This window comes from Nocardioides jishulii (assembly GCF_006007965.1).
Lineage (GTDB): Bacteria > Actinomycetota > Actinomycetes > Propionibacteriales > Nocardioidaceae > Nocardioides > Nocardioides jishulii.
Genome location: NZ_CP040748.1, coordinates 3,288,330 through 3,403,672 on the forward strand (window position 1 = coordinate 3,288,330; position 115,343 = coordinate 3,403,672).

Below are 115,343 nucleotides of genomic sequence, written 5' to 3' on the forward strand. Positions count from 1 at the left end.
AAGCGGTCGATGCCCCGCTCCCCGGAGACCGCGGCGGCGATGCGCACCCGCTCGTCCGGCAGGTCCCACAACCGTGCGTTGTGCACCTGGAAGTGCTCCCCCTGGAAGTCCAGGATCGCGCCGTCCAGCAGCTCGGAGATGATGGCGATGGCCTCCACGAGCATGTCCTGCCGCACCTCGACGGCGGGCCACGCACCGACGACGTGCTCGTTGAGGTTCTCCCCCGACCCGAGCCCCAACGTGAAGCGCCCCTCGCTCAGGACGCCCATGGTCGCGGCCTTCTGCGCCACCACCGCGGGGTGGTAGCGCCGCGTCGGGCAGGTCACGTACGTCATGAGCTCCACGCGCTCGGTGACCTGGGCGACCGCACCGAGGACGCTCCAGGCGTACGGGGAGTGCCCCTGGCTCGCCAGCCACGGGAAGTAGTGGTCACTGCTCACCTCGAAGTCGAACCCGGCCGCCTCCGCGCCCTGGGCATAGCGGACGAGCTCACGAGGGCCCGACTGTTCGGTCATCAACGTGTATCCCAGCTTCATGCCGAGACCCGTACCCCACGCTCACCTCGGTCATGCCTGCGTCATCGGGAGGCTCGTACGCACCGGGTGCGGCCCTGCATCGTTCGGGAACGAGCGGGTACCAGTGCTCCGATGGCACTGGAGGGGGCCAGGACGTGGCGTCCCTCCGACGTGACCTGACGTTCCTCCACGAAAGGACGCACCATGTCTGTTCGACCAGAAAGGATCCCGACCCGGTCGGGAGTGACCTCCACCCAGATGCAGCTGTGTGCCCTCGTCTTCGGCGTGGTGTTCCTGCTGGTGGGTGTCGCGGGGTTCATCCCGGGCATCACGACCGACTACGACACGATGAAGTTCGCCGGGCACGACTCCAAGGCGATGCTGCTCGGGATCTTCCAGGTCTCCGTGCTCCACAACGTGATCCACCTGCTCTACGGCGTCGCCGGCCTCGCCCTGGCCCGCTCGTGGAACTCAGCACGCATCTACCTGGTCGTGGGCGGGCTCGGCTACGCCGTGGTCTGGCTCTACGGCGTGGTCGTCGACCGCGAGCACGAGGCCAACTTCGTCCCGCTCAACAGCGCCGACGACTGGCTGCACCTGGTGCTCGCCATCGCGATGGTCGGCCTGGGCCTGCTGCTCAGCAAGGAGCGTCGCGGCATCGGGAGCGACGCGCCGATGTGAGAGGTGTCCATGCCCCAGCAGGGCTGAGCACGGACCGCGGTGGCGGTGGCGCTCAGCCCTGGAGCAGGTGCTCGTTCCGGGTCCTGATCAGTCGCTCCAGGTAGCGAGCGAGGACAAGGCGCTCGGCGACTGACCCCAGGGGGCCGAAGGGGGCGTCGAAGTCGATGGTGTCGACCATGCGGGTCCGTCCGTCGACCGCGTCGAACCGGTGCTCGTGACGGAAACGCTTGAAAGGTCCTCGGACCTGCTCGTCGACGAAGCGTCGTCCAGGCTCGAGCACGGTGATACGCGACGTCATCGACCACCAGATGCCGAGGTGCCTCGCTCGCCACGACACCTCCTCGCCCAGGGTGATGAGTCCGCTCGTCACCCCGCCGACGGCGCGCTCGTCCGAGTCAGCCATCGACGAGAGGTGGAGGTCGATGTCCAGCGAACGCTCCATCAGCTGCTCGGGGCTGAGGTCCGACCAGGTCTCGATCTCCAGGTGCACGGTCACCCGGCCATGCTCCCAGAGCCAGCCCCCCAGGGGGACGGCCTTCGTCCGGACGCCGCGCCGCGCGATGGCTGGGGTGCCCGCCCGCCCGTAGGCTCGTCCCGACCCGTCATCCGATGGCTCACCGCCGACTCCCCGGCCCAGGAGGCCCCGTGTCCCGCACCGGCACCAAGATCCGGACGATCCTGCCCAGCCCGGCCCGCTCGGCGGTCGGAGCCACCATCGTGGGTGGCGTGCTGACCGGGCTGGCGGCGGCGCCCGAACGGGTGGGCCACCTCTTCCGTCGTCGCTTCCCGACCGTGGCGGTCACCGGCATGACCGGCGTCGGCAAGACCCAGCTCGCGGACCGCCTCGCGCGGCGTACGTCCGGGGCCGGCGTCTCGGAGGTCGGCTCGGCGGTGATGGAGCGGCGTACGCGGCGCTCCGCCCGGCTGCGTGGCTTCCGCTTCCTGGTCGTGCCCGGCGACAACGCCGCCACCCGGCTCGGTGCGTTGGACGAGGTCTTCCACGACGAGCCCGTCGACGGGGTGATCCACGTGGTGGCCAACGGCTACGCCACCCCGCGGCGTACGGCCGGGACCACCGGCGCGGCGACCGCGACCCGCGAGGAGCAGCTGGCCGCCGAGCTCGAGGACTGGGCCATCACCGCGCACCGGATCGCCTCGATGGCAGTGCGTCGCGACAAGCCGGTCTGGCTGGTCATCGCCGTGACCAAGGCCGACCTCTTCGCCGACGACATCGACGAGGTCGTGCGGTACTACTCACCCGGCAGCGGCAGCCCGTTCGCCAACAAGATCGACGAACTCCGAGCGTTGGCCGGCGGCGCCAAGCTCTCCGTGGACGTGCTGCCGGTCTCCAGCCAGGGCGAGCGCAACTCACCCATCTCGGCGAAGCAGGCCAGCGCCATGGTCGACGCGCTGGCGGAGCGGCTGGGTCAGCTCAGCGGTCACGTCTGAGGCTCACCGATCCGCGCCAGCACCTCCGCGCGCAGACGGCGTACGCGCGCGTGCAGCTCCGCGGCGATGCGGGCGTGCTCGGTCTCGTCCTCGTCCGTCCACTGCGCGCGTGCACTCTGCCGGGCCGCCTCGTAGATGGCGTCCTCGTAGTCGGAGACCAACCGCAGGGGCGTGCCCGGCTCCCCAGCCGACACGAACGGCTCCGGCTCCCAGCGGGCGACGCGCTCGCTTCGCTGCTGCTCGAGCCAGCGCGAGACGCCCACGAAGGCGGCCTTGCGCCCAGACGCCCTGCCGACCACCCAGCCGATGACCAGAATTCCAGGCGCACCGAAGACGAAGAAGACAAAGGCGGGACTGTCCATCACGCCGCCGACTCTAGGGAGTCGACGGCGTGACGGCAGGACCTTTGGTCATCTGTGAGCGGCCCCAGCCCGCAACGAGAGTCAGGGCTTGAAGACCACCTTCACCATGCCCTCCTCCTTCTTCTGGAAGTGCTGGTAGGCCTGCGGCGCCTCGTCCAGCGGGAGGTGGTGGGTGGCGAAGGCGTCGACGCCGAACGGGTCGTCCTCGACGAGCATGGCGAGCAGCTCGTCGGTGTGGGCGCGCACGTTGGCCTGGCCCATCCGCAGCTGCACCTGCTTGTCGAACATCTGGAACATCGGCATCGGGTCGACCGCACCGCCGTAGACACCCGAGAGCGAGACGGTGCCGCCGCGGCGTACGGCCTCGAGCGCCGTGTGCAGCGCCGCGAGCCGGTCGATGCCGGCCTTCTTCATCATCGGCTCGGCGATCGCGTCGGGCAGGAGCCCCACGAACTTCTGGAGGCCTTGGGCCACCGGCGAGCCGTGGGCCTCCATGCCGACGGCGTCGATCACCGAGTCGGCGCCGCGGCCGTCGGTCATCTCGCGGACCACCGCCGCCACTCCGCCGTCGCTCTTCACGTCGTCGAAGTTGATCGTCTCCGCACCGAAGGCCTGCACGCGGGCCAGACGCTCGGGGACACGGTCGACGCTGATCACGCGGTGCCCGGCGCGTACGCCCATGCGGGCCGCCATGTCACCGATCGGGCCGGCGCCGAGCACGAGCAGGGTGCCGCCGTCGGGGACGTCGGCGTACTTCAGGCCCTGCCAGGCGGTCGGGAGCACGTCGGAGAGGAAGAGGAACCGGTCGTCGGAGTGCTCGTGCGGCACCTTGACCGGAAGGAAGTTGCCGAACGGGACGCGCAGGTACTCCGCCTGACCGCCGGGGACCTGCCCGTAGAGCTTGGAGTAGCCGAAGAGGCTGGAGCCGGTGCCGTGCTCCCGGTTCTGAGTCGTCTCGCACTGGCTGTAGAGCTGCTTGTCGCACATCCAGCACGAACCGCACGAGACGTTGAACGGGATGACCACCCGGTCGCCGACCGCCACCTTGGTGACGTCGGCCCCGACCTCCTCGACGATGCCCATCGGTTCGTGCCCGACGACGTCACCGGGCTCCATGAACGCGCCGAGCGTCTCGTAGAGGTGCAGGTCAGAGCCACACAGACCGGTCGAGGTGACGCGGATGACGATGTCCGTCGGCTCCTCGATGCGGGGGTCGGGAACCTCGGTGACCTGCATGTCGTGAACGCCCTGCCAAGTCACTGCCTTCATTGCGCAAACCACCTTCAGGTCGGGGGAAGGGCTCCGGTGTGTGTGAGCCCTGGCTCTGGCCCCTACCCCGCTCTGGGTGGTCGTACACGGCATCACGCCGATGCGACGCCCGTCGCCGTCTCCGCCGGGTCGCACGGCACGAAGTCGACCTTCTCCCGTACCCCACAGTCGGGGCAGCACCAGCGCTCGGGGATCTCGGCCCACGCCGTCCCGGCGGCGAACCCCTCGTGCTCGTCGCCCGCAGCGACCTCGTAGGTGTAGTCGCAGCCCGGGCACCTGGCGGCCAGCACCTCAGGCACGGCCCCCGGGAGCGCCTCGACGCGTGGCCGCGGCACGGACGGGGCTGGGGCGTCGTCCCCGGCGTACCGAGCCAGGATCTTCTCCCGCTTGCGCGGCGACAGGTTGGCCCGGGTCAGGTCACCGTCGAAGTGAGACAGCACCCGCGGGTCCATGACGCGCCGCCACACCGCCGGCACGATGGCCAGGACGATCATGCCGGCATATCCGGTGGGCAGCACCGGAGACTCCTTGTAGTCGCGCAGCGCCTGGTAGCGCCGCGTCGGGTTCGCGTGGTGGTCGCTGTGGCGTTGCAGGTGGTAGAGCAGCACGTTGGTGGCGATGTTGTTGGAGTTCCAGCTGTGGCTGGGATCCACGCGCTCGTAGCGCTGGCGCTCCCCGACGCCGACCTTCTGCCGGAGCATCCCGTAGTGCTCCATGTAGTTGACCACCTCGAGCAGCGAGATGCCGACCAGCGCCTGGAGCACCAGGTAGGGCAGCAGGCCGACCCCCAGCCAGGCCACCAGCCCGGCCCAGAGCCCCGCGGTCATCAGCCAGGCGTTGAGCACGTCGTTGCCCAGGCGGAAGGGGTGCTGCTTGCGGCGGGCGTACCGCCGCTTCTCCAGGCGCCAGGCCGACCTCACCGAGCCGAGGACGGTACGTGGCCAGAACTGGTAGAAGCTCTCGCCCATGCGGCTGCTGGCCGGGTCCTCCGGCGTCGCCACCCGCACGTGGTGGCCGCGGTTGTGCTCGATGTAGAAGTGGCCGTAGGCGACCTGCGCCAACGCGATCTTGGAGAGCCACCGCTCGTGCGACTCCTTCTTGTGACCCAGCTCGTGCGCGGTGTTGATGCCGATGCCACCGATGCACCCGATCGAGATCGCCAGCCCGATCCGGTCGACCGGCCCGAGCTCGGGCGCCCACCCGAGGGGGTCTCCGCGCATCAGCAGATACATCGCGAGCACGAAGGCCGTGTACTGGATGGGCAGGTAGAGGTAGGTGATCCACCGGTAGTACCGGTCGTTCTCCAGCGCCTCGATCACGTCGTCCGGCGGGTTGGAGCGGTCGAGCCCGGCGACCAGGTCGATGGCCGGGACGATGACCAGGATGACGATCGGACCCAGCCACAACCAGGCGCCCCACCCGGTCGCTCCGTAGCCGGCGTAGCCGACGAAGGCCAGGGACGGCACCACCAGCCCGATCAGCCAGAGGTACCGCTTGCGGTCGCGCCACTGCGCGGTGGACTCAGGGGTGACGGTGCTGCCGCTGGCCATGGCGACTCCTCAGCGCGCGGGGTGTAAACGGGGTTTACACCTCACGGTAGAGAAGACGCGAACGCGTGACAAGCGTCACAGCAGCCTCGGTCCGCTTCACTCCTCCGGCATCAGGATCCACAGCACCGGATAGATCAACAGCTGGCTGCCCGGCACCACCATCAGCAGCAGCACGAAGAGCAGCCGAGCCGTCCACGGGCCGAGGCCGAAGCGCTGGCCGAGACCGGCGCAGACACCGGCGATCACCTTGCGGTCACGAGGGCGGTAGAGCCCTCGCTGGCCGAAGCTTGCGCGGATGTTCGACATGGTTCCTCCTGGTGGGTTGTTCCACCAGCCTCCCTCGCAGCCGCGCGCCAGACCATCGGGATCGTCCCTGACTCGACCCGGGGATCGACTCAGAAGAGGCCCAGCATGAACACCGAGGCGCCCACTCCCACGAGGAAGCCCACCAGCCCGGTGACCGGACGCTTCAGCCACAGGGTCAGCGCCAGGGCGGCGACGGGCACCCCGATGACGTACAGGCCGAGGATGGTGACGGTGGTGCCGGAGCCGCCGAGGACGCCGAAGGTGGTGCCGGAGCCATAACCAGGCGCCGTGAGGAGCAGCACGATGAAGCCCGGCAGCATGACCCATCCCGCGACGAGTGTGCCGACGGCGACGACCAACGTACGAATGGCTCCGCGCAACCGCGAGCTCCCCCCGTTCGTCATGTCGACGACCCTAGGGCCACCGCGCTCCCCCGTCACGCTTCTGGTCGAGCCCACGACGCGACCGCGCTACCCTCGCCCCCATGCTGATCTCGCTCGGTGACCACGCCCCCGCCATCGACGACACCGCCTGGGTCGCCCCCACCGCCACGCTGATCGGCCGCGTACGCCTGGCCGAGGGCGCCTCGGTCTTCTACGGCGCCGTGCTGCGCGCCGACAACGAGCCGATCACCATCGGCAAGGGAGCCAACGTGCAGGACAACTGCGTCTTCCACGTCGACCCGGGCAAGCCCGTGACACTCGGGGAGGGCGTCTCGGTGGGCCACGGCGCGGTCGTGCACGGTGCCACCATCGGCAACCACGTCCTGGTCGGCATGAGCGCCACCGTGATGAACGGCGCCGTGATCGGCGACGAGGTGCTCATCGCCGCCGGCGCGCTGGTCACCGAGGGCATGGAGGTGCCCCCGCGTACGTTGGTCGCGGGCGTCCCCGCGAAGGTCCGCCGCGAGCTGACCGACGACGAGGTCGCCAAGCTGCACCGCAACGCCGCCGTCTACGAGACGCACCGCGAGACCCACCGCGGCGCCACGGTCATCGGCTGACAGGGCGAGCACCGCGGGTCTACGGTGAACCCATGGTCAGGACTCCGGGCGAGAGGTACAGCCAGCTCCCGACCGCTCCGGCTCTCGACGACACCGTCACGAGTGTCGAGAGCGGCCACTCGCCCGAGCCCGACGACGTACGCAACGTCGCCCAGCACGAGGCGCTGCACGACGACTGACGGCGCTTGCTGACGGCGCTGAGGTGAAAACTCGCGCACAGGTGTGAAGGTTCGGTGCACGAACCGCCTTGGACTGCCGTCCGGACCTACGGTCGAGGCGACCGGAGGAGAAGCCGATGACACCTGTCCCGCCGCCCGACCGACTGCTGCCCCACTCACCCGCCCCACCTCGCCGGTGGCGCACTGGCGCGGTCGTCGCCGTCACCCTCGTGGCCGGCCTCGTCCTCAGCTCAGCCACCCTGTGGGCTGGTGCCATCGGAGCGCGAGCCCTGGTTCACGAAGTCATGGTGGGTGGGAGCAATGTCAAAGGTGACCCCCGTGTCTGGTTTGAGGAACGCCGGGACGAGTTCGACGAGGCAGCGGTGTGGGCGCAGACCCACTGCTGCCTCGACGCCTACTACGGGGACGCTCTGCCGGACTCCCTCGACCACCTCACCGCGAACGGCCTCGTCGCGAAGGAGGACGACCCGACGGGAGAGCCCGAGGCGTTCTTCTTCGTGCAGTGGTTCGGCATCCCGGACGACGCCGGCGGCTACTGGTGGTCACCCCGCGCCTCCCCGTCGGGCCAGGACATGTTCGGCATGGCCTGCCTCAAGCCCGTCGACCTCGGCGGCGGGTGGTGGATGTGCGGCATGTGAGGCGGCGTCACCACTGCGGTCAGAAGCGTCGGCGGCACCGGGCAGACTGCTGCCGTGACCGACGACGACCTCCTCGCCCTGCTCGACGCCACCCTGGGCGAGACCCTCACCCCGGCAGGCTTCTCGGCCGCCCAGGGCGGGTGGGACGGCGTCACGTTCTTCGCCCCGCAGCGCGCCTTCGGCGAGCAGTTCCCCTGGCTGCCACAGGCCAGCCCTGAGGAGTGGCAGCGCGGCCACTCCACCGACCTCACCATCGACTTCGACCAGACCACGGGACTCATCGCCCGCATCGACCTCGAGGGCCGGTCCCTGCCCTCCACGGTGTACGCGGTCGGCGCGGGCGCACTCTCTGCCGAGCTCAAGACGGCGTACGCGCGTCCCCTCGCCGAGTGCCTGCCGGTGGTGGCGGAGGCGTTGGAGACGATCTTCCGCGAGCCCGACCCGGCCCCCGCGGAGCCGGAGCCTGCCGAGGAGCCGTACGACGGCGGCCCGGTCGACGACTACGCGTAGAGCTCGAGCCAGTCGCCGTCGTTCACGACCGACTCAGGCGTCTTCACGTTCGGGCTGTGCTCCATGAGCATGACGGCGACGTCGTCACCGAGCTCGTGGGCCGAGGAGTGATCACGCACGCACTCCAGCAGGCGCGTCAACGCGAGCTCGAGCGAGGGATCGGTCAGCACGTCCGCGTGACGACCGAGGTCGAAGAACTCCCCGCGGCGGTCACGCGCCTCGGTGACGCCGTCGGTGTAGAGCAGCAGGCGGTCGCCGGGCTCCCAGGTGAACTCGTGGGTGGCGAAGAAGAGCCCCAGCCCCAGGGGGAGGTCGGCGTCGCGCTCCACGAACTCCGACGAGCCGTCGGCCCGCACCAGCAGGGGCGCCGGGTGACCGGCGTTGACCATGCGGACCCGGCCGGCTTCGGTGGTGTCGAGCAGGAGGGCGGTGACGAACTCCTCGTCGCTGAAGAACGGCTGCAGGTAGCGGCTCATCTCCACCGCCACCGTCTCCAGCTCCTGCTCGATGGCAGCCGCCTGGCGGAAGGCACGGATGACGCGCGCTGACTGCTCGACCGCCTCGATCCCCTTGCCACGGACGTCGCCGATCAGGAAGCGGATGTGGGTGCTCGAGTGGTAGCAGTCGTAGAGGTCGCCGCCGATCACGGTGTCCGTGGTGCCGGACTCGTAACGGACCGCCACCCCCGTGCGACCGACGGTCGACGGAACGACCGGAAGGACCGCGTACTGCGCGACCTCTGCGAGCACCTTGAGCGCGCCCAGACGTGCGGCCGACCGACGGCGCACCCAGGCGATGCTCACCGCCACGGCGCTCATCAGCGCGACGTCGACGACGCGCACCACGTGCTGGGCGTCCCAGGCGTTGTCGTTCCACCTGTCGGAGACGAGCGCGAGAAGCGTGGCGGTGAGGGCCAGGTAGGTGGTGTGGCGGGTGCGCAGTGCGATGCTCCCGATCACGGGCGCGAGCGCGAAGAGCGGCGAGAGGGCCACCTCGAAGACGAGGTCGGCCGCCAGGAGCAGTCCCATCAGGGCCACGGCGACGCGCCCCAGCACCACTCTCTGTTCAGGAGTCATCTCCGCCGTCCTTCCGCGCGGAGCGAAGCCGCTAGCGAGAAAGCCAAACCTAACGTACGTCAGGCAGTGGCGCCCGCGTTTGGGACCTGCGGTTCAGGCAAGTCATCGCCCTGGTCCTCGGGGGTGACGTGGCGAGTCGCCACGAGCAGGACGATGACTCCCACCAGGGCAGCGAGCACCGAGGCCGCGATGATGCCCACCTTGGCCGCGTCGGTGAGCAGCACGGCACCCGGGAACGAGAGGCTCGCGATGAAGATCGAGACGGTGAAGCCGACACCTGCCACGGCCCCCAGACCGACCACCATCGGCCAGGTCGTCCCCTCGGGCAGGCGGCCCACCCCCAGCTTCACCGCGAGCACGGTGAAGAGCAGGATGCCGAGCGGCTTGCCGACCACCAGGCCGACGATGATGCCCAGACCCACCTCGGAGGTGAGGGCCTTCCCGAGGCCGTCCAGACTCAACGCGACGCCGGCGTTGGCGAGGGCGAAGAGCGGCAGCACGACGTAGGCCGACAGCGGGTGCAGCCGCGACTGGAGCAGCTCGACGGTCGGCACGGATCCGTCGAGCAGGAAGCGCAGGCGCGCGATCTCCTCGGGGTCGAGGTGGTCGTCGCGCAACGTCTCGACCGCGTAGCGACGCGCCACCTCCTCCTTGAGCAACGGCATCGCCGGCGTCAGCAGGCCGATCGCCACGCCGGCCAGCGTCGCGTGCACCCCGGAGGAGAGCAGGGCAAGCCAGACGCCGACGCCCACGACGACGTACGCCCAGCGGTTCCACACGCGCATCACGCGCATCGCGACCATCACCAGGAGTCCGGCGATGGCCAGCGCCAGGGCTGGCAGGGAGAGGTCTGAGGTGTAGAAGACGGCGATCACCAAGATCGCGCCGATGTCGTCGACCACCGCCAGCGTCAGCAGGAAGAGGCGCGCGGGCCCGGGGATGCGGCGGCCCAGGACGCCCAGCACGCCGACCGCGAAGGCGATGTCGGTCGCCATCGGGATGCCCCAGCCGGCGCTGCCGTCACCCCCGGCGTTGATCGCTGCGTAGATCCCCGCCGGGACCAGCATGCCGCCCACCGCAGCGATCATCGGCAGGGCCGCGCTGCGCGGGTCACGCAGGTCGCCCTGCACGAGCTCGTACTTGATCTCCAGGCCGACGACGAAGAAGAAGATCACCATCAACGCGTCGTTGACCCAGTGCTGCAACGACTCGCTCAGCGTCCACGACCCGATCTCGATGGTGATCGGGGTGTGCCAGAACGTGTCGTAGGAGTGGGAGGCGTTGGCCCACACGAGCGCGGCGACCGTGGCCAGGAGCAGCAGGATCGAACCGGCCGCCTCGATGCGCATGAACTCCTGCACCGGGCGGGCGACCAGACGGGCCAGCGGTCTCTCGCTGCGGCTCCAGGTCGGGCCGCGGGACCACACTTCGTTGGGGTCGCGCCACTTCTGCTGCGGGCTGGACGGGCTCACATCTCTCCTCGGAGTCGGTCATGCATCACCGCGCCCCACCGGCGCGAGCCGACCAGACTTCCCGGCGCTCCGATCGCCACACTACCAACGGGCCGTGCGCGACGATCCCCGCGTTCTGTAGGGTGCGACACATGGCAACCGAACCGGTCCAGGACACCGACCCCACCATCGGCCGTCTGATCAGCGACGCAAGTCGCGACTTCTCCTCGCTGATCCACCAGGAGATCGAGCTCGCGAAGTCCGAGCTCAAGGTCTCGGTGAAGGCGGGCGGGACGGGCATCGGCCTCTTCGCCGGCGCCGCCTTCATGGGCCTGATGTTCCTGGTCCTGCTGTCGGTGACCATCGCGTTCTTCATCAACTGGAACGGCGAGGGCCTGGCCCTGCACTGGGCCTTCCTGATCGTGACCGCCTTCTACCTCGTCGTCGCGGGCATCCTGGCGCTCGTCGGACTGCGGAAGGTCAAGAAGGTCAAGGCGCCCGAGCGTGCGATCCGTCAGGCGCAGGAGACGGGCCAGCTGCTCAAGCGCTGACAGCGCTCGAGGGGTCGGCCGGTTGGTCGACCCGTCAGGACCTGCTCGTCCGACTGTCCGGGCGTCAGCCCGCGCAGGGCCCGGTGTCCACGGCCGCCTTCGCGGTGAGCCCGATCGCGGCCGACTCCTGCACCTGCTGCGCGGTGAGCGCGTAGCCGGTCTGCGAGTCGGTCACGGACGCGGCGAAGACCATGCCCACCACGTCACCGTCGGTGTCGACGACCGGGCCGCCGGAGTTGCCGGGACGCACCAGTGCGCGCAGCGACAGGACCTCGCGGATGACGGTGCCGTCGCCGTAGATGTCGGGCGAGCGCAGGCGCTGGGTCGCACGGACGCGACCGGACTGCACGTTGTACGGCCCGTCCTGCGGGTAGCCGAGGATGGCCACCGGCTCCTTGTCCTTGACCCCGTCGGCGAAGTCCAGGGTGGGGATCCCGCGGGCGGAGAGCGCCAGCACGGCCACGTCGAGGTCAGCGTCGTAGAGCACGACCTTGGCCTCCACCCGGTCGCCGTCGATCTCGACCTCCGGCTCGTCGACGCCCGCGACGACGTGGGCGTTGGTCATCAGGCGACCCGGCGCGTAGAGGAAGCCGGTGCCCTCGACGCCGCGACCGCACTCGTTGGCGCCGTAGACCTTGAAGGTGCTGGCCTCGGCCGCCTTGACCTCGGGGTCGTTGAGCGTGCGGGGATCGCCCTCGGGGACCGCGACGATCCGCTCCGGGGCGAAGGGCTCGAGGTAGCGCGGGAAGAAGCTCGAGCCCACCACGTTGTTGAAGCCGTTCAGAGCCGAGGTCACCCGGTCGGGCAGCAGCTGGTCGAGCTTCGCGAGGACGAGCGAGGAGCGTACGGCCGGGGTCACCGTCGAGAGCTTCGACCCGGAGACCGCCACACCCAGCACCCACGCCACCAGCAGCACGGCTGCTGCCGACAACGCTGCGCCGCCGACCGCGTCGAGCGCCCGGACCGGCTGCCAGGTGATCCGGTCACGGATCTTGGCGCCCGCCCACTGCAGCAGGCCCTGGCCGATGGAAGCCGACAGGATCACGATCAGCAGGGCGCCGAGCGAGACCCACAGCGACGGCTCGGCGTCGCCCAGCACGACGGGCGCCAACCAGACCCCGAAGAAGCCACCGGCCAGCAGTCCGACGGTCGCGAAGGCCCCGGTCACGAAGCCCTGCCAGTAGCCGGAGAGTGCGTAGACGCAGGCGACAACCACCAACACCCAGTCGAGGATGTTCACCAGTTCTACTCCTGCAGCTTCGTGTTGGGGGCGAGGTCCGCCTGGCCAGGAGCATTACCTTGCAACATCAACGGTGGCAGGTCGCGCACCAGGGACTTGTCCCACGGCTTCGTCCACCCGACGTAGTCGAAGAGTCGCGCGATGATCCCGGCGGTGAAGCCCCACAGGATGACGTCCTTCTGCGCGCCCACGGAAAAGCCCGGCCCGACCCATCCCGAGGGGTGACGCACGTTGAACCGGTGCGCCGGGTCGAGCAGCTGGGCGATCGACTCGTGGTGGATCGCGTGCACCTCGTCGGGGCTCGCCACGTGCACGTGCCCGCGGTCGCGCCAGTAGCCCAGCACGGGGGTCACCACGTAGTTGGCAGGCGGCAGCCAGAGGTCGGGCAGCTGCCCGAAGACGTCGATCTCGCCGGAGACCAGCCCGATCTCCTCGTACGCCTCCCGCAGCGCCGCCTCGACGACCGACTCGCCCTCGTCGATGCCGCCGCCGGGGAAGGAGACCTGCCCCGGCTGGGTACGCATGTGGTGGGCGCGCTCGGTGAGAAGCACCTCGGGCTCGCCGCTCTGCGACTCCGCGAAGAGCACCAGCACCGCGCCATGGCGTGCGTCGACGTCCGGGGGCGGCGCGAAGCGGGTCAGGTGGTCGACGGTGATCGTCCCCGCGGCCTCCACCACCGGGCGCAGCCACTCGGGGAAGTGGTCCGGGCCCTGCTGCACGACGTCGCTCACGTGGCGGCCTCCAGGTCGAGGTGACGCTCGACGATCTCCTCGAGCTCGGCGAGGTCGTCGAAGAGCTGCATCTCCACGCCGACGAGGTCGCCGTCGGCGTCGACGAAGGCGAGGAACGGCAACCCAGGTACGCGTGGCATCGGGTCGCGCCCGTCCAGCTCGCCGTCGAGGTCGACGACCATCGGGTAGGTCGCCCCGACCTCGGCGACGAACTTCTCGGCCTTCTTGCTCTGCGCGTCCTGGTAGTCGACGCCGAGCACGTCCACGCGTCCCTCGTACTTCTTCGAGAACTCCTCGAGGATCGGCATCTCCTTGCGGCACGGGGTGCACCACGACGCCCAGAGGCTGACCACGGTCGGGGAGTCCAGGTCGGCCAGGTCGACGGACGGTTGCCCCGCGAAGCCGGGCAGCGTCAGGTCGGGCATGGGAGCGGGCAGCGACGACGACGTGCTCTCCCCGTCGACTCCGCCGGGCGTGCAGCCCGTCAGGGTGAGCGCGGTCAGGACGGCGACGAGCGCGACCATGCGGGCGCGCAGCCGCGGCGTACGCCGGGCAGGACGCGTCATGCCGGCCCCTGCGTGCGTACGAGCTTCTCGGCCTCGACCGGATCCGTGGGCCCTTCGCCGTACGACGGGCACCAGCGCGCCACCGGGCACGCGCCACAGGCGGGCTTCTTGGCGTGGCAGCGGCGGCGGCCGTGCCAGATGACGTGGTGGGACAGCATCGTCCAGTCCTTCTTCTCGAACAGGTCCCCCACCGCGAACTCGACCTTCACCGGGTCGGTCTCGGTCGTCCACCCGAAACGGCGCACGAGGCGGCCGAAGTGGGTGTCGACGGTGATGCCGGGGACGCCGAAGGCATTGCCGAGCACGACGTTGGCGGTCTTGCGCCCCACGCCCGGAAGCGTCACCAGGTCGTCGAGCCGGCCGGGGACCTCACCGTCGTAGTTCTCCACCAGGGCGGCCGAGAGCTTCAGCAGCGACGTCGTCTTCTGCCGGAAGAAGCCCAACGGCCCGACGAGCTCCTCCAGGTGCTCGCGCGGAGCCGCGGCCATGGCTCGCGCGTCGGGGTAGGCCGCGAAGAGGGCGGGCCGTGCGGCGTTGACGCGGCGGTCCGTGGTCTGGGCGGAGAGCACCGTGACGACCAGGAGCTGGAAGGCGTCGTCGAAGTCGAGCTCGCAGTGGGCGTCGGGGTAGGTCTCGGCGAGCACGCGGTTGACCTTGCGCGCGCGGCGTACCAAGGAGGTGTCGGGCGAGGTGGGGGCGGGCAGTGCTGGCACGTCGGTCAGCCTACGGTGGCGACCCGACAAGTCGGCCGTGACGGCGCGGGGCCACGGTGGACGGCCTGCGGAACCACTTCGGGGCTAACGTTCGTACGACGTTCCGGGCCCCAATGTGGGCGTGTGAGGTATACCACTGGTTAGGATGAGGTGCACCCGGGGACTCGGGAGCCGCTACGACTGGAGGATCCGTGGACAACGACGTGCTTCGACAGGCACCGCTTTTCAGTGCGCTGGACGACGAAGCCGCCACCGCGCTCAGCAACTCGATGGCCGAGACGAAGCTGCGACGCGGCGACGTGCTCTTCCACGAGGGCGACTCCGGTGACCGGCTCTACGTGGTGCTCGACGGCAAGGTGAAGCTCGGACGCTCCGCCGCCGACGGGCGCGAGAACCTCCTCGCCGTGATGGGCCCCGGACAGATGTTCGGCGAGCTCTCCCTCTTCGACCCGGGTCCGCGATCGGCCACCGTCACCGCGGTCACCGACGCCTCCTTCGCCTCGCTGTCGCACGAGGACCTGCTGCGCTGGCTCGACGGCCGCCCCACGGTGGCCCGCAGCCTCCTCGGCCAGCTGGCCTCCCGCCTGCGCAAGTCCAACGACGTCGTGGCCGACCTGGTCTTCTCCGACGTCCCGGGCCGTGTCGCCAAGGCGCTCCTCGACCTGGCCGACCGCTTCGGCCGCTCCGCCGACGACGGCGTCCACGTGCACCACGACCTCACCCAGGAGGAGCTCGCCCAGCTGGTCGGCGCCTCCCGCGAGACGGTCAACAAGGCGCTCGCCGACTTCGCCTCGCGCGGCTGGATCCGCCTGGAGCCCCGCTCCGTGGTGATCATGGACATCGAGCGACTGGGCAAGCGCGCGCGCTGAATCTCTGCTTGACGTGAAGGGCGAGGGTCTTCCCTCGCCCTTCACTCATTTGTCCGAGAGCGTGCCGAGTCACGGAGTTCGGCGCTCCGGCAGCGCTCCGTCTGAAATAGTCGTGCCCCGGTGCCACCCGCACCGACCCTCGGCGTCGTCTGACCTGGTGAGGGACCGCCACGGGGCTGTCCACGTGGTCACGGGGAAGGGGTCGAGGGTGCTGACTGCTGACGAAGCCGGGTTCGCCGAGTTCGTGGCGACCCGCGGACGCGCGTTGCAGCGCGTCGCCTTCCTCCTCACCGGCGACCACCACACCGCCGAGGACCTCGTCCAGACGGCGCTCCTGGAGGCCGCGAGGCGCTGGACCAGGATCCACACCTCCCCCGAGGCGTACGTCCGCCGCTCCATCTTCACCGCCAACGTGTCGCGGTGGCGGCGCAAGCGCTTCACCGAGTCCGAGCTGGTCTTCGACCGCGAGGCGCCGGCGGCGCACGACACCGACGTACGCCTGACGCTGGCCGACGCCCTCGACCAGCTCACCACGAAGCAGCGGGCTGTCATCGTCCTGCGCTACTACGAGGACCTCACCGAGGTGCAGGCCGCCGCGGTCCTGGGGATCTCCGTCAGCACGGTGAAGTCCACCCACCGCCACGCCCTGACCCGTCTGCGTGAGCGCTCCCCCGAACTCTCCGAGCTGATCGGGAGGACGTCATGACCCACCACGACACCCTCGAGCACCAACTCCGCGTGGCCCTTCACGACATGGCCGACCGCTACGAGCCCGCACCCCTGCCCCGCGACCTGTGGCAGCGGGGCCGCGCCTCGCAGCCCCGTCCCGTACGCCTGGAGCTGGTCGCCGCGACGATCGTACTGGTCGCGCTGCTGGCCTCGATGGTGGCGCTCACCCACCCCGGCGCGGTGCTGCACCCGGCCGACGTCCCTGAGGGCGGCGCACTGCCGACCGACGTCTGGCTGCCCGACGAGTTCGCGGACCGACGCCGCGAACCGCTCAGCGACGAGGGAGCCGCATCGCTGGCCACCATGCTCGACGACACCTCCGCCCTGCTCGTCGACGCCGAGACCGGCGAGCACCGGGTCCGGGAGCTCGTCGACGTGGCAGCGACTGGCCGCACCCGCCCGTGGCTGGCGCTCGCCCCCGACGGCACCCGCCTGGCCCACCCGTTCCGCTCCGACGTCTCGGGCCGCCAGGAGACCAAGGCGGGGGTGGCGATCAACAGCCTCGTCGACGGCGGCGCGGTGCTGCGCGAGCTCAGCAACGCCGACGGACTCCCGATCGCCGTCCAGTCGATGCAGTGGTCACCCGACGGTACATGGCTGGCATGGACCGGGGCCGCCCTGCAGCCCGCCGAGGGCTGGGCCTCCGAGGCTCCCTGGATCGGCGTCATGGACCTTGAGGCCGATCGCGTACGCCAGTGGCAGCTGCCCACGGGCAACGCCTGGGGCAACGCCGTCGCGGTGGCCGACGACGGCACCGTGGTCGTCACCTCCGGCACCTCGCTCTGGCAGCTCGGACCGGAGGTCCGCAGCGGCGTGCTGACGCGCGGCGACGCACGTCGCCTCCCGGGGGACGGGGGTGACGACCAGGGCGGCATCGCGGTCGACGCAGCCGGGACCGTGCTCTCCACGATCCTGCAGGAGAGCGGCGAGGACGTCCTGCGCTCCCGCGACATCGACCTGACCGCTGACCCGCTCACGGCGCGCTACCGGACCTGGATCGCCAGCGACCAGCAGATGGCTCTGTGGATGATGATCCTGGGGCGCACCCCCGACAACGCGCTGCTCGCCCTAGACGACGGGGGTCTCCCGCGCCTGCAGCGCTCGGCCGACGGTGGGGACGCCGAAGTCATCACGCAGCTCCACTCCGAGGACGGCAACTACTGGCAGGACCGCCAGGTCACGGTCGCCGTCGGGCTCGGCGACACCCCACCCGTCACCTTCACCAAGCCGGCGTGGGCGCGCGACACGCTCCGCTGGTTCACGGTCGGCCTGGTCGTGGTCCTGGTCCTGTTCGCCGGGCTGCTCTTCCTGCACCGCCGCCGCAGCCGGGACGGAAGGGGCCCTGCGGCCGAGGTGGTCGGCGCGGCGCCGGTCGGTGGGCGTACGACGCGAGTGCTCCGCTCGCTGAAGGGGTGGGCGCGCGCGGTGCTGCTCGTCGCTGTCGGTCTGGTGGCCGCGGTCTGGCTCCGCGCCGCGGCCCTGCCCGGCTGGCTCTGGATCGCGATCGTCATCGCGGTGGCGGGGCTCTTCGCCGCTGTACGGCTCCGACGCGCGGGCCGTCGAGTCCTCGGGGGTCTCGGTCTCTCCCCGGCTCTGACCCTGGTCCTGGTCCTGGTCCTGCTCTACGCCTCCCAGCCCGTGTGGCCCGCCCTTTCCGACACGCCCGAGGGAGGACCCGCGCTACCCCGGGTCGCCCACGTCCCGGCGTACGACGACGCCGCCCGCGACGGCGTCGCGACTCCCGTGGACGAGGTGGACGTCGACCGAGCCTCGGCCCTGGTGAGCCCCTACGCCGAGGGCGACGCCCACGTCGTCCTGGTCGACGCCGACACCGGACGCCACCACCTCGTCGACCTGCCCGGCTCCCACATCTTCGGCATGGACGCCGGGACCACACCGTTCGTGCTGAGCCACGACGGCCGTCGCCTGGCGTGGGCCTACGCCGACTTCGAGACCGACGAGGCCGGCATCGCGCTCTTCACCTTGGGAGGCATGGAGATCTCCCGGCTCCCCCTGGTCGGACGCAACGGCGCCCCTGTCCGCGTCGACCAGCTCTCGTGGTCGCCCGACGCGAGCCACCTGGTCTGGTGGGGTGACGAGGCCGCCTGGTGGAACGACGCCAACTCGACGTTCACCGGCCCGATGCGTACGTACGGCGTCACCGCCACCGACGACCTCGACCCGACCTTCCGGACCGTCCGCGGCGACTACGAGTCACCGGGGGCGGTGGCGGTGGACGACACCGGCACCGGACGTCTCCTCGTCGGGAGACGACTCCTCACGTTCACCGCAGAAGAGGACGACGACGAGCCCGCACCGCGGCCGGTCAGCGAGCGCGCACTCCCGTGGTCGAGCGGAGCGGTCTCGGCCGACGGGAGCACGTTGGCGCTCGGCGTCAACGGAGGCGTGGGACGAGATGACCTGGTTACCGGACTGCGGACCCTCGACCTGACGGACCCCGAGGCCAGCGTCGTCCTGCATCCCTGGGACGCTCCCCGGGACGGCGACCGCGTCGACGTGCTCGGGTTCTCCCCCGGTGGCTCACCCGTGGTGGCACACACCTCCTGGAACGCCGAGCGCGCTCCCGAGATCGTCGTCGTGGACAGCGCTGAGGGGCGGATGGTCAGCACGGTGAGCGAGGATGCGATCACCACCTTCACGGTCGCGAGCGACCTCGCCGAGCGTCCGACGCTCGACGTCAGCGAGCCGCGCTGGCCGGTCAGCGACGAACGCTGGACCGTGATCGGTCTGCTGGCTGCACTACTGGCGTTTCAGGTGAGCCTCACCTGGTGGCGACGCAGGCGACGACCCAGCAGCGACTGTTCGGTCGACGGCGCCGCCCGGCCTCACATGTGACCGGTCTCGAGGAACCTCTGGTGCCAGCTCAACGCCTCGTCGAGCAGGTGCGGGGTGTGCAGGGCGTTGGGGCGCGCGGCCTCGGCCCGCTCGACGTAGTCACGCAGCGCGTCGCGGTAGTCGGGGTGCGCAGCGTTCTCGATGATCGCTCGGGCCCGCTTACGCGGAGAGAGGCCACGCAGGTCGGCCAGGCCCTGCTCGGTGACGATGACCATGACGTCGTGCTCGGTGTGGTCGACGTGACTGACCATCGGCACGATCGCGGAGATCGCCCCGCCCTTGGCCGTCGACGGGGAGACGAAGAAGTTGAGGTAGGCGTTGCGGGCGAAGTCACCCGAGCCGCCGATGCCGTTCATGATGCTCGAACCCATGACGTGGGTGGAGTTCACGTTGCCGTAGATGTCGGCCTCGATCATCCCGTTCATGCAGATCAGCCCGAGGCGACGGATCAGCTCCGGGTGGTTGGAGATCTCCTCGGTGCGCAGCAGGATCTTGCCCTTGTAGTCAGCGATGTTGTCCATGAAGCGCTTGACGCCTGCGTCGGAGAGCCCGAACGAGGTCGCCGAGGCGAAGTCGAGCGTGCCGTCGTCGAGCAGGTCGAGCATGCCGTCCTGAAGCACCTCGGTGAAGGCGGCCAGCCCTGAGAAGGTGCTGCGGCTCAGCCCCGCGAGCACCGCGTTGGCGACGTTGCCCACGCCCGACTGGATGGGCAGCAGCTCCTTGGGCATCCGGTCGGCGGCAACCTCGGCCTGCAGGAAGTCGACCAGGTGCTCGGCGATCTTGATCGACGTCTCGTCGAGCGGGGAGAACGCGGCGTTGCGGTCCGGGGAGTGGGTCTCGACCACGGCGACCACCTTGCGGGGGTCGACGCGCAGGTACTGGTCGCCGATCCGCTGCGTGGGGTCGGTCAGCTCGATCGGCTGACGGTAGGGCGGCAGCGCCGTGCCGTAGTAGACGTCGTGGAAGCCCTCGAGCTCGCGGGGCTGCCAGTGGTTGACCTCGAGGATCACCTTGTCGGCCTGGTCGAGCCAGGTCTTGTTGTTGCCCACCGACGAGCTCGGCACCAGCCTGCCGTCGGGCAGGATCGCGGTCACCTCGACCACGGCGACGTCGAGGTTGCCGTAGAAGCCGAACCACATGTGCTGCGCCGAGTGGCTCAGGTGCACGTCGAGGTACTCCACCTCGCCGGAGTTGATCTCGCGTCGCAGCGTCGGGTCGGAGTTGTAGGGCAGGCGCCGACCGATCGCGTGTGCCTCCGCCAGGACGCCGTCGGCGTCCGGCGCGGTGGAGGCGCCGGTCCACAGGTCGATCCGGAACTCCTCGCCGCGGGCCCGAGCCGCGCGTACGCGGTCGGCCAGCGCCCTCGGCACTGCCTTGGGATAGCCGGCGCCGGTGAAACCACTCATGCCGACCCGGTCACCGGGTCGAATGTGGGCGACCGCCTCCTCTGCGGAGACGACCTTCGTGCCGAGGACGGGGCAAGTGATCCGAGCGTTCACCTCACCATCATCCCACTGGTCCAGCCCGGGGGCCTCGCCGGTCAGCGTTGCCGGGCGAGGTACGCGAGCTGCGCGCGCACCGACAGCTCCGCCGCGCCCCACAGCACCGGGTCGACGTCGCGGTAGACCTGCTCGACGACCGTACGCGGCGTGAGGGTCGCTCCACTGCCGGGCGCGAGGTCGAGCTCGGTCAGCGCCTCGGCCAACGTGTCGCGCTGGGCGAGGTCGAGGACGGCCTGCTCCACCTGCGCGAGCCGGTCGCGGCGATGGGCGATGTAGAAGTCCAGGGCGCCCAGTGCGTCGTCGATGACCGGCCCGTGGCCGGGCAGGATGCGGGTCGCCTCCTGGTTCTCCGCCAGGGCGTGGAGCCGGTCGAGCGAGTCGAAGTAGGCGCCCAGCTGTCCGTCCGGGTGGGCGACCACGGTCGTACCGCGGCCGAGCACCGTGTCGCCGGTCAGCACGGCACCGTCACCGGGGAGCACGAAGGAGAGGGAGTCGGCCGTGTGGCCGGGCGTACCAACGACGTGCACCTCCAACCCGTCGACCGCGACGACGTCGCCGTCACCGAGACCCTCGGAACCCAGGCGGTGCGCCGGGTCGAGGGCGCGGACGCCGCAGCCCATGCGCTCGGCGAACTCCTTGGCGGCCTCGGAGTGGTCGAGGTGGTGGTGCGTCAGCAGCACGACGCCGACCTCGCCGGCCAGATCGGCCACTGCGTCGAGGTGGCTCAGGATCGAGGGACCCGGGTCGACGACGACGCTGCGTCGTGCGCCGGGCTCGCGCAGCACCCAGGTGTTGGTGCCGTCGAGGGTCATCAGGTTGGGGTTGGGAGCGAGCACGCAGTGCGCCCGCTCGCCGAACGATCCGCCGCCCCAGGGCTGGCTCACGACAACCCGCTCCGGGTGACCAGCGAGTCCCAGTCCGGGTGCTGGGTGAGGCCGAACTCGCCGTCGGCCTCCTCGGTGACCCGGGGCATGAACATCTCGAGCCGTCGGGTGGAGGCGTCAGCCAGCACCTCGGCGGGGGTCGCGTGCAGCGAGACGTCGAGGCAGCTCTGGAAGGTGGGCGGGAGCATGATGACCCGCCCGGCCAGCGCCTCGTCGAAGGCCGAGCGCGCCGTACGCCACTCGACCGCGGACGCCTCGGAGGAGATGTCACGGGTGACCTGCCCCTCGGGCAGCAGCGCCACGAAGAACCAGGTGCGGTAGCGGCGCGGTTCGAAGTCAGGCGTGAGCCAGGCGCTCCACGCGCCGAGCAGGTCGCTGCGCAGCACCAACCCCCGGCGCAGCAGGAAGTCGTGGAAGCTCAGGTCGCGCGCCTCCAGGGCCACGCGGTCGGCCTCCCAGTCGTCACCCGTCGTGTCGGCCACGACCGAGTCGGCGTCAGGACCGGCGAGCAGGACGCCGGACTCCTCGAACGTCTCACGGACCGCGGCACAGACCAACGACCGCGCCAGCGACTCGTCGGTGCCGAGGATCTCGGCCCACTCCGACGGGCTGGGACCGGCCCACGCAACCGCGGGGTCGTCGTCGGTCGGGTCGACGCCACCGCCGGGGAAGACCCACATGCCCCCGGCGAACGCCATCGACTGCTGACGGCGCATCAGGTAGACCTCGGGGCCCTCACCGGGCACCGAGCCCTCGCGCAGCAGCAGCACGGTGGCGGCGTTGCGCGGCTCGGCCGGGATGGCCTCACCCGAGGCGAAGGCTCGGCTCTGCTCCACCAGGTGGGGCGGGAGGGCGAGTCGACGCACTCAGACCTCGACCATGATCTCGACCTCGACGGGCACGTCGAGCGGGAGCGCCGAGACGCCCACGGCGGAGCGCGCGTGGATGCCGGCGTTACCGAAGACCTTCCCGAGCAGCTCGGAGGCGCCGTTGGCGACCTGCGGCTGGCCGGTGAAGTCGGGCGTCGAGGCGACGAAGACGACGACCTTGACGACGCGCTTCACCAGCGCGAGGTCGCCGATCTCGGCCTTCACCGCGGCGATGGCGTTGAGCGTGCACTGCTGCGCGCACTCGACGGCCTGCTCGGAGGTGACCGTGTCGCCGACCTTGCCGGTGAAGATCGGGACGCCGCCGCGGACCGGGATCTGGCCCGAGGTCAGCACGAGGTTGCCGGTGCGCACCGCGGGGACGTACGCCGCGACGGGCTTGGCCACCTCGGGAACTGCGAGACCGAGCTCGGCGAGCCGCTCCTCGGGGTGCGTCATCAGTCGTCCAGGGGGCGCTTCAGGAAGGCGACGAGGCCACCCTGGGCGTTGGTGTGGATGGCGACGAGCTCCCACCCGTCGGCACCGAAGTTGTTGAGCATGAGCGCTTCGTTGTGGAGCGGAATGGGCGCCACCTGGTACTGCCACTTCGTCTTCGCCTGAGTCATGGGCAGACCCTATCCCGCAGGAGCGACGCCGTCAGCGAGCGCTGCGCCTGCCGACGCAAGCTCAGGCCCGGCCCGTCACGCTGCCTCCTCAGGAGGCAAGGCTGTACCTCAAGCCACCTTCCAATGTGACGCAGATCGTATATCTTCTACACATGGCCTTCAGCACAATCACGAACCTCGACGTCGCCGCTCACCAGAAGAAGAGCGCCGAGCTCAAGGCTCGCCTGCACAGCAGCGAGTCCACCACCTACGTCACCGGCCCCACGGGCAACGGCAACGGTGAAGTCGTCCTGCTCCTGGGCGGCACCGGCTACATCGGCCGCGCCGTCGTTCCCGAGCTGGTCAAGCGTGGGTACAAGCCGGTCGTCCTGGCCCGCTCGGAGTCCGCGAAGGGCGAGGCGGAGTTCGAGGGCGCGGACGTCGTCATCGGCGACCCGACCCGCCTGGGCGACGTGCAGCGCGCCGTCACCCAGACCAGCCCGCAGGTGGTCATCTCGCTGCTCTCCGGCCGTCGCCCCAATGACGCCGAGGAGTGCCGTCAGGTCGACCACGAGGCGATCGGCAACGGCATCAAGGCCGCCGTCGAGGGTGAGGTCAAGCAGTTCATCCACATCTCCGACTTCGGCGCCTACCGCCCCGAGCTCATCCCGCAGGTCTACAAGCTGCAGGTCGAGGGCGAGCTCATGGGCCGCCACCACGGTGACCTGGACTGGACGATCATCCGGCCCACCGCCTACTACCCGTACCTGTCGATGACCTTCGGCGACGTGAAGAACGGCGAGAAGTACCGCATCTTCGACCACGGCGAGTACTCGGTCGTGAACCCGATCGCCCGCGAGGACCTGGCCGAGTTCATCGTCAACCAGGTGCTCGACCCCCACGCGATCGGTCGCATCCTGCCCGTCGGCGGCCCCTGGACCCCCGACAACACCGTCACCCTCAAGGACGCCGGGCAGATGATGTTCGACGTGCTCGGCAAGCCGGCCGAGTTCGACGTCGTCACGATGGCGTCGTGGGACAAGAAGATCGCCAACCTGACCCGCGCTGGCAAGCTCTACAAGAAGCTCGCCCCCGTCGCCTTCTACCTCGAGGCCGCGAAGTACTGGTCGGTCGTCGACCACGTCGCCCCGGCCTACGGCACCCGCACCCTGCGCGGCTTCATGGAGAAGCTGAAGGACCGCGAGTTCCCGACCGGGTCGTTCCGCGAGCGGATGAAGAGCGGCACGAACGTCATGCCCACCGACATCTGAGGAGCTCTTTCCACCTATCCTCGACAGGTGGCGAAGAAGGCTTCTGGAGGCACCCCGGCGACCGACGCGTTGAGCGCCGCCGGGGTGCCCTTCACGTTGCGTCCCTACGACCACGACCCGCGCGCGGCCTCGTACGGCCTCGAGGCGGCGGAGGCGCTCGGCTTCCCGCCCGAGCAGGTCTTCAAGACGCTCGTCGTCGACGTCGCAGCCTCCGGGCGTCCGTCGCTCGCCGTCGGGGTGGTGCCCGTCGCCGGCCAGCTCGACCTGAAGGCGATCGCCGCCGCGCTCGGCGCCAAGAAGGCCGTGATGGCCGACCCCGCCCTGGCGGCCCGCTCCAGCGGGTACGTCGTCGGCGGGATCTCCCCGATCGGCCAACGTACGCCCCTGCCATGCGTCGTCGACGCGAGCGCGCTGCTGCACGAGACCGTCCTGGTCTCCGGCGGACGCCGCGGCCTCGACGTCGAACTGTCCCCCCACGACCTGGTCTCGCTCACCGGCGCGACCCTTGCGGAGATCTCCCGTTGACCACCCCCCAGACCACCACGCAGACCGACCAGGGCGGCGGCATCCTGTCGCCGGCCTACCTCGCCACCACCCTCGGCACCTTCGCGGTGATCGTGCTCGTGGCCTTCGAGAACCTCGCCGTCACCACGGTCATGCCGACGCTCACCGACGCGCTCGACGGGCGTGACCTGTACGCCCTCGGCTTCGCCGCGCCCCTGGCCAGTGGTGTCGTCGGGATGGTCGCGGCCGGCATGATCAGCGACCGTCGCGGCCCGGCGATGCCGTTGCTGCTGGCGCTGAGCGTCTTCGCCGGTGGTCTGCTGATGGCCGGGGCGGCGACCTCGATGGAGCTCTTCGTCGCCGGGCGCGTGCTCCAGGGCCTGGGCGGCGGCGGCGCCACCGTCGTGCTCTACGTGGTGATCGGACTGATCTACCCCTCCCGCCTCCAGGCGTCGGTCTTCGCCGCGCTCGCCGCGGCGTGGGTGCTGCCGTCGCTCTTCGGGCCTGCGGTGGCCGCGGTGATCTCCGAAGCCTTCGGGTGGCGCTGGGTCTTCCTCGGCACCGTCGCGCTCGTCGCGGTCGTCGGCCTGGGGCTCGCACGCCGCGTGCTCGGACTGCCGCAACCCGAGCAGCAGCCGGAGCACACCTCGTACGCCCCGCTCGTGTGGGCGGTCGTGGCGGCCGCCGCCGTGCTGGGCGTACGCCTGGTCGGCGACAACGTCGTGCTCGCGCTGGCCTGCGCCGCGCTGGTGCTCTTCGCCCTCACCCACCTGCTGCCGAAGGGGGCCCTGCGCCTGGCCGAGGGACTGCCGTCGGTGATCTCGACGCGCGGCTTCCTGGCGGGTTCCTTCTTCATGGCCGAGGGCTACGTGGTGCTGACGCTGGAGGAGAAGTGGGGCCTGACCCCCACCGTGGCCGGCCTGGCACTGTCGGCCGTCGGCATCGTCTGGGCGCTCACCAGCTGGCTCCAGGCGCGGATGCGGCGACTCGGGCACACCCGGGCGATGACCGTGGGCGCCTTCGTGATCGTGGCCGGGCTGGTCCTGCTGACCGGCGCGATCTGGCTGGAGGTCAACCCATGGATCGCCGGAGCCGTCTACGTCGTCGCCGGCGCCGGCATGGGCTTCGCCTACCCGCGCACCGGCGTGGCGATGCTGCAGGCGTCCACCGACGTGGACCGAGGGTTCAACTCCGCGGCGCTCAACGCGGCCGACTCGATGGGCGGCGCGCTGTCGCTGGCCCTCGCCGGCCTGGTCTTCGCCACCGTCGAGTCAGCCGGTGGCGACCCGTTCACGGCGGTCTACTGCTTCGCGAGCGCCGTCGCCGTCGTCAGCGTGCTGGCGGCCGCGCGGACCAACGCGCACGGCACGCCGGACGGCGCTGCGCACTGACGCACGACCGGGAAGGCAGTTCGCTGGGGTTGCGGCTGGGCTGAGCGTGTCTCCGGCGCGATCCGGGCGGAATCTCCTTCCGGGGCGCGGCCAGACACGGACGCACGGCCCGGAAGGCAGTTCGCTGGTCTCGCGGCTGGCCTGAGCGTGTCTGCACCGCGACCCCGGCGGAGTTTCCTTCCGGGGCGCGGCCAGAACCTCACCCAGCCAGCAGCTGCAGCGTCTGCTCGCGTGACGGCGTACGGTCGAGCGGGTCGCCGGCCCGGGCGCCGCCGATCGGCTGGACCATCACCTCGTCGACCTGGTGGAGGTAGGCGAACTCGGCGATCCGCTCACGGGCCGACTTCGGTTCGTCCACGATCCAGGTCTGGCGCATGGCGTGCACCATGTCGAGCTGCTCCATCGGGAAGCCGATCTCGACGGCCTCCTCGACGGTGCGCTGGGCGTTGAACGGGCCGCCGGTACGCAGCGCGATCATCGACTGCATGTGCGGCGTGGCCAGCTCGAACGCCTCGTCCTCGGTCTCGGCCACCGACGCGTTGACGGTGAGGAAGGTCCGCGGCTCGGGGTAGGCCTCCGAAGGCTGGTAGTTCGCCCGGTAGAGCTCGAGGGCCTGGGCGGTGCCCTGGCCGAAGAAGTGGTGGGCGAAGACGTACGGCAGCCCCTGCTGCGCGGCGAGGCGGGCGGAGTAGTCGGAGGAGCCCAGCAGCCACATCCGCGGCACACTGGAGGCCAGCGGTGTCGCGCGCAGGCTCTGGCGGCGCGAGCCGTAGGCCATCTCCACGCCCTCGGGGCGCAGCAGCATGGCGATGTCGGAGACGTACTCGGGGAAGCGGTTGACCGCCTCGTCGGGCGACTCCATCTCCTGCCCGCGCAGGACGAAGCGGGTCAGCGCGTCGGTGCCGGGCGCGCGGCCGATGCCGAGGTCGACACGCCCCGGGAAGGCCGCCTCGAGCAGCGCGAACTGCTCGGCGACCACGAGCGGCGAATGGTTGGGCAGCATCACGCCGCCCGACCCCACGGAGATCCGTTCGGTGGCCGAGGCCAGCATCGCGATCAGCACCGGGGGGTTGGTCGAGGCGACCGAGACCGTGTTGTGGTGCTCGGCCACCCAGTAGCGCCGGTAGTCCAGCTGGTCGGCGATCTGGGCCAGCGCCGTGCTCGCGCGCAGCGCCTCCCCGGTGGTCTGGCCCGTACGCACGGGGGTCAGGTCAAGGACGGAGAGCTGGGGCATGGGAGTCACGCCCGGCTGAACGGTCCAGGCGTGGCCGCTATTCCGCCGCGTCTGCTGGTCCACGCCTCCGGAGGCGTTTCTCGGACACCCTGCGCCGCGACTGCGGCGGCCTCTAGATTGCCGCCATGAGTTCCCTTCTCTTCGCCGGGCTTCTCGCGGCCGTCTCGATCGCCCTCTTCGTGTGGTGGATCATGATGCTCGTCGAGGCGCTGCGCATCCCCGGGCCGCGTTGGACCGAGGCAGGTCACAACCAGGTGCTCTACGTGATCGGGATGTTCCTGCTCGGCTGGCTGGGGACGTTGCTCTACGTGCTGATCCCGCGCAAGGACCTCCGGGCGACCAACTCTGCCGTCTGAGCAGCAGTGTTTCCTGGACTGTCCCGACCGTCGGCAAAGAGCCCTAGATTGTCCGCATGTTTGGCATCGGTTCCACGGAGCTCCTCGTCTTTCTCGTCCTGCCCTCCATCGCCCTGGGCGTCTGGTGGCTCTGGATGCTCATCGAGGCGCTCCGCGTCCCCGGACCGCGCTGGACCGAGGCAGGTCACAACCAGGTGCTCTACGTGATCGGGATGTTCCTCATCGGCTGGCTCGGCACGCTGCTGTACGTCCTCATCCCCCGCAAGGACCTGAAGGCGCACGGCGGCACCACTCCACTGTGAGCCTGTCCCTGCGGCCAGGCCGGCGGCCTGGCCCGTGCGTCTGCCCCGGGCGTCTGACAGTCGTGAGCCCGGCCGTCGCGGCCCGCTGCCACGCGTAGGCGGTCACCGATATCGGGGAAAGGGAGGGCGGTCTGCCCTTCTGTGCGCCCGCGGCACCTACGGTCTCGCGCATGAACTCCAGCCTGTTCTCCCTGCTCATCGTCCTGCTGCTCGCCGCCATCGTCGGCCTGTCGATCGCCCTCTACGAGAACCTGACCTCCACCCGCGACTGAGCCAGACGCACCACACCCCGTCCGGCTTACCGAACGGGGCGTGGTGGACAGGCGGGTCAGAGCGCGGAGATCACAGCGCCGAGATCAGGGCAGGCTCCGTCTTCTCCCGGACCTCTTCCTCGGTCACGCCGGGGGCCAGCTCGACGAGCACGAGCCCCTCGGGAGTCACGTCGATGACCGCGAGGTCGGTGATGATCCGCTCGATCACCTTCTTGCCGGTGTAGGGCAGCGAGCACTCGTTGACGATCTTGTAGGAGCCGTCACGCGCGACGTGCTCCATCAGCACGATGACGCGCTTGGCGCCGTGCACCAGGTCCATCGCGCCGCCCATGCCCTTGACCATCTTGCCGGGGATCATCCAGTTCGCGATGTCGCCGGCGGCCGAGACCTGCATGGCGCCGAGGATGGCGGCGTCGATCTTGCCACCACGGATCATCCCGAAGCTGGTCGCGGAGTCGAAGAACGAGGCGCCGCGGCGCACCGTGACGGTCTCCTTGCCGGCGTTGATGAGGTCGGGGTCCTCCTCGCCCTCGAGCGGGTAGGCGCCCACGCCGAGGATGCCGTTCTCCGACTGGAGCACGAGCTCGACGTCGTCCGGCACGTAGTTGGGCACCAGCGTCGGCAGGCCGATGCCGAGGTTGACGTACTGGCCGTCGCTCAGCTCGGCGGCGGCGCGGGCTGCCATCTCTTCACGGGTCCAGCCCTTGTTCTGCTCAGCCATGGCGCTCAGGCCTCCTGTCCGGCGGTACGCGGGGTCACGGTGCGCTTCTCGATCCGCTTCTCCGCGGCCTGCTCCGGGGTCAGCGCGACGACGCGCTGGACGTACACCCCGGGGGTGTGGATGTCGTTGGGGTCGAGCTCGCCGGGCTCGACGAGGTGCTCGACCTCGGCGATGGTGACCTTGCCGCACATCGCCGCGAGCGGGTTGAAGTTGCGCGCGGAGTCGCGGTAGACGAGGTTGCCGTGGCGGTCACCCTTCCAGGCGCGCACCAGGCCGAAGTCGGCGACGATGGCCTCCTCGAGGACGTACTCCCGTCCGTCGAAGTCGCGGGTCTCCTTGGGCGGGGAGGCAACCTCGACGTTGCCGTCGGCGTCGTACTTCCACGGCAGGCCGCCCTCGGCGATCTGGGTGCCGCCGCCGGTGGCGGTGAAGAAGGCGGGGATGCCGGAGCCGCCGGCGCGCATGCGCTCGGCGAGCGTGCCCTGCGGGGTCAGCTCGACCTCGAGCTCACCGGAGAGGTACTGGCGGGCGAACTCCTTGTTCTCGCCGACGTAGGAGGAGACCATGCGACGGATCCGCTTCTCCATGAGCAGCTTGCCCAGGCCCCAGTCGTCCACGCCGCAGTTGTTCGAGACGGCCTCGATGTCGCTGATGCCTGCCTCGAGCAGCGCGTCGATGAGCGTCGACGGGATGCCGCACAGACCGAATCCACCGACCGAGAGCGTCGCACCGGACGGGATGTCCGCGACTGCCTCGGCGGCGCTGGCCACCACCTTGTCCATTCGGGGTTCCTTCCTGCCGGGAGTCCGCGCCGACGCGGGCTCCGCACCAGCCCTGATTCCAGTGCAGCGGGGTCAGCACGTCAACGGGTGCCCATCCAGCTGACGCGAATCTCTCGTCCTACGACACTGGGTGGCCTGTAGCGTTCATCCAGTGGACACTCCTGTGGACGTCGTCGGCCGCGTCTCCGCCCTGCTGCGCGCGGTCGCAGCCCACGAGCCGACGGGCGCGCGTACGTCCGAGCTCGCCCGCCGCGTCGGCCTCGCCCGCCCGACGGCCCACCGGCTCCTCACCTCCCTCGCCGAGGCCGGGTTGGCCGACCGTGACGCCGCGACCGGACGCTGGCTGCTGGGACCAGAGCTCTTCTTCATGGGCAACGCCGCCAAGGCCCGGTACGACGTCACCGCCCTGGCCCAGCCCGTCGTACGACGGCTGGCCCAGCTGACCGGCGAGAGCGCCTTCTTCTCCGCCCGGCGCGGCGACGAGACCATCTGCCTGCTGCGCGAGGACGGCTCGTTCCCGATCCGCTCCCACGTGCTGCGCGAAGGCATCCGGTTTCCCCTGGGTGTCGCCTCCGCCGGCCTGGCGGTGCTGTCGTTCCTGCCGGACGCCGAGTTCGAGGACTACCTCGCCCGGACCGACCTCATCGCCGGCTTCGGCGCGGACCACAGCGCCGATGCGGTGCGCGAGCGCGTCGCCACCACCCGCGCCGAGGGCTGGACCGTCAACCCGGGACTGATCGTCGAGGGGTCGTGGGGCATGGGCGCCGCGGTCTTCGACGCCGCCGAACGCCCCGCGTGGGCGTTGAGCCTGACCGGCATCGAGCAACGCTTCTCCGCTGCCCGACGCCGCGAGCTGGGCCCGTTGCTGTTGCGCGAGGCACACGCCCTGTCGATCGCCCTGTCCCGCCACTAGGTTGGGCGACGTGGAAGCTCACAACGAGACGCACACGACGACAGGCACCACCACCGACAACCACGACTGGTCAGGCGTGCAGCTGCACGTGGTCACCGGCAAGGGCGGCACCGGCAAGTCCACGGTGGCCGCCGCGCTCGCGCTCGCCCTCGCCTCGTCCGGGCGCACCGTGCTGCTCTGCGAGGTGGAGGGACGCCAGGGCATCGCCCGGATGTTCGACGTCGACCCGCTCCCCTACGTCGAGACCAGGATCGCTCGCGGACTCGCCGACGGGAAGGGGCGCGCCGGCACCGTGCACGCCCTGCACATCGATCCCGAGTCGGCGCTGCTCGAATACCTGGCGATGTACTACAAGCTCGGCCGGGCCGGAAAGGCGCTGGAGAAGTTCGGCGTCATGGAGTTCGCCACCACGGTGGCCCCGGGCGTACGCGACGTGCTGCTGACCGGCAAGGTCTTCGAGGCGGTGGAGCGCAACAGCCGCCACAAGGGCGCGGTGACCTACGACGCCGTCGTCCTCGACGCGCCGCCCACCGGACGGATCGCGCAGTTCCTCAACGTCAACGGCGAGCTCGCAGGGCTGGCCAAGGTGGGACCGATCCGCAGTCAGGCCGACCGGGTGATGACCCTCTTCCGTTCCCCTCGCACCGCGGTCCACCTGGTGACGCTGCTGGAGGAGATGCCGGTGACCGAGACCATCGACGGGATCGCGGAGCTGCACGACGCCGACCTGCCGGTGGGCGCGATCGTCGCCAACCTCGTACGCCCGCAGGAGCTCCCCGCCGACCTCCTCGCGCAGGCCGCCGCCGGGGCGCTGGACCGCGACGCGGTCGCCGCCGGGCTGGCCGACGCCGGACTGGAGCCCGCACCGTCCCTGGTCGACGCCCTGCTGGACCAGGGACGCGACCACGCACTGCGCCTCGAGCTCGAAGCCAGCATGCGCCAGCTCGTCGAGGAGCCGGGCGTGCCGACGTACGCCCTCCCCCAGCTCGTCGACGGCGTCGACCTCGGTGGGCTCTACGAGCTCGCCGCCCTCCTCAAGGACCAGGGGCTCGGACGATGACCCGCACCCGTGTCGGACCGCTGGCGAGCACCGCCAGCGACGCACCCGCCCTCGACGTCGACGCGCTGATCGACGACCGCGAGATCGGCATCGTCGTCTGCTGCGGCTCGGGTGGCGTCGGCAAGACCACCACCGCCGCCAGCCTCGCGCTGCGGGCCGCCGAGCGCGGGCGCAAGGTCGTCGTGCTGACCATCGACCCGGCCCGTCGGCTGGCCCAGTCGATGGGCATCGAGAAGCTCGACAACACCCCGCGACCGGTGCCGGACGTGGACGGGGAGGGGTCGCTCGACGCGATGATGCTGGACATGAAGCGCACCTTCGACGAGGTGGTGCTGTCGCAGGCCTCGCCGGAGAAGGCGCAGCAGATCCTCTCCAACCCGTTCTACGTGGCGCTGTCGAGCTCGTTCGCGGGGACGCAGGAGTACATGGCGATGGAGAAGCTCGGCCAGATCCAGCGCCAGGCGCAGAAGGACGGCAGCTACGACCTGATCGTGGTCGACACCCCGCCGTCGCGCTCGGCGCTCGACTTCCTCGACGCCCCCGAGCGACTCTCCAGCTTCCTCGACGGGCGGTTCATCCGGATCCTGCTGGCCCCGGCCAAGGGCCCGGCCCGGTTGATGACGGCAGGCTTCGGCATCGTCACCGCCGCGCTCAACCGGGTGCTCGGCGCCCAGGTGCTGACCGACATGCAGGTCTTCGTGGCCGCCTTCGACACCCTCTTCGGCGGCTTCCGGGCGCGCGCGGAGAAGACGTACGCCCTGCTCCAGGCCGACGGGACCGCCTTTCTGGTGATCGCCGCGCCGGAGGAGGACGCCCTGCGCGAGGCGGCCTACTTCGTCGAGCGTCTCGACGAGGACGAGATGCCGCTGGCCGGCCTGGTCGTCAACCGGGCCGCGCCGCCGAGCGGGAGCGACCTCAGTGCCGACGAGGCCGGGGCCGCCGCCGACCGGCTCGGGCGTACGCCGTCGGAGACAGCCGATCTCACCGCCGGGCTGCTGCGCCTGCACGCCAGGCGCCTGCGGCTCGAGGAGCGTGAGGGCCGGTTGCGGAGACGCTTCGCCGCCGCCCACCCGACGGTCGCCACCGTCGTGGTGCCGGCGCTGCCCACCGACGTGCACGACCTCGAGGGTCTACGCCGGATCGGGGATCTGTTGGCCGAGGGCTGACCACCCTTGACGGGGAGGCACGCCGTCAGAAATGCCAGACGTCCCCGGCCCTTTCGGGTGGCCGGGGACGTCGCTGGTCCGGCAGTGCTGCTGCCCCTGGAGTGACCGACGGGTCAGCGTGGCATCAGAACTGGAGGGTCGGGATGCCGGTGCGGGCGTGGTCCTCACGAGCGGACTCGAGGACGGTGCGCCAGGAGGCGCCGGGACGACGACGGAGCAGCGCACGGCGCTCACGCTCGGTCATTCCGCCCCACACGCCCCACTCGATCTGGTTGTCGAGGGCCTCCGCCAGGCACTCGGTACGGACGGCGCAGCCGTTGCACAACTGCTTCGCCTTGTTCTGCTCAGCACCACGGACGAACAGCTGGTCCGGTGCCGAGTCCTTGCAAGCCGCCTTTGACGACCAGTCCTCAACCCACATGTCTCTCTCCCCAAAGATCCTCAATATGGTGGTGGACATCCCCACGAGTCCGACTCACCATTGATGCTGCACTCTCAAAGGTATGGACCAGCGAGACGCAGGGACAGACACGTTTAGCCCAGATCGCATAGTCACCTATGACTAGTCCGTAATGACTACATCGAGTAGGGGATGGACAGGGAGACTCGGAAAAAGTCCGACCGAACCCCCTCCGGCGCCCTGAAAAGTGTGATGGGGTATCTGCGCCCGACTCACGTAGGCTGACCCCCATGTCCACGCCTGACCAGTCGCCGAGTCGCAAGCGCCGTATCACCCAGCACCTGGGGATCATGGTCGCGGCGTCCACCGCCCTCGGAGTCCTGGTGGCCGGCATGGCCATGCCGTTCGCCTTCGTCGCCAGCTCGATGGCCACCGACGTCTCCGAGCAGATGGAGGACCTCCCGGCCGAGCTCGAGTTCAAGCCGCTCGCCCAGAAGACCAACGTCTACTCCGTCGACGGCGACCTGATCGCCTCGTTCTACGACGAGAACCGCGTCACGGTCACGTTGGACCAGATCTCCAAGCCGATGGTGCAGGCCATCCTCGCGATCGAGGACTACCGCTTCTACCAGCACGGCGCCCTCGACCTGAAGGGCACGATGCGCGCCCTGATCAGCAACCAGGCGGCCGACAGCGTCGTCCAGGGTGGATCCTCGATCACCCAGCAGATGGTCAAGCTGACGCTCATCGACCAGGCCAAGGACGACCCGGACGCGCGCCAGGCTGCCACCGACGACACCTACCAGCGCAAGCTGCGCGAGCTGCGCTACGCCATCGCCTTCGAGCAGAAGTACTCCAAGGACTGGATCCTCGAGCGCTACCTCAACATCGCCTACTTCGGCGACGGCGCCTACGGCGTGCAGGCGGCCGCCAAGCGCTACTTCAACAAGAACGCCAAGAAGCTGACGGTCAAGGAGGCCGCGCTCCTGGCGGGCATGGTGAAGAACCCGGTCGGCTACGACCCGGTCAACTACCCCGACCGCGCCAAGGCCCGCCGCAACGTGGTGCTGGCGCGGATGGCGCAGCTCAACGTCATCCCGAAGGAGCAGGCCACCCGCCTGCAGGAGAAGGGCCTCGGCCTCGACCGCCAGCCCGCCGCCAACGGCTGCGTCAACTCGCCTGCCGCGTTCTTCTGCGACTACCTCTACCGCTACCTGCTGGAGGACAAGTCGCTCGGCAAGACCAAGGAGGAGCGTCGCGACCTGCTGCGCTCCGGCGGCCTGACCATCAAGACCACGGTCGACCTCAAGTTCCAGAAGGCGGCCGACGAGTCGGTGCGCAAGCACGTCTTCCCGACTGACCAGGCCATCGGCGGCCTGGCCATGATCGAACCGCGCTCCGGTGACGTGAGAGCACTGGCCCAGTCGCGCCCGATGGGCACGAAGAAGAAGGCCGGGCAGACGATGCTCAACTACGTCGTCCCCAAGCGGTTGGGCGACTCCAACGGCTTCCAGGCCGGGTCGACGTTCAAGGTCTTCGTGCTGGCCGCCGCCCTCAACCAGGGCAAGATCTCGATGACCCAGCAGATCAGCTCGCCGCCGAAGATGGTGTTCAACGAGAGCGAGTTCGAGGACTGCGACGGCGAGCCCTACGGCTACGCGCCCTTCACGATGAACAACTCGACGACCTCGGGCGCGAAGAACATGTACACCGGCACCCGGGAGTCGGTGAACACCTACTTCCTGCAGCTGACGAAGTCGACCGGCCTCTGCGAGCCCTACGAGCTCGCCAAGGAGATGGGCATCGAGCTCACCAACCCGGAGGGCAAGGAGCCCGGCGGCGGCTCCCCGGAGCGCGTCCCCACCTTCGTCCTCGGCATCGCCGACACCAGCCCGCTGGAGCTCGCCGAGGCGTACGCGACCTTCGCCGGCCGCGGCCTGCACTGCGCCGCGCGTCCGGTCACCTCGATCGAGGACGCCGCCGGCAACGTGCTGAAGGACTACCCCAAGGACTGCAAGCAGGTGCTGGCGGGCTCGGTCGCCGACGCCGTCAACGACGTGCTGCGCGGCGTCCAGGAGCCGGGCGGCTTCGGCTACGGCCGCGGCCTCGCCCTGCCCCAGCAGTCGGCCGGCAAGACCGGAACCACCAGCGACAACAAGGCCGTGTGGTTCGCCGGCTACACCCCCAACCTCGCCGCCGCCTCGATGATCGCGGGCGCCAACTTCGAGGGCAGCCCGATCAGCCTCAACACCCAGTCGGTCGGAGGCGTGTACATCAGTTCTGCGTCCGGCTCCGGCACGGCAGGACCGATGTGGGGCGACGCGATGAAGCCCATCGCCGAGTGGCTGCCCGACGAGGAGTTCCAGCGACCCTCCGGCTCGGAGATCCTCGGGGCGCTGACCCCCGTGCCGTCGGTCAGCGGCATGACGATCGAGAAGGCGACCAAGGTACTCGAGGACGAGGGCTTCAAGGTCGCCGTCGGCGGCGTCGTCAACTCCAACGTCGACGAGGGCCTGGTCGCCTGGTCCTCGCCCGGCAGCGGTTCGTCGCTGAGCAGCGGCGACACCGTCTACATCTACCCGTCGTCCGGCTACGTCCCGAAGCCGAAGGCGAAGCCCAAGAAGAAGAAGGGCAAGCGCAACGGCCGTGGGCGAGGGCCGGGGCGCGGCTGAGCCGGGCTGAACGGGCACGACGTACGAGAACGGGCACCGAGGATGACCTCGGTGCCCGTTCTGCGTGTCAGGCCTTCTGCGTGTCCGGGCGTGGCTGCCCGTACCGGGTTGCTCAGCCGAGCTGGCGACGCACCTCGGCCGCGACCGCACCGCCGTCGGCGCGACCCTTGACCTGCGGCGTCACGACGCCCATGACCTTGCCCATCGCCTTCATGCCGTCGGCGGCGGCGCCGGTCTTCTCGATGGCGGCGGCGACGAGAGCCGAGACCTCCTCGGGCGTCAGCGGGGTCGGGAGGTAGTCCGCGATCACCTCGGCCTCGGCCTTCTCCTTGGCCGCCATCTCGTCGCGGCCCGCCTCGGCGAAGGCGGCGTGCGCCTCACGGCGCTTCTTCGCCTCACTCGTCAGCACGGTCAGCACGTCGTCGTCGCTGAGCTCCTTGGCCTGCTTGCCGGCCACCTCGGCGTTGGTCACGGCGGTCAGCACCATGCGCAGCGTCGAGGAGCGCACCTCGTCGCGGGCCTTGATGGCGGCGGTCAGGTCACTGCGGAGACGGTCCTTGAGCTCACTCATGCGTCCAGTGTGGCAGGCATCGCCCGACCCGACCCGGCACAGGCACCGCGTCCGACCCGGCACCCGCAGGCGTGCGTATCAGTTCTCAACCGTCAACCGTGCTCGCGTCCGCGCCCAAGACCACCCGGCGCACCAAAGGCTGCGCTAGGTTTTCGTCCGAACCACACCCCGATCAGAAGGATTGACATGCGCGCTGAGTCAGACGGCGTGCTCGCGTGGGGTGGTCACCTCCCGGCCCCGGATCAGGGCTCGATCCATGTCGCCCGGGGAACTTCGAGCAAGGGTGGCGCGGGCGCCATCGGCGCCTCTGCACCGGGTCGCCGTCGGGCGGCCGAGAAACACCGGATCCGCATGTCATGAGGCGTCATCAATCCGTCGGTGCCGCGGTGGGTGTCCTGCTCGTCGTGACGGGATGCAGCACGCTGCAAGAGGATGCCGACGAGCAGGCGGCGCGGTTGGCCGACGGCGCGCTGCTGGAGGGCTTGGAGCGCGAGATGCAGACGGTTGGAGCCACGACCGCCGCGCAACGCGGCGAGGCAGCCGAAGCGTGGCTCTCCACTCCGGACCCGGCAATCACGGACGGCCACGGCGCATCGACGTGGGTGGTGCGCGAGCAGGAAGGAGCGTCTGTGACCGTTGCGGTCTACCAGTACTACGAATCCGGGAGCTTCTTCCCACCCGACCAAGGAGAAGCCGTTTGGGGTCTGACGTGCCGGACGTACGAGGTGACCCGCGAGGTCACGGCGCGTTCCGTCACCTGTCCTGACGGGACTCCAGCCACCCCGTGAGGCGAGATGCCCCGGCCAATGAACATGCGCCCCCGTCGGTTCGTCGCCGGGCCTGCCGCAACCCGGTGACACCGTTGTTCGGCCTGATCTGGCGGCTCCTGGCCCTCGCGGCCCTGGCCCTGTGGGCGGTGGCGGCGCTGGCGTACGGCGTCTTCCTGGCCGAGCTCTCGGAGGTCGGCACCCAGGAGGTCTGCCAGATCCGGCAGCAGGTGTTCGTGCCCGAGGCGTGGGAGCGGGCCGAACGCGGCTCCTGGTGGTGGCAGTTCTCCAGCGCCTGCAACGGCGAGTACGACCTGGTCCCGAACTGGTGGGCGCTCGCCGTGCTGCTCCCGGTCGTGCTCTCTGCACTGATCGCGCGGACGCTCCTGCGTGGCGGAGCGGCACCCGACGCTGTGGCACGCTGTGCCACGTGAGCGCATCGACTTTCCTGGGACGAACCGCTGGCGTCGGCCTGCTTGCCGGAGGCGCACTGGCGGCGTACGCAGCCTGGGAGGCCCGGCAGTACACCCTGCGTGAGGTCACCGTGCCCCTGCTCCCGTCCGGCCACGAGCCGCTGCGGGTGCTGCACCTCTCCGACATCCACATGACGCCCGAGCAGCATGCGAAGCAGGAGTGGCTGGCCTCGTTGGCCGACCTCGAGCCCGACCTGGTGATCAACACCGGCGACAACCTGGCCCACCGCGACGCCGTGGAGCACGTGGTCGAGCCGCTCGCCGACCTGCTGAGGCTGCCGGGGGCTTACGTCCTGGGCTCCAATGACTACTTCGAGCCGACCATGCGCAACCCCTTGGCCTACCTGGGCGCCGACCTCGGCCTGCGCCACACCACCGCCCCACAGCTGCCATGGGGTGAGCTGAAGCGGGCCTTCAGCGACGAGGGCTGGCTCGACCTCACCAATGGCTTCGGAGAGCTGACCGTCAGGGGCACGCGCATTGCCTTCGTGGGCGTCGACGACCCGCACCTCTCCTACGACGACCTCGAGCGCGTGGCGGGACCCGCGGACGCCACGGCGGACGTACGCCTGGCCGTGGTGCACGCGCCCTACCTGCGGGTGCTGGATGCGTTCGCGCGCGACGGCTACGACGCGATCATCGCGGGCCACACGCACGGCGGTCAGGTCTGCCTGCCGACGCTCGACGGACGCGGACGAGCCCTGACCACCAACTGTGACCTCGAGCCGGCGCGCGCGAAGGGTCTGCACCGTCACCCCGCAGCGTCCCAGCCGGGTGACGAAGGTTCGAGCTGGCTGCACGTCTCGGCTGGCCTGGGCACCAACCCGTACGTCCGGTTCCGGGTCGCCTGCCGCCCCGAGGCGACGCTCATGACCTTCGTCCCGGAGGCCTGACCCGATTTAGTACCGGCGTCACCGCTCCGCTATGCTCACTTCGTTCGTGAGTGCCTCGGAGCAATCCACTCGGTGCCCACGATCGGGCTGTGGCGCAGCTTGGTAGCGCGCCTCGTTCGGGACGAGGAGGCCGCAGGTTCAAATCCTGTCAGCCCGACAGTTGCTCCCCGGATCCATCGGATCCGGGGAGTTCTGCATTTCCGACACCTTGGTCCGCCGCACCGTCCCACTGCTGCGCGAACTCGCGTTAGTCCATTATGTTGGTCCACATACGCGACCGACAGGAGTGGACATGACCGCCTCCTCACACCTCGTGGCTGGCATCGGACTGACCGCGACCGGCATCCTGGCGCTCACCGAGCACTTCGAGGCCGTGCCCGCTGCGCTCGTGGCCAGCGCAGGGGCCTGGTGGATCCTGCGGGACGCGCCTGCCTGAGCCCCGGACGTACGAACGCCTGCCCCGGAGACCGGGACAGGCGTTCGAAGGCGGCAGAGGGCTCTCAGAGAGCCCCCAGCGTCACTGCTGGACGAGGAGCTCCGCGATCTGCACGGTGTTGAGGGCAGCACCCTTGCGCAGGTTGTCGTTGCTGATGAAGAGCGCGAGGCCGCGGTTGCCGTCGACACCCTCGTCCTGGCGGATGCGACCGACGTACGACGGGTCCTTGCCGGCCGCCTTGCGCGGCGTCGGGATCTCCTCCAGCTGGACCCCCGGGGCGTCGGCCAGCAGCTCGCGGGCCTTCTCCGGGGTCAGCTCGGCCTCGAACTCGGCGTTGACCGCCAGCGAGTGGCCGCTGAAGACGGGCACGCGCACGCAGATGCCGGAGACCTTGAGGTCGGGGATGCCGAGGATCTTGCGGGACTCGTTGCGGAGCTTCTGCTCCTCGTCGGTCTCGTTGAGGCCGTCGTCGACGATCGAGCCCGCCAGCGGCAGCACGTTGTAGGCGATGGACTCGACGTAGGGCGCCGGGTCGCCGAGCGCGACGGCGGTGCCGTCGTACGCCAACGGGCGCGGGTCCTCGATCGCCTCGACGCCCGAGGCGAGCGCCTCGACGCCGGCGACTCCCGAGCCGGAGACGGCCTGGTAGGTCGACACCACGAGCCGCTTGAGGCCCGCTGCGTCGTGCAGCACCTTGAGGATCGGCATGGCCGCCATCGTGGTGCAGTTGGGGTTGGCGATGATGCCGCGGCCGGCCTCGACCACACCGGCGAACGCCTCGGGGTTGACCTCGGAGACGACCAGCGGGATCTCGGGGTCCTTGCGGAAGGCCGAGGAGTTGTCGACGACGATCACGCCGGCGTCGACGAACCGCTGAGCCTGGGCCCGCGAAGTGGTGGCGCCGGCCGAGAAGAGCGCGATGTCGAGCCCGGTCGGGTCGGCGGTCGCGACGTCCTCGACGACGACGTCCTTGCCCTGGAACTGCAGCACCTTGCCGGCGGAGCGGGAGGAGGCGAAGAAGCGCACCTCGGTCGCGGGGAAGTCCCGCTCCTCGAGGATCTGGCGCATCGCGACGCCCACCTGGCCGGTGGCGCCGACGATCCCGATCGCGGTCATCGCCCGGTCCCTCCGTAGACCACGGCCTCGACCTCGTCGGCGTCCAGCCCGAACTCGTGGTGCGCGGCCAGGACCGCGGTGTCGACGTCGGCGGAGTCGACGATCACCGAGATGCGGATCTCCGAGGTGGAGATCATCTCGATGTTGACGCCCGCGCCGGCCAGCGCGGCGAAGAACTTCGAGGTGATGCCGGGGTGCGAGCGCATGCCGGCACCGATGAGGGAGACCTTGCCGATCTGGTCGTCGAAGAGGAGGCGCTCGTAACCGACCTCGGACTCCACCTTCGCCAGGGCACCCATGGCCGCCTGGCCGTCCTCGCGGGGCAGGGTGAACGAGATGTCCGTACGCGCGGTGGCGGCAGCCGAGACGTTCTGCACGACCATGTCGATGTTGACGCCGGCGTCGGCCAGCGTCTGGAAGATGCGGGCGGCCTCACCGATCTTGTCGGGCACGCCGACGACGGTGATCTTGGCTTCGCTGCGGTCGTGGGCGACGCCGGAGATGATGGCCTGTTCCATGGCTTCCTCGTTCTCGCTGGGGGCGGGCAGGACCCACGTGCCTTCCTTGGTGGAGAAGGACGAGCGCACGTGGATGGGCATGTTGTAGCGGCGCGCGTACTCCACGCAGCGCAGGTGGAGGATCTTGGCGCCGGAGGCGGCCATCTCCAGCATCTCCTCGTGGGAGACGCGGTCGAGCTTGCGGGCGGTGGGGACGATCCTCGGGTCGGCGGTGAAGACACCGTCGACGTCGGAGTAGATCTCGCAGACCTCGGCGCCCAGCGCGGCCGCCAGCGCCACCGCGGTGGTGTCGGAGGCGCCGCGGCCCAGCGTCGTGACGTCCTTGGTGCTCTCGGAGACACCCTGGAAGCCGGCCACGATCGCGATCGCGCCGTCGGCGATGGCGTGCTCGATGCGGCCCGGGGTGATCTTCTGGATCTTCGCCCGGCCGTGCTCGGCCGTGGTGATGACCCCCGCCTGGGAGCCGGTGAACGACTGGGCCTTGTGGCCGAGCTGGGAGATCGCCATGGCGACCAGCGCCATCGAGATCCGCTCGCCGGCGGTGAGCAGCATGTCCAGCTCACGCGGCGGCGGCAGCGGGCTCACCTGCTCGGCGAGGTCACGCAGCTCGTCGGTCGTGTCACCCATGGCCGAGACCACGACGACGACGTCGTGCCCCAGCTTCTTGGTGTTGACGATCCGCTGGGCGACCCGCTTGATGCCGGCTGCGTCCGCGACGGAGGAACCCCCGTACTTCTGCACGACAATGCCCACCGAATTACCACCTTGCTCGTTGGCTGGAGAGCCGACGCGGTGCGTCGACGCCGGCAAGTCTAATCCGGCGCCTCGGAGCGGTTGACGAGGATCTCATCGGCCACCGCGACGACCTCCTCGTCGAGGGGGTTCTCGACGTCCAGGCGGGCGTGGTGCACCACCGACCAAAGGGCGTTGAGCGCTGCGCCGGCGAGGTTGCCCCACGAGGAGACGTACGAGAACTGCCACCACCACAGCGCCTCGACGACGTCGCCGCGGCGGTAGTGGCGCAGGCCGTTCTCCAGGTCGGCGGCGATGCTCGTGACGTCGTCGGAGAGCAGGCTCTCGACGACCTCCAGGTCGTAGGGGTCGAAGACGAACGAGTAGGCGTCAACCGGTCCGAGCGCGACGGCCAGGGCGCGACGGAGGTCGTCCATGTCGCCCTCCATCCCGACGTCGGGCTGGTGCTCGGCGGAGGGCCGGAAGTCGACCTGGGCGCCGAGACGTGCTCCGGCGAGCGAGATCTGGGCCATCTCGAGCAGCAGGATCGGAATGGCTCGCCCACTGTCGCCCTCGTGGGCGACCGCCTGGGTGGCGAGGAGGAAGGACTCCACCTGGTCGGCGATCTGGCCGGCGAAGACTTCGAGATCGGTGTCCAGCACCGTGGGGCCCTTCATGCCAGCCACCTCAGCTCCCGCCGTCATCGGCCGACCGCCTTCCGGCGAACGCCCGCCCCAAGGTGACTTCGTCGGCGTACTCGAGGTCACCGCCTACTGGCAGTCCACTCGCCAGACGCGTCACGCGCAACCCCAACGGCTTCAGCATTCTCGTGAGGTAGGTGGCCGTCGCCTCCCCCTCGAGGTTCGGGTCGGTGGCCAGGATGACCTCGGTGACGGTGCCGTCGGCCAGGCGCATCATCAGCTCGCGCACGTGGAGCTGCTCGGGGCCGATGCCGTCGATCGGCGAGATCGCCCCGCCGAGCACGTGGTAGCGGCCCTTGAACTCGCGGGTGCGCTCGATCGCGACGACGTCCTTGTACTCCTCGACGCAGCACAGGACCGTCGGGTCACGGCGCGGGTCACGGCAGATGCGGCACTGCGTGTCCTGGGAGACGTTGAAGCAGGTCGAGCAGAACTTGACCTTCTCCTTGACCTCGTGGAGCACGTCGGCGAGACGCTTCACGTCCTCCGGGTCGGCCTGGAGGATGTGGAACGCGATCCGCTGCGCGCTCTTGGGACCGACACCGGGGAGCCTGCCGAGCTCGTCGATGAGGTCCTGGACGACACCTTCGTACAAGGAGAACCTCAGCCGAGCCCGGGGAAGCCACCGGCGATGGGGCCCATGACGGCCGTCGCCTCGGCCTCGGCCTTGGCCTTGGCGTCGCGGTAGGCGGCGACGAGGAGGTCGGAGAGGTCCTCGAGGTCCTCGACCGACGAACCGTCGAAGGTGCCGGGGGTGATGTCGACCGCGGTGAGCTCGCCGGCGCCGGAGACGTGGACCTTCACGCCACCGGACTCACCGGTGAACTGGGCGGCCCGCAGGCGCTCCTGCGCCTCCTCCATCTGGCTCTGGAGCTGCTGCGCCTGGGCGAGCAGGGCGTTCATGTCGAAGCCGCCGTCGGCTCCGCCGAGGGCGTCGAAGGGATTCTGGCTCATGGTGATGTCCTCTGTCGTGGGCGTCGGTGCTGTGCGTCAGGTGCTGATGGGTGCTGCGAGTCGGTCCGTGCCGCGGGGCACGGGCGGCTACTGGTGCTTGATCTCTTCGATGACTCTGGCGCCCAGCGTGCGCTTCAACAGCTCGGCGCTGTCGAGCTCCTGGGACTCCGCGTCCGGGTCGTCACGGCTGACGGCCGCGTCCGCGAGGGCCCGGTCGTCGTTGCGCTTGGGCATCTCGCCGTTGCGCGTCTGCTGGATGGCCTCACGGGCAGCCCGCACGGACTGCTGGTCGACCGGTGGCTGCTGCGCCGCCGGCGAGCGGTCGTACGACTCCGGTGGCGGCGGCGGGCCGTCGTCGTCCGGGGGCTCCGACGGCGGAGGCGGCTCGTAGCCGCCGTCGTCGCCACGGCCGGGCTGGGGACGCTGGCCGGCTGGGCCGGACTGGGGCAAGTCGGCCTGGGCCCGCTCGGGCTGCCGCTGGTCCGGCTGCGCCTGCGCTGGCTGGGTGGGCTTCACCGCCGGGGACTTCACCGTGTAGGCCGGCCCGGCACCGCCAGGGACCACCCCGGGGTCCACGACGGCATCGATGTTCCAGGCGACCCCGATGACGTCGATGGCTGCCTCACGCACGATGAGGTCGCTTCCGCCCTTGACGAAGGACTCGCGCGCCCCGGCGTTGTTGAAGCCCAGGGTGAGCGTGTTGCCGTCGACACCGGTGACCTGGGCGTTCTGGGTCAGCAGCATCCAGGCGAGGCGGCGACGGCTGCGGACGGCATCGACGACGTCGGGCCACAGGCGTCGTACGTCGACGAGGCTGAGGCCACCGGTCGGCGCACCCGGAGGGTTGGTCGGGGTGGAGGGGTCGGGCGCGCTCGCAGGAGCCTGCGAAGCGGACTGGCCAGGCGGGGTTGCGCTCGCGGCGGGAGCACCCCACCCCGCGGGTTCGCTGGCAGCAGCGGGCTGCGCAGGTCGGGTCGGCGCCGCCGGAGCTGGGGCCTGGGGCTGCTGCTGGGGCTGCTGCACCGGCTCCTGGGCGGGGGCCTGCGCTGCGGTGGTCGGGGCGGCCGGTGCTGCCGAGGGCGGGGCCTGGGCCGCCGGGGGTGCCACCGCCTGGCGCGCTGCCTGCTGGGGCGAGTACTGCGCCGACTGCTGGGTCGGCTGCTGCTGCTGGGGCGCACGGGACGGCGGCTGGGCGTCACCGGTCGGCACCGCGCCGATGGCGAAGCGCTTCTCCATGCGGTCCAGGCGGGCCTGGACCCCGTCGGTCGTGTGGTCGGCACCCGGCAGGAGGACCCGGGCGCAGATGAGCTCCAGGAGCAGGCGCGGGGAGATCGCGCCCTTCATGTCCATGAGTCCGGCAGCCAGGATGTCGGCGGCACGGGAGAGGTCGGACCCGCCGAACCGGGCAGCCTGCGCGGCGAGGCGTTCACCCTGGTCCTGCGAGACGTCGATGAGTCCGGTGGTCGGGGCGTCCGGCACGGCGGCGACGATGACCAGGTCACGCAGGCGGCGCAGGAGGTCCTCGGCGAACCGACGCGGGTCCTGCCCCGACTCGATCACCTTGTCGACCACACCGAAGACCGCTGCGCCGTCGGAGGCCGCGAAGGCGTCGACGATCTCGTCCAGCAGGGTGTCCGGGGTGAAGCCGAGCAGCGCGACGGCCAGCCGGTGGGTGACGCCCTCGGGCCCCGCGCCGCCGATCAGCTGGTCGAGCACGCTCAGGGTGTCTCGGGCCGAACCGGCGCCTGCGCGTACGACGAGCGGCACGGCGGCTGGTTCGATGGCCACGCCCTCACGGGCGCAGAGGTCGGAGACGTGCTCCGACAGCATCCGCGGCGGGATGAGCCGGAACGGGTAGTGGTGGGTACGCGAGCGGATGGTCGGGATGACCTTCTCCGGCTCGGTGGTGGCGAAGATGAACCGCAGGTGAGGCGGCGGCTCCTCCACCAGCTTGAGCAGGGCGTTGAAGCCCTGGTTCGAGACCATGTGGGCCTCGTCGATGATGTAGATCTTGAAGCGGTCGCGCACCGGGGCGAAGAACGCCTTCTCGCGCAGGTCACGCGCGTCGTCCACGCCACCGTGCGAGGCCGCGTCGATCTCGATCACGTCGATCGAACCGCCTCCGCCCGTGGCGAGGTCGCGGCACGAGTCGCACTCGCCGCAGGGCTCGGCGGTGGGCGCCTGCGCGCAGTTCAACGTACGCGCGAGGATGCGCGCCGAGGTCGTCTTGCCGCAGCCGCGTGGGCCGGAGAAGAGGTAGGCGTGGTTGACCCGGTCGTTCGCCAAGGCGTTGCGCAGCGGCTGCGTGACGTGGTCCTGGCCGATGACCTGGGAGAACGTCTCGGGCCGGTAGCGGCGGTAGAGAGCGAGCGGTGAGTCCACGTGTGAACCCTAACCACCGATACCGACAACCACCCATTGCGTCGGGAGATCCGTGACCAGAGTGAGAGCAGGGACGCACCTGTGGCCACTCAGCGGTCCCTGCGCTGCGAGACGCGGTGCGAGCGGGCGCCGGGGCGGGCGGGTCGACGCGACCGTGGACCGGACAAAGAAAAGGCCCCCCGTGCACCCGGCAGAGCCCACCTGCCCTTGCTGCCTTCCGGCCCTGGGGGATTCAGTGAGATACCGCCGCACGGGGGGTTGGTGGGGAGTCTAGGACAGGCGGGGTGACGGCGACAAAGCGGCGGGCCATGACGAGATGGTTTCGGCCATTTCGCCGCGCAACGGCAGGCGATTTCCGGGCCGGGGGGAGGTACAGGTAGCCTCTCCGGCGGAGGTATCGCCTAGTGGCCTATGGCGCTCGCTTGGAAAGCGGGTTGGGTTAACGCCCTCGGGGGTTCGAATCCCCCTACCTCCGCCACAGATCCATCGGATCCGACAGGACGCCGGCACGCAGACTCGTGCCGGCGTCCTGCATTTCTCCCTCACCTGCCCGCGGAGGCAGGAGCCGGCGGTGGGAGCTGCTGCCCGGGGGACGGAGCTCCTCCCGTGCGTACGACGTCGACGAGGAGCGGCGCGGCCCAGACCACGGCCGCCAGGAGCAGGCCAGCCAGCACACCTGCACCGGGCGCGGGGCCCTGGCCACGGGCGTACGCACGGGTGCGCCCGAAGAGTGCCTGCGTGGCATGGCGACGGCTCCACCGCTGGGCGGCCAGCAGCTCGCTCCGGCTCACCACGTGAACCACCGCTCGCCTGCCAGCGTGACGGTGACCGTCAGCGGCAAGGACACCACCAGGACCGTCTCCGCCGTGTCGCCGAGCCACCCCCACCACGCCCCGGAGGCGCCCCGCGGGACCGCCACGACGACCAGAGGGATGAGCAGTGCCCCGGCGAGCAGGACGCCCAGGACGCCGGGCAGCCACGCGGGCTGGTGGAGCACGACGTGGAGGACCAGCCACGTCACCGTCACTCCCGCGCCGACCAGTCCGGTGGCCACGACGGTGGACGAACGCTGGTGCCGCAGGCGGAGCAGGCGTACGAGGAGGACGACCAGGAGCACGGCGGTGGCAGCCATTCCGTGCGGCACGACGAACGGCACCACGGTCAGCAGCAGCACGGTGCCCGACCACTGGAGCGACAGCACCAGCCGGTGCGCCAGGAAGATGTCGGCGTCGAGCCTGGCCACGTCGACGCCGCTCCCCTCGGCCTGACCGCGCGTCACCGTCGCACCGACCGCGAACGAGGGCACGGCCGTGGCGACGAGGCATCCCAGGGCGAGCACGACGAGGAGGACCTCCCACCGTGGAGGTCCCACCGTGGTCGAGACCGCTTCCGCCAGCCCCCAGACCGCCATCACCACGAGCGGCGGCGTGGACAACGGCCACCTCGACGACGCCATGACGGGTGCGACGAGTCCCACGGCCGCGGCGGCTGCCCCCGACGCCACGGTGGCCTCCGTTGCGCCGAGACCTCCGGCGACGGACGCATGCCACCCGGTCACCATGGTGATGGGCACGCCGAGCCATCCACCCGCGACCGGAGCCCAGGACGGACCGGCGGCACGGGTCATGAGGACCGTCACGGCCAGCACCAGCAGCGCCCCCGCGCCCACGGCGGCGGAGGTCCCGGCAGGCAGTCGCGACACCAGGAGGACGACGAGGACCAGACCCACCAGCGTGAGCGGCACCAGGGTCCCCGCCCGTTCGGCGGACCCGGGACCCCACGACGCCAGCACCTCGCGTGAGCGCTCGTGCACCGCCTCGACGAGGTCGTCGTGGAGGACGGCGGGTCGATGCTCCTCGTGGTGCGCCGCGGTCAGGACGTCGCCGTCAGCGACATCCTGACCGAGCAGTCCCCGCTCCGGGTCCAGCCGCTTTCCCCCTGCGGTCACCAGGACGGTCCGGGAGGGGTCGTGCGACCACCCGAGCCCTCGCAGCACCTCGGGGAGGATCTCCCACAGCGCCACCTCGGCCGGGAGGCTGACGTCGAGCCGACGACGTGGGGCCGCCACCTGGACCCGCAGGAGGGACGAGTGCGTCATGGTCAGCCGAAGCGCCGTGAGCCGCGCAGGTCCGCGGCCCGGTAGGCCTGGTTGGCCTCCTCGACGCCGACGGAGAAGTCACGCAGCAGGGCCACCATTTCGGCGATGGCGGTGTCCCACTGGCGCTGGGCGACGACGTAGGTCTCCTGCGCAGCACCTCCCCAGCTGGACTTCAACGGAGCGAGCTCCGACTCCAGCTGGTCGAGGCGCCCCTCGATCCGGACTGCGGCCTGGACGAGGTCTCGGCTGGCGCCGTCGAGGGCGCGGTGGTCGACCTGGATTCCGTTGAACATGTCGCCCCCCTCAACCCAGCCGACTGAGCAGTCGCTGGGTCACGTCGGCCTGGGCTGAGTCGGTGGCGACGGCGTCGCGTCCCGTCTCCTCGAGCGCTGCCGCCAGGCCGTCGAGCGCGCCCACGACGCGTTGCTGCTTGCTCTGCCAGGCGTGGTGGAGCCGCTCGAAGGCCCGCGCCCCGTCGCCCTTCCACCTGCTCTCCAACGCCTCGATCTCCCCCGCCAGCTGCCGGCTCAGCGTCGTCACGTCCGTCCGTGCCCGCGTGACCGCCTCGGACGCGGCTGCCAGCACCCCCTCGCCGACCACCAGGTCTCCCTGACTCATCTGACTCATGCGACTTCCTCCCCTGCTCCGAGAACGCGGCGGACGGTCGTCCCCGCACTGAGCACCCTGTCGACCCTGCGACCGGGCGCACCAGCCCCAGCACGGCGATCAGCGAAATCTGTGGACAGAGCCGCGGGAGTACGCCGCGTGGTGTCCACAGCGGCCGGCCGGTGCGGTTCCGCACAGACGGCGCGAACGACCCGGACCGAGAGGGCCGCGTCGCTCCTACCGTCGCCCCACCGACCGCAGGAGGAAGCCTTGCCCACCCCCATGACTGGTCCGACCACCGTCCCGGCGCCCCCGACCCTGCCCCTTCCCGAGGGCAGCAGCACGCTCGTGACGGGCGCCCTTCCCATGCTCGCCGGCTTCGGGTCGATGGTGATGATGGCTGGGATGACGGGCGTGGGCCAGGCACGCGTCCTGGTGGCGGGAGGCTTCTTCCTCCTCTCCACCTCTGTGCTCCTCGGCAGCCAGATGGTGCGGCAGAGGCGTCAGCACCAGCAGCGGATCGAGGACCTGCGCCGCACCTTCCTCCGCGACCTCGCCCGCGCCCGCGGGGAGATCGACGCCCGCGCCAGCGAACGGCGTACGCGCCTCGACACCGCCCTGCCGCCGCTGCCGTCGCGACTCGGCGACATCGCAGGGGCGGCCAGCCGCACGCTCCAGTCGATCCGGATCGGAGTCGCTCGTCTGGGCCCGGAGCACACCCCCGAGCTGCTGCCACCCGAGGACCCGGACCGGGCGGATCCCGTGGCCGTGCGCGCCGTCGAGGCCCTGACCTCGCAGGCGCGGTTGAGCCAGGAGCTGCCCCTCGGTCTCGACTGGGCGCAGTGGGACCGCGTCACGGCGCAGGGCGAGGAGGCGCAGCGCGTGGACCTGGTGCGTCTGCTCGTCTGCCAGAGCGCCGTCGCCCACCATCCCTCGACGCTGAGGATCGTCCTGGTGGCACGACCCGAGGACCTGTACCGGTGGGACTGGCTCAAGTGGCTCCCCCACCACCGGTCGGCGTCCGAGCACGACGCCGTCGCCGGACGGCGGCTCGTCCTGGCCAGACTCGACGACCTCCCGGCCGACGAACGCCACCACACGCTCGTCGTCGTGGACGGGGTGGCCGCTCCCGTGGTCCCGTCGCGGACCTCGCTGCTCCAGGTGGACGTCCACCACACCGAGGTCGGGGCGCGGGAGAGCGTCGTACGTCTGGACGGCGCCTCCGCGGTGTGGGAGACGTCTGACTCCACGACCCACTTCTCGCCCGACGCCTGCAGCCACGCCCTGGCTGAGACCGTGGCACGTCGCGTCGACGGCGCCCACCAGACCGCCCGGTCCGTCGAGCACGCGGCCCTCGACGACCTACCGGCCCTGGTGGGGGTGCCCGAGATCGACCGCTGGACGCCGGAGGAGACGTGGTCCGGTCCCGCTGCGCAGCTGGCCGTCCCGATCGGCCTCGACGAGGAGCACCGACCCGTCGTGCTCGATCTGAAGGAGTCCGCGCACGGCGGCGACGGTCCCCACGGGCTGGTGGTGGGAGCCACCGGTTCCGGCAAGTCGGAGCTGCTGCGGACCCTGGTGCTGGGCCTCGCCATGACGCACGCCCCGCTGGACCTCGCAATGGTGCTGGTCGACTTCAAGGGTGGCGCCACCTTCGCAGGCCTCTCGAGGCTGCCTCACGTCTCGGCCCTCGTGACCAACCTCGGGGACGACCTCTCCCTCGTGGACCGGATGGCCGACACCTTGACCGGAGAGCTGGTCCGTCGCCAGGAGGTGCTGCGCGCCCACGGCCACTCCTCACTCGTCGAGCACCGCGAGGCGAGGGCGTCCGACCCCTCCCTGGAGCCGATGCCGTCATTGTTCGTCTGCATCGACGAGTTCTCCGAGCTGCTCTCGGCCCGCCCGGAGTTCATCGACGTCTTCGTCGCCATCGGGCGCGTGGGCCGCTCCCTCGGCGTCCACCTTCTCCTGGCGTCCCAGCGGATCGAGGAGGGCCGTCTGCGCGGGCTCGAGACGCACCTGTCCTACCGGATCGGACTGCGCACCTTCTCCGCGGCTGAGTCCCGGGCCGCCCTCGGCGTCCCGGACGCCTTCTCCCTGCCTTCGTCGCCGGGGGCCGGCTACCTCAGCACCGGAACCGGGGGTCTGAGGCGCTTCTCCGCGGCGTACGTCTCGGGGCCCCCAACCCAGCGCCGGGTCATCGCTCCCTTCCGCCGCCCTCTGCCCTGGACGCTGCTGCCGCTGCCCCGGCCGGTGGCACCGATCCCGCGAGCCGACGCGACGACAGGCCCTGCTGGCGTCAGCACCGTTGACGTCGTCGTCGATCGCGTCGCGCACCTTCCGCGTACCCGCCCCATCTGGCTGCCCCCGTTGGAGCATTCGGCGGCGTTGGGTGAGCTGCTCACCGACGTACGCAGCGACCCTGCGCTGGGCCTGCACTCCCCACGGATCCGGGCGGCTGCGGGACGGCAGGTCGCGGTCGGAGTGGTGGACCGCCCCCGCGAGCAGCGGCGAGACGTGTGGTCGCTGGACCTGTCCGGCGCCACCGGCCACTGTGCCGTCATCGGTGGCCCCCGCAGTGGTCGTACGACGGCGCTGCGCACCATCGTGACCGGCCTCGCCCTGGGTGCCACACCGACAGAGCTCCAACTCTTCCTCCTCGACTTCGGCGGCGGCGGCCTTGCTCCGCTGGCTGGCCTGCCGCACGTGGCGGGCCACGCCTCCCGGGGAGAGGAGCTGCTGTCGCGGCTGGCCCAGGAGGTCCGCGACCTGGTCGACCGCCGCGAGGCCCTCTTCCGCGACCACGGACTCGACGGTTTCGACGCGTACGTCCGCGCACGTGCCGCCGGCAGGGTGGACGACGGCTACGGCGAGATCTTCGTGGTGGTCGACGGGTGGGGCACCCTGCGCAGCGACGACCACGACCTCGAGGCGGCGCTGCACCGCGTGGCCGAGCGGGCGCTGACGTTCGGGGTCCACCTGGTCGTGGCCACCCAACGCTGGGGCGACCTGCGGCCCGCCGTACGCGACCTGTTCGGCTCGCAGGTCGAGCTGCGGCTCGGCGACCCCGCCGAGTCGACGGTCCACCGGGCGCGGGCCGCCACCGTGCCGGCCGGTGTGCCCGGACGTGGGTTGGTGACCGGCGGGCTGCACCTGCTCACCGCCCGACCAGCGCTGGATGCGACGTCGGACGTCACCGACCTGGTGGCGGCGATCGACCGCCACTGGAGCGGCACGCGACCCCCGCGCATCACCCGCCTGCCCGAGTCCGTCGACCTCGACGGGCTGCTGGCCGACGTCGACGTCCCCGCGGACACGATCCTCCTGGGCGCCAGCAGCGCCGACGTTCCGGTGGGACTCGACCTCGGGGTCGACCTGCACCTGGTGGTCCGGGGCGCCCACGGGTCGGGCCGCAGCAGCACGCTGCGCACCTACCTGCATGAAGTCACCAGGGCGCGACCACCGAGCCACCTCCAGGTGGTGCTGGTGGACCCCCGCGGGAGTCTCGACGGAGTCGTGGAGCACGAGCACCTGCTCCACCACCTGGTGTCACGCCAACAGACCAGCGCCGCCCTCGCTGAGCTGGCCTCCTACCTGGAAGGACGCCTCCCGACCCCCGACGTCGGCGTCGAGGCACTGCGCTCGCGCTCGTGGTGGAGCGGCGCCGAGGTGGTCGTGGTGGTCGACGACCACGACCTCGTGACTGCTGGTGGGTGGCAGCAGAGTGGGCTGCAACGTCTCACCTCCCTGCTCCCCCAAGCGCGCGACGTCGGGCTCCGGGTGGTCGTGGCGCAACGCACCGGTCGCGGAGCACGCAGCCACGATCCGTTCGTCCAGGCACTGCACGACCTCGACGTGGCGGTGCTCGACCTCACCGCCGACGACTCCACCGGTTCTCGTACGCCTCCGGGCCGGGCCCGTCTCACGACACGCCGACGCGTTCCTCGGGCTCTCCACGTGGCACAGGTGCGCGTTCCGTCACCGGCAGTCGGCGTCCATGGCGGTCCACCCTGAACGGCCACCCCTCGTGTGGCGCTGGCCACCACGCAGCGGAGGCCGGACCTCAGGTGGAACACACGGTGCGCCGATATAGTCGCCGCGTGATCTTCAAGCGCGTGGGAGACGGTCGGCCCTACCCCGACCACCAGCTGTCCTCGCGCGCCTGGGCGGCGATCCCGCCCAGCCAGGTCAGGCTCGACCAGCTGGTCACCACCAAGGACACGCTCCAGCTCGCCGCGCTGCTGGACGAGGACTCCACCTTCTACGGCGACCTCTTCGCCCACGTGGTCCTCTGGAAGGGCGAGCTCTACCTGGAGGACGGGTTGCACCGGGCGCTGAGGGCCGCGCTCCACCAGCGCAGCGTCCTGCACGCGCGCGTCCACGTCATCGAGGGGGACGACTGATGTCCACCCCCACGAGTGCACGACTCACCCTGACCGTTCTGGTGGCCATCACGGCGCTGGCTGCCGTGGTGGGCTGGTTCGCCATGACCAGGCCGTTCCCCACGACCGAGGACCTCCCACCCTGCGTGGAGACCCGCATCGCTGACAGACAGGAGGTCTTCCCGGCGCAGGTGACCGTGAGCGTGTACAACGCCAGCAGCCGCAACGGACTGGCGGGACGCACCATGGGTGACCTGACCGGTCGCGGCTTCGTGGCGGCGCGCACCGGCAACGTGGACAAGAAGGTTCGCGGCGTACAGATCTGGGCCGACAACGCCAAGAACCCTGCGGTCGCGCTGGTCCGGGCACAGTTCCGCAAGGCCAAGGTCGTCAAGGGCGAAGCCCTCGGGCCCGGCGTGGTGGTCGTGGTCGGCGACGGCAGCGTCCCGCTGCGCGACGTGGGCAAGGCGCCGACGTCGGTGAAGTCCACCGGACCGGCGACGATCTGCAGCCCGCCCGGCGCCGCCGACACCCCTGCCTGAGGCGGGCGCGACCGCGCTCCCGGGCGACCCGACCAGCGCTCACACCAGGTCGTGCACGAACTCCGACAGCTGCGTGAGGTTGCGACACTCTGTCATCGGCACGATCTCGCCGTAGACCGGCGCCGCCGAGTCGCCGGCTCCCCAGTGGCGCCTGTGCTCGGGGTTCAGCCAGATGGTGCGGCGTGACCTGGCGACCATGTCGGCCAGGACGTCCTCGGAGAGGTGGCGGTAGTTGGAGCGGGCGTCACCGAGGATCAGCAGGGTGCTGCGGGGCCCGAGAGCGTCGGCGTGCTCCTCGACGAAACGGGTGAACGCCGCCCCGTAGTTCGTCCGCCCGAAGCGGGCGGCGTGAGCGCTGCGCGAGGCGAGCTCGGCGAAGACGTCCCCCGGGTCGGCCCCGGGCCGGAAGACGTCGGTCACCTCATGGATGTCGTCGACGAAGGTGAACGCACGCACCTTGGTGAACTGCTCGCGCAGGGCGAAGACCAGCATCAGCGTGAACTGCGCGAAGTTGGCGACCGAGCCCGACACGTCGCACAGCACCACGAGCTCGCTGCGATGGGGCCGCTTCGGCTTGTGGTGCGTCTCGAGCGGCACCCCGCCGGTGGCCAGCGACGACCGGACCGTACGGCGGAAGTCCAACGTCCCACGACGTCGGGAGTGCTTCTCCTTGGTCAGCCGGGACGCGAGCTTGCGGGCGAGCGGGAAGAGCGCCCGCCGCAGCTCCTCCAGGTCGGCCTGGCGCGCCGAGGTGAATTCCAGCCTCTCGATCGTGGGCCGCAGCGTGGTCCGGGCCAGCTCGCCCAGGTCGCGCTCGGCGGCAAGGCGGCGCAGTGCCTCGGCCTCGACCTGCGTACGAAAGCTCTGGACACGGGCCCTGGCCTCCTCGCCGGCCTCCTCCACAGCCATCCCCTGGCCCACCAGGGCATCGACGAGACGGTCGACCAGCTCGTCCGGCGCGACCCGTCGCAGGGTGTTGTAGGGCGACCAGCCGGTCTGTCCCGGCGCGCGACCCGGCATGCGTCCGAAGCGGCCCATCGCCTCGGTGGCCATCTCGGGGCTCTCCTCGGGCGGACCGTCGGACATCCTCGCGGCCAACCGTTCGCGGAAGTCGCGGAGCTGCCGGGCGGAGTCGCGCAGTCCGGTCTCGTCCTCGAGCGGTTCGGCGGCGGCGCCCTCACCGACGAGCCGGGGGAACCACAGGTCGAAGAGGGCGTCGAAGGTGACCCGCTGCGTGTGGCGCTTGACCACGGTGGCCGCGTAGACCGTACGGACGGTCTCCCGGTCGTCCCATCCCACCGCGCCCAGCGCCGCCACGGCGTCGAGCCCCTCCGCGAGCGAGACGGAGAGTCCGGCCTCGCGCAGGGCCTCGACGAAGCCGAGGTGGCGGTCCAGCAGCGACATGGAGGAAGGTCAGGCAGGAATGACGGCGACGGGGATCGAGGAGTGGTGGAGCACGCTGCGCGCCACGGAGCCGAGCGCGAACCCACTCAGGCGCTCCTTGGCGTCACGCCCCAGCACCAGCAGCTGCGCCTCGGCCGCGTGCTCCAGCAGGTGACGGGCGGGCTGGCCCACGAGCTGGACGACCTCGACGTCGACGCCGGGGAACTCACTCGCCATCTGGTCGAGGCGCGCCTTGAACTCGCCTCCCGCCGTGGCTGCCCAGTCGTCGAAGGCGCTGATGTAGACGCCGGAGTCGCCGGTCAGCGCGGGGTGCGGCTCCCAGACCTGGACGGCGGTGAGCGACACCCCGCGCTCGCTCGCCATGGCGAAGGCGAAGTGCAGTCCGGCGCCGTGGTCCTTGTCCACGTCGACACCGACGACGACCGGCGCGTCGAGGCGGCTCTGCGCGTCCCAGCCGTCAGGTACGACGACGACGGGCGTGGCAGCGCGTCCGGCGACGGCGATGGAGGTGGACCCCATCACCAGACGACCGAGGGCGCCCAGGCCACGCTTGCCCATGACGAGGAGGTCGTGCTCCTCGGCCAGCTCCTGGATCACCGGGACGGGGTGGCCGGTGACGAGGGTCGTCGAGACGCGGACGTCCTCCAACGTCTCCGTGGCGCGCGCCACGGCGGCCTGGACGACCGGCACGAGGTACTCGGTCGGCGAGATCTCGGGGACGTACGAACCGATGACCTCGTAGGGCTCGGCCACGGTGACGATGACGAGATCGGCACCGGTCCGGTCGGCCTGCATCACCGCCCAGCTGATGGCTGCCACGTTGGCGTCCGAGCCGTCGACGGCAACGGCGACGGTGGGCGTGGTGGGGGAGTCAGTCATCGGTTCCTCCTGTGTGATTTGAGTTCGCGCACGGCCTTGTCGAGGTCGGACGCATGCTTGAGGACCACACCGAGCGTGGCCGCCACGGCGTCCTCGTCGAGCTGCCCGATCTCGAGGGCGACGAGGGTCCGCGCCCAGTCGATCGTCTCGGCGATCGACGGAGCCTTCTTGAGGTCGAGGTCACGCAGGCGCCCCACCGCCTCGACGACCTGGCGGGCGACCGCCTCGTCGACCTCGGGAACCTGCCCCATCACGATCTCGCGCTCACGCTCGAGGTCGGGGTAGTCGAGGTGGAGGTAGAGGCAGCGCCGCTTCACCGCTTCGGACAGCTCACGGGTCGCGTTGGAGGTCAGTACGACGAAGGGGCGTCGGGTGGCGGTGATGGTGCCGAGCTCGGGGATCGTCACCTGGAAGTCGCTGAGCACCTCGAGCAGCAGGCCCTCGACCTCCACGTCGGTCTTGTCCACCTCGTCGATCAGCAGCACCGTCGGCTCCTCGCGCCGGATGGCACTGAGCAGCGGGCGGGTGAGCAGGAACTCCTCGTCGAAGATGTCGTCGTGCGTGCTGGACCAGTCCTGGTCCCCGCCGGCGGCCTGGATGCGCAACAGCTGCTTCTTGTAGTTCCACTCGTAGAGCGCCCGCGCCTCGTCCAGGCCCTCGTAGCACTGCAGGCGTACGAGGTCGGCGCCGCAGGCCCGCGCCACGGCCTTGGCGAGCTCCGTCTTGCCGACCCCGGCAGGACCCTCGAGGAGCAGCGGCTTCTCCAGCGCGCCGGTCAGGAAGGTGGTCGTCGCGGTCGCCGCGTCGGCGAGGTAGCCGGCGGCCCGCAACCGCTCGCCCGCGTCACCGGGGGACGAGAACCATGGCTGCCTCATGGGGCCACACTAGGACGTGCGTACGGATGCACGCCCCCGAGGCCGGGAGACCTCACTCACACGCGGCGGCTAGGCTCACAGCTCCCAGCGACGAAGGAGTCGGAATGACGAACGACCACGACCACGAAGAGGCAGTCCTCAGCATTGCCGCCCAGATGATCGCCGACGAGTCCGCTGAGCACGTCGCGACCGTCAGCCACCGGACCCCGGGTCTCCACCTCGAGCTCATTGACCTCAGCGCGGGCCTTCCCGCCGACGAGGACGACGAGTGGGACTTCGACCTCCCCGCCGACCTCGGCCTCAAGATCCTGCTCGGCGGCGTCGACCCCGAGGTCTCCGTGCAGCTGCTTCGCGCGGCGGCGGACTACCTCGAGGAAGCCATCGAGGAAGGCATCGACGACGACGAGGACGACGACTGAGTCGTCACCCTCGCACGACTGACAACGAAGCCCCCGGTCCTCAGGACCGGGGGCTTCGCCGTTGTCACCCGGCCGTCCGGGTGGGTGGCAGAGGGGGCGGGATTCGAACCCGCGGTAGGTCTCCCTACGACCGCTTTCAAGGCGGTTCCGATCGGCCGCTCCGGCACCCCTCCTGGGCGCCCCGAGGAGCGCTCGCGGAGCATTCTAGGCCGAGGGGCGCCGCGGCGTCCCACTCCGATCCACCCCGCGATCTCCTCGCGCGATCGCCTCGTACGCCTCACACCGGCCGACGAGCCGGTTTGGCGGAGCGCCCGGGCGTTGTGTTCAATCGAGCCGTGGTGTCCGACTATCGATTCTCCCCAGCCCTGACCGCACGCCTCCTTGGCCTCACGATGCTGCTCATGGCCGTCGTCGTCGCCCTGGTGACCCTGGGCGTCGCCGTGGCCAACTGGCACAGCTCGGTGCTGCTGGTTCCGTGCATCGTCGTGATCGTGGTCGTCCTCGCCCTGATGGCCTGGACCAACGGGTGGGTGGTGCGCCTCAGCGACGAGGGCTACCAGGTCCGGCGCATCCGCAGCGTCGGCGTCCCCGCCGCCCGGTGGAAGGACGTCGAGGACGCGGTCACCAGCGAGCGGCTCGGCTCCCCCGTCCTGATCCTGCGCCTGCGTGACGGCGGTACGACGACGATCCCCGTCGCCGCTCTCCACGTCGACCGCGAAGCTTTCGCCAACGCGGTGGCCGATCACCTCAACCGAGGCCACGGCATCCGCCCCCTGGGGGGCTGATTGGCGACCGGGCAGGCTGCCTTGTAGCCTGTGGTCGCTGCATGGAGGCGTCGCCTAGTCCGGTCTATGGCGCCCGCCTGCTAAGCGGGTTGAGGGTCAAACCTCTCGCGAGTTCAAATCTCGCCGCCTCCGCCAGTCAGACTCCGCCCGAGCGTTGCTCGGGCGGAGTCTTCGCGTTGGAGGGTTCGTCGGCCCTTCTGCATGATCCTGCACGGCACCCGGGACGCACTCCCCCCTTGCGCCTGAGTCATGACTTCTGCCAGTTTGGGTACCTGGGAACGCCTGACTCGGCATCCTCCCGGTTATACAACTTCGTGCATTGCAGGAAGTTGCAACGCGAATCCGGGTGACGAAAGTTCTTCGTCAGCCAAGAATGAGACCAAGTAGGGAACCCCACCCCCGCTATCCCGAGAAGGTGACCACCATGAAGATCGCCCGCGTCCTTGCCATCGCCGCCGTTGCTGCCCTCCTGAGCGTCAACGCCAGCACCGCCACCGCCTACGCCAAGCTCGACACGAGCTGGGGCTACGTCACCGGCGGAGGCCGCTGACCCCACGAGCACGCGAGGCCAGGTTCGTCCCGATCCCCCGTCGTTGACGTAACCACCACACCTCCGCCAAGGTTCGGTCTCGCGAGGACGACGGCAGCGACCATCAGGTCGCTGCCGTCGTCCTTTTCACGTGCGTCTTCCCGGCGGTACGACGTCCCGGCGGTACGACGTCCCGCTCCGCCGGCCTGACGGGCGTACGACGTCTCAGTCGTCGCCCTCGGTGCCGTCGATGGCCTCCTGGCCGGAGACTCCGCGACGCCCCATCTCGTAGCCGAGCTGGAACCGCGTCTGGGCCTCGAACTCGCCCTTCAGCTCGGAGACGTAGCCCGCGTAGGTCCGCGGGCTCACCCCCAGCCGCTTGGCGCTGGCGGGGTCGGCGTAGCCGGCGATCAGCATCCTGATCGTCATGGCCCGCTGCTCGGCGGCGATGTCGCGGCTCACCGTGCTCTCGCGGTTGGCGAAGGGCCTGGCGCGCTCCCAGGTCCGCTCGAACATGTCGACCAGGTAGGCGACCATCGACGGCTCCCGCACGGCCAGGGCAACGGCCAGCCCCTCGTGGCCCGGGACGACGGCGATCCGCCGGTCCACGACGATGAGTCGGTTGAAGAACTCGTCGAGCGTACGCACCTCCGCGCCGCGCGCGCTGACGGAGGCGACGTACTTGTGGGTGGTGCGGCTGCGGCGAGCGGAGTGCTGGTAGAGGGTGCGCATCTTGACGCCCCTGCCCAGGGCGGCGAGGTCGCGCTGGGTGGCGGCGGCCAGGGTGGTGGCGTTGCGCCCGGTCTGGGGCTGGGCGGTGAGGAGCTCGAACTCGGCATCGGCCACCACGGAGCCGATGAAGGGGTTGATCGCCTCGCCGCGCACCTCGGTGAAGGCGCCGGTGGCGACTCCCGGCGCCTTGCGCCACATGTGTCCGAGGCCGGTGAACGCCTGGGCCCACTGGGCCGACTCGGAGATCAGGGAGGCACCCTGCTGCCCCATCGGCGCGACCACGAGCGAGGAGACCGTGACGGGGTCGACCGGGACCATGCGGTCGCCCTCAGCGACGAGCAGCCCCATCCGTACGAGCAGGTCGAAGGCAGCCCTGGTCTCCTCGACGCCCAGACGGGGGTCGTCGACCGAGATGCTGCCCGTGGCGACCACGGCCTCGTAGAGGGGTGTGGACACCCGCTCGAAGAGTTCCCGGTCCTCGGGTCCGTAGTGGGGCAACGGACGTCCCTCCGTCGTCGGAGTGCGCGGGGCGCGCGGCTGGCGCTGCAAATACTTGCACACGGTTCTGACCGGCAGGAATCACATGAAAATGCAACTGGCCCCGGACTCCGAGGAGTCCGGGGCCAGCCAGCAGAACGGGGTCCGCTCAGTGCGCGAGGATCACTCCGCGTCGGCCTCCAGGGCGGCCTTCACACGGTTGTGGGCCTCCCAGATCTCCTCGGGCAGGTTCGGGAACTGCTCGAGGTGCTCCGTGCGGTGCGAGATCTCCTGCTGCCAGCGCGCGTTGTCGATGCGCAGGACGGCGTCGAGGTCGTCGGCGTCGATCTCGAGACCCTCGAGGTTGAGCTCCTCCTTCTTGGGGAGGATGCCGACCGGGGTCTGCACGCCCTCGACCTCGCCGTTCTTGAGCTGCATGAGCCACAGGAGCGGGCGGAGGTTGTCGCGGTAGCCGGGCCACAGGAAGCGGCCGTCCTCACCACGCTGGAACCAGTTCACGTGGGCGAAGAGGGGCTTCTCGTCGGCCGCGTTGATGATGTCGAGGTAGTGACGGGCGTACTCGCCCTCGCCGTAGGCCATGAAGGGGCGGTTCGACATCGGGTCGTAGCGCAGGACGCCCTCGGTGCCCTCGGCGGCGAAGGTGGCCTCCGCGCCCAGGGTGAGGCCGTCGTACACGCCCTCGGCCACATCGGTGATCGCGCGGATCAGCGGCTCGCGGTCACGGGTGCGGCCACCGAAGATGATCGCGTCGACCGGCACGCCGGCCGCCTCGTCCCAGTCGGGTGCGATGTTGGGGACCTTGGACAGCGTGGTGGTGAAGCGGCTGTTCGGGTGCGCCCACGGGTCGTTCTTCTGGGCCTCGGTGCGCTCCGAGATCAGGTGTCCGCGCCAGTCCTCCCAGCCCGTGACGTCGGCCGGGGGGTTCTTGGTGCGACCCTCCCACCAGACCTCCTGGGTGGTGGGGTTGTACGCGACGTTGGTGAAGATCGCCTCGGAGTTCTCGTCGATCGAGCCCAGCGCGGTGGGGTTGGTGGTCTCGTTGGTGTCCTTGGCGACACCGAAGACGCCGTTCTCCGGGTTCATCGCCATGAGCTTGCCGGTCTTCTCGTCGACCCAGAGCCATGCGATGTCGTCGCCGTAGAAGTAGACCTCGTAGCGGTCGCCCAGGGCGTCCGGCGGGAGCATCATGGCGAGGTTGGTCTTGCCCGAGGCGCTCGGGAAGCCACCGGTGACGTGGTACGTCTTGCCGGTCTCCTTGTCCTTGATGCCGATGAGCATGTACTGCTCACCGAGGAACTTCTTGGAGACCCAGCCGTCGTACGCAGCCTGGCGCAGGCCGTGGGCGATCTTGCCCAGGAGCGCGTTGCCGCCGTAGGAGGAGCCGTAGTGCAGGATCGTGCGCTCGTCGGCGACGGTGACGAACCAGCGCTGGTCGTCGTCGGTGCCCTGGCCCAGGTTGGGCAGGTCGCCGGTGACGTGGACGGCGCGGACGAACTGGTTCGGGTCCTCGAGGTCGTTGACGTACTGCACGCCGACACGAGCCATGCGGATCATGTGGAGCACGACCGGACGGTTGTCGGTCAACTCGACACCCACGCCCCACGGCGCGAGGGCGTTGCCCGCGGGAGCCATGAGGTAGGGGATCACGTACATGGTCTTGCCGGCGGAAGCGCCCTTCATCTTCTCGTGAAGGAGGGGCTTCATCTCCGAAGCCGGCTTCCAGTTGTTGTAGACGCCCTTGTCCTTGGGGTCATTGGTGGCCACGACGGTCCGCTCCTCGGAGCGGGCGGTGTCCTTGTGGTAGCTGCGGGAGTAGTAGCGCCCCTTGCCGGCCGGCTGCAGCTCGCCCGCTTCCAATGCCTCCTGGATCAGTCGCTCGTCATCGGCGGCCGAAACCACCTCGACACGCTCCGCCCCGGTGAGCTCCGCGTACTGCTGGACGTACTCACGCACGCGCGGATTCGTGATGCCCGCCGCGTCGAGGACTGCTTCAACGTCTGCCATCGTGCCTTGCTCCAATTCATGGAATGTGCCGGTGATTCCGGAGGGCTGGCGCCCGCCCCTGTGGTGTGTGATGCAGGGCCGCGCGTCACCCTCTCTTCGATCTCCACCGAAGCGATTGAGATGCGCGACCACGGTATCCGCACGCCCCCGCGCGTCATGGCCGGGGGAGGTCCCCCGCATCATGACAGCCCTACGCGGGGTTACCAAACGCATCCGTGCTGTGGCAGCGGTTCGCGGATGTCGCGTACGTCCCGGGGTCACTGGTGAGCAACCGGAGCAACCGCGGGCGTCGCGGCAAGCCAGGGAGGACTGGGCGCCGCCCCTCGCGGTGGGTGGTCCGCCAGCGTGCGAGCGCCAGTTCCTGCGGGTCAGGGTACGACGCTGCGGCCCACCGTGGCGCCGGCGTCCATTCTCCGTCGCACACCGGTCACCCCACCCTGATTTCACATCGCTCGGGCTGTTCGGCTAAGGTCTACCGAGTCGCCGCGCTGAGCGGGGTGGCGGGCGCCTGTAGCTCAACGGATAGAGCATCTGACTACGGATCAGAAGGTTTGGGGTTCGAATCCCTACAGGCGCACAGACCAGAACCGCAGGATCATCCACCGGATGACCTGCGGTTCTGTCGTTCCGGGACCTACGCGCGCTGAGTCCCCGCCTTGTCCAAGTCGGCCGCTTGAGGGGAACTTCGGGGGCAACGACCTCACAACTCCCCCTCAGGACCGCCGTCGCCGTAGAGCGCTCCGAGCTTGTTGAGGGCGTCGCGCTTGTCGTTCAAGGACAGGTGCGCGTGGACGTTCGGTACGGTGCTGCGATGAGGGTTGCTGTTCGAAGGTTCGCAGGGATCGCCGCCGCACTAGCCGGATTGGTCGTTGTCTTCTTCGTCACGAGAGCGCTCGCCTTCCGCTCGACCGGTTTCGACCCAGGTCGAGACAGCTTGGACAGCGATTGCGACCAGTGCGTTCTGACAGAGACGCTGAACGCGTTGCCCGTCATAGGGGTCGCTTGCGCGGTGTACGTGGTGACCGTCGTCATCATTGTCATTTTTGTGAGGCGCCGAGCCTCGACTGAATAGCCCTCCCCCAACACCTGATGACAAGGCAAGGACGGGATTCCCCTGTCGCCTGCATCTTGGAACCAGAGGGCCATGAACCGAGAGGCAGCCTCGAAGCTCTGCAGGGAGCGTTCACGAAGGAAGTTTGACTGTGACGAGTATCCCTACGCTGCGACGCAGCAGGGATGTTACAGCCCTTATGTCGCAGCCCGAGCACGGTGCCGCATAGACGATGTGCCAGTGCGACAAAATAGAGGCGCTGGCTCGCTTTACGGTTGGTTCATCCGTAAGCAGCGCCTCATGATTGGCGAAGACTTCTTCATTCAGCCAGTCTGGGCCACCGGTCCAACGTAGATTGAGGTTTCACTGGATGCTCTTCTTGGCGTCCTGCCCGGAACTACCCTGAGTGCAATGGAGGGGATGGCTCATGGTGACTCGTCGGCTGTCGATGCATGACGAGGCGGCATTCTTGATGCTGGAGGCGGAGTCTCCCTGGGATGGAGCCGTTGTCTCGGAGTGGGTGCTCTACATGGGCAACAACCCAAACCGGGGTCCGGTGGGATGGACAGTTTGCTTCGACGGCGACCGAAACGAGGGCGTCTGGGACGTCGAGGTGACGTTCGAAGCGGTGCCGGAGGCGCCCCCGTTGCCGGCGACGACGTTCACTGATGTGGTCGAGGTCAGCGCTCATGGCCTCGTGGAACTCATGGAGGGCAACTGGGAGTCGCACCCCGTGACAAGTGCACAGGAACATGGGTGGTCGCGGGTGCGGTTGTCGCGTGAGCAGCCGCGGCACGGTACGCCCAAGCTGTTGGTCCAGTCGTGGCCGGCTGACCGCAGGGCGGCCACCGTGCTTCGTGTGGCCGATGAGCCCACGGCCGATTCCTGGGACGTTCAACTGCCGGGGGCGGAGGCCGGTCTAGAGGGTGCTGCCCGGATCGGTGCTTACGTTGATAGTAGGCCAGGGCGGCAATCCCTTTCAGGGGAGCTCGGGATGGCTACGGCAACAATGGACATCCCTGGTTCCTTGGCGCGGGTCAGCCTCCTCTTTGAGGCCGGAACGATCTGGACTTTGGCCCCCGACGGATATGGCGCTACCACCGGCGGATACACCGATACGGACGGTGAACTCTGGGCCACCTGTTACGTCAAGGACGCCAGCCATCCAGACCATATCGCCGGCACCAAGATGTCGGCGATCCTGACGCGACCCCGGGCCGATCACGACCCTCCGCGGCGGAGTGCGTTGTGGTTCAGGTGGGGACTTCCCGTGCCCCCGTTCCACGACGAATTGGGGACGCCGCGAGGCTATGAGCCGCTCCTGCCCCGCGACACTCGAGTGGACGTCTGGTACGACCCCAAGCCAGGAAAGACGATCAGTGTGAGGCTGGAGCACTCGGATGTTCCTGCCGAGTGGGTTAAGCATCTGAGTGCCTGGTGGACCTACCAGCTCGCCATTGCGCGAGGCAGTGGGCTGGAATAACTGGACAATGCGCAACTGCATATCCCCGTCACGGTTCCGTTTCCGTGCTGGGAGGTGATGAACGGCGACGCGCATTCCTCGCTGGACGACGATCGAGGTAATTGCAACCGGCTCGGCGGGCTACGGCGACCCGTGCCGTGCGGCCTGGAGCTCCTTCAACCTCCCAGACGGATTCTGTTCCCAGCGGGCATCTCTGGACGGGGACGTGACTGGATCGAGCACGCTGGATTGGCGGCGCAGTGCCTGATGCCAGCGATGACTCGCCCCGGATCACGCCACGAATCAGTCACTGATTTAGACCGGGACACGACGATTCCTCAACTTACCCGGCGTTGTTGTTGTTGAAGAATGCGTAGTTCTCCGAGTTGCTCCGGTTGTTGTTCAGGTTGGCATCCGTGGCATCGGCGCTTCCGGTCTGGATGTCCGCGAAGGGGCGAACTCTGTAGAAGTTCGTGGCCGTGTTGCTCGTGTCGTTCATCGCGATTCTGAAGTCCATCGTGAACGTCTCGCCAACCGAGTTCACACCGCGCCAGCAGGGCGGGCATGAGGCGAGTCAGCGCCCCTTGGCAAGGGCCCGGCACGCCGCCTTGACGCGGCTGCGGTAGATCGCTCGGGCCATCGCCCCCAACAGCCCTGGTTGGTGGCGATGCACGAAGAGGGGTGGCCGCACCGGAGGACTCCTTCCTCGGGGCGTTCGCGAACCCCAGAGCGAACAATAGATCCTATATTTGGATAACGTCCAATTTTCTTCACTGATGGGTGACCGGGCGATGGAATGTGCGCCCCTTACGTTCGGTAGTCTAGGTTTTAATTACTGGCGGGTAGCGACGCTTCGGCTTCCGGCGGTCGCCGCACGACTGGGCCGTGCTGAGGGTTCCGCTGTGGGGACGGTCTTGCGACCTGCGGCGTTCATCCCTTTGGACAGCAGGAGCACCACCACCGTGACCGGACAGTCCCACCACCGCGTCAAACCTGACCCCCACCCGCCGAGGCCTCGTCAAGGGCGCCGCTTGGTCGGTGCCGGCCATCACGCTCGCCACCAGCGCCCCGGCCTACGCCGCGTCGTCCACGATGGCGTGCCAGGTCGTGGCGCTCAACCCCGTCGCCGCCTGGATCGCGGCGGGTGGTGGGGTCACCCGGAACGTCGACACGGGGTGGTACGTCCCCGGCACCTACGCGCCCGAGAGCGGCACGGTTCCGGCGGCGCTCGACGGTTTCGTCAAGAAGTCCGAGGCCGACTGGTACACCTCGCTCAACCTCCCGAGCGGTTCCTTCCTCTCCTTCGGCAACACCCGGAATGCCGTTGCCTCGGCCACCGCCTCCAACGCCACGACCACCGTCACGCTGACGTACACGTTCACGGTGCAGAACAAGGTCACCCTCGACCTCGGTGGACGCGTGCTCTTCGGCTACGGCAACTCCCCCTCGGGCAAGACCGAGCGCCAGTACGTCCAGATCGACGTGAAGGGTCTGGCCGGTGGCGACCGGACCGTGGCCAGGATGGCGCCTCGGCGGCAGAGCGCCGACGGTTCGGTCCTGTATCCCCACACCTCGGTGGGCATCTCGCGCGAGAACTCGGCGACGGCGGGCAACCACAGACTCCTGAAGCAGTCCGATGCGCAGCTCGAGGCCTTGGGCTACACCCTCCACACGCCCCCGAGCGGCATCGACCAGGGACGCTTCAGCGCCTACTTCGCCGACAAGACCATCGTCGACGACGCCTCCGGGTCGCGTGTCCTTCAAATCGTCTACACCCTCACCCTGCCGGCGCGCTACGACTCCTCCTGGGTCAACGACGACGTGATCCTCTTCGCGCCGACCGTCCGGGTGAACTGCTGACGCTCAGCGCTGGCACCTCTGGTGCGTCGCCCCGCCGCACGGTCCGCCCGGACTGTCGGTGGGGCGTGGCATATTCACCGTCGTGCCACTGACCCTGCACCACGCCACCCGCACCGACCAGCTCGCCGACGACCTGGCCGGGCTGCTGGCGACCCCGCTGCCCGACCCGTTCGCGCAGGAGGTCGTCGTGGTCCCGGCGCGCGGCGTCGAGCGATGGCTGACCCAGCGGCTCTCCCACCGCCTCGGCACCGGTGATCGCGGCGGCGACGGGGTCTGCGCCGGAGTCCGATTCATGGCGCCCCACTCGCTCATCTCGATGCTCCTGGGCCGCGAGAACGACGACCCGTGGTCACCCGACCACCTCGTCTGGCCGCTGCTCGAGGTCATCGACGACTCACTCGACGAGACCCAGTTCGCGACCCTGGCCGACCACCTGGGTCACGGCGACCCCGACGACGAGCGCAACGCCCGTCGCTACGCGGTCGCCCGGCGGCTGGCCGGGCTCTTCGCGTCGTACGCCGTGCAGCGCCCGACGCTGCTGGCCGACTGGCGCGCAGGCCGCGACCTCGACGGCTCCGGCCATCCGCTGGAGTCCGACCTGCACTGGCAGGCCGAGCTGTGGCGTCGTCTTGAACGCACGGTGCCTGCCGATCCGCCCGACGTACGCCACGCCGAGACCGTCGAGCGCCTGCGCACCGGCGGCGACGGCCTGGACCTGCCGGCGCGTCTCTCCCTCTTCGGCCACACCCGCCTGCCCACCTCCGAGGTCGCGCTCCTGCGGGCGCTCGCCGAGCAGCGCGAGGTCCACCTCTGGCTGCCGCAGGCCTCTCCCTCGCTCTGGGACGACCTCGAAGGGGCCGCCGAGGAGGGCCCGGTCCGCCGCGCCGACGACACCAGCGCCCGTCTCGTCCACCATCCCCTGCTCGCCTCGCTGGGCCGCGACAGCCGCGAGCTGCGGCGTACGCTCGGCCCGCTCCCCGCCCTCGGCCAGGCCGTCGAGCCCTCCCTGCCCGACACCCTCCTGGGGTGGTTGCAGCAGGACCTGCGCAGCAACGCCGCTCCCGTTGCCACCACCCGCCAGTCGCGCATCGTCGCGGACGACGACCGCTCGGTGCAGATCCACTCCTGCCACGGCGCAGCCCGGCAGGTCGACGTGCTCCGTGAGGTGCTGGTCGGCCTGCTGGAGGACGACGAGACCCTCGAACCCCGCGACATCCTCGTGATGTGCCCCGACATCGAGAGCTACGCGCCCCTGATCTCGGCCGGCTTCGGGCTGGCTGACGTGGCCGAGGGGTCCGAGGCGGCCAACGCCCACCCCGCCCACCAGCTGCGGGTGCGTCTGGCCGACCGGGCGCTGGGGGCGACCAACCCCCTGCTCGGCATCGCGGCCACTCTCGTCGAGCTCTCCGGCGGACGCATGACCGCGACCGAGGTGCTGGACCTGGCGGCGAGCCCTCCGGTGCGGTTGCGCTTCGGCTTCACCGACGACCACCTCGAGCGGATCTCCGGCTGGGTCCGTGACGCCGGCGTGCGGTGGGGCCACGACCTCGCCCACCGCGGACGGTTCGGGCTCACCACCGAGGCCAACACCTGGCTCACCGGGATGCGCCGGGTGCTGCTGGGGGCAGCGATGTCCGGTCAGGGCCACCGGTTCGTCGGGACGACCCTGCCGCTCGACGACGTGGGTGACGCCGACCTCGACCTGCTGGGCCGGTTCGCCGAGTTCGTCGACCGGCTGCACACCTTCACCACGGCCGCCACCGCCGCCCAGAGTGCTGGCGACTGGAGCACCGCGCTCCGGGAGGGCGTCGCCGGGCTCACCCAGGTCACCCTCGACGAGGCGTGGCAGGAAGCCCAGTTCGCCCGCGAGATGGAGCGCATCACCTCGAGCCCCAGCGGGGGCGGTACCCGGCTGCGCCACGCCGACGTCCGCGCCCTCCTGGCCCGCAGCCTGCGCGGCCGACCCACCCGCTCCAACTTCCGGACCGGCACGCTGACGGTCTGCACGATGGTGCCGATGCGCTCGGTGCCGCACCGCGTCGTCGCCCTGGTCGGCCTCGACGACGGCACCTTCCCCCGGATCTCCTCGGTCGACGGTGACGACGTGCTGGCGCGCTCCCCCATGACGGGCGAGCGTGACCTGCGCTCGGAGGACCGTCAGCTCCTGCTGGACGCGATCGGCGCCGCCACCGAGACGCTGGTGCTCACCTACAGCGGCCGCGGCGAGCACACCGGGGCCGAGCACCCGCCGGCCGTCCCGGTGGGCGAGCTGGTCGACGCCCTCGACGCCACAGGCGTACGCCCCCAAGGTGAGCCGGTGCGCGACCACGTCGTCGTCCACCACCCGTTGCAACCCTTCGACGAGGCCAACCTGGTGGCCAGGCGACTGGTGGGCGACAAGCCCTTCAGCTTCGACCGCACCGCGCTGGCCGGAGCCACCGCTGCCCGCTCCCCGAAGGTCGCCGTGCGGGAGCTCCTCCGGAGCCCTCTGCCCGACGTGGCCACCGACGACGTGTCGGTCTCGCTGGCCGACCTCCACGACTTCTACCGCCACCCGGTCAAGGCGTTCCTGCGCTCACGCCTGCGGGTCACCACCCCCCTCGACGGCGAGGAGGGCAAGGACGCCGTCCCGATCGAGCTGGACGCCCTCGAGCAGTGGGGCGTCGGCGACCGGCTGGTCAACGACGTGCTTGCCGGGGCCGACCCGCAGTCGGCCATGGTCGCCGAGCAGCTGCGCGGCCTCCTGCCGCCCGGCGACCTCGGCGTCGGCGTCCTCACCCAGATCGTCGGCAAGGTGCGCCCCCTGGTGGAGTACGCGCTCCCGCTGCGCGCGGGCACCGCCCGCGCGGTCGACGTCGACATCGACCTGGGTGACGTGCGCCTGACCGGCACGGTCCCGGACCTGTACGGCAACAACCACGTCACCGTCAGCTTCTCCAGCCTGGGCGCCAAGCACCGCATCGCCGGCTGGATCAACGCGCTGGCGCTGGCCGTCGGCGCTCCGGACGAGAACTGGACGGTCCACACCATCGGGAAGTACCGCTCCAGCGGGAAGTTCTCGATGATCAAGCCGTTGCCCAAGGACGAGGCGATCGGGTGGCTGCGCGAACTCGTACGCGTGCAGCAGCAGGGGTTGCGCGAGCCGCTCCCGCTCCCCTTGAAGACCTCCTTGGCGTGGGCGGAGGAACGGTGCCACGAGCTGAGCGGGCGCGAGGTCAGGCCCGACGACGCGGCGGTGCGCGAGTGGTTGACCCCGCCCTTCAACGACTCCGGCTTCCCACGTGAGGACGCCGACGCGTGGCACGAGCGCGCCTTCGGCCCCCAGGCACCCTTCCGGGTGCTCACCGCTCCCCTGCGTAGCGACGAGGCCGCGCTCGACGCCGCGCGCGACGACGGCGCCCCCACCCCGCACCGCCTCGGGCACTACGCATGGCGGGTGTGGGGCCCCTTGCTCACCGGTGACCGCGAACTCGTGAGGGGGATCTGACGTGCAGGCGTTCGACATCGCCGGTCCGCTGCCGACCGGCACCACGCTGCTGGAGGCCAGTGCCGGCACGGGCAAGACCTGGACCATCGCGGCCCTGGCCACCCGCTACGTCGCCTCGGGCGACGCCCGCGTCGACGAGCTGCTGGTGGTCACCTTCACCCGCGCGGCCAGCCAGGAGCTGCGCGACCGCGTACGCGGTCAGCTCGCCGACGCCGCCCGGGTGCTGACCGACCCCACGACGGCCGACCCCGACAACACGCTGCACGGCTGGCTCCTCGACGCCGACGAGCCCGAGATCAGCGTGCGCCGCGAGCGGCTCACCGACGCGCTCACCAGCTTCGACGCCGCCACCATCGCGACCATCCACCAGTTCTGCCAGCTGGTGCTGCGCGGCCTCGGCGTCGCCGGTGACACCGACCCCGACGCGGTCCTGGTCGAGGACCTGGAGCAGCTCACCGGCGAGGTGGTCGACGACCTCTACCTGGCTCGCTTCTCCGGCACCACCACCCCGCCGTGGGACCGTGCCACCGCGATGCAGATCGCCCGCGCGGTGGTCGACGACCCGGGCGCCACCGTCGAGCCCATGGCGGCGCTCGACGAGCAGCCCGACTCGGTCGCGGCAGCGCGCGTCCGCTTCGCCCGCGACGTGCTCGACGAGGTCGAGACGCGCAAGCGACGCCTGGGGATCCTCAGCTACAACGACCTCCTCAGCCAGCTCGCCGACGCGCTCGAGGATGAGGACGCGCCCGCCCGCCTGCGGATGCGGCACCGCTGGAAGATCGCCCTCATCGACGAGTTCCAGGACACCGACCCGGTGCAGTGGCAGGTCTTCGAGCGCGCGTTCGCCGGCGTCTCGACCCTCGTCCTCATCGGCGACCCCAAGCAGGCGATCTACGCCTTCCGCGGCGGCGACATCGCCTCGTACCTCCGAGCCGCCGAGCTCGCTGGTCACCGCCAGACCCTCGGCACCAACTTCCGCTCCGACGCTCCCCTTCTCGCCGCGGTGCAGTCGATGCTGGAGGGCGCCGAGCTCGGGTCACCCGAGATCGTGGTCCACCCGGTGCAGGCCAAGCACACCGAGCCGCGCCTGCACGGTGCTGGCGCCCCCCTGCGGATGCGCGTCGTACGCCGCCACGAGCTCGGCGTGGGTCCGCGCGCCAAGGCTCCCGTCGACCGCTGGCGCGACCACGTGGTGACCGACCTCGCCCGCGACGTCAAGAAGCTGCTGACCAGTGGCGCCACCTTCGAGGGAGAGCCGCTGCAGCCCGGGCAGGTGGCGGTGCTCGCCGCACGCCGGGCCACGTTGCAGGCCGTGCAGAAGGCGCTGCAGGAGCTCGGCGTCCCGGCCGTCGTCAACGCCGGCGGGTCGGTCTTCCACACGCCGGCCGCCACCGAGTGGCTGACGCTGCTGGAGGCGCTCGAGCAGCCCCACCGCAGCGACCGGGTGCGGGCCGCCGCCCTGACGTCGTTCTTCCCGTACGACGCCGCCGCCCTCGACCGCGACGAGGGCCAGCGCGGGGGCGCCCTGACCGACGAGCTCGCCGAGGAGATGCGCACGCTGGCCAGCGTCCTCAACTCCCGTGGCGTGGCCGCCGTGATGGAGTGCGCCGTGCTCGGCGGGCTCACCGCGCGGGTGCTCGCCGTGAAGGGGGGCGAGCGCACGCTCACCGACCTGCGCCACATCGGCGAGATGCTCCACCGGGTCGCCGTCTCGGAGCGGATGGGCGTGGTCGGACTCGTCGGCTGGCTGCGCGAGCAGGTCAGCGACGAGAAGCTGGAGGTCGCCTCCGAACGGACCCGGCGCCTCGACTCCGACGCGGAGGCCGTCCAGCTCGTCACCATCCACGGCAGCAAGGGCCTGGAGTACCCGGTCGTCTACCTGCCGACCCTGTGGGACCGCTGGACCGGGCGCGACCCCCAGGTCGCCCTCTTCCACGACGCCGAGGGACACCGCTGTCGCGACGTCGGCGGCCCCAGCCCTTTCCAGCGCGCCCACCTGGAGTGCTACCGCCGGGAGGACGCGGGCGAGTCGCTGCGCCTGCTCTACGTCGCGCTCACCCGCGCCCAGTCGCAGGTCGTCGCCTGGTACGCCCCCAGCAACAACACGCCGGCCTCGCCCCTGCACCGGATGCTGCTCGGCCGCACCCCCGGCATGGCGAGCGTGCCCGACGAGCAACCGCTGGTCGACGACCAGAGGCTCACCGAGATCTTCGGCCACTGGCGCGACGCCGGGGCCTTCTCCCCCGAGCTCGCCAACCACGGCACGCCCGACAGCACGCCGCTGGAGCCGGGCCAGGACGACCTGGACGTGCGCGTCTTCACGCGCCCGGTCGACACCGAGTGGCGGCGTACTTCCTACTCCTCACTCTCGGCCGCCTCCGCCCACCACGCGGCGTACGCCGACGGCTCGCTCTCGGAGGTCGAGCCCGACGAGTTCCCCGAGACCGGTGACGCCGAGACGCTCGACATCCCCGCCGACGGTGACCTGCCCGAGCTCCTGGCAGTCCCCTCGCCGATGGCCGACCTCCCGGTCGGCGCGACCTTCGGCTCCTTGGTCCACGCCGTGCTCGAGCACGCCGACCCCGGCGCGCCCGACTGGCCCGCGGAGCTGCGACGCCACGTCGTCGAGCAGCTCGAGTGGTGGGCCGTGCCCGCGCTCGACGTCGACGCCCTGGTCGAGGCACTCGTCGCCGTCAGCACCACCCCCACCGGGCCGCTGACCGGCGGACGGACCCTGCTCGAGATGAAGCTGCCCGACCGCCTGCGGGAGATGGACTTCGAGCTGCCGCTCGCCGGCGGCGACGTGCGCGGATACGCGGTCGACGACGTACGTCTGGGCGACCTCGCCCCGCTGCTGCGACGTCACCTGCCCGAGGGCGACCCGCTGCTCGGCTACGCGACCCAGCTGGAGTCCGACCCGCTGCTGGCCGGGCAGGCCCTGCGCGGCTACCTGACCGGGTCGATCGACGTGGTGCTCCGGGTCGAGGTCGACGGGCAGCAGCGCTTCGTCACGGTCGACTACAAGACCAACTGGCTCGGCGACCTCAACGCCCCACTGACCGCCCACGCCTACCGGCCCGACGCGCTGGCCGAGGCGATGGCCCACTCCGACTATCCGCTCCAGGCGCTGCTCTACACCGTGGTGCTGCACCGCTACCTGCGCTGGCGGCTGCCCGACTACGACCCGGCCACCCACCTCGGCGGCGTCCTCTACCTCTACCTGCGCGGCATGTGCGGGCCCGAGACCCCGGAGGTCGACGGGATGCCCTGCGGTGCCTTCTCCTGGCGGGCCCCCGTCGGGCTCGTCGAGGAGCTCTCGGCGCTGCTCGACGGTCAGCCGGTCACCGATGCCGCCCTGCTCACCACCGGAAGGAGCCGAGGATGAGCGACGTCTTCATCCCGACCGGGACCCACGACCCACGCCTCGTACGCTCGGAGCACGGCCTCCTCGCCCACTTCAACACCGCTGGCGTCATCACGGCCGGTGACGTCCACGTCGCCCGCGCCCTGGGGGAGATCGGTCAGGAGAAGGACCCCGGCGTCCTCCTCGCGGTCGCCCTCACCTGCCGCGCCGTCCGCAGCGGCTCGGTCTGCCTCGACCTGACCGCCGTCGCCGACGACCTGCTCGGTGCCGCCGTGCCGGAGCAGCCCGCTGTCACCACCGACGAGGTGGTCGAACCCACCGCCTACGACGACCTCCCCTGGCCGGAGACCGACGCGTGGGTCGCCGCGGTCGCCGGGAGTTCGCTGGTCGGCCTCGGGGTCCTGCACTGGACCGGGCGACTGCTCTACCTCGACCGCTACTTCGAGCAGGAGAGCCAGGTCCTCGACGACCTCACCGCCCGCTCCCGCACCGCTCCCGAGCACGACCTCGCCCTGATGCAGACGTCGCTGGCCCGGGTCTTCCCCGGGGCCGGCTACGACGAGCAGCGTGAGGCCTGCCTGCGCGCCGCCCACCAGTGGACCACCGTCATCACCGGCGGGCCCGGCACCGGCAAGACCACGGCCGTCGCCGGACTGCTGGTGGCGCTGCACGAGCAGTACGCCGCGCGCGGCCAGCGCGTCCGGATCGCGATGGCGGCCCCGACCGGCAAGGCAGCGGCGCGCCTGCAGGAGGCCGTACGCGGTGCGGCGGCCCACTTCTCCGAGGAGGACCGCGCCCGGCTCGAGGGGATCCAGGCCAGCACCCTGCACCGGCTGCTGCGGATGGACCCCGGCAACAGCACCCGCTTCCGCCACCACCGCGCCAACCGGCTGCCCCACGACGTGGTCGTGGTCGACGAGACCTCCATGGTCTCGCTGACGATGATGGCGCGGCTGCTGGAGGCGGTGCGGCCCGACGCCCGACTGATCCTGGTGGGCGACCCCGACCAGCTCTCCTCCGTGGACGCCGGCGCCGTGCTGGGCGACCTGGTCGACGGCTACCGCGACCGCGCCGACTCCCCCGTCGCCGCGCTCTCCACCTCCCACCGCTTCCAGGGCGGCATCGACCTGCTCGCCGAGGCGCTGCGCAGCGACGACCCCGATGCCGTGCTCACGGTGCTCGCCCACGGCCACCCCGACGTGGAGTGGGTGCACGACACCGACCCGGCCACCACGATCCGTACGGTCACCCTCGACGTGGCCCAGCGCGCCCGCGACGCCGCGCTGGCCGACGACCGCGCCGGGGCGATCCGCGAGCTCGCGGCCCACAGGTTGCTCTGCGCCCACCGCGACGGCCCCTTCGGCGTCAAGCACTGGAACCGCCGCATCGAGCAGTGGCTGAGCGCCGTGGTGGGCGACCCGCTCCAGGAGTCCTACTACGTCGGGCGACCGCTCCTGGTGACCAGCAACGACTACTCACTCGGCGTCTACAACGGCGACTCCGGCGTGGTCGTCCAGACCGACCAGGGGCGTCGCGTCGTGATCGACACCAGCGACGGGCTGCGTGAGTTCGCCCCGTCGCGGATGAGCGACGTCGACACCATGCACGCGATGACGATCCACAAGGCGCAGGGGAGCCAGGCCCGGGAGGTCACCGTGCTGCTGCCTCCGGAGGACTCCCGCCTGCTGACCCGCGAGCTCTTCTACACCGCGGTGACCCGGGCCCAGGAGAAGGTGCGCGTCATCGGGTCGGAGGCCGAGGTACGCGCGGCGGTCATGCGGACGGCCCAGAGGGCCAGCGGCCTGGCCGAACGACTCGCGAACGGGTGACATCGCGCCAGAAACCCGCACGACACACCCATTGAGTAGGGTCGGAGGGTCGCCGGCCACGTCCGCCACGGCGTACGGGACCGGGGCCGCGCCCACGCACACCCGCTCACAGACACCACGAGGACACCCCTCACGAGGAGATCGATCCATGCCCTTCCTGCTCCGCCTCGAGCTGCCCGACGTGCCCGGTTCCCTGGGTCGCGTCGCGAGCGCCATCGGTGAGTCAGGGGCCGACATCGAGGCCATCCTCATCGTCGAGAAGACCGATCGTGGCACCGCCATCGACGACGTCCTGCTCGAGCTGCCCCCGGGCAAGATGCCGGACTCCGTGCTCTCCGCCTGCGCGATGCTCGAGGACGTCAGGGTGCTGTGGATCAGCCGGTACGCCGCGGGCACCAACCTCTTCATGGACCTCGAGCTCGTCGAGGAGCTGACCGCCCACCCGGCCGAGACCCACGAGCGGATGCTCCGCCTGCTCCCGGAGACCTTCCGTGTCGACTGGGCCGTGCGCGCACGCCAGGGCATCGCTGGGGAGGTCGAGATCCTCGACCACACCGGCGCTGCCCCCGAGGAGGTTCGCTGGTTCGACGTCGACCGCGCGAGCCGCGTCGAGAGCTGGGACGAGAACCAGGTCGTCTGCGCGGTCCCGCTCGGCAGCGAGATCTTCCTCCTCGGTCGCCGCGGCGGTCCGGAGTTCCTGGACTCCGAGGTCGCCCGCGTCGGTCACCTCGTGTCGCTGTCGAACTCGATCCGCCACGGCGGCTTCGGCCACTGAGGCACCTGGCACAACCGTCCGGCCCCGCGCCGCGGCGACCGCCCACCCCTGCCTCGCGGCGTCAGGCCGCAGGCCGACCAGCCCCACTCCGGGCCAGCGCGACGAGCTCGGCGCAGCTCTCGGTGAGCGCGACCCGGAAGGCCTGCGGGTCTTCCAGCGCCTCGGCGTAGGCGAGGATCCCGAAGAGCATCCGCTGCCCGTAGCTCCACACCATGACGTTGCACCCCACGCCGTTGCTCGGCGGACCGTCGATGTGCAGGTCGCTGAAGACGCGGCCGCCGATGCTGAAGGGCTCCGCCGGGCCGCGCACGTTGGAGACCAGGATCGAGGCGTCCGCGTCCTGCCCGGGGTCGGCCATCCGTTCCAGCGTTCCGTGGATCGCCCGCTTCGCCAGCGCCGGCGGCAGGACGTCGAGCCAGTCGGCGACCAGGCCCACCCCCAGCGCATCGAGCCGTGCCTTGCCGGCGGCCGAGATCGTGCTGATGCGTTGCAGGCGCTCCCACGGATCGGCCACGTCAGTGGCCAGCGATGTCGTGAAGGACCAGAAGTGGTTGCCGAACTGCCGCACCGGCGACCCCGGCGGCTCCGCCGACATCGGGACGGTGGTGAGCAGCGGCCGCTCCGGCAGCCCACCGCGGGTGGCCAGGTAGCGCTCACAGGCCCCCGCGACCACGCCCAGGACGACGTCGTTGAGCGTCACGCCGGCCGCCTCCTTGACCGCCTTGAGATCGGCCAGGTCGAGCGAGGCACGGACGTACGCCCGCCGCGGCGACCCCTGCCCGTTCAGCGCCGTACGTGGTGCGTGCCCGGCGTAGTGCGGCACCTCGACGTCACTGCGCTCCCGCTCCTTCCGGACGCGGCGTACGCCGGCGACGCTGCGGGCCAGCAAGGCAGGCAGCCTCAGCAGCGCACCGAGGATCATCCACAGCGCCCCCAGCACCAGCCGCAGCCGCCCGGGGACGCGTTCGGCACGGAAGGGCCTGGCGTCGTGCCCCGGCACCGGCGGGAGCGGTTCGAAGGGCAGGTCGGAGAAGACCCGCGCGACCGTGGTCATCGCGCCGACGCCGTCGGCCAGGGCGTGGTGGTACTTCAGCACCATCGCCTGGCTGCCGTCGTCGAGCCCGGTGACCAGCCAGACCTGCCACAAGGGTCGGTCGGTCGGCAGGTGCTCCTCGGCCAGCTCCGCGAACCACGCCTCCAGCGCCGTCCGGTCGCCCGTGACGGTGGCCTCGCGCACGTGGGCGTCGAGGTCGAGGTCGGGGTCACGGACGGCGACCGGGTGGGCCAGGTCGCCCGGGACGTCGACGATGCGCCACCGCCAGGACGGCAGCTCGTCGAGCCGGGAGGCCACGTGGGCGCGTAGGTCTGCCAGCGTGAGCGTCGCGTGCTCGCCGGCCAGCACCCCGACGGCCATCGAGTTCATCGGCTGCCCTGGCAGGTCCATGTAGAGGAATCCGGCGTCCTCGCCGTTGAGCCGGTGCATCAGGCCACCTGTCCTTGGTCGGTCGGCGCGTGGTCGTAGGCGTCGGCGAGCTCCACGAGCGCGGCGTGCAGGCGGCTCGCCAGGTCGACGGGGTCGGCGACCGCGCTGGGGTTGGTCTGGATGCCGACGACCACCTGGTCGCCGTAGCCCACGACGGTGAGGTTGAGCCCTGCCCCGTCAGCCACGGGCCCCGAGAAGATGACCTGCTCGACCCGTCGCCCGTGCATCGTCCACCCGTCGTCGGGCACCTTGAGGTTGGAGACGATCAGGTTGAAGTCAGGGGCTGCCTCGCCGGTGAGCCGCTGCTCGGCCATCGTGCGAGCGCCCCACGCACCGAGCGCCGGAGGGATCCGGTCGAGCCAGGTGATCAAGGTGTCGCGGCCCTGGACGTCGAGCTGACGCTTCGCCTCGGCGGTCGCGGCGGCGGTGGCCTCCAACCGGGCGCACGGGTCGGCGACGTGGGTGGGCAGCATCGCGTAGAAGTTGCAGAAGACGTTGCCGCTCACCCGCGGCGTCGCCCCGGGGGCGTCGTGGCCGATCGGGACGTTGACGACCAGCGGCTCGTCGGGCAGCTCGCCGCGCTCGGCGAGATGGCTCCGCAGCCCGCCCGCCACGACCGCGAGCACGACGTCGCTCAGCGGCGTCCCGGCGGCGCGACGCACGGCGCGCAGCTCGGCGAGCGGCAGGGTGGCGCGGGCGAAGGCGCGCCTGTCGTCCGTCGAGGTGTTGAGCACCGAGCGCGGGGCACTGCCACCAGCGTTCGGCACGGCGACCGCAGCGGCCTCGCGCACGCGGCGTACGCGCCTGAACCGCCGGATGGTCACCAGCAGCAGCCACGGCATCGTCAGCCACACCACGACCTGGCGGGTGAGGGTCGCCAGGAAGAGGGCCGTCGGACGCATCGGCGGGTGCGGGGCGAGCTCGTCGGCGTCGGCCCACGGCGGGCGCGTGGCCGCCCGGTCGTCGAGCAGCTCCGCGAGGATGCCGAGCAGGCCGGCCCCGTCGGCGAGCGTGTGGTGGAAGGCGAAGACGAGCGCCTGCCGGCCGCCCGCGAGGCCGTCGAGCAGGGTGACCTGCCACAGCGGACGGCTGGTGTCGAGGTGCAGCGCGAGGCGGTCGGCGATCCAGGCGTCGTACTCGGCGTCCCCGCCGGGGAGCGGGAGCGCGTCATGGCGGACGTGGTCCTCGACGTCGAACCGGTCGTCGTCGACCAGCAGCGCGTGGCCGATCCGGCCGGGCACGTGCTGGAGGCGTCGCGTCATGGCAGGCACACGCGGCAGCCGCTGGACGAGATGGTCGACCAGCGCCTCGCGGGTCAACCGCTCCTGGTTCTCGCCCGGAGCCCCGAGGATGACCACATGGGTGCACGTCGAGGTCTGGCTCGGGCTCTCGATGTAGAGGAAGCCTGCGTCGCTGCCGGCGATGCGTCGGCGCGCGGTTCTGTGCATGGGACGGCCCCCTCCAGGCGTGGCTCCCTCGGTCCTGACCAGCGCTGTCCGGGCGCCCTCACACCGGGACAGTGGGGCGAGCATGCCACGATCCGGGCTGACCCGTCACCCGTCGCATTTCGCCCACTGGACCGGGCTGTCCAGTCAGGTTTGACCACTCGACGTGATCTGGTTCACACTCGGTTCGGAGTTGCCTGAGACGTGGTTACAGTCGATGGGCACACAAGTGACCGGACAGTAACGAGGGAGACGTTGCTGACTCGGACTCCTTGAGGGAGGGTTCCGGGGCATCCCGGTCATGTGAGGGACGAGGGAGCCCAGCACATGCCGCAGTGCGACAGTTTCACCCTGCCCGCGGGAGCGGAGACGGTGGTCGCCGCCGATCCTGTGGGCCAGCCGAACCCGGCACTGGTCGCTGCCGCCCGGCGCGCCGGTGGCACCGGCCTGCTGGACGCCCCCACCCCCGACGCGTACGCCCGTGCGCACGCCGAGCTGACCCGTCGCCGCGCCCAGGACGCCTGGCTCCGTCCCGGCCCTGCACTGGACGCCGCGGCCGAGGAGGTCACCGCCTCCGTGGTCGTGCTGGAGCTCGCCGGCCGCGGCGCACCCGCTGAGGTCGTCGAGCGCTGGACGGCTCCCGGTCGTCGTCTCATCGCCCAGGTCACCAGCCGCGCGGAGGCCGTGGCAGCGGTGGACGCCGGGTTCGACGGGCTCCTCGCCTCCGGCTGCGAGGCGGGTGGCCGGGTCGGCCCGACCGAGTCCTTCATCCTCCTCCAGCAGACCCTCGACCTCGGGCTCCCCGTCTGGTTGCGCGGCGGCGTCGGCCTGCACACCGCCGCGGCGGTCGTCGCCGGCGGCGGGGCGGGTGTCGTGCTGGACACCCAGCTCGGACTCCTGCGCGAGTCACTCCTCGACGCCGCGACCCGCTCGGCCCTCGCCGCGATGGACGGCAGTGAGACCCGCGTGGTCGCGGGCTGGCGCTTCTTCACCCGCCCCGACCTTCCAGCGGCCCGCCTCCCCGAGGACGCCTCGGCCGACGAGGTCGCCGACCTGGTCGGCGCCAGCATCACCGCCGACCTGGTGCCCTTCGGCCAGGACAGCGCCACGGCCGCGGGCCTGGCCGAGCGCTTCGTGACGGTCGGTGGGGTGGTCCAGGGGATCACCGCCTCGATCACGGAGCACCTCGCCGCGGCAGCGACCGCTCCCCCGCTCGCGCCGGGCGCCGGCGTGAGCGTCGCGCACGGCACGGTGTACCCCATCGCGCAGGGGCCGATGACCCGCGTCAGCGACCGCGCCGGCTTCGCCGCCGCCGTGGCAGGGGGCGGCGGCCTGCCCTTCCTGGCGCTGGCGTTGATGCCCGGCCATGAGGTGCGCGCCCTGCTCACCGAGACCAAGGAGCTGCTGGGCGACCGGGCGTGGGGCGTGGGCCTGCTCGGTTTCGCCCCGCCCGAGCTGCTGGCCGAGCAGCTCGCCGTGGTGCACGAGGTGGCGCCGCCCTTCGCGCTCGTCGCCGGCGGTCGTCCCTCGCAGTCGGCCGCCCTCGACGCAGCCGGCATCCCGGCCTACCTCCACGTGCCCTCGCCCGGCCTGCTCGACCGCTTCCTGGCCGACGGCGCCCGGGCCTTCGTCTTCGAGGGCCGCGAGTGCGGCGGCCACGTCGGACCGCGCTCCAGCTTCGCGCTGTGGGAGGCGCAGATCGAGCGCCTGATGGCGGTCGACGACCCCGAGAACCTGCGCGTCCTGCTGGCCGGCGGCGTCCACGACGCCCGGTCGGCCGCGATGGCGGGCGCCGCGCTCGCACCGCTCGCCGCGAAGGGTGCCCAGGTCGGCGTGCTGATGGGCACCGCCTACCTCTTCACCGCCGAGGCCGTGGCCGCAGGAGCGATCCAGCCGGCCTTCCAGGAGATGGCCGTCGACTGCGACACGACGGTGCTCCTGGAGACCGCGCCCGGCCACGCAACCCGCTGCGTGGAGACCGACTTCGTGCGCGCCTTCGCCGCCCGTCGCGACGAGCTGGTCGCTGCCGGCGTCGACGCCAAGGAGCGGTGGGCCGAGCTCGAGCAGCTCAACCTCGGCCGCCTGCGCATCGCCTCCAAGGGGCTGACCCGCGGCGAGCAGGGCCTGGAGGAGGTCGACGTCGACCAGCAGCGCGCCGAGGGCATGTACATGATCGGCGAGGTCGCGACCCTGCGCCACGAGGTCACCAGCATCGAAGACCTGCACGCCGACGTCAGCGCCGGCAGCGCCGCCTGGGCGTTGCCCGGCGCCGTGACCGAGCAGGGCGAGACGCCCGAGGCCGACCCCTTCGACATCGCGATCGTCGGCATGGAGTCGTTCTTCCCGGGGGCGGTCGGCGCGGAGCAGTTCTGGGCCAACGTGGTCGCCGGCACCGACCACGTCACCGAGGTGCCCGCCGACCGGTGGGAGACCGACCTCTACTTCGACGCCGAGGCCACGGGCCGCAGCGCCGGTCACAAGACCCCCTCGAAGTGGGGCGGCTTCATCGACCCCGTCGGCTTCGACCCGCTGGCCTACGGCATCCCTCCCGCCTCGCTGGCCGCGATCGAACCCGTGCAGCTGCTCAGCCTCGAGGTGGCCGCCCGTGCGCTGGCCGACGCCGGCTACGCGACCCGCGACTTCGACCGCGAGCGCGCCTCGGTGGTCTTCGGCGCCGAGTCCGGCAACGAGCTCGGCGGGATGTACGGCGTACGCGCCTTCCTGCCCCAGCTGCTCGGCGAGGTGCCCGAGGAGCTCCAGGGCTGGCTCCCCACGCTCACCGAGGACTCGTTCCCCGGTGTGCTCGCCAACGTGATCGCCGGCCGCATCGCCAACCGCCTCGACCTCGGCGGGGTCAACTACACCGTCGACGCGGCCTGCGGCTCGTCGTTGGCCGCCCTCGACGCGGCGTGCAAGGAGCTGCGTACGGGTGCTTCCGACCTCGTCATCGCCGGTGGCGCCGACCTGCACAACGGCCTCAACGACTACCTGATGTTCTCCTCGGTCCACGCCCTGTCGCCCTCGGGTCGTTGCCGTACGTTCGACGCCAGCGCCGACGGCATCGCGCTCGGCGAGGGCATCGCCGCGGTCGTGCTCAAGCGCCGGGTCGACGCGGAGCGCGACGGCGACCGGATCTACGCGATCATCGACGCCGTCGCCGGCTCCTCCGACGGCCGCCACCTCGGGCTCACCGCTCCTCGCAAGGAGGGCCAGCAGCGCGCCGTCGTCCGGGCACTGGAAGCCTCGGGCGTCGACCTCCACGAGGTCGGCCTGGTCGAGGCGCACGGCACCGGCACCGTGGTCGGCGACCGCACCGAGATGGCCACCCTCACGGAGCTCTTCGCGCAAGGCCACGTCGAGGCCGGCTCGGTCGTGCTCGGGTCGGTGAAGTCGCAGATCGGCCACACGAAGTGCGCCGCCGGCCTCGCCGGCCTGATCAAGGTCGCGAAGGCCGTGCACCACGGCGTCCTGCCGCCCACGATCAACCTGGTCGAGCCCAACCCCTACTACGAGGCCGGTTCGAGCCCCTTCCGCTTCCACGACAAGCCGCGCCCGTGGGCTGCGGAGACCCGCCGCGCCGGCGTCAGCGCGTTCGGCTTCGGTGGCACCAACTTCCACGCGGTGGTCTCCTCGTGCGACGCGGGCGACCGTCCCGCCCACGGCCTGACCCAGTGGCCGGCGGAGCTCTTCGTCGTCCGCGGCACCACCGAGGCCGACGCCGCCCGGTCGGTCGCTGCCCTGCGCGACACCGTCACGGCCGTCGCCGCCAGCGACCCGGACGCCCAACGCCACCGCCTGCGCGACCTCGCCTGGGCCGTCGCACGCCAGGGCCGTGGACCCGTACGGGCCGCCTTCGTCGCCTCCTCGTTCGCGGAGGTGCTGCGGCGGCTGGACGAGGCCGAGGCACGGGGCTTCGCCGCGCCGGACGACGCCGAGCGTGGTCAGGTCGCCTTCCTCTACCCGGGTCAGGGGAGCCAGCGGCCCGGCATGCTCAACGACCTCTTCGTCACCTTCGGCGGACTCGACGACCTGCTCCGCGAGGGCGCCGAGTGGGCGGAGGCCATGTTCCCGCCGGCCGCCTTCACCAAGGAGCAGCGCGCCGCCCAGCAGGCCGCGATCACCTCCACCGACGTCGCCCAGCCCACGCTCGGGATCGCCGCGGTGGCGATGACCCGCCTGCTCGCCCGCGTCGGCATCGCCCCCGACGTCGCCGCCGGTCACTCCTACGGCGAGCTGGCCGCCCTGGCCGCAGCCGGCACCTTCGACGACGCCACCCTGCTCTCGCTCAGCGCCGCTCGCGGCGGTGCGGTCCTGACGGCCGTCGAGCGTTCCGGCGGTGACCCCGGCACCATGGCCGCGGTCTCGCTGACGCTGCCCGAGGTCACCGACCGCCTCGCCGCCTGGCCCGACGTCGTCGTGGCCAACCACAACGCGCCGCGTCAGGTCGTGGTGTCGGGCCCGACCAACTCGGTGCGCGCGGCGGTCGAGGCGCTGGAGGCCGACGGGGTCCGCGCCACGCTGCTCCCGGTCGCGTGCGCGTTCCACTCGCCGCTGGTCGCCGAGGCGTCGTCGATCCTGGCCGAGCACCTGGAGCAGGTCGACGTGGCCGCCCCGGCCTTCCCGGTCTGGTCCAACACCACCGCCGAGCCCTACCCGAGCGACCCGGCCGCCGTACGGTCGCTGCTCGCCGACCAGGTCGCCGATGGGGTGCGCTTCGTCGACCAGGTCGAGTCGATGTACGCAGCGGGCGTGCGTACGTTCGTCGAGGCCGGTCCCGGTCGCGTGCTCTCCGGCCAGGTCGCCAAGATCCTGGGCGACCGCCCGCACACCGTGATCGCCTGCGAGGTGCCGGGAGAGCCCGGCGTACGCCGTTTCCTCGAGGCCGTCGCCCAGCTCACGCTTCTCGGGGCCCCGGTCGACGAGACCAGCCTCTTTGCCGGTCGCGCCGACGTCGTCGACCTGCGTACGTGGCCGCTCAAGGCCCCGGGCTGGAGCATCGACGGCGCCTTCGTACGCCGTGCCGACGGCTCGGTGCTGCCCAACAGCCTCCAACCCGCCGGGACCATGCCGGCCCTGGCCGGGACCGGCGCACCTGCCGCTGGCGCGACCATCCCCGCGGCGGCCGGCGCGACCCCCGCTGTCTCCACCGCTGTTCCCGCCGCTGTTCCCGCCACAGGGCCCCACGTCAGCAGTGCCGTCGCCGGTGGCGACGGGGAAGGACTCCACATGCCCGCCTTCGACGAGCAGGACGCTCCCGCCTTCGCAGGGACCGGCGCCGACGCCGTGGTCCACGAATACCTCCGCTCGATGCGTCAGGTCGTGGCCGCTGAGCGCGACGTGCTGCTGCGCTACCTCGGCGCCCCTGCGGTCACCGTCGCCACGTCGAACGTGGTGACGTCGCAGGCCATCGCGTCCCCGGTCACCACGCCCGTCGCGGCCCAGGTCGACGCCCAGGCACCCGTCCCCGCGCAGGAGCCGGCAGCCACCGTTTCCGTGATCACCTCACCCGTCTCCGCCGTTCCCGTGGCTGCCGTGCCCGCAGCCGCCGTGGCCGCTGCCCCGGCCATCGACCTGATGGCCGCCGTCCAGAAGGTCGTCTCCGAACGCACCGGCTACCCCGTCGACATGCTCGAACCCGACCTCGACCTCGAGGCCGACCTCTCCATCGACTCCATCAAGCGCATCGAGATCGTCGGCGAGCTCGCCGAACGCATCGGACTCGGCTCCGGCGGCACCCTCGCCGACGACGTCGTCGAGGAGCTCTCACGCCACAAGACCCTGCGCGCCATCGTGGACTGGGTCACCGGCCAGGTCGGCGTGCCCGCCACCACCACCGCCCCGGCTGCCGAGGGTCCTGCCGCGACCTCGGCAGCCGGGGCCGCGGTCGCCCCGCCCGCCGTCGTCCCTGCGTCCACCGCACCTGCGCCCGCCCCCGCGGTCGACCTGATGGCCGCCGTCCAGAAGGTCGTCTCCGAGCGCACCGGCTATCCCGTCGACATGCTCGAACCCGACCTCGACCTCGAGGCCGACCTCTCCATCGACTCCATCAAGCGCATCGAGATCGTCGGCGAGCTCGCCGAACGCATCGGACTCGGCTCCGGCGGCACCCTCGCCGACGACGTCGTCGAGGAGCTCTCACGCCACAAGACCCTGCGCGCCATCGTGGCGTGGATCGAGTCGCAGAGCGGGGCAGCACCGGCAGCACCGGCAGCGCCCGTAGCCGTACGCACCCCGGCAGCACAGACCGCCCCGACCGGCCAGACACAGGCCAGTCCGAAGCACCCCACTCGGACGCAGACCACCCGGGCGCTGACCAGCCCTACGCAGGCCGCCCCGGCGCAGGCCACGGCGCCCACCGCCGAGCTGGTCCTTCCGACGGGGCTCTTCGAGCTGACCGTCGAGCCCCTCGGCCCCACGATGGCGCTGGGCGACCTGACCGGCGCGAGCGTCGCCCTGGTCGAGGGCCACCGGGCGCTCACCGACGAGGTCGACTCCGCCCTCACCGAACGGGGCGCACAGGTCGCCCGCCTCACCCACCGCCAGGTCGGTGAGCACCAGAACCTCCTCGGGCAGGTCGACGTCCTCGTCGACCTCAGCGCGACCGCCGGCGAGCCGTTCGTCGACGCACGTACGGTCTTCGGCGCGGTCCAGCCGTCCCTCCTGGGTCGGGCCGGCAAGGTCCTCGCCGTCGACGTCGCGCTGCACGCCCCGGGCCAGGAGGCGATCGGCGTACCCACCGGCGTACCGGGCATGTTCCGCTCGCTCGCACGGGAGTACCCCGATCGCCTCCTGCGCTCGGTCGAGGTCGACGCCGCGGACCTCGATGGTGACCTGGCCCCGCTCGCCGGGGCCGTCGTCGACGAGCTGCTCGACGTCGACGCGCCCCCGTCGCTCTCCTGGGCCGGCGGCCGGCGCACCACCCGGGTCGCCGGAGAGGTGCGCCGTCTGGAGCAGGAGATCGGCGCGCTCGACCTCACCTCCGAGTCGGTCGTCGTGCTCACCGGCGGCGCACGCGGGATCACCGCCCGCATCGCCGAGGGCCTGGCCCGCACCGCCCGTTGCCGCCTCGTCCTGGTCGGCCGCTCGCCCTACCCGACGGAGGCCGAGAGCCCTCTCCTTGCCGGGGCTCGTACGCTGCCCGAGCTGCGCCGCCGCGTCCTCGAGATCGGCGAGGTACGCACGCCCGCCGAGGTGGAACGGGTCTGCGCCGAGGTGCTCGCCTCCCGCGAGGTCATCGCCACCCTGGAGACGCTGCGCAGCCTCGGCGCCGACGCGGAGTACGTCGCCATGGACGTCCGCTCCCCCGGCTTCGGGGCCCTGCTCGACGCCCTGCACACCACCTTCGGTCGCCTCGACGGCGTCATCCACGGCGCCGGCGTGCTCGACGACCGCTTGGTGCGCGACAAGAGCGCCGAGGGATTCGACCGCGTCTTCGGGACGAAGGTCGACTCCGCGCGGGCCATCCTCGACCGCCAGCACCTGGGCCTGAAGTTCGTCGCGCTCTTCGGCTCCATCAGCGGGGTCTTCGGCAACAAGGGGCAGGTCGACTACGCGGCGGCCAATGACGCCCTCGACGCCCTCGCCCGCGCCCACGACGGCCGCCACGGGTGCCGCGTCCTGTCGCTCGACTGGGGCCCGTGGGCGGGCGGCGGCATGGTCTCGCCCGAGCTCGAGCGGGAGTACGCCCGGCGCGGCGTCGGCCTGCTGCCCCCGGCCGACGGCGTACGCGCGCTCCTGCAGGAGGTCGCCTCGGCGACCGGTCCCTCGCAGGTCGTGGTGATGGCGGGCAGCCCTGACGCCTTCGCGACGAGCGCCACCCCGCTGGCCCGTACCGGAGGCGTGGCCGGCTCCCTCGTACCCCAGGGGACGCTCGCACCGTGACCGGACAACGTCGCCGCACCACCGGCCACGGACCCCGCCCCGACGACGTCGCGATCGTCGGTGTCGCCGGGGTGTTCCCGGGCGCCCCCGACGCGTCGACCTTCTGGCGCAACGTCGTCGACGGCGTCGACTCGATCACCGACGCCCCGGCGAGTCGGTGGGACCCCGTCTTCTTCGACGCCGACGCCAAGTCCGCCGACCGGTTCTACACACGGCGCGGCGGGTTCGTCGACGACGTCGCGACCTTCGACCCGTTGGCCTTCGGGATCATGCCGGTCGCGATGGAGTCCGCCGAGCCCGACCAGCTGCTGGCGCTCGCCGCGGCGGCCGCCTGCCTGGCCGACGCCGGTGACGTGCACGAAGGCGTCGACCCCGCCAAGGTCGCGGTGCTCCTGGGCCGCGGCGGCTACCTGGGCGACGGGATCGCCCGACTGGACCAGCGCGTACGCACCGCCCAGCAGGTCGTCGAGGTGCTGCGCAGCGTCGTGCCCGGCATCACCGACGCCCAGCTCGACCGGGTCAAGGCGGAGTTCCAGGACTCGCTGGGGCCCGAGCGCCCCGAGGGCGCCATCGGCCTGGTGCCCAACCTGGCCGCCTCCCGCATCGCCAACCGCTTCGACTTCCAGGGCCCGGCGTGGACGGTCGACGCCGCCTGCGCGAGCTCGCTGATCGCCGTCGAGCAGGGCGTCGACCTGCTGCGCTCGGGGCGCAGCGACCTGGTGCTCGCCGGCGGCGTGCACCACTGCCACGACCTCACCCTGTGGAGCGTCTTCTCCCAGCTGCGCGCCCTCTCGCCCAGCGGCGGGATCCGCCCCTTCTCCGACGCCGCCGACGGCGTGCTCATCGGCGAGGGCACCGGCCTGATGGCGCTGCGCCGCTTGGCCGACGCCGAGCGCGACGGCGACCGGGTCTACGCGGTGATCCGCGGCACCGGCGTGTCGAGCGACGGCCGGGCCGCCTCCCCGATGAGCCCCCGTCGCGAGGGTCAGGTGCAGGCCGTCACCGCCGCGTGGCAGGCCGCGCGCCTCGACCCCCGCCTCGTCGGACTCGTCGAGGCCCACGGCACCGCCACCCCGCTGGGCGACCGCACCGAGCTGGCCACCCTGCGCAGCGTCTTCGGGGCGTACGACCCCGCCTCCGGCCCCCGCGCCGCCCTCGGGTCGGTGAAGTCGAACATCGGCCACGCGATGCCCGCGGCCGGCGCCGCCGGGATGGTCAAGGCGGCGCTGGCGCTGCACCACCGCGTCCTCCCGCCGACCCTGCACGCGCAGGACCCGCACCCCGACGTCGACGCGACCCGGTTCCGGCTGCTCACCCAGGCGGAGCCGTGGGAGAGCGAGACCGAGCGCCTGGCCGGGGTGAACGCCTTCGGCTTCGGTGGCATCAACGCCCACGTCGTGCTCTCCGAGGCCCCCCGCGGCGACGCCGCGTCGGTGGCGCCGGTGACCGGTGCCAGGGCGACGATGCAGACCCCCGCCGAACGCGCAGCCGCCGCACCCCTGGACGAGGAGGTGCTGCTCCTGGCCGGCACGGACGCGGCCGACCTGCTCACCCAGCTCGACGCCCTGGTCGCGCAGGGGCGTACGACGACCGACGCCGTCCCCGGCGGCGGACCGGCGCGCCTCGCGATCATCTCCCCCGACGAGCGGCGGCTCACCCTGGCCCGCAAGGTGCTGACCCGCGGCACCGCCTTCCGCGGGCGCAACGACGTCTGGTTCGACCCCGAAGGCCTGCTGCGTGAGGGCCAGGTCGCCTTCCTCTTCCCGGGGGTGGAGCCGGAGTTCGACCCGCAGGTCCACGACGTGGCCGAGCGCTTCGGCCTGGAACGCCCCGACATGGGCAGCCCCGAGGACGGTCTCCAGTCCCAGGGACTCGGCATCGTCGCCGTCGGCCGCCTGCTGACCGACGCCCTGGCCGGGCTCGGGGTGCGACCGGACCTGGTGGCCGGCCACAGCCTCGGCGAGTGGACCGGCCAGATCGTCTCGGGCATGGTGCCCGCCGACAGCATCGACGACCTGCTGGCCAAGCTCGCCCCCGACGCGATCGAGGTGCCCGACGTGGTCTTCGTGGCGCTCGGCGCCGGCGTCGAGGTCGCCACCGAGATCGCCGAGAGCCTCGACCAGGCCTACGTCAGCCACGACAACTGCCCGCACCAGTCCATCGTCTGCGCCCCACAGGCCGTGGTGCCGGCGGTCGTCGAGGCGGCCCGCGAACGCAAGGTGATGGCGCAGGAGCTGCCCTTCCGCTCCGGCTTCCACTCGCCGCTCTTCGCCCCCTTCATCCAGGGCATCCACGACAACTTCGAGTCGATCACCCTGCAGCCGGCCGAGATCCCGCTGTGGTCGGCGACGACCCTGTCGCCCTACCCGGACAGCACCGAGGAGATCACCGCCCTCTTCACCCGGCACCTGGTCGAGCCCGTGCGCTTCCGCGAGCTGACCGCCGCGCTGCACGACGCCGGCGTACGCGCCTTCGTGCAGGTCGGGTCCGGCAGCCTCACCGGCTTCCTCGACGACACCCTGCGCTCCCACGACGTGGTCACGGCCTCAGCCATGGCGACCCCGGGCGGGCGCACCACCCACTCCGGACTCGCCCAGCTGCGGCGGGTGGCGCTGGCGCTGTGGAGCGCCGGTCACGACGTCGACCTGGCTCCGCTGGGTCACGGCGCGACGGCCCACCGCGCCGCGGTCGCCCGCGAGGACGTACGCCCGGCGCGCGGCCTGCCCGTACGCATGGGGTCGACGCTGGTGCGCGACCTGACGCCGTTGGAGGTCACGGCCCCGACGCCTGCGGCCGCGGAGCTGCCTCAGGCCGAGCTGTCCGTCCCGGCCGACGTGCCCGCCCTTCGACCGACGACGTCGGCGCTGGCCAGTGAGTTCCAGGCGCTGGTGCGCGACGCCACGCAGGCGGCGCAGCAGGTCGTCACGGCGGCGGCCCACGCTGGCGTACGCCCGACCCAGCCGTCAGGGCCGACACAACCCACGCAACCGACACAGCCGTCGAACCCGCGCCCCCGCCTCACCCCCGCGGCGCACGAGTCCGAGTCGACCCTCGAGCTCTCCGTCGCGGCGCAGCCGTGGTGGGGTGACCACGCCTTCTATCCCCAGCCGCCGGACTGGCCCTGCCTGGAGGACCGCTTCCCGCTGGTCCCCCTCACCGCGCTCATCGAGATGCTGGCCGACGAGGCCCGCACGCTGGTGCCCGGGAGCGTCGTGGTCGCGGTCGAGCAGGTGAAGGCCTTCAGGTGGCTGGCGGTCGAGCCCGCCGCCACGGTGACGGTCCGGGCCGTCCTCGACGAGGCCGCCTCCCGGGAGGCCACCGCGGCGGCCGGCGTGGAGACGTACTGCGTGCGCGCCACCATCGACGGTCACGCCCGCGCGGTCGTCCGACTGGCCGCCGCCCACCCCGGAGCCCCGGCGCCGCGGGCCAGCGAGGTGCACGGCGAGATCCCCCGGGCGTGGACGGTCGAGCAGATCTACCCCGACGGCCACCTCTTCCACGGCCCCGCCTACCAGGGGATCGGCGGCGTCGAGGCGTTCGGCACCGACGGCATCCGGGGCACCCTGGAGACCAAGCCGTTCCCCGGGTCGCTGCTCGACAACGCCGGCCAGCTCTTCGGGATCTGGGTCGCGGCGCGGGTCGACAAGGACCGGTTGGTGCTGCCCACCTCGGTCGACGAGTTCGCCTTCTTCGGGGAGCACCCGGCGCCCGGGACGGTCGTCGAGTGTGTCGTCAACTGCACCGAGATCGCCGAGACCCACGTGCGCGCCGACCTGGAGCTCACCGTCGAGGGGCGCGTCTGGTGCCGCATCAGCGGCTGGGAGGACCGGCGCTTCCAGAGCGACGACCGCCTCTTCGTGATGCTGCGCGAGCCCGGTGACCACCTGCTCGCCGTGCCGCAGCCGGGCGGCTGGTTCCTGGTCGTCGAAGGATGGCCCGACTCCGCGTCGCGCGAGGTCGTGATGCGCCGGTTCCTCAACCAGGACGAGCGCCCCACCCACATGGCCCTCAACCCTCGAGCGCAGCGCAGCCGCCTGCTGGGGCGGATCGCCGCCAAGGACGCGGTGCGGGCCCGCATGTTCACCGCCGGCTTCCCCTCCGTCTTCCCGGCGGAGCTCACCGTCGACAACGCCGACTCGGGGCGTCCGCAGGTCCGGGTCCTCGGCGGGTCGGACGTACCGGGCGTGGCCGACCTGCGCCTCTCGATCGGCCACACGCTGGGCGCCAAGGGAGCGCCGCCGGTGGGCGTCGGGGTGGCCATGGTGGCCGACGGCGTCGACGTCGGGATCGACGTCGAGCGGGTCGACACCCGCAGTGAGCACTTCGCCTCCACCGCCATGGGAGAGGCCGAGCTCGCCCTCTTCACCCGCCACTTCGGCGCCCTCACCGGGCGCGAGCGCGACCGCGAGCTGACCCGGTGGTGGGCGGCCAAGGAGGCGGCGGCCAAGGCGGCCGGCACCGGCTTCGAGGGGCGCCCGCGCGACTTCGCGGTCGTCGAGGTCGTACGTGTCCCCGCGACCGGCGAGTCCGCATCGACCGTCGACCTGCGCGTCGGTGACCGCTGGATCGCCACGACGAGCATCCATCCGTTCGTCGCCCCGGACCCCAGCAGCCCAGAGCCCGTCCCACCTGAGCCCATCACCCCTGAACCCAGCACCACCGCGGCGTCGCCCGACGCCGCCGCACCGGAGGAGTACATCGTTGCCTGGACAGAGCTCGAGCCACGCCATGGCTGAGACCCCCACCCCGACCACTGCCGCTGGGATCACCAGGGAGTCCGTGCTGGCCGACCTCGAGCGCATCCTGCTCGAGGTCGTCGGTGACGACCTCCTCATGGACGGCCCCCTGGAGATGGAGACCTCGTTCAGCGACGACCTCCAGCTGGAGAGCATCGAGTTCGTCGCCCTCGCCGAGGAGCTCCTCAACACCTACGGCGAGAAGGTCGACTTCGTCGCCTGGATGTCGGGCATGGAGCTCGACCAGGTCGTCTCCCTGACCGCCGGCGAGGTCGTCGACTTCGTCGTCGCGTCCCTGGGCGCGGACGCGCCCGCGACCGGACAAGCGGAGGCGTGAGCAGTGCCCTACATCGAGTCCAACGGACTGAAGTTCCACGTGCAGGTGCTCGGCGGCGGCGACGACGCGGCCGGGGCGAAGCGGCCCAAGGTCGTCATGCTCCACGGCCTGGTCATCGACAACCTGTCGAGCTGGTTCTACACGCTCGGTCACCCGATGGCGCAGCAGGCCGACGCGCACCTGGTCGACCTGCGTGGCCACGGGCGTACCGAGATCGCCGACTCGGGCTACAGCGTCGCCGACCACGTGGCCGACCTGCTGGGGCTGCTGGAGGCCTGGGAGATCGACGAGCCCATCCACTTCTTCGGCAACTCCTTCGGCTGCGTCGTCGGCCTGGCGCTGGCGCGGCAACACCCCGAGAAGGTCGCCAGCCTCTTCCTCATCGAGGCGCACTTCTCGGTGCCCGGGTGGGGCGAGCACATGGCCGGCACCCTGGCGCTGGCTGCCTTCGGGCTCGACGAGGTGGCCGTCCGCGAATACCTGGCCACCGAGGCCGACCGCAAGACCTCGCGGCTGGCCAAGCGCACCGAGAAGCTCTTCTTCGACACCACCTTGATCGAGGACCTCAAGACCGAGGCGCCGATCGACTGGCTCGGGGAGGTCCAGTGCCCGGTCTTCGCGATCTACGGCTCGGAGTCCGACATCCTCGACCGCGCGCGTGAGCTCGAGGCCAAGGTGCCGCAGTGCACCCTCGAGGTCGTCGAGAACGCCTCCCACTCGCTGCTCATCGAGAACGCCGCCCTGATCAAGTCGCGCGCCTTCGAGTGGCTCAACACCCACGCCGGCACCGACTACGTCGTCGAGCACGTCGAGGTCTCCAGCCGCGAGGGCGCGCTCGGCACGATGGGCGCCCCCGAGGCCATGGAGGTCCTCAACCAGATGGCTGCGGAGAACAGGCACCTGCTCGACGAGCGCGAGCTGCCCGTACGCCGCGGGGTCTGACCCGATGGCGCGCTTCCTCTTCGTGGTCCCGCCGTTCGCCGGGCACGTCAACCCGACCATCCCGGTGGCGGCCGAGCTGACGCGACGGGGCCACGAGGTCGCGTGGGCCGGACTGCCCGGGCAGCTCCGGGCCATGCTGCCCGACTGGGGACGGTTCATCCCGGCGGGCTCGGAGCAGTGGGCCGGCGAGGTGGCCGGACGCAACGTCCTGCGCTCCGACCTGCGGGGGGCGGCGGCCTACAAGTTCCTCGTCGAGGAGGCGCTGATCCCCATGTGCCAGGTGATGGTCGAGGGCGTCGACGCGGCCGTCATCGAGTTCGAACCCGACGTGCTCGTCAGCGACCAGCAGACCTGGGCCGGAGCGGTGGTGGCGCGCCGACGCGGCCTGACCTGGGCCACCTCGGCGACCACGTCGGCCGAGATGGTCGACCCGCTCGCCGGGCTGCCGAAGGTGGCGGAGACCTTCCACCGCGCGCGCATCGAGCTCCAGGTCGCCCACGGAGTCCCGCGCGAGGTGGCCGAGGCCGGCGACCTCCGCCTGTCGGAGCACCTGGTGCTCGCCCATACCTCCAGCGTCCTGGTCGGCGACGGCCTGGAGAGCGTGAGCGGGTCCGTGCCTGTGGCGTACGTCGGCCCCTCGGGGCTCGACCGGGCGGAGGTCGACGACTTCGACTGGAGCCTGCTCGGCCCGGAGCTGCCGCTGGTGCTGGTCTCGCTGGGCACGCTCAACGCCGAGGCAGGTGCGCGGTTCTGGCAGGTGGCGGCCGAGGCGTTCGTCGACCAGCCGTGGCAGGGAGTCTTCGTGGCGCCGGACGCGATGGTGCCGGACCCGCCGGCCAACGTCGTCGTACGCGAGCGGGTGCCGCAGCTCGCGGTGCTGCGGCGCGCCGATGCGGTGGTCTCGCACGGTGGCCACAACACGGTGTGTGAGTCACTCTCCAACGGGCTGCCGCTGGTGGTGGCCCCGATCCGCGACGACCAGCCCGTGATCGCCGACCAGGTGGTGCGGGCCGGAGCAGGCGTACGGGTGAAATTCGCCCGGGTCAGGCCCGAAGCCCTGCGGGACGCGATCGAGCTCGCGCTGCACGACGAGTCGTTGCGGGCGGGCGCGCAGGCGATGGCGGCCGATCTCGCCTCGTGCGGCGGCGCGTCGGCTGCGGCGGACGCGCTGCTGAGACTGGTCGTGCGGGTGAATGCCTGACGCAACGTCGACCAAAAGGTGACCAGACGCCCTGATCGAGGGCATCTGAGCCACCTTTGGTCGACGTTCGGCTCAGATCCGCTCGAGCAGGAAGAGCGGGATCTCCCGGTCGGTCTTCTTCTGGTACTCGCCGTAGGTCGGCCAGGTGGCCACGGCGTACTCCCACCAGTCGGCGCGCTCCTCGCCGGACAGCAGGCGCACGGAGTAGGTGTGCTTCTCCGGCCCGTCCTGGAGGTCGACCTCGGGGTGGGCGACGAAGTTGGCGTACCAGGAGGGGTTCTCCGGCGCGCCACCCATCGAGGCCACGGCCAGGTACTTCCCGTCGCGCTCGACGCGCATGACGGGGTTCTTGCGCAGGTTGCCCGACTTGGCGCCGCGCGAGGTGATGACCACGACGGGGTCGTCGGAGTCGCGCAGGGTCGTGGCGCGGGTGCCGCCGGACGCTTCGTACTCAGCGACCTGGTCACGGACCCACTGCTGCTTGCTGGGGACGTACGTTCCTTCGAGTGCCATGTGGGGGCAACCGCACTGTGACGCCGGTCATTCCCGAACCCGCTCTGAGCTCCATCCTCGGCCAGTGCGCCATGTCGCGCAGCAGCTGGCGGTCGTGCGTGGAGACCACCACCGCGGCCGGCGTCTGCTCCAGCCCTTGGGTCAGCTCGTCGACGAGGGTGAACGAGAGGTGGTTGGTCGGCTCGTCGAGGAGCAGAAGGTGCGGTTGGCGGGCCAGCACCAGCGCCAGGTCGAGTCGTCGTTGCTGCCCGACGGACAGCTCACCGACCCTCTTGTCGAGGTGCTCGCGCCGCAGCAGCCCCAGCCGCTCGAGCGGGATCCGCGCCCCGGCGTCGAGCCACAGGTCGCGGACCACCGTGTCGAGCGGCAGGTCCGACTCCTGGCGGAGGAACCCGATCCGCAGTCCGCCGGCGTCGCGGACCCGGCCCGAGGTCGGGGCGAGGGTCCTGGCCATGAGCGCCAGCAGGGTCGACTTGCCGGCGCCGTTGGGGCCGGTGAGCAGCAGCCGTCCACCACCCTCGACGTCGAGGGTGGCTGCCTCCTCCAGGCGGCCGGCGAACCGGACCTCCTCGACGTGGAGCAGCACCCCGCGCGACCGCGGCAGAGCCGGGAACGCAAGGCGTTGCGGCGGCTCGGGCACGTCGAGTGCGAGGGCATCGAGCTCGTCACAGCGGCGGTGCACGCTGCGTACGAGGCCTCCGGCGCGGGTCGCGCGGCCGTGCTTGTCAGAGCCCTTGGGCGGGCGCCAGCCGCTGACCAGCCGGTCCTGCGCCCTGGCCAGGTCGGCGGCGAGCCGGGAGTACGTCTCCTGCTGGGCTGCGTACTCCTGCTCCCACCGCTCGCGCGCGACGCGGCGAGCCTCGCGGTGCGCCTCCCAGCCACCGCCGTCGAGGCGGGGTCGCCTGTCGGCAGTGGGGTCGAGGTCGAGAACGGTGTCGGCGACGTCGGCCAGCAGCGCCCGGTCGTGGCTGACCAGGACGACCGCGCCGGAGCGGTCATGCAGGCGGGCGGTGAGGAACTCCAGGCCGGAGCGGTCGAGGTGGTTGGTCGGCTCGTCGAGCAGCAGGAAGTCGTCGTCGGCGCCGAGAAGGCAGGCGAGCCGCACCCGGTACCGCTGGCCGACTGAGAGGGAGTCGAGACGACGGGTGCGGTCGGTGACCGCGCCGAGGGCCTCCAGTGCGAGGTCGACGCGGCGTTCGGCGTCCCACGCGTCGAGCGCCTCCGCGTCGGCGAGGGCCGCGGCGTACGCCTCCTCCGCGCCGCCGGTGCCCTCCGCGAGGCCATCGGCGGCCGCGTCGAGGCGGGCAAGAGCGTCGAGGGCCGGGGCGATCGCGGCGGCAACCGCGTCCCTGACGGTCGCGTCACTTGGCTCCATCTCCTGCTCCGCCACCGCGAGCGTGCCGTGGCGGCGCACCTCCCCGGAGTCCGGGACGAGGCGGCCGGCGAGCACGTGGAGCAAGGAGGTCTTGCCGCGGCCGTTCTCGCCGACGACGGCAAGTCGGGCACCCGGGGTGACGGTGAGGTCGAGGTGGTCGAGGACGAGGGCGTGGCCGCGGGTCAGGGTGACGCCAGCGGCGACCAGCTGGGCCCGGTCGCGGGCAGGTACGGGGTGTGTCGGTGCGGGGCGCACGGGCACGCTCCTTCCGGTGAGGTCGGGTCACGCACGTGCGGACGCACGGGGACCCAGGGACAGGACGCACTGGCTCGACGTCACCAGGGCCGGACGGCCGGGGTGACGGAGCCGCGCAGCTCACAGGAAGAAGTAGTGCCTCATGCGAGCCACAGTAGGCATCAGCTCGTGGGGCTCGCCAATGGTTTTCCGGGCGCAGCGATAACCTGCGACCCATGAGTGCGATCGACGGAGTGAGCGACACCTTCGACCCTGACGCGTGGGACGTGGTCCCCGGGTTCGAGGGCCTGACCGACATGACCTACCACCGGGCGAAGGCGCACGGCACGGTCCGCATCGCGTTCGACCGCCCCGACGTGCTCAACGCGTTCCGCCCGCACACCGTCGACGAGCTGATCGCGACCCTGGAGCACGCGCGTACGTCGGCCGACGTGGGCTGCGTGCTGCTGACCGGCAACGGCCCGTCGGCGAAGTCGGGCAAGTACTCCTTCTGCTCCGGCGGCGACCAGCGCATCCGCGGCAAGGCCGGCTACCAGTACGAGGACAAGGAGATCGGCGCGGACGACACCGGCGCCGAGGCCCCGAGCCCCATCGACAAGGCCAAGCTCGCGCGCCTGCACGTGCTCGAGGCCCAGCGCCTGATCCGCTTCATGCCCAAGGTCGTCATCTGCGTGGTGCCGGGCTGGGCTGCCGGCGGCGGCCACTCGCTGCACGCGGTCGCCGACCTCACCATCGCGAGCCGCGAGCACGCGATCTTCAAGCAGACCGACGCCGACGTGGGCTCCTTCGACGGCGGCTACGGCTCGGCGTACCTCGCCCGCCAGGTGGGCCAGAAGTTCGCCCGCGAGATCTTCTTCCTCGGCGAGGCGTACGACGCCGAGACCATGCACCGCATGGGCGCGGTCAACCGCGTCGTCGACCACGCCGACCTGGAGAAGGTCGCGCTGGAGTGGGGCGCCAAGATCAACGGCAAGTCGCCGACGGCCCAGCGGATGCTCAAGTACTCGTTCAACCTGCTCGACGACGGCCTGGTCGGCCAGCAGCTCTTCGCCGGCGAGACCACGCGCCTGGCGTACATGACCGACGAGGCGCAGGAGGGCCGCGACCAGTTCGTCGAGAAGCGCGAGCCCGACTGGAGCCCGTACCCCTGGTACTACTGAGTCGCTCGGCCTCTCATTGAAGATGGCGGAAGGTTCGGGTCACCTGGTGACCTGGACCTTCCGCCATTCTTCTTCACAGGACCTCCTCGTGGCTGACCACCGGCAGCCCCAACGCCTCACCCACGGGAGCACTGGTCAGCAGACCCGCGTGGGTGCTCAACCCGCGCGCCAGGCTCTGGTCTGCCCGCAAGGCGTCGCGCCAGCCCCGATCGGCCAGGGCGACGGCGTACGGCAAGGTCGCGTTGGTCAGGGCGTACGTCGAGGTGTTCGGCACGGCGCCCGGCATGTTGGCGACGCAGTAGAACGTCGAGCCGTGCACCTGGTAGGTCGGGTCGTCGTGCGTGGTCGCACGGGAGTCCTCGAAGCAGCCGCCCTGGTCGATGGCGATGTCGACGAGCACGGAGCCCGGCTTCATCTGGGCCACCAGGTCGTTGCTGACCAGCTTGGGAGCGGCAGCACCGGGGATCAGCACGGCGCCGATCACCAGGTCGGCCTCGCGCACCTGGTCCTCGATCACCAGCCGGGAGGAGGCCAGGCCGTGCACCCGGTTGTCGTAGCGCCAGAACGACATCCGCAGCTTGTCGAGGTCGGTGTCGAGCAGGGTGACGTCGGCGCCCATGCCGAGCGCGATGTTGGCGGCGTTCTGGCCCGAGACGCCGGCGCCGATGATGACGACCTTCGCGTTGGCGACACCGCCGACGCCGCCCATGAGCACGCCGCGTCCGCCCTTCGCCGCGAGCAGGGAGTGCGCCCCGACCTGCGGCGCCAGGCAGCCGGCCACCTCCGACATCGGGTAGAGCAGCGGCAGCGCGCCGGAGGGCAGCTGGACGGTCTCGTACGCGATCGACGTGGTCCTGCGCGCGAGCAGCTCCTCGGTGAGCGGCTTGTTCGCGGCCAGGTGCAGGTAGGTGAAGAGCGTCAGGTCCTCGCGGAGCAAGTCGTACTCCGCGGCGACCGGCTCCTTGACCTTGAGCACCATGTCGGCGGAGCCCCACACCTCCTCAGCTGCGGGAACGATGGTGGCTCCCGCCGCGGCGTACTCCTCGTCGGTGATCGAGGAACCGACGCCGGCCCCCGACTCGACCAGCACCTGGTGGCCGCGCGAGACGAGCTCGTGGACACCGATGCGGGTGATGGCCACGCGGTACTCGTGGTTCTTGATCTCGCGGGGGACGCCGATGACGGTCATGGGTTCTGCTTCCTCTCGTCGGATGTCCCGCTCTCAGATGTCTCGGTGAGCAGGTCGTGCACGTGGCCGAGCGCCACCAGCACCTCCGTGAAGCTGGTGCTCAACGGGGAGAGACCGGCCCGCAGACCGCGCGGAGGGCGGAAGTCGGGGATCACGCCGCGCTGCCACAGGCCAGCGACGACCTCACGCATCGCGTCGTGCTCGAGCAGGACGTGGCTGCCGCGTCGGTCGGGGTCGGCGGGCGAGGCCACGGTGACCCCGAGGGGAGCGAGCAGCTCCTCGCTGACCCGGATCGCGTACGCCGTCAGCAGCACCGACTTGGCGCGGACGGCAGGCATGCCCGCCTCCTCCACCAGGTCAAGCATGTCCGCCAGCGGCAGCATCCCCAGGATCGGCGGAGTGCCGCTGATGAACCGGCGCATGCCCTTGGCGGGCTCGTAGTCACCGCCCATGGCGAACGGCTCCGCGTGCCCCATCCACCCGGTGATCGGCTGGGCCAGGCGCTCCTGCAGCCGCTCGGCGACGTATGCGAACGCCGGGGCTCCCGGGCCTCCGTTGAGGTACTTGTAGGAGCAGCCGACCGCCAGGTCGACGTCGTCAGCGTCGAGGGCGAGCTCGACCGCCCCCGCGGAGTGGCAGAGGTCCCAGAGCACCAGCGCCCCGACCTCGTGAGCGGCGGCGGTGATCGCCGGCAGGTCCGCGACGTACGCCGACTTGTAGGCGACGTGGCTGAGCAGGACCACGGCCGTACGCGCAGAGACCGCCTCGCGCACCTGGTCAACGGTCACCCCGGCGGCGGGATCCGGCGAGATCCAGCGCACGGTCAGGTCGCGCTCGGCGGCGACGGACTCGACGAGGAACCGGTCGGTGGGGAAGTTCTCGGTGTCGGCGACGATCTCGGTGCGCTCGGGCGAGGCGTCCACGGCCGCCCGCAGCAGCTTGTAGAGCAGCACCGTCGTGGAGTCGGCGACGGTGGTCTGGCCCGCCGCCGCGCCCAGGACCACCCGTCCGAGCTGGTCGCCCAGCACCAGGGGCTGGTCCATCCACTTCTCGTCCCAGGCGCGGATCAGGCGCTCGCCCCACTCGTCCGCGACGAAGGAGCCGATGCGGTCACGCGTACGCGCCAGCGGACGGCCGAGCGAGTTGCCGTCGAGGTAGGCGACGACGCCCTCGGGCAGGACGAAGGCGTCACGGAAGGACGCCAGCGGGTCGGTCGCGTCGAGCTGCTCGGCCTCCTGGCGCAGGCGCTCCGGCAGGTGGTCAGGCAGGTTCTCAGGGGGCACGGTTCTCCTCCAGCGATGCGACGTCGAAGCGACGGCAGTCGGCCAGCCACGCGACGACCTCGTCGGCGGTCTGGGGCAGCGGACGGGGCGAGACGAGCAGCCGCTCGACCGAGAACGGGCCCGGACCGGTCGCTGAGGGCGTGCTGGTGAGCGCGGCGAGCAGCTCATCGCCGGCCAGCCCCGCCTCGCCCAGCGCCCGGATCTCGGCCGGGTTCACCCCGGCGGGTGCGGGTCCGTTGCCGGCGTCGGTGCCGTAGACGACCCGGCCCCCGAGCGCGCGGAACCGGCGTACGTTGTCGATCGCGCGCTGCCGGTCACCGTCGTCGTGGATCGCCAGCGTGGAGCACCAGGTCATCGACCGGCCGCGCCGCAGGAGCTCGTCCGGCAGCGCCTCGGTCCAGGGGGCGTGCACGAGCAGGTCGGCACCGGACTCGATGGCGCGCGCCGCCTGTCCGGGCCCTTCGGCGTGCACCCCCACCGGCAGGCCGGCGGCGTGGGCCGCGTCGACGAGCGCCGCCAGGGTCTCGTCGTCGAGCAGCGCCATGTCGGCGTGCAGGGCCACCTTGACCACGTCGTACGCCCCCGCGACGGCGTCGGCGACGGCCAGCCGCGCCTCGTCCGGAGAGGCGACGGTCCGGATCGCGTCGTCCGGCGCCCAGGACCGGCCTGACGGATAACCCCCCGGTGCGGTGTGGAACGGGCCCGCCACCGCAACCCGGACACCGCTCGGCGGGTGGACCCGCCAGTGCAGGACGGCGTCCGGATCCCAACCGAGGTCGTGCACCTCGACCACGGGCGAGTCGGCCAGGTCGGCGAGGTCGACGAGCCCGAGGTGGACGTGCCGGTCGACCAGCCCCGGGAGGACCGTGACCGGCTCGGGCTGCACGCCCGCAGGCAGAGGTCCGATCCGCTGCAGGACGCCGTCGCAGACTCGGAGCAACGACGGGCCGTGACGCTGGCCGTCCCAGAAGTCGGCGACGGCGTGATCAGGCACCGATGTCCGTCCGGACGCTGTAGAGCTCGGGGAAGAAGGTCAGGTCGAGCGCCCGCTTGAGGAAGTCGACCCCCGAGCTGCCGCCGGTGCCGACCTTGAACCCGATCGTGCGTTGCACCGTGCGCAGGTGGCGGAAGCGCCAGAACTGGAAGGCATCCTCGAGGTCGACGAGGTCCTCGCAGACCGCGTACGCCCCCCAGTGCGCCTCGGGGTCGGCGTAGATCTCGCCGAAGACCGGGATGAGTGCGGGGACCTCGACCCACGGCTGACGGACGTCACGCTCGAGGACCTCGGCCGGGACGTCGAACCCCTGGCGCGCGAGGTGGCGCAGGAACTCGTCGTAGACCGTGGGCTCGTCGAGCAGCTGCGCGAGACCGGCCCGGATCTCGGGCTTGGCGTCGAACACCGGGAGGATCGCGGCGTTCTTGTTGCCGAGGATGAACTCCACCGACCGGTACTGGTGGGACTGGAACCCCGACGAGGAGCCCAGGAAGCCGCGGAACTCGACGTACTCGGTGGGCGTGAGCGTGGCCAGCACCGACCACTGCTCGGCGAGGGTGCGGAAGATGTGCTTGACCCGGGCGAGCGCCTTGCGGGCCCGGCTCGTCTCGTCGGCCGCGAGGTAGCGGCGCACCGAGGTGAGCTCGTGCAGCACCAGCTTGAACCAGAGCTCCGTGGTCTGGTGCTGCACGATGAAGAGCAGCTCGTCGGGATGCTCGGGAGTGCTCAGCGGGTGCTGCGCCGAGAGCAGCTGGTCCAGTCCCAGGTAGGTGCCGTAGTCCAGGGCGGTCGAGAAGTCCGTGCGGATCCCGTCCTCGAGCGGACGTTCGCCGGGGCCGTGTGCCATCGGGCCGACCACCTTTCGAGTCTGGGTGCGTTGACCCTCCCCATCCTCACCCAGGTGGCCTCACACGTCACGCGACCGGCGTCCGCCACACCGTGCGCGTCAGGACCTGGCGACCTGCCGCCAGCCCCTCCGGCCACCGAGCATGGTCACCCCCGCCACGACCAACGACGCCACCACACAGCCCAGCAGCAGCGCCCAGGGCAACCCCGCGGGGTCGATCTCTTCTCCGGTCAGCGTGAGCCAGGTGTTGCCACCGAACCAGCCGACCAGGACCGCACTCACCCCACCGATGAGCAGCGGCACCAGCGCTTCGAGTCCTTGGGCCCGCCGCAGGACGCCGGGGGCAGTGCCGAGCTTGCGCAGTGAGGCGTCCTGCTGGCGGTGGGCGCAGGCGCGGTCGACCATCGCGACCGTCAGCGTGAACGTCCCGAGCAGGAGGAGCAGCGCTGCGATCAACCGCGCCAGGAAGAAGAGGCCCTGGGTGAAGTCGTAGTCCTGGCTGTCGTTCATCGAGAAGCCGCCGACCCCGGCCCGGTCCAGGGCCGACATCAGGTCGCGCCCGGGCGGCGCCAGCACGATCAGGCGGTGCCCGGTCACGGCGACCAGGTCGGCCATCCCGGGCGTGCTCGGCGGGACCACGAGGTCCACCCCGCCAGCCACCCGCCAGTCGTAGAGCTCACCGGAGGGCACCCGCACCGCGGCGGAGAGATCCAGCGGCGCGGACACGTCCGCGGGCTGCTCCCCGTCAAAACGCACAGGGGTGGCTCTCCCCGACCTGGCAGCGAGGAGGTCGGCACGGAAGTCGCCCATCAGGACGCGGTCGTCGACGCAGCCGTCGACCTCGGCGCCCACCGCGGTCAGGTCGGCGCAGGTGGCCACCACGCCCAGCAACGCCTCGTCGTCGGGGTCCTGACCCTCGACGCCGACCATGACGACGGGCAGGTCGACCACGTCCTCGATGCCCTGCGCCCCTTCGAGCCGAGCCACCGTCGCCGCTGCCGCTGACGCAGCGACCGGCACCTCGGCCGCCTGCCCCCGACTGAGGTTGCGCTCCCCCTCCCCGTACTGCGCCACGTCCTCGAAGGCTGCCAGGACACCCGGGGCCCCGGCGAGCACCGCCAGCACGGCCATCAGGGTGGCGACGACGCGCAGCACGGCCCCCGGTCGCGCCTGGAGGCGCCGAGCAGCGATCGTCGCTTCCGGCGAGCGAGCCACCCTCACCCCCAGGTCGGCGACGAGGCCGACGAGGACGGGAGCAGCGAGCAGCAGGCCGAGGACGGCGAGGGCGACGCCCGCCATGACGACGTACGCCTGGGCATCGCTGACGAAGCCGTCCGACGGACGGCGCATCGCCCAGGTGCACGCCGCGAGTCCGACCAGGAGGGGAAGGAGGCGCCACAGACCCGCACCTCGGGTCGCGGCGGCCGGTTCGACGCCCGGATCGACGCCTCGCTCGGACGACTCCGTGGGCGGCCAGGCAGCCACCACGACCGCCACCGCCGGCACGCCCACCAGCACGGCGGCCCACCCCCACAGCGGGACCGCGAGGAGCCCCGGGTTCCACGGCTGCCCAGCCACGTCGATCCGCTGCACCAGCGCGAGGAGCAGCGCGAAGAGCGGGACCCCCAGCAGCACCCCCGTGACGCTGGCGATCCCCACCTCCACCCCCGCGACGAGCCGCGTACGGGTCGCACTGAGACCGAGGCGGCGGAGGTTGGCGAGCGTCACTTCCCGCTCGCGGATCTGCAGCTTCGCGACCGTGGCCACCATCGCGACCACCGGGAGCGCCACCATCGCGACGGTGCCGGCGATGACGACACCGACCTCGCTGGAGTAGGCACCGGCGCCGACCAGCCGGTCCCGGGCCACGCTCCAGACCAGCAGCAGGGCGGCGACGCCCAGGGCCGTGGCGACCGCGACCGCGACGCTGCGCAGCCGCTGCTCCTTCGACCCCCAGGCGAGGCGGATCCCCAGGGTCAGGACGCTGCTCATCGGACCGCCCCCTGACCGGACGCGACGACCACGCCGTCGCTCAGCGTCACCAGCCGGTCGAGGTGCGAGGCCACCAGGTTGTCGTGGGTGACCACGAGCAGGGTGGCGCCGGCGCGGCGTACGAGCATGACCAGCGCGTCCATCACGGCCTCGGCGTTGAGGCTGTCCAGCGCCCCGGTGGGCTCGTCCGCCAGCACCACGGTCGGCTCGTGCACCACCGCCCGGGCGACGGCGGCGCGTTGGGCCTGGCCACCCGAGACCGTGCTCGTACGCCGGTGGGCGACGTCCGCGACCCCCAGCTCGGCCAGCAGGTCCTGGGCGCGGCGGCGAGCCTCGGCCCGCTTCACGCCGAGCAGCTGCAACGGCAGGGCGACGTTCTCGATGACGGTCATCTCGGGCACCAGGTCGCCGTGCTGGAAGACCACGCCGATCCGTTCGAGACGCAGGCGACTGCGGTCGCGGTCACCGAGGCCGCTGAGCTCGACCCCGTCGAGGTGGACGACGCCGGTGTCGGGCACCAGCACCCCGGCCAGGCAGTGCAGCAGGCTCGACTTCCCGGAGCCGGACGCCCCCATCAGCGCCGTGCTGGTGCCGGGATCGAGGCGCAGCGAGGCGCCCCGCAGCGCGGGAGTGGGGCCGTAGGAGAGCGTGAGGTCGCGCGCGGTGATCATCGGTCAGCCCTGCCCGACGCCGCCGCGAGGGCCTGACGGGTCTGGTCCAGACGGGCTCCGGACTCCTCGATCCACCGCAGGTCGGCGTCGAGGTGGGCCAGCTCGTAGGTCACCGCCAGGAGGTCGGCCCCGCTGGCGTCGCGTCGCACCTTCTGGAGCTCGCGCATGCGGGTGAGGTGGGCCTCGCGCTGCCCGGCGAGCACCTGGGTGGCGTCCCGGCCCGAGAGCAACGCGACGGTGAGCCGGGCGTACAGGGTGGACGTGGCGAAGAGGTCGGGCTCCTGCGGCGTCGAGACCCACGCGTCGAGGGCCGTGACGCCGTCCGGAGTGATCTCGTAGAGCCGCCGGTCAGGGCCGTGGCCGGCCTCGACGTCGGCGAGCGCCACGAAGCCCTTCTTCTCGAGCCGGGTGAGGGTGGCGTAGACCTGACCGAAGGCGAGCGGACGCTTGTGCGCGAACCACCGGTCGTAGTCCTGCTTGAGGGTGTAGCCGTGGGCCGGGGCAGGTTCCAGCAGCGCCAGCAGGGCGTCCGAAGTGCTCATGCTGGGCGACTATACACATGGTGTATAGATGGGGCGAGTAGTTGTCTCGGCGCGTCAGCCAGGTGTCGAGTGGCGCGGAGGACCGACCGGTTGCCCCACCCTCCCCGGGCCGTTACCGTCGAAGGACCGAGCACTCAGCGGACTCCGGGGGAGTGCTTCGCAGGCCGACCGAGAGGCGTGCCCATGTTGCACCGCAGGCAATCTGTCCGGGACGCGATGGAGGACGACGTCTTCGCCTCCCGCGACCTGTCGGAGGCGATCCCGAAATATCGCTTCCCGCAGGATGAGCACGTCGCCGAGCACGTCTTCCAGCTCGTGCACGACGAGCTGATGCTCGACGGCAACTCACGCCAGAACCTGGCCACCTTCTGCCAGACGTGGGTGGAGCCGGAGGTCAACGAGCTGCTGCGGCTCTCGGTCGACAAGAACATGATCGACAAGGACGAGTATCCGCAGACCGCCGAGCTCGAGGCGCGCTGCGTCCACATGCTCGCCGACCTGTGGAACAGTCCCGACGCGGCCGACACCATGGGCACCTCGACCACCGGGTCGAGCGAGGCAGCGATGCTGGGCGGGATGGCCCTGCTGTGGAAGTGGCGCGCACGCCGCCGGGCCGAAGGGAAGTCGACCGACCGCCCCAACCTGGTCACCGGACCGGTGCAGATCTGCTGGCACAAGTTCACCCGCTACTGGGACGTCGAGCACCGCGAGATCCCCATGGAGGGCGACCGGCTGCTCATGGACCCCGACGAGGTGCTGAAGCGTGTCGACGAGAACACCATCGGCGTCGTGCCCACCCTGGGCGTCACCTTCACCTGCCAGTACGAGCCCGTGGCCGACGTCGCGGCGGCGCTCGACCAGCTCCAGGACGAGACCGGGCTCGACGTGCCGATGCACGTCGACGGCGCCAGCGGCGGGTTCATCGCTCCCTTCGTGGAGCCCGACCGGGTCTGGGACTTCCGACTGCCACGGGTGAAGTCGATCAACGCCTCGGGGCACAAGTTCGGGCTGGCCCCGCTGGGGGTCGGCTGGGTGGTGTGGCGCGACGCCGACGACCTGCCCGACGACCTCGTCTTCCACGTCAACTACCTCGGTGGCGACATGGCGGTCTTCGCGCTCAACTTCTCCCGCCCCGGGGGTCAGGTCGTGGCCCAGTACTACAACTTCCTGCGACTGGGACGCGAGGGCTACCGCAAGATCCACGAGGCCAGCTACGCCACCGCCCGCTACCTGGCCGACGAGATCACCGCGATGGGTCCCTTCGAGATGATCTACGACGGACGAGGCGGGATCCCCGGGCTGGCCTGGAAGATCACACCGGGCGCGGACCCGGGGTTCAACCTCTTCGACCTGGCCGACCGGCTCCGTACGCGTGGCTGGCAGGTGCCCGCGTACACGCTGCCTCCGCACCGCGAGGACCTTGCCATCCAACGCATCCTCGTCCGCCACGACGTCAGTCGCGACATGGCCTCGCTGCTCCTGGACGACTTCCGCCGCTCCTTGGACGTGCTGGGGAAGCACGCGCCCAAGGCATCGTTCACCGCCGAGGAAGGCACGGGATTCCACCACTGAGGGGTGCCCCGTCCCGCGGCATCCCTCACGAGCCGCCTCGGCCCCTTCGACATGCGACATCCCGGCACGCAAGGACGTAGTGTCGCGAGACGGAGCCGTCCAGGCTTCCTCTCAGAGAGATCCGCCCATGAGTGACAAGTCACCGCGGCAAGGCATGACCAAGAAGTCTGACAAGTCTCTCAAGGAGAAGCGCGCCGACAAGCGCGCCGAGGCCTCCGGCCAGACACTCTCCGGCCAGGCCGCTTCCGACCAGGCACGCCAGGGCAGGAAGAAGTGACTCTCCTCGGACTCGGCGTGATCGGCTCGTCCTCCATGGAGAACGAGCACCGCCTCCCGCTCCACCCGGACCACATCCCCGGCCTCGACGCCGACCTCCGCGCCCGGATGAGGCTCGAGCACGGCTACGGCGCCCGGTTCGGCGTCTCCGACGACGATCTTGCCGAGCACGTGGCCGGGTTCGCGTCGCGCGAGGAGCTGCTGGCCGAGTCCGACGTCGTCCTGCTCCCGAAGCCGCAGCACGCCGATGTCGCCGCGATGGGCACCGGCACCGTGCTGTGGGGCTGGCCGCACTGCGTGCAGGACGCCGAGCTCACCCAGATCGCCATCGACCGGCAGCTCACGCTGATCGCCTTCGAGGCGATGAACCACTGGCGCAGCGACGGCGGCTTCGGCCTGCACGTCTTCCACAAGAACAACGAGCTGGCCGGCTACAGCTCGGTGCTGCACTCGCTCGCGCTGGCGGGCCTGACGGGCGACTACGGGCGCCGCCTGAGCGCCGTGGTGATCGGCTTCGGTGCCACCGCGCGCGGAGCCGTGACTGCGCTCAAGGCGCACGGGGTGCACGACGTCGCGGTCCTCACCCACCGGGGCGTGACGGCCGTGGGTTCACCGATCCACTCGGTGCTGATCCGGCAGTTCGACCACGATCCCGACGACGCCGACGTGAGCCACGTGATCACTGACGCGGGCCGTGAGCCCCTGGCGGGCTACCTCGCCGAGAACGACATCGTCGTCAACTGCACGCTCCAGGACCCCAACCACCCGCTCATGTACCTGCGCGACGACGACCTGGCCGCCTTCAGGCCGGGCAGCCTCATCGTCGACGTCTCCTGCGACCGAGGCATGGGCTTCAGCTGGGCGCGACCGACGACCTTCGACGAGCCGACGTTCGTCGTGGGCGACAACATCCTCTACTACGGCGTGGACCACAGCCCGTCCTACCTGTGGAACTCCGCCACCTGGGAGAACAGCAACGCGCTGATCCCCTTCATCCGCCCGGTGCTCGAGGGAGCCAGCGGCTGGGACGCCGACGAGACCCTGTCCCGAGCGATCGAGATCCGCGAGGGACGGGTGGTCAACCCGGCGATCCTCACCTTCCAGGGACGCGCGGAGACACACCCGTACGCCCTGGACTGAGGCCGGCGCCGAGCGCCGACCACGTCAGGCGAAGAGCTCGCGGACGTCGTCGGCATCCAGGCCGCTGCCCACTGCTCCCTCGCCCGAGAAGACCGCGGCGAAGAGGTCGGCCTTGCGCTGCTTGAGCGCCATCACCTTCTCCTCGATGGTGCCGGCGGAGACCAGGCGGTAGACCATCACGTGCTGCGACTGGCCGATGCGGTGCGCCCGGTCGACCGCCTGGTTCTCGGCGGCCGGGTTCCACCACGGGTCGAGCACGAAGACGTAGTCGGCCTCGGTCAGGGTCAGGCCCACCCCGCCGGCCTTGAGGCTGATCAGGAACGCGTCGCCGTCGCCCTCCTTGAAGGCCTCGATCTCGGCGCCCCGGTGGCGGGTCGAGCCGTCGAGGTAGCGCACCGTCAGACCGGCGGCCTCGATCCGCCGGCGTGCCCGCTTGAGGAAGCTGGTGAACTGGCTGAAGACCAGCGCGCGGTGGCCCTCGGCGGACAGCTCGACGAGGTGCTCGACCAGGGCATCGAGCTTCGCCGAGCCGATGCCCTCGTGCTCCTCGTCGACGAGCGCCGGGTCGAGGCTCAGCTGGCGCAGGCGGGTCAGCGCACTGAAGATCGCCACCCGGTTGCTGCCGAAGTCGTCGACCAGGCCGAGGATCGACTGCCGCTCGCGCTGCAGCCAGGTGTCGTAGATGCGCTGGTGGGCCGCGCCCAGCGGCACCAGGAGCACCTGCTCCTGCTTGGGCGGCAGGTCGGCGGCGACGAGGTCCTTCGTACGCCGCAGCACGAACGGCCGCACCCTCGCGCGGAAGCGGGCCAACGCCTCGGGGTCACCGCGCTTCTCGACCGGCTGCACCACCTGCTCGAGGAACTTCTGCGGCCACGGATAGAGCCCCGGCGCCGTGATCGACAGCAACGACCACAGCTCCATCAGCCTGTTCTCGAAGGGCGTCCCGGTCACGGCCAGCCGGAACGGCGCCTCCACCCGGCTCACGGCCTGGTAGGTCTTGCTCTGGTGGTTCTTGATCGCCTGCGCCTCGTCGAGCACGAGCCCGCCCCACTCCCGATCGGCGTAGGCATCGGCCTCCAACCGCAGCAGCGTGTACGAGGTCACGACGACGTCGGCTCCCGCCACGACCTCGGCGAAGGACTCCCGGCGACGGGCCGCGGAGGCCTCCACCACCGTCACCGTGAGCCCTGGCGTGTGCCGCGCTGCCTCCGAGGCCCACGCCGTCATCACGCTCGTCGGTGCGACCACCAGGAACGGCGCTGCACCCTGAGCCCGCGCGTGGCTGATCAGGGCCAACGTCTGCAGCGTCTTGCCCAGCCCCATGTCGTCGGCGAGGATCCCGCCGAGGCCGAGCTGCCAGAGCAGCGCCAGCCAGCGGATCCCGTCCTGCTGGTAGGGCCGGGGCGTGCTCACCAGGCCGCTCACCTCGACCTCGGGCAAGCCGTCGATCCCGATCAACGCCTGCGCCGCCTCCACCCAGCGGGCGGCCCGGGCGTCCATCACGCCGAGCTCCGCGAGCTCGGCCCACAGGCCCAGGTCGTGCTCGCCGACCCGCAGCCCGTCACGGCGGGCCTCCTTGATCTCCCCCGCCGCGGCGACCAGCTCGGCCAGACGCCTGAACTCCGGGCGATCGGTCGCCAGGTGCAGGCCGCTCGGCAGCACCAGCCGCGGCTGTCCGGTGGTGAGCGCGGACAGCAGGTCGGTGAGCGGCACCTGCTCGCCCTCGACGTCGATCACCACCCGGAGGTCGAGCCAGTCGGTGGACGCCCCCTCGACGTCGTCGTCGGGCGCAGCGAACTCGATCGTGGGGGCCTCCACGGCGCCGCGGAAGTCGGGCCGCTGCCCGGTCTCCACGACCTCGATGCCCTCGTGGGCCTCGAGCCGGGGGAGGTCGTCGGCGACGAAGTCGACCGCGGCCGAGCCGGCCACGCCTGCGCGGGGCTGGAGGTGGTCCCACTCCCCAGCAGCGGCGAGCAGCGCGCGCTCGGCAGCAGGACGACGTACGTTCAGGGCCCGGGCCCCGCCCTCGAGCGGGTAGGTGGTGCCGCCCTCCGCCGTCGGGTAGCGCCACTGCCACGTGACCTCGGCCCGCACCCCCTCCCAGGCGACGAGCACCTGCAGCCGCGGCGGTGCCTCGTCGACGAGCTCGAGGGAGCCGTCGGAGGAGGTGACCTCGAGGTGCTGGCGCAGCCGAGGCAGGTAGTCGGTCTCGAAGGCGGCGCGGTCAGCCGCCGGCACCGTGAGCCCGTGGCCGCGCTGGTGGAGCTGGGCCACGACCTCGGGCAGGCGCTGCTGCAGCGGTGCGAGCACGAGGTGCACCTTCGGGTGCGCCGCGGTCGAGTTCGCCCGCGCCGGCGAGACCAGGGCGACGGTGTGCGGCTCGCGGCCCAGCAGCAGCAGGTCGCCACCGCTGAAGAGCCTCCCGTCGTGCCACACCCCGAGGTCCAGCCGGGCACCGCCGTCGTCGGTCCGGACGTCGAGTGCCGCGACGACGGGGTCCGCCACGTGGACCGCGGAGACCCGCTCGCCGCCGATCAACGGGATCCCGGCTTCCTGGGCCTCGTGCAGCAGCTCGGGCAGCTGCGGACCGATCGTGGTCAGGTCCAGCACGTCGCGAGGCGCGGCCCCGGGGACGGCGCGGACGAACCGGTGCAGGACGGCGAGCTGGTCGAGGTCGTGCGTGTCGTCGTACTGCGGACTCTCGGCGTGCGCCCAGGTGATGCCGGTCTTGATCCAGTTGTCCCGGGCGCCCTGACGCATCGGGCGCAGCCACAGCCGGTGGGCGGCATCGTCGTGCGAGCGGTAGCGGCGCCGGGTCGGCACCGGGATCTCGAACTGCAGCGCCAGCTTGCGCCGTACGCCTGGGGCCGGCCGCTCCTGCTCGAGGGGGGTGAGCACCTGGTCGAGGCTGCGCTGCCAGGCAGGCGTGGCCGCGACCGGGCGCAGCGACTCCGCCGAGCGCACCTCCTGCAGCAAGGCCACCGCGTGCTTGCAGCGACGGACGACCGGGCAGTCGCAGGTGGAGTCGATCCGCGCGTCGTCGACGACGACGGTGACTCGGTAGGGCGCAGCCCGGCTGCCGACCACCGTCCCGGTGACCTCGAACGCGCCGTCGGCCAGGTCGGTGACCTTCAGGGACCGCACCCTGCGGGTCGCGGCGTACCTGCGCCCGCGAGCGATGGTGCCGGGGTCGAACGCCGCGTAGAGCGCAGCGTCGCTGATCGTCACCCGTGGCACGACGTCAAGGCTGTCACACCCGCGGGCGGGCCCACGGCACGGGACGCAAGGGTCCTAAGGCCCGTTCCCAAAGCGGCCGGGCGGGCGCACACTGCAAAGGAGTCCGTCGCAAGGAGGCCTGATGACCACCACCGCCGAGCTGCCCTCCCGTGCGGCGCCGTCGCCTCCGGTGGCCCTCGTCGGACGGGCCCGCATCGCGGCCTTCGCCACCATCGCGATGGGCATGCTGCTGGCAGCCCTCGACGCGACGATCGTCTCCACCGCGCTGCCCACGATCGTCGGCGACCTCGGCGGCGGCAACCACGTCTCGTGGGTGGTGACCTCCTACCTGTTGGCGCAGACCGCGACCACGGTGGTCGTGGGCAAGCTGGGTGACCAGTTCGGGCGTACGCGCGTCTTCCAGCTCAGCGTCGTCGTCTTCATCCTCGGTTCCGCCCTCTGCGGCCTGTCGGAGGGCATGGCGTGGCTGATCGGGTCGCGGGCGATCCAGGGGATCGGCGCGGGCGGCCTGTCCGTCACGGCGACCGCGCTGATCGCCGACATCATCCCGCTGCGAGAGCGCGGCAAGTTCCAGGGAGCGTTGGGCGCCGTCTTCGGGGTCGCGACCGTGATCGGCCCGCTCCTCGGAGGGCTGCTCACCGACGGCTTCAGCTGGCGCTGGTGCTTCTACGTCAACGTGCCGCTCGCCGCGCTCGTGATCCTCGCGGCCCGGTTCACGATCCCCCTCGTCCCCGGTGGGGCCAAGCCCCGGATCGACTACGCCGGCATGACCGCTGTGGCGCTGGGCGCCTCGATGCTGATCCTGGCGACCAGCTTCGGCGGCACGACCTACGCGTGGGGCTCCTGGCAGATCATCGGGCTCCTGGTGGGCGGTGTGGTGGTGCTCGGCGTCTTCGTGCTGATCGAGACCAGGGCCGCCGAGCCCATCCTGCCGATACGGCTCTTCCGGTCGAAGGTCTTCGCCGACTGCTGCGCACTGAGCTTCGTCGTGGGCTTCACGATGCTGGGGGCGATGACCTTCCTCCCGACGTTCTTCCAGTACGTCGAGGGCGCCAGCGCCACCTTCTCGGGGATCCGGATGCTGCCTCTGGTGATCGGGCTGATGATCACCGCGACGGCCAGCGGCAACGTCGTGAGCAAGACCGGCCACTACAAGATCTTCCCGGTCGTGGGCGGCCTGGTCATGGCCCTCGGCCTCTTCCTGCTCTCGCGGATGGACGCCTCGACCCGGGTGGACGTCTCGTCGCTCTACCTCTTCATCCTCGGCCTCGGCATCGGGATGAGCATGCAGATCCTCACGATCATCGTGCAGAGCTCGGTGGCGTACGCCGACCTCGGCGTCGCGACGTCGGGGGTGACCTTCTTCCGCACCATGGGAAGTGCCTTCGGCGCCGCCATCTTCGGGACGCTCTACTCCAACTTCCTCAAGGGCCGGCTCCCGGAGGCGATCGCCGAGAGTCCCGGGGTGAGACCAGCCGACCTGAAGACACCGAGCGCGCTGCATTCCTTGGACGCCGGCGTCATCAGCAAGATCGTCGATGCCTACGCCTACTCCCTCACGCACGTCTTCCTCTGGGCAGTGCCGGTGGCGCTGGTCGCGTTCGTCCTCGCGGTGCTGCTGCCGCGGGTGAAGCTCCACGACACCGTCGCGCCGGAGGCCAACGACCTCGGCTCCGGCTTCGCCGCCCCGGAGTCGCTGCACAGCGGGGAGATCCTGGCCCGCCGGATCGCGCAGCTGCTCTACGGAGAGCGGCGCGACCGGGTGCTCGAGCTGCTCCAGTCGGACGAACCCGACCTCAACGCGGCCGACGTCTGGGCGATCGTCCAGGTGAACGGGCTCACCGGGTCCGGGCGCCGGGCCGACGTGGTCCAGCTCGCGTGGTCGCGGCAGCTGCCGTCCGCGGTCCTGGAGCCGATCTTCCGCAGGGTGTCGGAGGCGGGATACGTCGAGGGCCCCCTGGACGACCTCACCCTGACCCCCCGTGGCCATGCCGCGGTGGACCGGCTCCGCGAGAGCCTCACCCAGTGGGTCCTCACCCACCTGGAGGGGATGGGCGACGAGGACCCCGACGACGTGCGTGACGCGATCGCCACCTCGGTCCGGCGCATCGTGATCGAGCGTGCCGACCCGCCGGAGAAGTCGGCCCCGCCGGACGCGGACCTACCGGACGCTGCCTGACGCTGCCTGAGCGCGGCAGGATGGGGCCGTGACCGACCCCGGGACGCCCACCGCCGACGACGTACGCTCCGCCCTCGCCCGGGTCGCCGACCCTGACGACGCGCTCAACCACGCGCGGTTCTTCCAGACCCAGCCCGGCGGCTACGGCGAGGGCGACGTCTTCATCGGCGTGCGCGTGCCGAAGGTGCGGACGGTGGCGAAGACGTACGCCGCCCTCCCGCTCGTCGAGATCCGCGACCTGCTGGACGACGTCGAGCACGAGCACCGCCTCACGGCCCTGGTCATCGCGGTCGAGGCCTTCAAGCGGGCGTTGCGCCCGCGTACCCGCGACGACGACCTGCGCCGACGCCTCCACGCGCTCCACCTCGACGCGGTGCGGGCCGGGTGCGTCGACAACTGGGACCTGGTCGATGTCTCCGCCGAGTGGCTGGTCGGCGAGCACGTGCGTACGTCCGGGGCCGGCACCGCCCTCATCCACACGCTCGCGGGCGACGAGGACCTGTGGCGGCGCCGCGTCGGGATCCTCGCGACCTTCGCCCACACCAAGGCGGGCGACCCACAACCGACGTTCGCCGTGGCCGAGCAGGTGCTGGCCGACCGGCGCGACCTCGTCCAGAAGGCGACGGGCTGGATGCTGCGTGAGGTCGGGAAGCGGATCGACCGCGCCCAGCTCGTCGACTTCCTCACCGAGCACGCGGGAGACATGGGGCGCACCGCACTCTCCTACGCCACCGAGCACCTGGACGCCGACCTCCGCGCGCACCTGCGGTCGCTGCCGCCGTCGTCGACGTGACTAGTGACCACCAGGTGGACACAATGGATGGCTGGCGTCCCGGCCGGGGTGCCCGAAGGACGCCGAGCAGCGGCACACCACCCCAGGAGATTCGCGCATGAAGGTCGTCGTGCTGACAGGAGCCGGCATCTCCGCCGAGAGCGGCGTGCCGACCTTCCGCGACAGTGACGGACTGTGGGAGGGCCACGACGTCATGGAGGTGGCCACGCCCGAGGGCTTCGCCGCCAACCCCGTGCTCGTGCAGCGCTTCTACGACCTGCGCCGCGCCCACCTCGCCAAGGTCGAGCCCAACGCGGCGCACGTCGCGCTCGCCCGTCTCGAGGAGTCGCTCGGCGACGACCTGCTCGTGATCACCCAGAACGTCGACGACCTGCACGAGCGTGCCGGCTCGACCCGGGTGCTGCACATGCACGGCGAGCTGCTCTCCGCGCTGTGCCTCTCCTGCGGGGCGCGCTTCCCCTGGGAGACCGACCTCTCCGACTCCCCGCCCTGCCCCGCCTGCGGAGAGTCCACCCTGCGCCCCGACGTGGTGTGGTTCGGCGAGATCCCCTACCGCATGGACGAGGCGCTCCAGGCCCTCCAGGAAGCCGACCTCTTCGTCGCGGTCGGCACCTCGGCCCAGGTGCAGCCAGCGGCCGCCTTCGTCCACTGGGCCGCCGAGCAGGGCGCCCGGACGCTCGAGATCAACCTCGCCGGGACCATCTCCACCGACGACTTCGACGAGTCCCGGCAGGGCCGCGCGGGCGACCTCCTGCCGCAGTGGGTCGAGGAGCTCCTGGCCGAGGGCTGACCTGCCCGGCCCGCAGGGTTGACCTGCACCGCCCGCTGGGCTGACCTGCCCGCCCTCAGGGCCAAGGCGGCAACGCCGGCAGTCCCGGCCGTCCACGGCCCACCAGCCACGCCAACGTCTGCCGCTCGTCGAGCCCCGGCGGCACCTCGACGTCGGGCGCTCGCTTCGGCAGCCGACGCAGCTCACCGGGCAGCACGAAGGAGACGAACTCGTCCGACCAGTCGTCGGGGGTGAAGCCGAGGCCCAGGTCGACCCGGTGGATCTCCACCTCACGCCACCGGGTGAGGAGCAGGCGCGTCGCGGGCCGCAGGTGCCCGTCCCAGTCGAGGGCGTACGCCCACCCCTCCGGGTCCACCGCGCGCACGGCCGCCAGGCAACGGGCGTCGGCAGCGACGAGGTCGTTCACGAGGGCGCCGACAGGCTGGAGCGCACTGCTCTCGATGTCGGCGGCACGGCCCGACGCTCCCCCGGGGTAGCGCACCGCAGGGGTGCGGGTGCGTGCTCCCTCGGCCATCCGTGTCGTGGAGTCGGCCTGGCGGGCGAGGTGCGCGACCACGTGCGCGCGGTCCCAGCCCGGCAGCGGGCTGGGTGCGTCGACCTGCCGCTGGGTCACGCCCGCCAGCTGGGCCTCGAGGGCAGCGTGGCTGCGGGCCACCTGCTCGATGAGCGCGGGCGCCTCGGCGGGCGTGGGCAGCGGGGTCATGAGTCGGCCGGTGGGAGGAAGAGGCGGACCTCGGTGCCGACGCCGAGCTGGGAGTCGACGCTGACGCGACCGCCGTGGCGCTGGGCGATGCGCCGCAGGATCGGCAGGCCGAGGCCCGTGCCGGGACGCTGGAAGGCGTCGGGGTTGGTGGAGCGGAAGAACTCCTCGAACAGCATCGCCTGGTCGGCCTGGGAGATGCCGATCCCCTCGTCGGTGCACGACAGGACCACGCACTCGCCGTCGCGGCCCAGGCGGAGGACGACGCGGTCGCCCATGTCGGAGTACTTGATCGCGTTGGAGAGCACGTTGGTGACCATGCGGACCATCTCCGACCGGTCGCCCTCGATGGCCAAGGGTCTCTCGTCCATCTCGACCTCGACCTTCACACCCCGCCGCTCGGCCGCCAGCTGCTCCATCTCCACAGCCTCCTCCACGACCTCGATGAGGTCGAGCCGCTCCCGGACGAGCGGGTGGGCGGGGTTGCCCAAGCGGCTGAAGGTGAGCAGGTCCTCCGACAGCCGGTCGAGGCGATGGGCCC

At 71.1% G+C, this 115,343-nt stretch carries 101 protein-coding genes, 5 tRNA genes and 1 other RNA gene (2 of these 107 cut by a window edge); 52 read left to right on the forward strand and 55 right to left on the reverse strand.

From position 1 onward, the window contains the following. Positions 1-536, reverse strand: partial view of a TIGR03557 family F420-dependent LLM class oxidoreductase gene (locus tag FCL41_RS15670; RefSeq protein ID WP_137064758.1) — the 5' portion only. Its footprint begins 451 nt before the window's first position; 536 of the gene's 987 nt are visible here — the first part of the coding sequence; it begins with the start codon at positions 534-536; its stop codon lies off the left edge, out of view. 183 nt (positions 537-719) lie between these two features. Between FCL41_RS15670 and FCL41_RS15675 the strand changes: the two genes are divergently transcribed. Further along, positions 720-1,196, forward strand: a complete 477-nt coding sequence (locus tag FCL41_RS15675) for a DUF4383 domain-containing protein (protein WP_137064757.1) — start codon at positions 720-722, stop codon at positions 1,194-1,196. A gap of 52 nt (positions 1,197-1,248) precedes the next feature. On the opposite strand, the gene FCL41_RS15680 is transcribed toward FCL41_RS15675, so the two are convergent. Then, positions 1,249-1,692, reverse strand: coding sequence for an SRPBCC family protein (locus FCL41_RS15680; protein ID WP_239021680.1), 444 nt, complete (start codon positions 1,690-1,692; stop codon positions 1,249-1,251). Positions 1,693-1,841: 149 nt separating this feature from the next. On the opposite strand from FCL41_RS15680, the gene FCL41_RS15685 reads away from it, so the two are divergent. Beyond that, positions 1,842-2,645, forward strand: a complete 804-nt coding sequence (locus tag FCL41_RS15685; protein WP_137064756.1) for a DEAD/DEAH box helicase family protein — start codon at positions 1,842-1,844, stop codon at positions 2,643-2,645. Here FCL41_RS15685 and FCL41_RS15690 read toward each other — a convergent pair. The 5 genes from FCL41_RS15690 to FCL41_RS15710 all read right to left on the reverse strand — a co-directional run bounded on the left by FCL41_RS15690 (position 2,636) and on the right by FCL41_RS15710 (position 6,536). Further along, positions 2,636-3,010, reverse strand: coding sequence for a hypothetical protein (locus FCL41_RS15690; protein ID WP_137064755.1), 375 nt, complete (start codon positions 3,008-3,010; stop codon positions 2,636-2,638). The two genes, FCL41_RS15685 and FCL41_RS15690, sit on opposite strands and share 10 nt — an antisense overlap. 78 nt (positions 3,011-3,088) lie before the next feature. Further along, positions 3,089-4,276, reverse strand: coding sequence for a zinc-dependent alcohol dehydrogenase (locus tag FCL41_RS15695; RefSeq protein ID WP_137064754.1), 1,188 nt, complete (start codon positions 4,274-4,276; stop codon positions 3,089-3,091). A 92-nt stretch (positions 4,277-4,368) separates the two neighbouring features. After that, positions 4,369-5,826, reverse strand: a complete 1,458-nt coding sequence (locus FCL41_RS17670) for a fatty acid desaturase (protein ID WP_137064753.1) — start codon at positions 5,824-5,826, stop codon at positions 4,369-4,371. 96 nt (positions 5,827-5,922) lie between these two features. Continuing rightward, complete coding sequence (locus tag FCL41_RS15705) at positions 5,923-6,132, reverse strand: PspC domain-containing protein (RefSeq protein WP_137064752.1); 210 nt, start codon at positions 6,130-6,132, stop codon at positions 5,923-5,925. A gap of 89 nt (positions 6,133-6,221) precedes the next feature. Beyond that, positions 6,222-6,536: a hypothetical protein gene (locus FCL41_RS15710; protein WP_137064751.1), complete on the reverse strand. Its 315-nt coding sequence runs from the start codon at positions 6,534-6,536 to the stop codon at positions 6,222-6,224. 80 nt (positions 6,537-6,616) lie between these two features. Here FCL41_RS15710 and FCL41_RS15715 point away from each other — a divergent pair, with 80 nt between their 5' ends. The 4 genes from FCL41_RS15715 (at position 6,617) to FCL41_RS15725 (ending at position 8,462) form a co-directional block, all read left to right on the forward strand. After that, entirely contained in the window at positions 6,617-7,135 is a 519-nt protein-coding gene (locus FCL41_RS15715) for a gamma carbonic anhydrase family protein (protein ID WP_137064750.1), read from the forward strand. 32 nt (positions 7,136-7,167) lie between these two features. Beyond that, positions 7,168-7,314 (forward strand): hypothetical protein, encoded by a 147-nt coding sequence (locus tag FCL41_RS17175; RefSeq protein WP_170970170.1) that lies wholly within the window; start codon positions 7,168-7,170, stop codon positions 7,312-7,314. 362 nt (positions 7,315-7,676) lie between these two features. Beyond that, positions 7,677-7,952, forward strand: coding sequence for a hypothetical protein (locus FCL41_RS15720; protein ID WP_137064749.1), 276 nt, complete (start codon positions 7,677-7,679; stop codon positions 7,950-7,952). Positions 7,953-8,006: 54 nt separating this feature from the next. Further along, positions 8,007-8,462, forward strand: coding sequence for a hypothetical protein (locus FCL41_RS15725; protein ID WP_137064748.1), 456 nt, complete (start codon positions 8,007-8,009; stop codon positions 8,460-8,462). On the opposite strand, the gene FCL41_RS15730 is transcribed toward FCL41_RS15725, so the two are convergent. Both FCL41_RS15730 and nhaA read right to left on the reverse strand, forming a co-directional pair. Continuing rightward, positions 8,453-9,538, reverse strand: a complete 1,086-nt coding sequence (locus tag FCL41_RS15730) for a PP2C family protein-serine/threonine phosphatase (RefSeq protein ID WP_137064747.1) — start codon at positions 9,536-9,538, stop codon at positions 8,453-8,455. The genes FCL41_RS15725 and FCL41_RS15730 overlap by 10 nt on opposite strands. Positions 9,539-9,597: 59 nt before the next feature. Then, positions 9,598-11,010, reverse strand: a complete 1,413-nt coding sequence (nhaA, locus tag FCL41_RS15735) for a Na+/H+ antiporter NhaA (protein ID WP_212723056.1) — start codon at positions 11,008-11,010, stop codon at positions 9,598-9,600. 131 nt (positions 11,011-11,141) lie between these two features. On the opposite strand from nhaA, the gene FCL41_RS15740 reads away from it, so the two are divergent. Further along, entirely contained in the window at positions 11,142-11,540 is a 399-nt protein-coding gene (locus FCL41_RS15740; RefSeq protein ID WP_137064746.1) for a phage holin family protein, read from the forward strand. 64 nt (positions 11,541-11,604) lie between these two features. Here FCL41_RS15740 and FCL41_RS15745 read toward each other — a convergent pair whose 3' ends face one another. Genes FCL41_RS15745 through nth form a run of 4 tightly spaced genes read right to left on the reverse strand, consistent with a single transcriptional unit; the run spans position 11,605 to position 14,781 of the window. Then, the gene (locus FCL41_RS15745) at positions 11,605-12,780 is read right to left on the reverse strand and encodes a MarP family serine protease (RefSeq protein WP_137064745.1); all 1,176 of its coding nucleotides are present in this window, start codon (positions 12,778-12,780) and stop codon (positions 11,605-11,607) included. A 5-nt stretch (positions 12,781-12,785) separates the two neighbouring features. Beyond that, a complete protein-coding gene (locus tag FCL41_RS15750; RefSeq protein ID WP_239021681.1) occupies positions 12,786-13,511 on the reverse strand; it encodes an NUDIX hydrolase in 726 nt (241 codons plus the stop codon). Beyond that, complete coding sequence (locus FCL41_RS15755) at positions 13,508-14,077, reverse strand: TlpA family protein disulfide reductase (protein ID WP_137064744.1); 570 nt, start codon at positions 14,075-14,077, stop codon at positions 13,508-13,510. Before FCL41_RS15755 ends, FCL41_RS15750 begins: the two co-directional genes overlap by 4 nt. Next, entirely contained in the window at positions 14,074-14,781 is a 708-nt protein-coding gene (gene nth / locus FCL41_RS15760) for an endonuclease III (RefSeq protein WP_420846579.1), read from the reverse strand. Before nth ends, FCL41_RS15755 begins: the two co-directional genes overlap by 4 nt. 200 nt (positions 14,782-14,981) lie before the next feature. On the opposite strand from nth, the gene FCL41_RS15765 reads away from it, so the two are divergent. The 3 genes from FCL41_RS15765 (at position 14,982) to FCL41_RS15775 (ending at position 19,244) form a co-directional block, all read left to right on the forward strand. Continuing rightward, positions 14,982-15,659 (forward strand): Crp/Fnr family transcriptional regulator, encoded by a 678-nt coding sequence (locus tag FCL41_RS15765; RefSeq protein ID WP_137064743.1) that lies wholly within the window; start codon positions 14,982-14,984, stop codon positions 15,657-15,659. Positions 15,660-15,867: 208 nt separating this feature from the next. Continuing rightward, complete coding sequence (locus tag FCL41_RS15770) at positions 15,868-16,365, forward strand: SigE family RNA polymerase sigma factor (protein ID WP_212723055.1); 498 nt, start codon at positions 15,868-15,870, stop codon at positions 16,363-16,365. Next, the gene (locus FCL41_RS15775) at positions 16,362-19,244 is read left to right on the forward strand and encodes a hypothetical protein (protein WP_137064742.1); all 2,883 of its coding nucleotides are present in this window, start codon (positions 16,362-16,364) and stop codon (positions 19,242-19,244) included. Before FCL41_RS15770 ends, FCL41_RS15775 begins: the two co-directional genes overlap by 4 nt. Here the strand turns inward: FCL41_RS15775 and FCL41_RS15780 are convergent. From FCL41_RS15780 to FCL41_RS17560, 5 genes are all read right to left on the reverse strand, one after another. Beyond that, complete coding sequence (locus FCL41_RS15780) at positions 19,235-20,743, reverse strand: acetyl-CoA hydrolase/transferase family protein (RefSeq protein ID WP_137064741.1); 1,509 nt, start codon at positions 20,741-20,743, stop codon at positions 19,235-19,237. The genes FCL41_RS15775 and FCL41_RS15780 overlap by 10 nt on opposite strands. Before the next feature lie 41 nt (positions 20,744-20,784). After that, positions 20,785-21,558, reverse strand: a complete 774-nt coding sequence (locus FCL41_RS15785) for an MBL fold metallo-hydrolase (protein WP_137065353.1) — start codon at positions 21,556-21,558, stop codon at positions 20,785-20,787. 68 nt (positions 21,559-21,626) lie between these two features. Beyond that, positions 21,627-22,496 carry an NUDIX hydrolase gene (locus tag FCL41_RS15790; RefSeq protein ID WP_137064740.1) on the reverse strand — a complete coding sequence of 290 codons (870 nt, stop codon included), beginning with the start codon at positions 22,494-22,496 and terminating at the stop codon, positions 21,627-21,629. Further along, a complete protein-coding gene (locus FCL41_RS15795; RefSeq protein ID WP_137064739.1) occupies positions 22,497-22,955 on the reverse strand; it encodes a RidA family protein in 459 nt (152 codons plus the stop codon). Further along, entirely contained in the window at positions 22,955-23,122 is a 168-nt protein-coding gene (locus FCL41_RS17560; RefSeq protein ID WP_170970169.1) for a Sp36 family protein, read from the reverse strand. The genes FCL41_RS15795 and FCL41_RS17560 overlap by 1 nt, the downstream gene beginning before the upstream one ends. Before the next feature lie 152 nt (positions 23,123-23,274). Between FCL41_RS17560 and FCL41_RS15800 the strand changes: the two genes are divergently transcribed. From FCL41_RS15800 to FCL41_RS15810, 3 genes are read left to right on the forward strand one after another with little or no spacing between them, the layout of a single operon-like run. After that, complete coding sequence (locus tag FCL41_RS15800) at positions 23,275-24,372, forward strand: NAD(P)H-binding protein (RefSeq protein ID WP_137064738.1); 1,098 nt, start codon at positions 23,275-23,277, stop codon at positions 24,370-24,372. 27 nt (positions 24,373-24,399) lie between these two features. Then, positions 24,400-24,897 carry a Cys-tRNA(Pro) deacylase gene (gene ybaK, locus FCL41_RS15805; protein WP_137064737.1) on the forward strand — a complete coding sequence of 166 codons (498 nt, stop codon included), beginning with the start codon at positions 24,400-24,402 and terminating at the stop codon, positions 24,895-24,897. After that, entirely contained in the window at positions 24,894-26,267 is a 1,374-nt protein-coding gene (locus tag FCL41_RS15810; protein ID WP_137064736.1) for an MFS transporter, read from the forward strand. Before ybaK ends, FCL41_RS15810 begins: the two co-directional genes overlap by 4 nt. A gap of 199 nt (positions 26,268-26,466) precedes the next feature. Here FCL41_RS15810 and FCL41_RS15815 read toward each other — a convergent pair whose 3' ends face one another. Beyond that, on the reverse strand, positions 26,467-27,501 hold the full coding sequence (locus tag FCL41_RS15815) for an LLM class flavin-dependent oxidoreductase (RefSeq protein WP_137064735.1): 1,035 nt from the start codon (positions 27,499-27,501) through the stop codon (positions 26,467-26,469). A 125-nt stretch (positions 27,502-27,626) separates the two neighbouring features. Here FCL41_RS15815 and FCL41_RS15820 point away from each other — a divergent pair, with 125 nt between their 5' ends. After that, on the forward strand, positions 27,627-27,857 hold the full coding sequence (locus tag FCL41_RS15820; protein WP_137064734.1) for a hypothetical protein: 231 nt from the start codon (positions 27,627-27,629) through the stop codon (positions 27,855-27,857). Positions 27,858-27,913: 56 nt separating this feature from the next. After that, positions 27,914-28,159: a hypothetical protein gene (locus tag FCL41_RS15825; protein WP_137064733.1), complete on the forward strand. Its 246-nt coding sequence runs from the start codon at positions 27,914-27,916 to the stop codon at positions 28,157-28,159. A gap of 342 nt (positions 28,160-28,501) precedes the next feature. Here FCL41_RS15825 and FCL41_RS15830 read toward each other — a convergent pair whose 3' ends face one another. Next, positions 28,502-29,152 (reverse strand): 3-oxoacid CoA-transferase subunit B, encoded by a 651-nt coding sequence (locus FCL41_RS15830; protein ID WP_137064732.1) that lies wholly within the window; start codon positions 29,150-29,152, stop codon positions 28,502-28,504. Positions 29,153-29,157: 5 nt separating this feature from the next. Continuing rightward, on the reverse strand, positions 29,158-29,934 hold the full coding sequence (locus FCL41_RS15835; RefSeq protein ID WP_137064731.1) for a CoA transferase subunit A: 777 nt from the start codon (positions 29,932-29,934) through the stop codon (positions 29,158-29,160). A gap of 151 nt (positions 29,935-30,085) precedes the next feature. Here FCL41_RS15835 and FCL41_RS15840 point away from each other — a divergent pair, with 151 nt between their 5' ends. The 3 genes from FCL41_RS15840 to bagB are packed head-to-tail and all read left to right on the forward strand — an operon-like array spanning position 30,086 to position 33,073. Beyond that, on the forward strand, positions 30,086-30,847 hold the full coding sequence (locus FCL41_RS15840) for an IclR family transcriptional regulator (RefSeq protein ID WP_137064730.1): 762 nt from the start codon (positions 30,086-30,088) through the stop codon (positions 30,845-30,847). Between the two features lie 10 nt (positions 30,848-30,857). Further along, a complete protein-coding gene (bagA, locus tag FCL41_RS15845; RefSeq protein ID WP_425325788.1) occupies positions 30,858-31,907 on the forward strand; it encodes an ATPase BagA in 1,050 nt (349 codons plus the stop codon). Next, the gene (gene bagB, locus FCL41_RS15850) at positions 31,904-33,073 is read left to right on the forward strand and encodes an ArsA family ATPase (protein ID WP_137064729.1); all 1,170 of its coding nucleotides are present in this window, start codon (positions 31,904-31,906) and stop codon (positions 33,071-33,073) included. The genes bagA and bagB overlap by 4 nt, the downstream gene beginning before the upstream one ends. A 124-nt stretch (positions 33,074-33,197) precedes the next feature. Here the strand turns inward: bagB and FCL41_RS15855 are convergent, their stop codons facing one another. Further along, the gene (locus FCL41_RS15855) at positions 33,198-33,494 is read right to left on the reverse strand and encodes a WhiB family transcriptional regulator (RefSeq protein ID WP_137064728.1); all 297 of its coding nucleotides are present in this window, start codon (positions 33,492-33,494) and stop codon (positions 33,198-33,200) included. 269 nt (positions 33,495-33,763) lie between these two features. Here FCL41_RS15855 and FCL41_RS15860 point away from each other — a divergent pair, with 269 nt between their 5' ends. Further along, positions 33,764-36,145: a penicillin-binding protein gene (locus tag FCL41_RS15860; RefSeq protein WP_170970168.1), complete on the forward strand. Its 2,382-nt coding sequence runs from the start codon at positions 33,764-33,766 to the stop codon at positions 36,143-36,145. 112 nt (positions 36,146-36,257) lie between these two features. Here the strand turns inward: FCL41_RS15860 and FCL41_RS15865 are convergent, their stop codons facing one another. Further along, a complete protein-coding gene (locus tag FCL41_RS15865) occupies positions 36,258-36,716 on the reverse strand; it encodes a GatB/YqeY domain-containing protein (protein WP_137064727.1) in 459 nt (152 codons plus the stop codon). 386 nt (positions 36,717-37,102) lie between these two features. Between FCL41_RS15865 and FCL41_RS15870 the strand changes: the two genes are divergently transcribed. From FCL41_RS15870 to FCL41_RS17185, 5 genes are all read left to right on the forward strand, one after another. Next, complete coding sequence (locus FCL41_RS15870) at positions 37,103-37,504, forward strand: hypothetical protein (RefSeq protein ID WP_137064726.1); 402 nt, start codon at positions 37,103-37,105, stop codon at positions 37,502-37,504. 74 nt (positions 37,505-37,578) lie between these two features. After that, positions 37,579-37,917 (forward strand): hypothetical protein, encoded by a 339-nt coding sequence (locus tag FCL41_RS15875; protein WP_137064725.1) that lies wholly within the window; start codon positions 37,579-37,581, stop codon positions 37,915-37,917. After that, complete coding sequence (locus tag FCL41_RS15880) at positions 37,914-38,849, forward strand: metallophosphoesterase (protein WP_137064724.1); 936 nt, start codon at positions 37,914-37,916, stop codon at positions 38,847-38,849. Before FCL41_RS15875 ends, FCL41_RS15880 begins: the two co-directional genes overlap by 4 nt. Before the next feature lie 83 nt (positions 38,850-38,932). After that, positions 38,933-39,006: transfer RNA gene (locus tag FCL41_RS15885), tRNA-Pro, on the forward strand. Between the two features lie 135 nt (positions 39,007-39,141). Beyond that, the gene (locus FCL41_RS17185; protein WP_170970167.1) at positions 39,142-39,285 is read left to right on the forward strand and encodes a hypothetical protein; all 144 of its coding nucleotides are present in this window, start codon (positions 39,142-39,144) and stop codon (positions 39,283-39,285) included. Positions 39,286-39,366: 81 nt separating this feature from the next. Here FCL41_RS17185 and FCL41_RS15890 read toward each other — a convergent pair whose 3' ends face one another. The 7 genes from FCL41_RS15890 to ffs all read right to left on the reverse strand — a co-directional run bounded on the left by FCL41_RS15890 (position 39,367) and on the right by ffs (position 45,948). Beyond that, entirely contained in the window at positions 39,367-40,401 is a 1,035-nt protein-coding gene (locus FCL41_RS15890; protein ID WP_137064723.1) for an aspartate-semialdehyde dehydrogenase, read from the reverse strand. Next, positions 40,398-41,672, reverse strand: a complete 1,275-nt coding sequence (locus FCL41_RS15895) for an aspartate kinase (RefSeq protein ID WP_137064722.1) — start codon at positions 41,670-41,672, stop codon at positions 40,398-40,400. The genes FCL41_RS15890 and FCL41_RS15895 overlap by 4 nt, the downstream gene beginning before the upstream one ends. 59 nt (positions 41,673-41,731) lie before the next feature. After that, on the reverse strand, positions 41,732-42,328 hold the full coding sequence (locus tag FCL41_RS15900) for a DUF5063 domain-containing protein (RefSeq protein WP_137064721.1): 597 nt from the start codon (positions 42,326-42,328) through the stop codon (positions 41,732-41,734). Positions 42,329-42,338: 10 nt separating this feature from the next. Next, positions 42,339-42,947 carry a recombination mediator RecR gene (gene recR, locus FCL41_RS15905; RefSeq protein WP_137064720.1) on the reverse strand — a complete coding sequence of 203 codons (609 nt, stop codon included), beginning with the start codon at positions 42,945-42,947 and terminating at the stop codon, positions 42,339-42,341. 8 nt (positions 42,948-42,955) lie between these two features. Then, positions 42,956-43,306: a YbaB/EbfC family nucleoid-associated protein gene (locus FCL41_RS15910; protein WP_170970166.1), complete on the reverse strand. Its 351-nt coding sequence runs from the start codon at positions 43,304-43,306 to the stop codon at positions 42,956-42,958. A gap of 87 nt (positions 43,307-43,393) precedes the next feature. Continuing rightward, positions 43,394-45,688, reverse strand: coding sequence for a DNA polymerase III subunit gamma and tau (locus FCL41_RS15915; RefSeq protein ID WP_137064719.1), 2,295 nt, complete (start codon positions 45,686-45,688; stop codon positions 43,394-43,396). 170 nt (positions 45,689-45,858) lie between these two features. Beyond that, positions 45,859-45,948, reverse strand: an RNA gene (gene ffs / locus FCL41_RS15920) — signal recognition particle sRNA small type. A gap of 130 nt (positions 45,949-46,078) precedes the next feature. Here ffs and FCL41_RS15925 point away from each other — a divergent pair. Beyond that, positions 46,079-46,166: transfer RNA gene (locus FCL41_RS15925), tRNA-Ser, on the forward strand. A gap of 64 nt (positions 46,167-46,230) precedes the next feature. Here FCL41_RS15925 and FCL41_RS15930 read toward each other — a convergent pair. Genes FCL41_RS15930 through FCL41_RS15945 form a run of 4 tightly spaced genes read right to left on the reverse strand, consistent with a single transcriptional unit; the run spans position 46,231 to position 48,413 of the window. Then, positions 46,231-46,479 carry a hypothetical protein gene (locus tag FCL41_RS15930; protein ID WP_137064718.1) on the reverse strand — a complete coding sequence of 83 codons (249 nt, stop codon included), beginning with the start codon at positions 46,477-46,479 and terminating at the stop codon, positions 46,231-46,233. After that, positions 46,476-47,786, reverse strand: a complete 1,311-nt coding sequence (locus tag FCL41_RS15935) for an EsaB/YukD family protein (protein WP_137064717.1) — start codon at positions 47,784-47,786, stop codon at positions 46,476-46,478. The genes FCL41_RS15930 and FCL41_RS15935 overlap by 4 nt, the downstream gene beginning before the upstream one ends. A gap of 2 nt (positions 47,787-47,788) precedes the next feature. Further along, on the reverse strand, positions 47,789-48,079 hold the full coding sequence (locus tag FCL41_RS15940; protein WP_137064716.1) for a WXG100 family type VII secretion target: 291 nt from the start codon (positions 48,077-48,079) through the stop codon (positions 47,789-47,791). Between the two features lie 10 nt (positions 48,080-48,089). Further along, a complete protein-coding gene (locus FCL41_RS15945) occupies positions 48,090-48,413 on the reverse strand; it encodes a WXG100 family type VII secretion target (RefSeq protein ID WP_137064715.1) in 324 nt (107 codons plus the stop codon). 249 nt (positions 48,414-48,662) lie between these two features. On the opposite strand from FCL41_RS15945, the gene eccCa reads away from it, so the two are divergent. The 3 genes from eccCa to FCL41_RS15960 all read left to right on the forward strand — a co-directional run bounded on the left by eccCa (position 48,663) and on the right by FCL41_RS15960 (position 53,316). Further along, the gene (gene eccCa, locus FCL41_RS15950) at positions 48,663-52,406 is read left to right on the forward strand and encodes a type VII secretion protein EccCa (RefSeq protein WP_137064714.1); all 3,744 of its coding nucleotides are present in this window, start codon (positions 48,663-48,665) and stop codon (positions 52,404-52,406) included. Between the two features lie 86 nt (positions 52,407-52,492). After that, positions 52,493-52,795, forward strand: coding sequence for a type II toxin-antitoxin system VapB family antitoxin (locus tag FCL41_RS15955; RefSeq protein WP_137064713.1), 303 nt, complete (start codon positions 52,493-52,495; stop codon positions 52,793-52,795). After that, positions 52,795-53,316, forward strand: a complete 522-nt coding sequence (locus FCL41_RS15960) for a LytR C-terminal domain-containing protein (protein WP_137064712.1) — start codon at positions 52,795-52,797, stop codon at positions 53,314-53,316. The genes FCL41_RS15955 and FCL41_RS15960 overlap by 1 nt, the downstream gene beginning before the upstream one ends. Positions 53,317-53,355: 39 nt before the next feature. On the opposite strand, the gene FCL41_RS15965 is transcribed toward FCL41_RS15960, so the two are convergent. Genes FCL41_RS15965 through FCL41_RS15975 form a run of 3 tightly spaced genes read right to left on the reverse strand, consistent with a single transcriptional unit; the run spans position 53,356 to position 56,474 of the window. Next, positions 53,356-54,720 (reverse strand): vWA domain-containing protein, encoded by a 1,365-nt coding sequence (locus FCL41_RS15965; RefSeq protein ID WP_137064711.1) that lies wholly within the window; start codon positions 54,718-54,720, stop codon positions 53,356-53,358. Positions 54,721-54,729: 9 nt separating this feature from the next. Further along, positions 54,730-55,599: a universal stress protein gene (locus FCL41_RS15970; RefSeq protein ID WP_137064710.1), complete on the reverse strand. Its 870-nt coding sequence runs from the start codon at positions 55,597-55,599 to the stop codon at positions 54,730-54,732. After that, entirely contained in the window at positions 55,596-56,474 is an 879-nt protein-coding gene (locus tag FCL41_RS15975) for an AAA family ATPase (protein ID WP_137064709.1), read from the reverse strand. The genes FCL41_RS15970 and FCL41_RS15975 overlap by 4 nt, the downstream gene beginning before the upstream one ends. A 104-nt stretch (positions 56,475-56,578) precedes the next feature. Here FCL41_RS15975 and FCL41_RS15980 point away from each other — a divergent pair, with 104 nt between their 5' ends. After that, positions 56,579-56,893: a hypothetical protein gene (locus FCL41_RS15980; protein WP_137064708.1), complete on the forward strand. Its 315-nt coding sequence runs from the start codon at positions 56,579-56,581 to the stop codon at positions 56,891-56,893. An 85-nt stretch (positions 56,894-56,978) separates the two neighbouring features. On the opposite strand, the gene FCL41_RS15985 is transcribed toward FCL41_RS15980, so the two are convergent. Continuing rightward, positions 56,979-57,066 (reverse strand) — tRNA-Ser (locus FCL41_RS15985). Positions 57,067-57,231: 165 nt separating this feature from the next. Between FCL41_RS15985 and FCL41_RS15990 the strand changes: the two genes are divergently transcribed. From FCL41_RS15990 to FCL41_RS17675, 3 genes are all read left to right on the forward strand, one after another. Continuing rightward, positions 57,232-57,678 (forward strand): hypothetical protein, encoded by a 447-nt coding sequence (locus tag FCL41_RS15990; RefSeq protein ID WP_137064707.1) that lies wholly within the window; start codon positions 57,232-57,234, stop codon positions 57,676-57,678. Between the two features lie 43 nt (positions 57,679-57,721). Then, a tRNA-Ser gene (locus FCL41_RS15995) sits at positions 57,722-57,813 on the forward strand. A 289-nt stretch (positions 57,814-58,102) separates the two neighbouring features. Then, on the forward strand, positions 58,103-58,228 hold the full coding sequence (locus FCL41_RS17675) for a hypothetical protein (RefSeq protein WP_275403743.1): 126 nt from the start codon (positions 58,103-58,105) through the stop codon (positions 58,226-58,228). Positions 58,229-58,432: 204 nt separating this feature from the next. On the opposite strand, the gene FCL41_RS16000 is transcribed toward FCL41_RS17675, so the two are convergent. Together FCL41_RS16000 and FCL41_RS16005 are read right to left on the reverse strand one after the other, a co-directional pair. Continuing rightward, positions 58,433-59,395 carry a phospholipase D-like domain-containing protein gene (locus FCL41_RS16000; RefSeq protein ID WP_239021684.1) on the reverse strand — a complete coding sequence of 321 codons (963 nt, stop codon included), beginning with the start codon at positions 59,393-59,395 and terminating at the stop codon, positions 58,433-58,435. Positions 59,396-59,599: 204 nt separating this feature from the next. Next, positions 59,600-61,441 carry a phosphoenolpyruvate carboxykinase (GTP) gene (locus FCL41_RS16005; protein ID WP_137064705.1) on the reverse strand — a complete coding sequence of 614 codons (1,842 nt, stop codon included), beginning with the start codon at positions 61,439-61,441 and terminating at the stop codon, positions 59,600-59,602. A 504-nt stretch (positions 61,442-61,945) separates the two neighbouring features. On the opposite strand from FCL41_RS16005, the gene FCL41_RS16010 reads away from it, so the two are divergent. From FCL41_RS16010 to FCL41_RS16020, 3 genes are all read left to right on the forward strand, one after another. Next, positions 61,946-62,018 (forward strand) — tRNA-Arg (locus tag FCL41_RS16010). A 567-nt stretch (positions 62,019-62,585) separates the two neighbouring features. Next, on the forward strand, positions 62,586-62,846 hold the full coding sequence (locus tag FCL41_RS17845; protein WP_137064704.1) for a NucA/NucB deoxyribonuclease domain-containing protein: 261 nt from the start codon (positions 62,586-62,588) through the stop codon (positions 62,844-62,846). Between the two features lie 73 nt (positions 62,847-62,919). Then, entirely contained in the window at positions 62,920-63,975 is a 1,056-nt protein-coding gene (locus FCL41_RS16020; RefSeq protein WP_137064703.1) for a hypothetical protein, read from the forward strand. Between the two features lie 322 nt (positions 63,976-64,297). Here FCL41_RS16020 and FCL41_RS17190 read toward each other — a convergent pair whose 3' ends face one another. Continuing rightward, positions 64,298-64,471: a hypothetical protein gene (locus tag FCL41_RS17190; RefSeq protein WP_170970165.1), complete on the reverse strand. Its 174-nt coding sequence runs from the start codon at positions 64,469-64,471 to the stop codon at positions 64,298-64,300. 521 nt (positions 64,472-64,992) lie between these two features. On the opposite strand from FCL41_RS17190, the gene FCL41_RS16025 reads away from it, so the two are divergent. The 5 genes from FCL41_RS16025 (at position 64,993) to FCL41_RS16045 (ending at position 75,269) form a co-directional block, all read left to right on the forward strand. Then, a complete protein-coding gene (locus FCL41_RS16025; protein WP_137064702.1) occupies positions 64,993-65,814 on the forward strand; it encodes a hypothetical protein in 822 nt (273 codons plus the stop codon). Between the two features lie 82 nt (positions 65,815-65,896). After that, positions 65,897-69,301 carry an exodeoxyribonuclease V subunit gamma gene (recC, locus tag FCL41_RS16030; protein ID WP_137064701.1) on the forward strand — a complete coding sequence of 1,135 codons (3,405 nt, stop codon included), beginning with the start codon at positions 65,897-65,899 and terminating at the stop codon, positions 69,299-69,301. A 1-nt stretch (position 69,302) separates the two neighbouring features. Further along, the gene (locus FCL41_RS16035) at positions 69,303-72,686 is read left to right on the forward strand and encodes a UvrD-helicase domain-containing protein (RefSeq protein ID WP_137064700.1); all 3,384 of its coding nucleotides are present in this window, start codon (positions 69,303-69,305) and stop codon (positions 72,684-72,686) included. Continuing rightward, the gene (recD, locus tag FCL41_RS16040; RefSeq protein ID WP_137064699.1) at positions 72,683-74,494 is read left to right on the forward strand and encodes an exodeoxyribonuclease V subunit alpha; all 1,812 of its coding nucleotides are present in this window, start codon (positions 72,683-72,685) and stop codon (positions 74,492-74,494) included. Before FCL41_RS16035 ends, recD begins: the two co-directional genes overlap by 4 nt. A 148-nt stretch (positions 74,495-74,642) precedes the next feature. Then, entirely contained in the window at positions 74,643-75,269 is a 627-nt protein-coding gene (locus FCL41_RS16045; protein WP_137064698.1) for an ACT domain-containing protein, read from the forward strand. Between the two features lie 61 nt (positions 75,270-75,330). Here the strand turns inward: FCL41_RS16045 and FCL41_RS16050 are convergent, their stop codons facing one another. Continuing rightward, on the reverse strand, positions 75,331-76,752 hold the full coding sequence (locus FCL41_RS16050) for a wax ester/triacylglycerol synthase family O-acyltransferase (RefSeq protein ID WP_137064697.1): 1,422 nt from the start codon (positions 76,750-76,752) through the stop codon (positions 75,331-75,333). Then, on the reverse strand, positions 76,752-78,200 hold the full coding sequence (locus tag FCL41_RS16055; RefSeq protein ID WP_170970164.1) for a wax ester/triacylglycerol synthase family O-acyltransferase: 1,449 nt from the start codon (positions 78,198-78,200) through the stop codon (positions 76,752-76,754). The genes FCL41_RS16050 and FCL41_RS16055 overlap by 1 nt, the downstream gene beginning before the upstream one ends. A gap of 324 nt (positions 78,201-78,524) precedes the next feature. Between FCL41_RS16055 and FCL41_RS16060 the strand changes: the two genes are divergently transcribed. The 5 genes from FCL41_RS16060 to FCL41_RS16080 are packed head-to-tail and all read left to right on the forward strand — an operon-like array spanning position 78,525 to position 93,294. Then, the gene (locus tag FCL41_RS16060) at positions 78,525-86,078 is read left to right on the forward strand and encodes a type I polyketide synthase (protein ID WP_137064695.1); all 7,554 of its coding nucleotides are present in this window, start codon (positions 78,525-78,527) and stop codon (positions 86,076-86,078) included. Beyond that, positions 86,075-90,814, forward strand: a complete 4,740-nt coding sequence (locus FCL41_RS16065; protein ID WP_137064694.1) for a type I polyketide synthase — start codon at positions 86,075-86,077, stop codon at positions 90,812-90,814. The genes FCL41_RS16060 and FCL41_RS16065 overlap by 4 nt, the downstream gene beginning before the upstream one ends. Further along, positions 90,807-91,151: an acyl carrier protein gene (locus tag FCL41_RS16070; protein ID WP_137064693.1), complete on the forward strand. Its 345-nt coding sequence runs from the start codon at positions 90,807-90,809 to the stop codon at positions 91,149-91,151. The genes FCL41_RS16065 and FCL41_RS16070 overlap by 8 nt, the downstream gene beginning before the upstream one ends. A 3-nt stretch (positions 91,152-91,154) precedes the next feature. Beyond that, complete coding sequence (locus FCL41_RS16075) at positions 91,155-92,093, forward strand: alpha/beta fold hydrolase (RefSeq protein ID WP_137064692.1); 939 nt, start codon at positions 91,155-91,157, stop codon at positions 92,091-92,093. 4 nt (positions 92,094-92,097) lie between these two features. Further along, complete coding sequence (locus FCL41_RS16080; protein WP_137064691.1) at positions 92,098-93,294, forward strand: glycosyltransferase; 1,197 nt, start codon at positions 92,098-92,100, stop codon at positions 93,292-93,294. A 72-nt stretch (positions 93,295-93,366) separates the two neighbouring features. On the opposite strand, the gene FCL41_RS16085 is transcribed toward FCL41_RS16080, so the two are convergent. Beyond that, the gene (locus FCL41_RS16085; RefSeq protein WP_137064690.1) at positions 93,367-93,807 is read right to left on the reverse strand and encodes a nitroreductase family deazaflavin-dependent oxidoreductase; all 441 of its coding nucleotides are present in this window, start codon (positions 93,805-93,807) and stop codon (positions 93,367-93,369) included. Next, positions 93,758-95,437, reverse strand: coding sequence for an ATP-binding cassette domain-containing protein (locus tag FCL41_RS16090; RefSeq protein ID WP_137064689.1), 1,680 nt, complete (start codon positions 95,435-95,437; stop codon positions 93,758-93,760). The genes FCL41_RS16085 and FCL41_RS16090 overlap by 50 nt, the downstream gene beginning before the upstream one ends. Before the next feature lie 215 nt (positions 95,438-95,652). Here FCL41_RS16090 and FCL41_RS16095 point away from each other — a divergent pair, with 215 nt between their 5' ends. Then, positions 95,653-96,597, forward strand: a complete 945-nt coding sequence (locus FCL41_RS16095; RefSeq protein WP_137064688.1) for a 1,4-dihydroxy-2-naphthoyl-CoA synthase — start codon at positions 95,653-95,655, stop codon at positions 96,595-96,597. Between the two features lie 73 nt (positions 96,598-96,670). On the opposite strand, the gene ald is transcribed toward FCL41_RS16095, so the two are convergent. From ald to FCL41_RS16130, 7 genes are all read right to left on the reverse strand, one after another. Then, positions 96,671-97,786 carry an alanine dehydrogenase gene (gene ald, locus FCL41_RS16100; RefSeq protein WP_137064687.1) on the reverse strand — a complete coding sequence of 372 codons (1,116 nt, stop codon included), beginning with the start codon at positions 97,784-97,786 and terminating at the stop codon, positions 96,671-96,673. Then, positions 97,783-99,069: a kynureninase gene (kynU, locus tag FCL41_RS16105; RefSeq protein ID WP_239021685.1), complete on the reverse strand. Its 1,287-nt coding sequence runs from the start codon at positions 99,067-99,069 to the stop codon at positions 97,783-97,785. The genes ald and kynU overlap by 4 nt, the downstream gene beginning before the upstream one ends. After that, positions 99,059-100,063, reverse strand: coding sequence for an amidohydrolase family protein (locus tag FCL41_RS17565; protein ID WP_239021686.1), 1,005 nt, complete (start codon positions 100,061-100,063; stop codon positions 99,059-99,061). The genes kynU and FCL41_RS17565 overlap by 11 nt, the downstream gene beginning before the upstream one ends. Then, positions 100,056-100,910 (reverse strand): tryptophan 2,3-dioxygenase, encoded by an 855-nt coding sequence (locus tag FCL41_RS16115; protein ID WP_137064686.1) that lies wholly within the window; start codon positions 100,908-100,910, stop codon positions 100,056-100,058. Before FCL41_RS16115 ends, FCL41_RS17565 begins: the two co-directional genes overlap by 8 nt. A gap of 99 nt (positions 100,911-101,009) precedes the next feature. Next, positions 101,010-102,902 (reverse strand): hypothetical protein, encoded by a 1,893-nt coding sequence (locus FCL41_RS16120; protein ID WP_137064685.1) that lies wholly within the window; start codon positions 102,900-102,902, stop codon positions 101,010-101,012. Next, on the reverse strand, positions 102,899-103,573 hold the full coding sequence (locus FCL41_RS16125; RefSeq protein ID WP_137064684.1) for an ABC transporter ATP-binding protein: 675 nt from the start codon (positions 103,571-103,573) through the stop codon (positions 102,899-102,901). Before FCL41_RS16125 ends, FCL41_RS16120 begins: the two co-directional genes overlap by 4 nt. After that, the gene (locus FCL41_RS16130) at positions 103,570-104,115 is read right to left on the reverse strand and encodes a PadR family transcriptional regulator (RefSeq protein WP_137064683.1); all 546 of its coding nucleotides are present in this window, start codon (positions 104,113-104,115) and stop codon (positions 103,570-103,572) included. Before FCL41_RS16130 ends, FCL41_RS16125 begins: the two co-directional genes overlap by 4 nt. Positions 104,116-104,298: 183 nt before the next feature. Between FCL41_RS16130 and gad the strand changes: the two genes are divergently transcribed. The 3 genes from gad (at position 104,299) to FCL41_RS16140 (ending at position 107,103) form a co-directional block, all read left to right on the forward strand. Next, on the forward strand, positions 104,299-105,687 hold the full coding sequence (gene gad / locus FCL41_RS16135; protein WP_212723053.1) for a glutamate decarboxylase: 1,389 nt from the start codon (positions 104,299-104,301) through the stop codon (positions 105,685-105,687). A 127-nt stretch (positions 105,688-105,814) separates the two neighbouring features. Continuing rightward, positions 105,815-105,964 (forward strand): hypothetical protein, encoded by a 150-nt coding sequence (locus FCL41_RS17195; protein ID WP_170970163.1) that lies wholly within the window; start codon positions 105,815-105,817, stop codon positions 105,962-105,964. Next, positions 105,961-107,103 (forward strand): N(5)-(carboxyethyl)ornithine synthase, encoded by a 1,143-nt coding sequence (locus tag FCL41_RS16140; RefSeq protein ID WP_212723052.1) that lies wholly within the window; start codon positions 105,961-105,963, stop codon positions 107,101-107,103. Before FCL41_RS17195 ends, FCL41_RS16140 begins: the two co-directional genes overlap by 4 nt. A 24-nt stretch (positions 107,104-107,127) precedes the next feature. Here the strand turns inward: FCL41_RS16140 and FCL41_RS16145 are convergent, their stop codons facing one another. Next, a complete protein-coding gene (locus tag FCL41_RS16145) occupies positions 107,128-110,340 on the reverse strand; it encodes a DEAD/DEAH box helicase (RefSeq protein ID WP_137064681.1) in 3,213 nt (1,070 codons plus the stop codon). A 121-nt stretch (positions 110,341-110,461) separates the two neighbouring features. On the opposite strand from FCL41_RS16145, the gene FCL41_RS16150 reads away from it, so the two are divergent. The 3 genes from FCL41_RS16150 to FCL41_RS16160 all read left to right on the forward strand — a co-directional run bounded on the left by FCL41_RS16150 (position 110,462) and on the right by FCL41_RS16160 (position 114,102). Continuing rightward, on the forward strand, positions 110,462-112,519 hold the full coding sequence (locus tag FCL41_RS16150) for an MDR family MFS transporter (RefSeq protein ID WP_137064680.1): 2,058 nt from the start codon (positions 110,462-110,464) through the stop codon (positions 112,517-112,519). Between the two features lie 28 nt (positions 112,520-112,547). Then, a complete protein-coding gene (locus FCL41_RS16155; RefSeq protein WP_137064679.1) occupies positions 112,548-113,312 on the forward strand; it encodes a DNA alkylation repair protein in 765 nt (254 codons plus the stop codon). 97 nt (positions 113,313-113,409) lie between these two features. Then, complete coding sequence (locus FCL41_RS16160; RefSeq protein WP_137064678.1) at positions 113,410-114,102, forward strand: NAD-dependent deacylase; 693 nt, start codon at positions 113,410-113,412, stop codon at positions 114,100-114,102. 55 nt (positions 114,103-114,157) lie between these two features. Here the strand turns inward: FCL41_RS16160 and FCL41_RS16165 are convergent, their stop codons facing one another. Continuing rightward, positions 114,158-114,805, reverse strand: a complete 648-nt coding sequence (locus FCL41_RS16165; RefSeq protein WP_137064677.1) for a maleylpyruvate isomerase N-terminal domain-containing protein — start codon at positions 114,803-114,805, stop codon at positions 114,158-114,160. Continuing rightward, a protein-coding gene (locus tag FCL41_RS16170) for a sensor histidine kinase (protein ID WP_137064676.1) crosses the window boundary here: on the reverse strand, positions 114,802-115,343 show its 3' portion. The gene runs 1,195 nt beyond the window's last position; only the last 542 of its 1,737 coding nucleotides appear in the window; its start codon lies beyond the right edge, outside the window — the gene reads right to left on this strand; it ends in the stop codon at positions 114,802-114,804. Before FCL41_RS16170 ends, FCL41_RS16165 begins: the two co-directional genes overlap by 4 nt.

Coding starts and splice junctions, on each gene's coding strand:
- FCL41_RS15675 (WP_137064757.1), top strand. CDS start 720: ATGTCTGTTCGACCAGAAAGGATCCCGACCCGGTCGGGAGTGACCTCC.
- FCL41_RS15695 (WP_137064754.1), bottom strand. CDS start 4,276: ATGAAGGCAGTGACTTGGCAGGGCGTTCACGACATGCAGGTCACCGAG.
- FCL41_RS17670 (WP_137064753.1), bottom strand. CDS start 5,826: ATGGCCAGCGGCAGCACCGTCACCCCTGAGTCCACCGCGCAGTGGCGC.
- FCL41_RS15705 (WP_137064752.1), bottom strand. CDS start 6,132: ATGTCGAACATCCGCGCAAGCTTCGGCCAGCGAGGGCTCTACCGCCCT.
- FCL41_RS15710 (WP_137064751.1), bottom strand. CDS start 6,536: ATGACGAACGGGGGGAGCTCGCGGTTGCGCGGAGCCATTCGTACGTTG.
- FCL41_RS15715 (WP_137064750.1), top strand. CDS start 6,617: ATGCTGATCTCGCTCGGTGACCACGCCCCCGCCATCGACGACACCGCC.
- FCL41_RS17175 (WP_170970170.1), top strand. CDS start 7,168: ATGGTCAGGACTCCGGGCGAGAGGTACAGCCAGCTCCCGACCGCTCCG.
- FCL41_RS15730 (WP_137064747.1), bottom strand. CDS start 9,538: ATGACTCCTGAACAGAGAGTGGTGCTGGGGCGCGTCGCCGTGGCCCTG.
- FCL41_RS15740 (WP_137064746.1), top strand. CDS start 11,142: ATGGCAACCGAACCGGTCCAGGACACCGACCCCACCATCGGCCGTCTG.
- FCL41_RS15755 (WP_137064744.1), bottom strand. CDS start 14,077: ATGACGCGTCCTGCCCGGCGTACGCCGCGGCTGCGCGCCCGCATGGTC.
- FCL41_RS15775 (WP_137064742.1), top strand. CDS start 16,362: ATGACCCACCACGACACCCTCGAGCACCAACTCCGCGTGGCCCTTCAC.
- FCL41_RS15785 (WP_137065353.1), bottom strand. CDS start 21,558: ATGACCCTCGACGGCACCAACACCTGGGTGCTGCGCGAGCCCGGCGCA.
- FCL41_RS15795 (WP_137064739.1), bottom strand. CDS start 22,955: ATGACGCACCCCGAGGAGCGGCTCGCCGAGCTCGGTCTCGCAGTTCCC.
- FCL41_RS17560 (WP_170970169.1), bottom strand. CDS start 23,122: ATGACTCAGGCGAAGACGAAGTGGCAGTACCAGGTGGCGCCCATTCCG.
- FCL41_RS15800 (WP_137064738.1), top strand. CDS start 23,275: ATGGCCTTCAGCACAATCACGAACCTCGACGTCGCCGCTCACCAGAAG.
- FCL41_RS15815 (WP_137064735.1), bottom strand. CDS start 27,501: ATGCCCCAGCTCTCCGTCCTTGACCTGACCCCCGTGCGTACGGGCCAG.
- FCL41_RS15820 (WP_137064734.1), top strand. CDS start 27,627: ATGAGTTCCCTTCTCTTCGCCGGGCTTCTCGCGGCCGTCTCGATCGCC.
- FCL41_RS15825 (WP_137064733.1), top strand. CDS start 27,914: ATGTTTGGCATCGGTTCCACGGAGCTCCTCGTCTTTCTCGTCCTGCCC.
- FCL41_RS15830 (WP_137064732.1), bottom strand. CDS start 29,152: ATGGCTGAGCAGAACAAGGGCTGGACCCGTGAAGAGATGGCAGCCCGC.
- FCL41_RS15835 (WP_137064731.1), bottom strand. CDS start 29,934: ATGGACAAGGTGGTGGCCAGCGCCGCCGAGGCAGTCGCGGACATCCCG.
- bagB (WP_137064729.1), top strand. CDS start 31,904: ATGACCCGCACCCGTGTCGGACCGCTGGCGAGCACCGCCAGCGACGCA.
- FCL41_RS15855 (WP_137064728.1), bottom strand. CDS start 33,494: ATGTGGGTTGAGGACTGGTCGTCAAAGGCGGCTTGCAAGGACTCGGCA.
- FCL41_RS15860 (WP_170970168.1), top strand. CDS start 33,764: ATGTCCACGCCTGACCAGTCGCCGAGTCGCAAGCGCCGTATCACCCAG.
- FCL41_RS15865 (WP_137064727.1), bottom strand. CDS start 36,716: ATGAGTGAGCTCAAGGACCGTCTCCGCAGTGACCTGACCGCCGCCATC.
- FCL41_RS17185 (WP_170970167.1), top strand. CDS start 39,142: ATGACCGCCTCCTCACACCTCGTGGCTGGCATCGGACTGACCGCGACC.
- FCL41_RS15890 (WP_137064723.1), bottom strand. CDS start 40,401: ATGACCGCGATCGGGATCGTCGGCGCCACCGGCCAGGTGGGCGTCGCG.
- FCL41_RS15900 (WP_137064721.1), bottom strand. CDS start 42,328: ATGAAGGGCCCCACGGTGCTGGACACCGATCTCGAAGTCTTCGCCGGC.
- FCL41_RS15910 (WP_170970166.1), bottom strand. CDS start 43,306: ATGAGCCAGAATCCCTTCGACGCCCTCGGCGGAGCCGACGGCGGCTTC.
- FCL41_RS15935 (WP_137064717.1), bottom strand. CDS start 47,786: ATGACGCACTCGTCCCTCCTGCGGGTCCAGGTGGCGGCCCCACGTCGT.
- FCL41_RS15940 (WP_137064716.1), bottom strand. CDS start 48,079: ATGTTCAACGGAATCCAGGTCGACCACCGCGCCCTCGACGGCGCCAGC.
- FCL41_RS15945 (WP_137064715.1), bottom strand. CDS start 48,413: ATGAGTCAGATGAGTCAGGGAGACCTGGTGGTCGGCGAGGGGGTGCTG.
- FCL41_RS15960 (WP_137064712.1), top strand. CDS start 52,795: ATGTCCACCCCCACGAGTGCACGACTCACCCTGACCGTTCTGGTGGCC.
- FCL41_RS15965 (WP_137064711.1), bottom strand. CDS start 54,720: ATGTCGCTGCTGGACCGCCACCTCGGCTTCGTCGAGGCCCTGCGCGAG.
- FCL41_RS15970 (WP_137064710.1), bottom strand. CDS start 55,599: ATGACTGACTCCCCCACCACGCCCACCGTCGCCGTTGCCGTCGACGGC.
- FCL41_RS15975 (WP_137064709.1), bottom strand. CDS start 56,474: ATGAGGCAGCCATGGTTCTCGTCCCCCGGTGACGCGGGCGAGCGGTTG.
- FCL41_RS15980 (WP_137064708.1), top strand. CDS start 56,579: ATGACGAACGACCACGACCACGAAGAGGCAGTCCTCAGCATTGCCGCC.
- FCL41_RS17675 (WP_275403743.1), top strand. CDS start 58,103: ATGAAGATCGCCCGCGTCCTTGCCATCGCCGCCGTTGCTGCCCTCCTG.
- FCL41_RS16005 (WP_137064705.1), bottom strand. CDS start 61,441: ATGGCAGACGTTGAAGCAGTCCTCGACGCGGCGGGCATCACGAATCCG.
- FCL41_RS17845 (WP_137064704.1), top strand. CDS start 62,586: ATGAACCGAGAGGCAGCCTCGAAGCTCTGCAGGGAGCGTTCACGAAGG.
- FCL41_RS16020 (WP_137064703.1), top strand. CDS start 62,920: ATGGTGACTCGTCGGCTGTCGATGCATGACGAGGCGGCATTCTTGATG.
- FCL41_RS17190 (WP_170970165.1), bottom strand. CDS start 64,471: ATGGACTTCAGAATCGCGATGAACGACACGAGCAACACGGCCACGAAC.
- recD (WP_137064699.1), top strand. CDS start 72,683: ATGAGCGACGTCTTCATCCCGACCGGGACCCACGACCCACGCCTCGTA.
- FCL41_RS16045 (WP_137064698.1), top strand. CDS start 74,643: ATGCCCTTCCTGCTCCGCCTCGAGCTGCCCGACGTGCCCGGTTCCCTG.
- FCL41_RS16050 (WP_137064697.1), bottom strand. CDS start 76,752: ATGCACCGGCTCAACGGCGAGGACGCCGGATTCCTCTACATGGACCTG.
- FCL41_RS16055 (WP_170970164.1), bottom strand. CDS start 78,200: ATGCACAGAACCGCGCGCCGACGCATCGCCGGCAGCGACGCAGGCTTC.
- FCL41_RS16060 (WP_137064695.1), top strand. CDS start 78,525: ATGCCGCAGTGCGACAGTTTCACCCTGCCCGCGGGAGCGGAGACGGTG.
- FCL41_RS16070 (WP_137064693.1), top strand. CDS start 90,807: ATGGCTGAGACCCCCACCCCGACCACTGCCGCTGGGATCACCAGGGAG.
- FCL41_RS16080 (WP_137064691.1), top strand. CDS start 92,098: ATGGCGCGCTTCCTCTTCGTGGTCCCGCCGTTCGCCGGGCACGTCAAC.
- FCL41_RS16085 (WP_137064690.1), bottom strand. CDS start 93,807: ATGGCACTCGAAGGAACGTACGTCCCCAGCAAGCAGCAGTGGGTCCGT.
- FCL41_RS16095 (WP_137064688.1), top strand. CDS start 95,653: ATGAGTGCGATCGACGGAGTGAGCGACACCTTCGACCCTGACGCGTGG.
- ald (WP_137064687.1), bottom strand. CDS start 97,786: ATGACCGTCATCGGCGTCCCCCGCGAGATCAAGAACCACGAGTACCGC.
- FCL41_RS16115 (WP_137064686.1), bottom strand. CDS start 100,910: ATGGCACACGGCCCCGGCGAACGTCCGCTCGAGGACGGGATCCGCACG.
- FCL41_RS16120 (WP_137064685.1), bottom strand. CDS start 102,902: ATGAGCAGCGTCCTGACCCTGGGGATCCGCCTCGCCTGGGGGTCGAAG.
- FCL41_RS16125 (WP_137064684.1), bottom strand. CDS start 103,573: ATGATCACCGCGCGCGACCTCACGCTCTCCTACGGCCCCACTCCCGCG.
- FCL41_RS16130 (WP_137064683.1), bottom strand. CDS start 104,115: ATGAGCACTTCGGACGCCCTGCTGGCGCTGCTGGAACCTGCCCCGGCC.
- gad (WP_212723053.1), top strand. CDS start 104,299: ATGTTGCACCGCAGGCAATCTGTCCGGGACGCGATGGAGGACGACGTC.
- FCL41_RS17195 (WP_170970163.1), top strand. CDS start 105,815: ATGAGTGACAAGTCACCGCGGCAAGGCATGACCAAGAAGTCTGACAAG.
- FCL41_RS16150 (WP_137064680.1), top strand. CDS start 110,462: ATGACCACCACCGCCGAGCTGCCCTCCCGTGCGGCGCCGTCGCCTCCG.
- FCL41_RS16160 (WP_137064678.1), top strand. CDS start 113,410: ATGAAGGTCGTCGTGCTGACAGGAGCCGGCATCTCCGCCGAGAGCGGC.
- FCL41_RS16165 (WP_137064677.1), bottom strand. CDS start 114,805: ATGACCCCGCTGCCCACGCCCGCCGAGGCGCCCGCGCTCATCGAGCAG.